Below are 115343 nucleotides of genomic sequence, written 5' to 3'. Positions count from 1 at the left end.
TGGCGGCCGCGCTGTACGCCGGGCGCGACATCGAGGACGAGGAGCGTGCGGCATGACGACCTACGACGCAACGACCTACGACGGCATCGCGTACGACGAGGCCACTGCCGCCGCGCTGCTCGACGCCGGCGCCGTCCTGCCCCCGGGCACCACGGACCGGGAGGACGCCGACGCCCTCACCGTCCGCACGTACACGCACCCCGCGCTGGACGAGCGCAGGATCGTGCGGCTGGTGCCCGGCACGCTCGGCGAGGCGGAGGACCTCGCCCTGGACTTCCTCGGACTGGTCCGGGACCCGGAGACCCGCGAGGTCGGGCAGGTGCGCCGGGAGACCCTCGGCTTTCCCGCGTGGGCGCTGGTCAACGACCCGGCGAACGGGCACCACGCGCTGGCGCTGGTCAAGGACGTCGAGCGGCTCGCCCGGCAGGCCAAGTCCCGTCCCGGCACCGCGAAAGAAGGCTTCGAGGCGCTCGGCGAGCGGCTCGGCCGGGCCGTGCCGCACTTCCTGCCCACCTTCTACGAGCAGGCCGCCCGCGTCTTCCTCCAGCACGACAACACCACCTACGCGGCGGCCTTCTTCGGCAAGGCCCGCGAGGCGGAGCGGGTGCACGCGCTGAGTGTGGACGAGGAGCGGCAGCGGGCCGTTTTCCTGGAGTTCGCCTTCGCCGGGGCGCTGACGGTCAAGGCGCTCAAGGAGCACGTGAAGGCCCTCTCGGCGCGGCTGACCCCGGCCGAGGCCTGGGATCAGTTCCGGCAGCTGACCGTGGAGCGTTGCGCGGCGGGCATGCCGCCGTACGCTTCGCTGCCCCAGGACGCGCGGGCCCTGATCAAGGCCGCGGGTCTGAACCGGGTCACCGAGGAGTGCGCCCTGGTCGCAGACCTGCTCGCCTCCCCTGCGGCGGTCCGGGCCCCCGCGTCGTTCTGGAACGCCTACCGGGCGACGCTCGTCCTGCTGTCCCAGAAGCAGCCCGCCGTACGGGTCCGGCTGCTGGAGATCATGCCGGCCGGGCTGGGCCGCTCCACGGGGGACGACGAGTTCTGGCTGGCGCTGCTCGCGGAGACCGGCGCCGACCGGCTGCTGACGGGCGAGACCGATGCGGTGGAGGGGGTCGACGCGGCGGACGAGGTCGACGCGGCGGGCTGGCTCAGCCGTTGGGCAGTGCACCGCAAGCACGGCGGCACGGTCAGCGGCCGGTCACCGGCCACCCTCGCGCTCGTCGAGCGGATGGCTCCGCGGCTGCGCGCCCAGGGCCGCCCGGTGGACCTCTTCACGGGCCGCTGGCACTCCGGCGCCGACCTCGACCTGCTGGACCTGTGCGCGTCCGAGGGCGTACCGCTGACCCTGCCCGGGGCCGACGAGGACGTCCACCTCCCCGTCGACCAGTGGCTGAAGGAGACCCGGTCCGGGCGCCGGGACCTGACGGGCGTAGCGGCGGACCCGCGCTGCCGGCGCCTGCTGTACACCGCCGTGGGAACCCTGCGCGGCCACCGCTTCGGCCCGGGGCTGCTGGAGGACCTGGCCGGGCACTCCGTGCTCGCCGACGTGCTGCGCGAGTGGCTGGACGACGCGGCCGAGGAGCTGGACGCCGCGGCCGGCCTGCCCGCGGCACGCGCGGCGCTCGAGCGGCTGCGCCCGTTCCGTGCGGTCGCCGCCCGGATCAGCCCGCGGGCCGTCGCCCGGGTCGCCGCGCTCGACGTGGCGCCACTGCTCGGCCGCACGCTGCGCGCCGGCATCCCGGACGAGCTGGGCTGGCCCGCCCTCGAGGAGGCGCTGCGCCGTCTGGACGCGGAGACCCTGCGCGACCGCGACGACACCCTCGCCGTCCATGAGGCGTGGCCCGCGCTGATCCTCTCCCGTCGGCACAAGGCGATCGTCGTGGGGCCGCGGGACATCCTGCTGGAGCACGACCTGCGGTTGCCGGTGGAGCTGGACCGCTGGAGCCGTCCGTCGTTCCGTTACACCGACGGTGAGCTGCTGGTGATGTGGTGGCACGAGGGCAAGCAGTACGGGTACTGGTCGGCCCGGCCGTCCGAGGTGTTCATCCTCGGCGGCGAGAAGCTCGCGCGCTGGTACGGCAGTGGAGACGCGGGCAGGACATCCATCCCGCTGCCCGGCGGTGGCCGCGCGACCGGTGGCCGTGCGCTGCACGCGGGTGACACGGTCCTGCCGCCCGGCCGACCCGTGCTCGGGGACGGCACCTCCTACTGGCGCCAGGGCCGACAGGGACGGCAGCAGGTGTGGCTCGAGTACGACCCGACCACCGGCACGCACGGGCGTGCCTCGCTGCCCGCGTTCGTGCGGTCCGGCATCCGCGAGGGGGCCACCCTGCTCCAGCAGCACTGCGCGGTGCTGCCCCTGCAGCCGGGACTGGAGGACAGCCCGTTCGGCACGGACGGCACGGTTCTCGGCCGCTGGGTACGCACCGAGGGCGACGACGACGAGGCGCGTACCACTGTCGGTACTCCGGACGGGCGGACCGTCACCCTGCCGGCCGCACTCGGTGGCCGGACGCCGGGGGTTCCGGTCGGCGCGCTGCGGTTGCCCGGCGGTGTCGCGCCCGTCGTCGTCGCCCACCACCGGCAGGTCGCCCTGTTCGCGGAGGACGACGGCAGCGGTATGCGGGAGCTGGGCCGGCTGACGCCGCTGGAGCGCGGCGGCGAGTTCGCGGCCGGGACACGACTCGTTCCGCCGGTCGACTTCTGGCACGCACTGCGGCCGCGCGACGAGGCCGCGTCGGCGATCCTGCGGGCGCTGGGCGACGAGCAGGCGGACGAACTGCTGCGTGCCGGGGCCCAGGCGCTGGCCGAACGGCAGGCGAGGATCGCGGCGGCCGGCGGCCAGACGCACAGAGCGGCGGGCAGTCAGGCGCACACGGCGACGACAGGCCACGCCCGAACGTCCGGCAACCAAACACACCCGGCAGGGGGCACCCGAACGCACATGGCGGCCGCCGCGCGCGCGGCGATCGGGCCGTCCGGCGCGGGAAACCCCACGGGGGCCGGCGCGGACAAGCCCGTCGTTCCGACCGCCGACGAGGTTCTGCGGGAGGCGGTAGCCCGGTCCCTGCCCGGCCTCACCGAGCCCCATGTGCTCACGGGCGTCACCGCGCTCGTGCGCGCGGTGCTGCATCTGGCCGGGTCGGTCGCCACGTTCCTGGCTCCTCCGGCGGAGCGGACCAAGACCGACCGCAAGCGGGAAGAAGGCATGTTCGCCGACTACCGTCCGGAGGACGGTGACGACCAGACGCTCCGTGAGGCCGTCGCCGGTCTCGCCGAACTGTCGGGCTGGTGGGGCGGCGAGCAGCGCTGGAGCGCGCTGCGTCAGATCCGCGCCGTGAACCTCGTGCTGTCGGGTGAGCCGGCCGACGGCAAGCCGCTGCCGGAGTCCTCCCGGATCCTCGGGTCCGACGACGGGTGGCGCAGCGACGAGTTCACCGTTCCGGGCATCGGTGCGGTGTGGCCGTCCGTGCTGAACGTGCTGCGCCCACTCGCCTATCGCGCCGCCTCGCCGACCCTGACGCAGGCGCACCGACAGGCGCTGCTGCTGTTGTTCGATGCGGTCACGGAGGGGCCGCTGGCCGAGCCCGGGGGCCGGCTGCGTGAGGTCGTGCTGAGCGAGCCGCACGACAAGCAGGAGCGCGTCGGCCAGGTGCTGCGCCGCGAGGGCCGCACCGTCGTGGTCCTCGGCTGCCAGAGCGTGGACCTTCGTCTGGGGCGTGTGAACTGGCTCGCCCTGGACCACGACCCGGCCGGTGCGTTCGGGGCGGTCGCGCACTTCACGCTGGTGAGGGAGACTGCGCACCCGCCGGTCTTCCCGGCCGACGCGCTCGCCGCCGTGACCGCGCTGATCCGCGACAAGGGCCCGGCGCCCTGGCAGCCGGAAGCCGCCACCGCCCTGGCCGCCGCGACCCGGAACGGGCTGGGGACCGTGCAGGCGGCGCTGCTGCTCGCCGGGAGGCCGACGCAGCTCACCGACGAGGTGATCGCCGCGACCGGACTGAAGCCGCGCCAGAAGCAGCTCGGCGACGCGTTGCTGGCCTCACTGGGGGCCGGTGACCGGGCGGCGCTCATCGGCGCGCTGCTGCCCGAGAACCCCGGTGACCTGTGGACGGCCGGACCGGACACGGACGCGGCGGGCCGGGTGTGGGCCGAGCGGCTCGGCGGCATCGTCCGCCTGCCCGAGGACCTCGCCGAAGAACTCTCCCTGGCGGGACTGCCCACCGGTTCCGCCGAGGAGGTGCTCAACCCGGGCCGCACCCCCTGGATCAGCCGCACCACGGTCCAGCGGCCCGGCAAGGACGGTGACCTGGTGCCGGACGACGCCACGGCACTGCCCGGGCGGTACGACCTCACGCGTGCCGTGACCGCACTGGCCGGGCTCGCCTACTCCCTGCCGTACGGGCACCCGCTGCGCGCCGTCCTACCGGGCGGGTTGGCCGCGCTGCGCCGTCGCGTCGCCGACCCGGGGCTGCTGCTCGACCTCGATCTGGCGTGGGCGGAGAAGGGCACGCCGACGGCCGTGGAACTGCGCAAGGCGTACGGACTGCCCGCCTCCGGGGGTGCCGACGCGCACGGTCTGACCGCTGTGGGCGAGGCGCTGGTGCTGCGCCCCTGGTACGGCGACCAGGAGACCGTCCTGGTCCGCCCAGCAGCCCTCACAGGGGCGGACGACCCCGTGTTCGGACTGGTCGAGGGGGTCGTCGGGTCCGGGCGGGGCGAGGGCATGCGAGCCCTGCGGACGATCCTGGGCGACGACCTCGCCCGCGCTCTCGCCGTCGGCACGGCTCCGCAAGGGCCCACCGGGTACGCCCAGGATCCGGCGGTCAGCGTGCCCGACCTGGTCGCCGAGGTCGCGCAGGTCCACGCCGTCGGCGAGGACGCGGCGGCGCTCTACCTGCAGCTGCTGGCCCTGCCCGACCCGACGGACCGCAACTGTGCCCGCTGGACGGGTTGGAAGCCCGCCCGCATGAAGAGGGCCCGCACCGAACTGGCGGCCACCGGCCTGGTCGTCGAGGCGAAGCGGGCGCGCGCCGGGCGTGCCCTCTTCCTGCCGTGCGGCTGGCTCGACCTGAAGTCGCCCGCGCTGCCGGTGGAGATCTGGAAGCGGGACCTCTACCCGATCCGCGACCACTCCCGCGCGGTGCCGCTGCTGCCGGTGCCCCAGCTGTTCACGCGCGCGTGGGACCGCGTCCGCGCCGGTGACGCCCCGGCCTACGAGGAACTGACCACCCGCGCCACCCGCAAGGGCCGCCGCCGATGACCACCGTCCACCCGCACCTGGAAGATCCCGCACCGATGACGACCACCCTCTCCCCCGCCCCGGCCCGCCAGATCGTCCCGCCCGAGGACCGGTACGCGACCGAACTGGCCTTCCTCCGCGCGTACGACGACGGGCCGCGCCCGCCCGCATGGCGGCTCACCCCACGCGCGGTCGTCACGTTCGTCATGGGCAGCGACGGCCGGGCCCTGAAGCTGCCCGACGGCACCGAGGTGCCGGACGGGGTGCCGCGCCGCCTGGTCGTCGAGGACAAGTTCGTCGGCGACCGGGCGCTGGTCGAGCGGTGCGTGGTGACCCTCGCGGGGGAACGCGGTCTGCTGCTCGTCGGCGAGCCCGGCACCGCGAAGTCGATGCTGTCGGAGCTGCTGGCCGCCGCCGTGTGCGGCACCAGCGGCCTGGTCGTGCAGGGCACGGCCGGGACCACCGAGGACCAGCTCAAGTACGGCTGGAACTACGCGCTGTTGCTGGCGCAGGGCCCCACCCGGCAAGCGCTCGTGCCCTCCCCCGTCCTGACCGCCATGTCCCGGGGCGCCGTCGCCCGCGTCGAGGAGGTCACCCGCTGTCTGCCCGAAGTGCAGGACTCGCTGGTGTCGTTGCTCTCCGAACGGCGGATCGCCGTGCCTGAACTGGCGGGGACCGACGACGCCCTGGCGCACGCCGCGCCCGGCTTCAACCTCATCGCCACCGCCAACCTGCGCGACAAGGGCGTCTCCGAGATGTCCGCGGCCCTCAAGCGCCGGTTCAACTTCGAGACCGTCGGCCCCATCGGGGACCTCGACGCCGAGACAGCGCTGGTGCGCAGTCAGGCGCGGGCGTCCGTGGAGCGGGCCGGGGCGCCGTTCCAGGTCGACGACGCCGTGCTGGAGGCGCTGGTCACCGCCTTCCGGGACCTGCGCGAGGGCCGGTCGGCGGAGGGCTGGGAGGTGGAGCGGCCGTCCACGGTGATGAGCACCGCGGAAGCCGTGTCCGTCGCCGGCGCGCTCGCTCTCGCGGCGGCGTACTTCCCGGGCGACCGCGACGTGCTCGGACTGCTGCCCGGGCACCTGCTGGGCGTGGTCCACAAGGACGACCCCGCCGACGCGGCCCGGCTGCGCGGCTACTGGGACGGTCCCGTACGGCGCCGTGCCGAGCAGGGCTCCGCCACCTGGCGCACCCTGTGGGACCTGCGTACGGTCCTGGAGGGCTGACGGCCGTGTCCCTCACCCACGAGGTCGTCCCCGACCCGGGCGGCTCCCCGGCCTCGTCCGCCTCGCCCGACGAGGCGCTCGCCGCCCTCACCGGCCCGTCCGCGCCCTATCTCGTCGGCGTACGGCACCATGCGCCCTCGCTGGCCGCCGCCGTGCCGGCGCTGCTGGACGAGGCGAAGCCGGACGTGCTGCTCGTCGAACTGCCCGCCGAGATGCAGGAGTGGCTGCCCTGGCTGGGGCACGAGGAGACGCGGGCCCCGGTGGCGCTCGCCGCCGCCCCCGCCGACGGGAGCGGCGGCGCGGGGCCGGCGTTCTACCCGTTCGCCGACTTCTCGCCCGAACTGGCCGCCGTGCGCTGGGCCGCACGGCACGGCGTGCCGGTGGTCGCCTGCGACCTGCCGCTCGCCGACCGCGCGTGGGGCGAGGGACGCCGGGCCGCAGGGCAGTCCGGCGGGCCCGGCCTCGCCACCGCTGTGCGGGCCCGGCTGACGGGCCGTCCCGGGGACGACCTGTGGGACCGGCTCGTCGAGGCGACCGCCCCGGGCTCCCCGCCCGAGGCCCTGCGCCGGGCGGCCCTGCTCACCGGGTGGGCGCTGCGCGAGGACGCGGCCGCCGCGGGCGGCGTGCCGGAGCTGGATCTGCGGCGCGAGCGCTGGATGCGGGCCCGGCTGGCCGAGTCCACCGCGCGAGGGGAGCGGGCGGCCGTGGTGGTCGGCGCGTTCCACGCCCCCGCGCTCGTACGGCTGGCGGACGGGACCGTGGCCGGGGTCGGCGCGCTCCACGACCCCCCGCGCGTAGGGCTGGTGGACGGACCGGGGGCTGGGGCCGGCGCGTTCCACGCCCCGGCGACTGAGCGGCAGGGCGGCGACGGGGAGGAGGCTACTTCTGCCTCCGGCGTACGCCGGCCCGCCTGGACGACCTCGCTCATCCCGTACACGTACGCGCTCCTCGACGAGCGGTCCGGTTACCCGGCGGGCATCCGGGATCCGGAGTGGCAGGACATGGTCCTGCGGGCAGCGGGTGATCCGGCGGTGCTGCAGGAGGCCCTGACGCGGGCGGCCGTCCGCGTCTGCGCCGAACTGCGGGATCTGGGCCATCCTTCGGGCCCCGCGGACGCGCGGGAGATCAGCCGGCTCGCCTCGGACCTCGCCCGGCTGCGTGGCCTGCCCGCGGCGGGCCGCGGTGAACTGGTCGAGGCCGTGCAGACGGTGCTCGCGCAGGGTGAGCCGTACGGGCGGGGGCGGGCCGTGGCGCGGGCGATGGAGCGGGTGCTCGTCGGCACGCGCAGCGGGCGCCCCGCCCCGCAGGCGCCGCGCAGCGGTCTCGTTCCCGCGGTCGAGACCGAGGTGGCGCGGCTCGGCCTGCCGGGCCCGGCGGCGGACGGCCCCGGCGCGGCACGGGACCTGCGGCTGGACCCCCTGCGGTCCGACCTCGACCGGCACCGTGAACTGCTGCTGCGCCGGCTGACGGTGTGCGGGGTGCCCTACGGGGAGGTCAAGGATGTCGTCGGCGCGGGCGGCGCCGAGGCCCTCACCTCACGCTGGGAGGTGCGCTGGACACCCGCCACGGCGGCCATGCTGACCGCCGCCGGCGTGCGCGGAGTCACGCCCGCGCAGGCAGCCGAAGGCGTCCTGCGCGAACGGCGGCGCGGGGAGCGGGACGAGGGCGGGCCGACCGCCGCCCAGGCCCTCGAAGGGCTCGAACGGGCGGCGGAGTGCGGCCTGCCCGTGCTCGCGGACGAACGGCTCGACGACGTCGCCGAAGTCGTTCCGCACGTCGGAACCCTGCCGGAGCTCCTCGCCGGCCTCGCCCTGCTGGACCGGCTGCGGGCCGGTCACGTGCCGGGGCTCGGCGCCGAGACGGACCGTACGGTGCGGGCGGCCGCCGTGGCGGAGCTGCTCACGGCCGCGGCGGTGCGGCAGGTCGACGGTCTGACCGGCTCCGAGGACCCCGCCGACGCCCATGCCTTGCTGGAACTCGCCCATCGTGCGGACCTGCTGGGCGGCATCCGGCTCGCCGGCGCCCTGAACCGCTTGTCCGCGGCGGGCTCCCCGCTGATGCGCGGTGCCGCAGGGGCCGTGCGCGTCCTGCTCGGGCAGGAGGACGCGCGGGTCTTCGGCGACCGTGTGGCCTCGTGGGTCGACGGGGCCACCGACCCGGAGTCCCGCGCGGCGCTCACCGCCCGGCTCGGCGGCCTGCTGACCGCCGCGGGTCCACTGCTGGAGGCGGCGGCGCCCGCGCTGGAGCCCTTGCTCAACCGGATCTCCGAGCTGCCCGACCGGGAGTTCCTGGACCGGCTGCCCGCACTGCGCGGCGGTTTCGACTCCCTGAGTCCCGCGGCTCGCGACCGTCTCCTGGGCGCCGTCGAGGAACGTCTCGGCACCGCGCGCGTGGCCGACACCGACGGTGTCGACCCGGTCGCCCTCGCCGCCTGGACCGGAGCGGACCTCGCGGCCCGTGAGGCGCTGCGGTCGCTGGGGCTGCTGCCCCTGTCCGAGGGCGTCGCCGAGCGGCCCGCCGCCCCCGCCGAGCCCGAACCGGGTGTCACCGCCGAGACACGACCCAGCGCGCCCGCCGAGCCCGAACCGGGTGTCACCGAGCCCACTCCGGGCGGCACCGCCCAACTGCCGCCGGGGATGCGGGAAGAGGGCGCCGCCACGGAAACCGCCGCGTTTCGGCCCGGGGAGCGCCTCCTCGCCCCCGCCGACCGTTGGCGCCTCGTCCTCGGCCGCCGCACGGACCGGCTGCCGTCGTCCGCCGGACCACTGGCGACCGCGCTGGACGAGCTGTACGGCAGCGGACGCGGCGAAGGCAGCCGGGGAGACCTCACGGGAGCCGGAAGCGGCGGAGGACGCCAGGCGCCGTACCCCGGGGTGCGCGAGTGGTCCGAGGAGCTGGCCGCGCTGTTCGGGCCGAGCGTCCGGGAGGAAGTGCTGGCGGCCGCCGCCGCGTCGGGTCGTACGGACGTCCTCACAGAGCTGGACGCGGACCGTGTGCGCCCCTCGGTGGACCTGCTGCGCACCGTGCTGCGGCACGCGGGCGGGCTGCCCGAGGCCAGACTGGCCGCGCTGCGCCCGCTCGTGCGCCGGCTGGTCGACGCGCTGACCCGGCAACTGGCCACCCGCCTGCGCCCCGCCCTGCACGGCGCCGCCCTGCCGCGACCCAGCCGGCGCCCCGGCGGCGGCCTGGACCTGCCCCGCACACTGCGGGCCAACCTGGCGACCGCGCGCCGCGCCCCGGACGGCACGGTGCAAGTGGTCCCCGAACGGCCGGTCTTCCGTACCCGGGCGCGCCGGGCCGCCGACTGGCGGCTGATCCTGGTCACGGACGTGTCAGGGTCCATGGAGGCGTCCACGGTGTGGGCCGCGCTCACCGCATCGGTGCTGGCGGGGGTACCCGCGCTCTCCACTCACTTCCTGGCGTTCTCCACGCAGGTCATCGACCTCACCGGGCACGTGGAAGACCCGCTGTCGCTGCTGCTGGAGGTCAGCGTGGGCGGCGGCACCCACATCGCGGCCGGTCTGCGGCACGCACGCGAGCTCGTCACCGTGCCGTCGCGCACGCTCGTCGTGGTCGTCAGCGACTTCGAGGAGGGCTATCCGCTCGGCGGCCTGCTCGCCGAGGTCCGCGCGCTGGTCGAGGCCGGCTGCCACGTCCTGGGCTGCGCGAGCCTCGACGACGCCGGCCGGCCCCGCTACTCCACGGGGGTAGCCGGTCAGCTCGTCGCCGCGGGCATGCCCGTCGCCGCCCTCAGTCCGCTCGAACTCGCCCGCTGGGTAGGGGAGAAGATCGCATGAGCCCGGACCTGCCTCCGGTCGTCCCGTCCGTCACCGCCGATCTCGTCGGGGCGCTCTCGCCCCGGCTGCGCAAGCGGCTGGACGCGGGCGTCGCCAAGCTCGCGGCGTGTGCGGTCGTCCGGGACGGCGACACGGTGCGGATCGCCGTCGACGACACGACCGACGTCGTCCTGCACGCGCCCGGCGGGACGGTGACCAGCGCGGACGCGATCCGCTGCGGGTGCCTGCTGGCGCCCGGCTGCCTGCACCGCGCGGCGGCCGCATCGGCGGCGCCGGTCGCCGGCGACGCTCCGGTCACGGACCCTGCCGGGGCGGAGGCGAAGGAGTCCACGGCGGCCGTGCAGACGGGCACGGCTGGGCAGGCGGAACGGGCGGATGCCGAGGCCGCCACCGCCGACCAGCGCGCCGCTGCCCGAGCGGTGCACGGCGCGGCCGCCGCCGTCCTCGAAGCGGGCACGGACGGTGCCGGCGCCGTGCTCCAGGCGGAACTCCTGCGTGCCGCGCACACCGCGCGCCTCGCCGGCCTCCCCCGGGCCTGTGCCGCGGCGGTCTCCGTGGTCACCGGGGTGCGCGCGGCCCGTTCGGCCGACCCTGGGTACCGCCTCGCCGACTTCGCCGACGCCTTGGCCGGCGTCCTGGGCCTCACTCACCGCCTCCCGCAGGCCACCGGCCCTGAGCTGACCGAACTGCGCGGCACGGTCCGGCAGCCGTACCGCCCGGACGGCTCCCTGCGTCTGTACGGGCTCTTCTCCGAGCCCGTCCTGACCGCGTCCGGTTACGCGGGCGCGGTCACCTGGACGGCCGACGCCCACGGACGGCTGTACACGGTGTCGGACGTGGCGCCGGGCGGGCCTGCCCGGGCGACCGGCGCCGCGGACCGAACCGTACGGATCGGCGACACCGCCCTGACCCACCGTGAACTGTCGCGCGCGGGACTGGCCGTGTCCGGCGCCACCGTCTCCCCGACAGGCCGCCTCGGCGCGGGGGCGGCGGTACGGGCGGTCCGCGCGCCCGGCGCCGCCTGGCCCAGCGAGCCGTTGGACCGGCTGTGGACCGTACCGGTCGCCGAGCAGGTGGCCCGGGCCCTGGACGGTGGGCAGGACCTGCTGTTCCTCGAGGTGACCCTCATGGGGACGGTTCGGGAGGCGTCGGGCGACTGTCTGCTGGCCGATTGCGCGGGCCTGCCCCTGCGGCTGGCGGCGGCCCACGACGACCCCTCACTCCCCTACCGCGACAACCTGCGGGTGCTGGCCGCCGCCCGGGGCAGCCGGCTGCGCGTCGTCGCCCGGTTGGTACCCGGACCGCTGCCCCGGGCCCTGCTGCTGGCCACCGAGCATCCCAGCGACCCGGCCGCCCGGCTCGACCTGGGCCTGGACCGTCTCCAGCAAGCGGACCTGCCCACCAGGACGGTCCCGCCACCGGCGGCGGTCGCCTCCGCCGGGGACGAGGCCCCGCTGCACCTGCTGCGCCGCCGCGTGCACCAGGCGGTGTCCGGGGGCCGCCGTGTCCTGGCCCTCTCCCGGGACGGGTCCGGTGACGGTGTCCGCCTGCGCCGTCTCGGCCTCGCCACGGCAGGCGATCTCCTCGACGACCTCCACTCCGCCGCCGCGGACCGCGCCCGTGACGCCTTCGGCCGTCTCCTTGCGTCCGACACGGACCGCTTCGCCCGTGCCTGGCTCGCGGCCGCCGTCTACACCAGCGCCGTGGAACGGGCCCTGTGCGCGAACGCGTGGGGAGCCACCGCCGCGATGTCCTCGCGGCACCCGATCCCCCGTCTGCGGACATCCTAGGGCGCCTGTCGAGTCGTGATCGATCTGTGGCGCTCGACCTCGCGGCGGGCCTGGACCGGTAGGTCTCCGTGCGTGCCGCGCACCAACCGAGCGACGAGGAGAAGGAGTTCATCGGGCGGTACCTGCCGATCGACGAGTACGGCCCGGTAACCCGAGCGGCCGGGGGCAGTGCTGGGCGAACGGCTGGAGCACCGAGGGGTGGCAGCCTTCAACGCAGCTGGGCCTGATACCGCTGGGCGCCGACGAAACGAGTAGAGCCGCGGAGTTGGTGCCGCGTACCTTCGACTGCATGGCTGACGAGTGCTTCGGGCATCCACGGCTCGCCGCGATCTACGACCCGCTCGACCCTGATCGCTGCGATCTTGACGCGTACGTCCACATGGCGGAAGAGGTCGATGCGCGTCGCGTGCTGGACATCGGCTGCGGGACAGGGGTGTTCGCCCTTCTCCTGGCTGATCGCGGAATCGAGGTTGTCGGGGTCGACCCCGCCGAGGCGTCGCTTCAAGTAGCCCAGGGCAAGACGGGCAGTGAACGGGTGCGGTGGATCTGTGGTGACGTGTCGGCGCTCCCACCGCTGCAGGTCGACCTGGCGACCATGACGGCGAACGTAGCTCAGGCCATCGTGGACCCGAAGATCTGGCAGAAGACTCTGCAAAGGGCGTACGAATCGCTGCGGCCGGGCGGGCGCCTGGTGTTCGAGACCCGGGATCCGGCCAGACGTGCCTGGGAGGAGTGGAACCGGGAGGATTCGTACCACGTGACGGAGATCCCGGGCGTCGGCGGGGTCGAGAGCTGGGTCGAGGTGACCGACGTGAGTTTGCCGCTGGTGACGTTTCGGTGGACCTATGTGTTCGTTGCGGACGGGCACGTGCTGACGTCGGATTCGACCTTGCGTTTCCGTGAGCGGAAGGAGGTCGAGAGGGACCTGTCCGCTCAGGGGTATGTGGTCGACGACGTACGTGACGCTCCTGACCGTCCGGGCCGGGAGTTCGTCTTCCTCGCGCGGCGTCCCCTCACCGGATGACCGCCACCTTTGCGGGGACAAGCGTCGATGCGACCCCGCCCCGATCCGCGACGCGCACGAGTCAGGGCGGGCGCCCTCCGAACTGCCAGCTGTGGACCTCGATGTGCGCGTACCGGTCCGAGTCCAGCACAGCGCGTGCCGCTTTTGGGTCCGGCGCTCGGACCAGTGCCGCTGTACCCAGCCACGTGGTCCCGTCGTCGGACAGCAAGGGCCCGTAGGCGATCAGCTCGTCTCGGCCGTGCGGAACGGTGAGGTCGGCAGGTTCCCCCGAGCCCAGGCCGAGTACCAGGAATCGAGCGCCACCCGTCCGTCCCCCGGGGAACTCCCACATCGTGCGTCCGAGCATGTTGCGCCAGCGGCGCAACAATACGTCCCGGTACACGCCGGCCTGGTAGCCCGGCTCGTCGAAGACGAACGCGCGGGCGGCAGCTGCGTCGGCCAGGTCGACGATATGCACGCTGCCGGTGGGCTCCCCGTCGGGGCCCGAGAGCGTCGGTCCTCGGGCGATCATTTCCGACGCATACCGATCCATGTAGGACCAGTGCTGTTCGGCCAGCTCTGATCGCAGCGCCGGCGAGCCGCGGCGATCGCGGTGGTAGCAGAAGAACTCCATGCCCGACAGCGTTCCGGTTTCGGGGTCCCCGGTCCAGCAGATATCGGTCGACCGATGTCGACGACGCCCGACTCGCAAGGCGCCGACCGTCCAGCAATGGCGCGACGACCTGGTAGATGCCGAGGCGATCATCTTCGTGGCCACGTCGGGCTGCACCTGGCGGCGGCCTGCGTACCGCGCGGTGCGTGGGCGACATCGGCCGGCGATCACCCGTAGAGCGAGCGGGCTCCCGGGCTGTTGCCCTTGAAGCGCTGGCCCGCGGCGATCTCATCGCCGACCACCGACCAGACGGTCTCGTCGTCCTGGAAGGGGAGCGGGTCGATGCTGCTCGTCTCCTGCCGGATACGCTCGACCTCGCGCTCCAGGCGCTCGAAGTCGGCTTCCTCGTCGTCGCCGCTGAAGGTGAACTCCTCGAGCAGGCGCTGAAACCGGAGGGTGACCTGGACGAGGGAGGAGACGTCGGTGTGGAGTTCCTGCACGGTCTCCTCGTCGGCGTCGAAGGCGTGCACCTTGCCGGAACCGGGGTCGAGGGCGAGGTGGGCGTTGAGCAGCCAGCCGATGACGGGCCATTCGCCCGCGTCCTCCGGGGCGTCCTCGAAGTCATCGGCGTCGACGACGTCCTGGACGAGGGGCAGCCGACCGGAGTCGTCGTCGGGCTCACGCAGCGCGAGCGTCCCGGTGGGGACGCCGACGGTCTGCAGGAGGCGGGCGCCCTCGGTGTCCGCGGCGGCGGGCGGGAAGGCGGTGGCGGGCAGGGTCGCGAGCCGGTCCTCGCCGAAGATGTCGACGAGTTCACTGCGGGTGACGTCGAAAAGCACTGCCGAAACTCCGAACTCGGCGGCGGCACGGGCGCCGTGGGACTCTTAGTGGACGGAAGCGGTGACAACAACAGCGTTGCGGATCGAGGCGCTTCCGGCGACTCCGATTCCGCCCCGCCCGCTCACCCGCCCTCTCACGGAACGAACTTGTTGTCGGAGGGCGAGAGGTTCATCACTGTATCAGTACGTCCGCCGGCGACACCGTGCTGGTCCCACTGTTCGTGCAGCCACTTGACGTAGGCGCGGTGCTCCCGGTCCTTTTTGTATTTGCTGAGTTCTTCGCCGTCCGGCCCCTTTTCGGACTGATCGTATTTCGCGCTGTGCGTGACGTCGAGATTGTCGGGGAATTCCCTGGCGAGATACTTGTCGCACTTGGGATTCTTCTGGCAGGGCTCACGTTCCGTGTAGAGGTCGCTGACGTTGCCCTCGTGCCCCTTCTTGATCAGCGGGTGTCCGATGGACCGTTCGGAGTGTGCCTCACCGCTGGCGCCGACCAGGATGAAACGGTTCCCCTTGCCGTCGTCGTACAGCGCTGAGGCGTAGTTGCCGCCGGGGATGTAGGAATCGGGGCGTTCGGTGCGGTTGGCGTAGCGGCCGAGCTGGGCGGCGCGGGCCAGATCGGTGGAGCCGGGCGCGACCTTCGTGGACTTGACCGTGTCGTTCTTGCCGGGCTTGTTCTTGCGCTGCTTCTCCCCCTTGTTGTTCCACGGGTACCAGGCTTTGTCGCCGAGTACGTCGTTCACTCCGGAGGAGTCGTGGGAACGGACGGGGCTGGTGGTCCCGTCGTGGTGCAGCTGGCGTATCGAACCGTCGTCGCTGAGAAGGTACATGGGCGTGTCGCCGTCACGCTTGACCTTCTTGACCTCGACCTTGTCGGCCTCGTCGCCGACGTCGTGGTCCTTGCGCTTCTGGTGCCGGGAGGCGGCCTTCACACGGTCCGGGATGGTGTCGGTGACGTGGTCGGTCACCTTCTTGGCGGCCTTCTCCATGCTGTCGATGGCTTCCTCGAGGATGCCGTCGAAGGCCTGGGTGAAAACGTCCTTGCCCTTGGTCTTGCCGAAGGTCCTCTTCGACTTGCCGAGGTGGATCCCGGACTGGCCGCCCATGTCGCTGCCGTGGCGGGAGACCTTGACGGCGCCGTCCTCGAACTCGACGTGGTCGATGACCGTCTTCTTGCCACCGCTGCCGGAGCCGCCGCTGTCGCCGGCGGAGGCCAGCTTCATGCCGCCGGGGTTGTCACCGGGGTTGAAGGCGCCCTCGGCGAGGTCGAGGACCATGTCCGAGACGAGTTCCCGGAGTTTGCCGGTGACGGGCTCGGTCACCTTCGCGATCAGCTGGTCGACTATCTGGTCGACCGCTTCGTCGATGAGCCGCTTCACGATGGTGCGCATCAGGGCGATCTCACCGGCGGCGGCCGCGGCGGAGATGCCCAGGGTCACGGGGGCGGCGGCGAGTTCGGCGACGATGGTGCCGGCGAGTACACCGAGTTCGACGCCCGCCTTGATCTTCATGCCGCGGATGATCTGGCCGACACCGTCGCAGGCGTCCGCGAACAGCCGTGCCACCTCGGGGATCTTTTCCAGGTGGCCGGTCTTCACGTGCGACCAGTGCTTCTGCATGGACTCCACGGCCCAGCCCTCGGAGGAGGCGAGGATGCGGGTCACGGCTTTGTGTGCGTCGCCGCCGTGGCCCTCGAACTGCTCGGCGAAGTCGCGCATGGACGTCGCCATCTCGAAGTAGTCGTCCTCGTCCACGTTGGGCCAGTTGACCCCGATGAGGTCGAGTGCCTCGTCGATGATGCTCGGCAGTACCAGACCCATGGCCGCGCGCTCCGTCCCCCGTCAACTACTGGATCCCTGCCCCCAGCTAACGGGGCACGTTGTCAGGTACACAAGAGTAAACCGGCCGCGTCACGGTTCTGTGACGAGAGTCCCATCTGACGGTGATGACAACGGAGTTGACAGAGGCCGCATTGGACGCGGAACGCAACAACATAGAACTGTCAGGAGCGTTGCTGGTGACTGTCCGGCACGCACCCCGGAGGCCGGCGCCATGGGGGGTGTCCGCCGTTCACCGCGTGACAGCCGTCATCGCCCCCGCAACCGCACGAGTGCCTCGTCCGTCCCCACCACCAGGTCCCCTTCCGCCGTGAAGGCAAGGGCGTGGGCCCGGCTGCCGGGACGGAAGGTGCGCAGCCGGTCGTCCTCCAGGGCTCGGTGTTCGACGAGGCCGTCGGCCCAGGCGATCGCGAGGACGAGCCCGGCGTCGGCCGTCGCCACCGCCACCGCGTCGACGGCGCAGTCGCGGGCGGCCACCGGCGCGGGCATGGGGTCCGTGTGGGGGGCCCACGCGCGTACGGTGCCGTCGGCGCCGCCGGTGTACAGCAGCACGACGGTGTCACCCTCCGCGGAGACGGGCAGGGCGGTCCCGGCGACCGCGGTGACGCGCCCCCGGTGCAGTGTGGCGGTTCGCGGCTCGGCGCCGACGGTCACCACGTGCACTGTTCCGGCGGCGTCACCGAGGACAACACGGCCTTCGGCGTCGGTCAGCGCGGTGACCGTCTCCTGCCGGCGCCGCGTGTACTCCTGTACGGCTTCGAGTAGTTGCTCCTGCGCGGAAGGGCCGTCGTCCAGGAGGGCGGCGAGTCCCTTGGGCCTTGCGGACTCGGCGGCGCGCTGGGTGTGCAGGAGGCCGTACTCGTCGAGGACGCTGACGGTGCCGTCGCCGTGCACGGCAGTGGCGCGGATGCCGGGCGCGGAGTGCGGGAGGCGTCCGGCGGAGCGGGCGCTCTCCGCGTCGAGGACGCGCACGGTGCCCTGGTGGTCGGCGACGACGAGCTGTCCGGCCAGGGGGCCGGTACCGGCCGCCAGGGAGCGGACCGGGCCGGGCCACGGTGGGGTGACGTCGCCGCGCACCCGGTGCCAGACGACGGTCCAGAAGGCGTCTCGAGCAAGGGAGGTGAGGGTGGCGGGCAGTCGTGGATCACCGGCGTCACCGAGGGCGGCGAGGAGGACCAGGGCGCGTTCGGCGGCCGGCTGCTCGCGGGTCAGGGAGGCGCCGGCCCGCAGCCAGGCGGCGCGCAGTCCGCCGTGGCTCTCCTCGGAGCGTTCGTACGCGGTGGTCACGCTCCAGGGGTCGGCGGCGCAGACCGAGGCGGGATCGTCCAGGTCGAACGGTTCCTCCGGCTCCGGGTCCCGCCCCGCCGGCCCGGCCGGGTCGGCGGGGTGGGCTGCGTCCCAGGACGCGCGGCGGGCCTCGTCGGTCCACCGGGGGTCGTCCAGGTCCATACGGGCGCAGGGGCCGGCGGTGAGCGCCTGCGCCCACTGTGTACCGGAGCGGACCTCGACAAGTACCCGGACGTGCCCCAACGAGGCGAGATCCAGGGCCAGTTCGACGAGGGAGCCGGGCCGGTCGGCGGAGTGCAGTTCGGGCAGCGCGATGACGGTGCGGCGCCGGTCGGCGGCAAGCGCGGCCAGCAGGTCGCCCGGGGAGCGGGCGGCGATCGACAACTGTTCGCCGAGCATCCAGGCGGCCGTCGTCGCGGTCTGGCCGGGCAGCGGTACGAAGCCGTGGATGCGGCGTTCGCTGACGGTGCCGGGCCGGGTGCCGTGGCCGATCAACCAGGCGAGGAGCCGCGACTTGCCGCTGCCCTCGGCGCCGGTGACCACGGCGAGGCCCGGGGCGCGGGGGTCGCCGAGCCAGGAGAGCAGGGCGGCCGCGGCGGGCTCCCGCCCGGAAGCGGGCCGGGGCCAGCGCGGGGCGGGATCGGCGGTCATGGACCCACCTCCGTTCCTGCGGCACACGGGCGGCGAGTCACTGCCGGGCCTGCCGCGCGGCGTGGGTGATGAGTTCCTTGATGCCTTCCTCGCGGGACTCCGCGGTGTCGCCGTAGTCGAAGCTGTGCGTGAACTCGGCGTGCGGGAGGACGGCCTGGAGCCAGGCGGAGCAGTAGTGGCCCGGCATCATGCACGGTTCGAGTTCGCAGTAGACGCGGCGGACCTGCTCGGGCTCCACTCCGGCGGCGGAGAGCTGCTGCCACAGCTGCTCCTCGGGGTGCAGGCGGCCAGGGCCGGCCTGGGCGGTGACGATCTGCTTCGCGCCGTCCTTGCCGACGTACTCGAAGGCCGACGAGAAGGGGAAGTTGAGGGTGTGGCGGACGTCATCGAGCACCCGCGACCACCAGTTCTCCCGGTCGGCGACGGCCTCCGGGTCGATCTGCCGGATCTCCCGGACCAGTGCGGCGAACGAGTCGGCGGCGGACTGGAGTCCGTCAGAGGCGGCGATCACCGGGAGGGCGCGGTCCAGGGCGGCGGCGCAGTGGGTGAAGGCGGCAATGTCCGAGTTGACGAACAGGGCGGCTTCCCCGCGACCGAGGAAGAGGGCCCGTACGGAGCCGTCGGTGCGGACACACAGGTTCGCCAGCCGGTCGGTGCCTATGCGTACCCACTCCGCCCAGTCACCCTGCAGGGCGACGCCGCGGTGGCCCGTGTACATGCCGAGGGTGGGCCCGTCGGTGTCGTCCGCCGCGATGAAGTACGGGCCGACGTGCAGCGGCACACCGACCTGCGCGAGGTGGGTGCGGGCCGAGGCCGGAACGGTTCCGTACGAGGCGGGCACACTGATGCGGCGCAGCCCCTGGGGGCCGAACTGTGCGACGGCGGGGTCCGAGGGGAGCTCGGGCATTGCAGACCTCTCACGGTGGCGGACTTACCGGCTCCACCCTATGCGCAGGTAGGACGGGGGCCGTGGGCTGTGACGAATCCGAGACGAGGCCGCGACGGGTCGCCCCGTCGTACGGCCCCCGCCGCAGACCGTCGCTTCGCTGACACCGACCTCGGCTGCTGCCTGTGCAAGTCGTCGCGTCGTGACGCAAGGTCAACGCAAAAAGCTAACAACACTTGCGCAAATGGCGACTTCGGCGCAAGCTCCTTGGTCGCCCAGGGACGACCTGTGCCCGCCCTACGAGCAGCGGGAGGGTGCGGGCGTGGGTGATCGGGGAGGGACGGGCGTCGACGCCCCGCGCGCGGCACCTGCTGCACACGCCGGGAACGCCTGTGACCGGTGAAACTCGTGCTGTCGCAACCGTGGACGAACTCGCGATTGCGCTGCAATATTACGATTAATAAACGCAAGAAGCTGCGCACAAGCCTCTTTCGCGCGCTGTGCCCGGCGCCAGTGACGCATGGCCGGGCCCGCTTTCCGGCAGTGGCGGAAGAAGCCGGTGCAGCTGTGCCCCGGACGGACGGTCCCTGCCGTCATCTCGTAACGCACCACCGCACTGCCCGAACTGAGCCGCCCTCACGTGGCCCCTTGGGGTGCGTGAGCCTCCGCAGGGAGTGACCCGTATGACTCGACACCAACCGATCCGCTGGAGACGGCGCACGGCCACCGCCGCGCTGGCCTCCACTGTCATGGTTCTCGGGCTACCGGCCCTTGACGCGCATGCGGCCGGCGGCCCGAACACCGCCGCCGGCGCCGCGACGAGGGCGGGCAGCACGCTCGGCACGCACGCTGCCGCCAACGTCAGCGACGGCGACATCGGCACTTATTGGCAAGCCTCGGACAAGTCGGCGCAGTGGGTGCAGACCGACCTCGGAAAGTCCGAGCGCGTCCGCCAGGTGGTACTGCGGCTGCCCGTGCGCTGGCAGAGCCGCAAGCAGACGCTCGCACTGCAGGGCAGCGCCGACGGCAAGAGCTTCGCCACGCTCAAGCCGTCGGCGCAGTACGTGTTCAGCCCCGGCAATGGCAACACGGTACGGATCTCCTTCCCCGCGACCCTCGCTCGCTACGTGAGGGCCGATTTCAGCGGCAACTCGGTCACCGGCACCGCGCAGCTGGCCGAGATGCAGGTGCTCACGGCCGACGCCTCGACGCCCAACCTCGCACAGGGCAAGCCCTTCAGCGAGAGCGGGCATGCGGACGTGTACGGCGCTGCCAACGCCGGCGACGGCAACCGCGCGACCTACTGGGAGAGCAGGAACAACGCCTTCCCGCAATGGGTCCAGGTCGATCTCGGCTCCTCGGTCAAGGTCAACCAGGTGACGCTGCGGCTGCCCAGCGGATGGCCGGCCCGCAGCCAGACGCTCAAGCTCCAGGGCTCGACCGACAACCAGAACTTCACCGACCTGACGGCGTCGAAGGCGTACACCTTCGACAGCGGCAACGACCAGTCGGCGACCATCAGCTTCGACACCACCACGACGCGGTACGTGCGCGCGCTGTTCACCGCCAACACGGGCTGGCCCGCAGGGCAGTTGTCCGAGCTGGAGGTGTACGGGCCGGCGACCGGCGACACCCAGGCCCCCACCGCCCCCACCAACCTGAGCTACACCGAGCCCGCCACCGGGCAGATCAAGCTCACCTGGAACGCGGCCGGCGACGACACTGGCGTCACCGGCTATGACGTCTATGCCAACGGCCAGCTACGGGCGAGCGTCGCCGGGAACGTCCTCACCTACACCGACACCCAGCCTGCCGGAAGCGACATCACCTACTTCGTCCGGGCCAAAGACGCCGCGGGCAACGTCTCCGCCAACAGCAACAGCGTCACCCGCAAGGGATCGGGCGGCGATGTCCAGGCTCCCACCGCCCCCGGCAACCTCGCCTACACGCAGTCCGGCGGCGACGTGAAACTCACGTGGCAGGCGTCGAGCGACAACGTCAAGGTCACCGGCTACGACGTCTACGCCAACGACCGGCTCGTCCAGTCCGTCGCGGGCGACGTCACGACGTACACCGACAGCCCGCCGGCTTCCTCCACCGTCACCTACTACGTGAAGGCGAAGGACGCGGCCGGCAACATATCGGTGCCGAGCAACAGCGTCACACGGCCCGGGTCGCCCGGCGGCCCCGGATCCAACCTCGCCCAGGGCAAGCCCATCGTGGCCTCCTCCGACACCTTCACCTACCTCGCCGCCAACGCCAACGACGGCCAGGTCGGCACCTATTGGGAGAGCGCGGGCGGTGCCTACCCGGCCACCCTCACCACCAAGCTGGGTGCCAACGCCGACCTCAGCCAGGTCGTCGTCAAGCTCAACCCGGACGCCGCCTGGTCCACGCGCACCCAGAACATCCAGGTGCTCGGCCGCGACCAGGACGCTACGTCCTTCACGAGCCTGGCGGCGGCGAAGGACTACACCTTCTCCCCCAGCAGCGGCAACACGGTGACCATCCCGGTCTCCGGCTCCGCCGCGGACATCCAGCTGAAGTTCACCAAGAACACCGGGGCGCCGGGCGCGCAGGCGGCCGAGTTCGAGGTGATCGGCACCCCGGCCGCCAACCCCGACCTCAAGGTCACCGGCATCACCAGCACGCCGGCCGCCCCGGTCGAGTCGGACACCATCAGCCTCGCGGCGACCGTCACCAACAGCGGCAGCAAACCGGCGACGGCCACCACTGTCGACTTCACGCTGGGCGGCACGAAGGCCGCCACCGCCGACGTCCCCGCCCTCGCGGCCGGCGAGTCGAAGACCGTCACGGCGAGCATCGGGACCCGGGACGCGGGCAGCTACCCGGTCGGCGCCCAGGTCGACCCGGCGAACAAGGTCATCGAGCAGAACGAGGCGAACAACGTCTTCACCCGCTCGGAATCCCTCGTCGTCAAGCCCGTGGCCAGTTCCGACCTGCTCGCCGCGCCGGTGGCCTGGAGCCCCTCCAGCGCCTCGGCCGGTGACGAGGTCAAGTTCACCGTCGCCGTCAAGAACCAGGGAACGACGGACTCCGCCTCCGGCGCCCACAATGTGACGCTCACGATCCAGGACGCCAAGGGCGCCACCGTGAAGACGCTCAGCGGCGCCTACAACGGCACCATCGCGGCCGGGCAGACGACCGCCCCGGTCAGCCTCGGCTCGTGGACGGCCGGCAACGGCAAGTACACGGTCAAGACGGTCATCGCCGACGACGCCAACGAGGTGCCGGTGAAGCGGGCGAACAACACCACGACGCAGCCCCTGTTCGTCGGCCGCGGGGCGGACATGCCGTACGACATGTACGAGGCCGAGGACGGCACCGTCGGCGGCGGCGCCAAGACCGTCGGTCCCAACCGGACCGTCGGCGACCTCGCCGGCGAGGCAAGCGGCCGCAAGGCCGTCACCCTGACCGGAACCGGCCAGTACGTCGAGTGGACCACCCGAGCCGCGACCAACACCCTCGTCACCCGCTTCTCCGTCCCGGACGGCACCAACACGACGCTCAACGTCTACGTGGACGGACAGTTCCTCAAGGCGATCGACCTCACCTCGAAGTACGCCTGGCTCTACGGCAACGAGACCTCACCCGGCAACTCCCCCGGCTCCGGTGCGCCGCGGCACATCTACGACGAGGCGAACCTGCTGCTCGGCAAGACCGTTCCGGCAGGTTCGAGGATCCGGCTGCAGAAGGACGCGGCCAACACCTCCAGCTACGCCATCGACTTCATCAACACCGAGCAGGCGACAGCGGTCCCGAACCCGGACCCGGCCGCCTACACGGTCCCGGCCGGCTTCTCGCACCAGGACGTGCAGAACGCCCTCGACAAGGTGCGCATGGACACGACGGGCAAGCTCGTCGGCGTCTATCTGCCCGCCGGCGACTACGAGACCTCCAGCAAGTTCCAGGTCTACGGCAAGGCGGTGAAGGTCCTCGGAGCCGGGCCGTGGTTCACACGCTTCCACGCACCGTCCTCGCAGGAGAACACCGACGTCGGCTTCCGGGCCGAGGCGAGCGCCAAGGGCTCCTCCTTCACGGGCTTCGCCTACTTCGGCAACTACACGTCACGGATCGACGGCCCGGGCAAGGTGTTCGACTTCTCCAACGTCTCCGACATCACCATCGACGACATCTGGGTCGAGCACATGGTCTGCCTCTACTGGGGCGCCAACACCGACTACATGACCATCAAGAACTCCCGCATCCGGGACATGTTCGCCGACGGCATCAACATGACCAACGGGTCGACGGACAACCACGTGGTCAACAACGACGCCCGGGCCACCGGTGACGACAGCTTCGCGCTCTTCTCGGCGATCGACGCCGGTGGCGCCGACGAGAAGAACAACCTCTACGAGAACCTCACCTCGACGCTCACCTGGCGCGCGGCGGGTGTGGCCGTCTACGGCGGCTACAACAACACCTTCCGCAACATCCGCGTCGCCGACACCCTGGTGTACTCCGGGATCACGATCTCCTCGCTGGACTTCGGCTACCCGATGAACGGCTTCGGGACCGAGCCCACCACGATCGAGAACGTCTCCCTGGAACGGACAGGCGGCCACTTCTGGGGCTCGCAGGTCTTCCCGGCCATCTGGGCGTTCTCCGCGTCCAAGGTCTTCCAGGGCATCCGCGTCGACAACGTCGACATCGACGACTCCACCTACGGAGGCGTGATGTTCCAGACCAACTACGTCGGCGGCCAGCCGCAGTACCCGGTGAAGGACACCCTCTTCACCGACATCTCCATCACCGATTCCCGGAAGAGCGGAGACGCGTTCGACGCCAAGTCCGGTTTCGGTATCTGGGCCAACGAACTGCCGGAACCCGGCCAGGGGCCGGCGGTCGGTGAAGCCACCTTCCGTAACCTGCGGATGAGCGGCAACGCCGAGGACATCCGCAACAAGACCAGCACGTTCAAGATCAACATCGAGTAGGGGCCGTCCGCACGGTTGCGTCCGTGCGGTGGGTGGGGGTCGCTCCTCGTGCGGGCGGCCCCCGCCTGTGATGCGTCTCGTCACGATCCCGGCACGTTGTCCGGCAGAAGGCCGGAGACCGGCGAGAACGTTGAGACGGCCGGTGGCGGGCCTGGCCGAGGCCGAGACCCGCCGTCACGAGTGCCCCACCCGGTGCCGGGAGGGCCGGGCAGGACCGGGGGCTCAGCGCCTGACGTACACCGTCGCCGACGCGGTCGAGGACAGGTGCAGGTCGTCGCCGGGCCAGCTGACCGTGTAGGTCACCTCCCGCCGGGTGCGCGGGATGTCGTTGATCGTGAAGGTGCCGTCGGCGGCCACGGTCACCGAGCTGAGCACCCCGCTGCCGAGGCGGTCCGTGCGCTCCACCTTCAGCGTGGCACGCTCCGGCAGCGTCCTGCCCTGCGCCGTGAACCTACCGGTGATCGTCACACCGTCGAGGGTGGCCTCCGCCGGGGCGGTGAGCGCGATCGACGTAGGCGCCTTGGCCACGGACACCGTGGTGGTGAGGTCCTCGGCGGGGCGGTGGGTCAGGTCGCCGAGGAAGGAGACGGTGTAGGTGGCCTCGCCGACCAGACCGGGCTCGTCGAGGACCGTGAAGGTGCCGTCCTCCTCGACGGTCGCGGTGCCCAGCTGGTGGGTGCCCTTCGCGTCGGTACGCATCGCCGTCACCTTCAGCGGCTCGGCGGGGGCCGGGCCGTCGGTCTCCAGCCTCCCGCGCACGGCCAGCGGCTCGCCGGCGACCGCCTGGGCCGGGCTGTGCGTGAGGCCACCGGTGAAACGGGTGTCGTACTGGACGGCGGGCGGCTGGATGATGTGCAGCCAGTACTGACCGCCCGTGGTGTTGGTGGTCACCGCGAACAGCCGGGAACCGTCCGCCGCCCACCGCAGGCCGCGCGGCGCGACCCGGTCGCCGTCCAGGCTGCCCTCGAAGACGAACTCCAGCGGCGCGGTGGAGTCGGCCGGGTCGGCGGGCGACAGCAACAGGTCCGGCGTCGCGCCCGAGGCCGCCGCTCCACGGGCCAGGTACTTCCCGTCGCCGCTGAACGCCACGGCCGAGGCGCCGGCACCGGCCGGCAGCGCCGAGTAGCCGGTCGTCGCATCCGACAGATCGGTGGTGTTCAGCAGCCGCGTGCCGTAGGAGGCGTCCGCGACGGCGACCTTGCTGCCGTCCGCGGAGAACGCCATGTCCTTCAGGTTCAGTGCGCCCTTGCCGTCACGGTCGGCGAAGCGCCGGGCCGCGTTGCGCACCAGGGTTCCGCTGCTGGTGTCGAACACCGTCAGGAACGGGTCGGGCGCCTGCGCGTTGAGCGGCTGACCCATCAGCATCCGGTCACCCGGGCCGGCCTCCAGCTGGAGCCTGCCGTAGTCGTTCCAGCCGGTGCGCCCGGTCAGGGCGTCCACGTACGTCAGCGAGGACTCGCACTGGGTGGCGTAGGACGCGTACGGCGTGGTGAAGTACAGCCGGCCGCCGGAGAAGGCCAGGCTGCGCCCGCAGGTGTCCAGGGACGCGCCGGTGGAACCGGTCAGCTGGTGGGTGGTGGTGTCGTACGCGCGGATCCACTCGCGCTCCCCGGCGTACAGGGTGGAGCCGTCGGCGCTGAGCGCGAGGCCGGAGACGTGCTGCTGGGTGGTGATCGTGGTGACTCGCTCGCCCTGGAAGGTGTACACCGCGATGGTGCCGCTGTTGTAGTAGCTGCCTAGGGCGGAGTCCGCGACGTACACGCGCTCGTGCACGTCGTCGACCGCCAGCGCCGAGTACGTGGTGATCGGCAGCTTGATCACGGCGTCGGAGGCGGCGGCGTGCGCCGCGGGCGCGGCGGCGACGGTCAGGCCGGTTCCGGCGAGAGCGGCGGCGAGGGCGGTCGCCGCCAGGCGTCTGGGATGGTGTGCAGTGTTCAACTGTGCCCCCCATAGGCTGAATCGAGCGTCTCCCGAGCTCGCGGAAACGCCTGTGCCGCCCATGAAACAGCCGTGAAGATCGTGTGGGCAAGGGGGCGCGACGAAGACCGGGGGGCCGCCTCGAACGCCGTTGTCCGGGACCCCTCGGCATCCGCCCGTGCCGGGTGGCGGTCAAACTCTCCTAGCGGACAGGGCCTCCCGCCCCAGGGGGCCCTAAGCAGCAACTGCCTGTGCGCGTGTGCCGGCTGACTGACCAGGAGGGGCAAAAGCTGCAGCAGGTCGTGCGCCGGGGCTGTACCGGTCGTTCTGCCGATTCTTCACAAATCTGCGCAGCTGCGCGCCCCCTCTATCGTCACCGCAACCCGGTTCGCCGGCCAAGACGGAGGGCTATGGAGCGGGTTCAGGGGTCCAGCACGTGGTCCGGGTCGTCGTACAGGCGAGCCGCGAACCGGCGCAGCGGGTCGCGTAGCCGCTCGGGGCCGACTGCGGCGGGGCGTTTGACAGGGGCCTCGTAGACCCATAGTCCGCTGCCCTCGCGCTTGGTAACGGCGTGAAGGTCCAGGGTGTCGACGGCCGCGAGGGCGGTGGGCCGCCCAGGTCCGTATGGGGTGGAGACGAGCAGTGGCCACAGTCCGGTTTCCTGCCGTGCGCTCTCGCAGTGCGTCCACGACCCCACGGGATCCGAAACTGGTTCCTCGGACAGCCACATGCGCGGTGGTGGGACGTCGCCTCGGACGGCTTCGGGAAGGCGACGGCCTGGTGGAAGCCCATCGGGCAGTGATGAGAACATGCGCGCACGTTAGCCGCGGTCACTGACACCACCCGTCCCTGATTCGGGCAGACGCAGTTTCCGCGTCGCGTTGAGGACCGTGCGGTCAGGCCCCGTCCGATGGGCCGGGTGACTCATCGGTGATCGCCCTGCGAGGCGCAGTCGTTTCCCTCTTCGGCCTCCAAGCGCGCCGAACTGTAGCCGTAGGGTTCTCGATGTGACAGTTCAGCGAATGCCCGCCGAGGAGGTCTCCGTCTCCGTCGAGCTGGTGCGCCGTCTGCTCGACGAGCAGCACCCCGACCTTGCGCACCTGCCGGTCGAGGTGCTGGCCAACGGATGGGACAACCTCGTGTGTCGGCTTGGCGAGGAGTTCCTCGTCCGGTTGCCGCGGCGTGCCATGGCCGCCGAGCTCGTCGCGCACGAGCAGCGGTGGTTGCCGAAATTGGCCGGCCGTCTGCCGTTGCCGGTGCCGACGCCGGTACGGGTCGGGCAGCCGACGGCTCAGTACCCGTGGTCCTGGAGCGTCGTGCCGTTCTTCCCGGGCCGGATCGCGGCGCGATCGGAGCCCGACGACCTCTGGTCGGCCGCGGCGGAACTCGGCGGTTTCCTGGACGCACTGCACACCCCGGCTCCTTCGGAAGCGCCTGTCAACCCGTTTCGCGGGATCCCGCTGGCCGGACGAGCCGAGGGTGTCCTGACGGCGCTGGCGCACGTCGACTCGGCCGACCGCGCCACCGCACTGCGGGTCTGGGAAACGGCTGCCGTCACGCCCGCTTGGGACGGGCCGCCGCTGTGGCTCCATGGGGATCTGCACCCGGCCAACGTCCTGGTCGACCGCGGCCGGATCAGCGCCGTGATCGACTTCGGTGACATCACCTCCGGCGATCCCGCCACCGACCTGTCCGTGGCCTGGATGCTGTTCACTGCGGAGCAGCGGGCTGCACTCAGGCAGGCGTACGGCCGCGCAGACGACGCGACCTGGGAACGGGCCCGCGGGTGGGCGCTTGCCCTGTCCCTGGTCTTCCTGACGCACTCGGCGGACAACCCGCTGATGCGCGGCATCGGCGAGCGCGCCTTCCGTGCGGTGCTGGAGTAGCGGTCGGCGGTCAGGACGGAGTTGTATCAGTGCCTCGGCCGTCCCTCGACGACCGGCCGTACACCATGAGAGGCGGCGTCCGAGGAAGCGCTGGACGTCTGCCAGTTGTGGCAGCAGGCGATCGACGCTCTCACGGCTTGTCCGTAGCGTGCGCGTAGGCGCCTCCCCGTGCTGGAGCCGCCATGGGACGGACGGACGGCTGGTCAGGGCCCGCCGAGGTCGTCGTCGGGTGGCTGCGGCGCCGGTACGTCGGAGGACGTCCTGCTCTTCACGGCAACGTCCAAGGCGCTGCGGATGTCCTGGGGCAGTCTGGTGCTGCGTGGCCACTGCACGAGGTGCGCTGCCAGCTCCCGCAGTGTGGTGTTCGTATGCTGCGAGACCTCCTTGAGGATCTCCCTGCCGGTGTCGGGGTGCACGCCGGCGAAGCGATCACGACGCCGATCGCCTGGTCGACGGTGGCGTGAGAGGTGAGTGCCTCTCTCAGCTGCTCGATCTGTCCGTGCAGGACGGTGATCTCGCGGTCGTGGCTGTCATGCTCTGGCATGTCACATTCGCTCCGTGTCAGCGGCCGTACCCGTCCGTTTCCCTACCCCGTGGACACAAGAGCACGGTAAGACGAGGGAACAAGCCAGGTCTCCGGCGTTCTCCGGGCGAGGGCGGCCCCACGCATTTCGCCTCCACCCGGCCAAGGGCTGCAAGGAGGTCTGGGCGTTGCCGCCGTGCGTGGTCTTCATGAACAGGAAGACCAACGTGCACGCGCCGTCCAGCAGGTCATGGACTTCCCGGGTCCCAAGGACACAACATCTGGCAGCGCCCCGGCAGCCTGGCCGACGTCACCCGCTACGACGACCTCGTGAGCTGTGGTGGGACCCAGGTGTGGTGCCGAAGGATCATGCGGGTTGCGGCGCGGGAGGGTGTGAGCCGCATCGCCGTGTTCCGCAGGGCGACGGCCAGAGGATGGGTGAGCTGCTGCCCCATCCGCCCGGCCTGGCGGGCGGCTCGGGCGACCGCCTGACTGCGCGGCCGGCGCTCGGCGTCGTACCGGGCGAGCGCGGATTCGACGGTGGGCTCGGTGGCGAGCGCGGCAGCCAGGGTGACCGCGTCCTCCAGTGCCTGACAGGCGCCCTGTCCGAGGTGGGGGGTCATCGCGTGTGCCGCGTCACCGAGCAGCACGATCCGGCCGACCCTGTACGAGGGGAGCGGCGTGCGGAGTTCGTTGACGTCGTGATGCAGTACGGCGGGGAGCCGGGTCGCTTCGAGCAGGGCGGGAATCGGGTCGTGCCAGGTGTGGAACCGTCGGCGCAGTGCGGCCAGTGGGTCGGCGAAGCGGGTTCCGGCGGGGAGGTTGAGGACGGCGTGCCACTCGGCCCGCCCGTCCTGGAAGGCGATGTGCCCGAACTCGGCGCCTCGGCCCCAGCTCAGCTCGAAGTCGGTGCGCAGTTCGACCGCGTGCTCGGTGACGGCGCGCAGCACCGTCGAGCCGCTGTAGACCGGGCCGGGACGGTCCGGGAAGAGAAGGCTGCGGACCTTGCTGCCGATGCCGTCGGCCGCCACCACCAGATCGGCGTCCAGGATCGTGTCGCCGCAGCTGACTCGGACCGTCCCGTGGTCGATCTGCTGGACCGAGCCGGCTGCCGAGCCGATCAGCAGGGTCTCGGCGGGCAGGCAGCCGCGCAGCAGCCGATGCAAGGTGGAGCGGGGTATGCCCATGATGGGGGTGCCCACCGCCTTCTCCAGCAGCGCGCCGTCCATCCGGACCAGCCAGCCACCCTCTGGTGTGCGGGTGCCGCCGCTGTACTGGCCCCGCGAGGCCTTCCGCACCGCCTCACCGACGCCGAGTTCGTCCAATGCCCGCAAGCCGTTCGCGGCCAGCGAGATGCCCGCCCCCGCGTCGTCGAGCACGGACGCACGCTCTACGACCGTCACCTCCCAGCCGATGCGGCGCAGACCGATCGCGGCGGCCAGCCCGCCGATGCCTCCTCCGACGACCACTGCCGTGTTGCCCATGCCGTACCCCCAGCGTTTCTACATCTGTAGAAGGATGATCTTATCGGAGGCTCTACAGGTGTAGAAAGGAACCATGGCTTCGGATCGGCGCACTCTCCTCGCGGACGCGGCTCTCGACGTACTCGCCGACGAAGGGATCCGCGGCCTGACCCACCGCGCGGTCGACAGCAGAGCAGCCATGCCGCCCGGCACCACCTCGGCGTACTTTCGCACCCGGGCCGCGCTGCTCACCGGACTCGTCACGCGCCTGGTCCAACTCGACCAGACGGAACTGCAGACGACGGCCGAGCAGCTTCCGGCCCTCCACACCGCCGAGGAACTGGTGGACGGCATGGCGCTGCTCATCCGGCGACGACTCAGCGGCGAGGGCCGCCGCCGCTCGCTCGCCCGCTACGCCTGCGCCGTCGAGAGCGTTCGCGCCCCGGAGCTGCGTGAGATCCTCGTCCCTCGCGAGAACGCGGGTCGCGAGGCCGTCCGGCGGTTCCTCGCCGCGCACGGCGTGACGGATGTCGAGAACCGCACGCACACCCTGTTGACCTGTATCGACGGACTGGTCTTCGACCGGCTGGTGAGCGGCGGCGACGTCCCGCGCGAGGCCCTCGAAGGCCTGGTCGCCGCTGCCCTTCGCTAGGGCCTGCCCGACAATTCCCCTCTGCCCTTCCTGTCCGACAGTTCCCGTCCGCTCTTCGGGCGATGACGCGATGTCAGACAGGCCCTGTCCCCAGGCCGCCCACGGTTCCGACCGGCCGTCGTGCACGGCAGCGCGACACGGGAGAGGCGTACGGCTCGCGGGGGAGGATGACGGGCAGGCCGATGGGCCATGTGACCACCGGCCCCGGAGAGGTCATCCGGTCGGCCTAGCGAGGGAACGATTCGACGGGTGAAATCGGCGGGCGGGTGCCGGACGGGACGTCCACGACCCGTGATCATAGGCGCGCGGCCGGACCAGCGACCTTCCCGGCAGCAGCCTTTCTTTCCCCGTTCTTCCACGAGGAGTTCGTCGTGCGTGTCCGTCATCTGCTGACCAGTACCTTCACCTCCGCCGCCCTCGCCCTCGGCTTCATCGGCGCCGGCGCCGGTGCCGCCACCGCGACGCCGGCGGCCGCTTATCCGTGCGGCTTCTACGAGACCGGATCCGACGCCTACTACAACCACTGCACCGGCGACGGCTCCAACGTGGTCGTCAAGGTCGAGGTGGCCTGGGGGCCCGATTACGAGCGGTGCGTGGGCCCGGGCAGGTCCTGGCTGGGCGCCGCCGACAAGATCCAAGGCGCCCACTACACGGGCCGTACCTGCTGACGGACAGCGCTCACTCCCCTCATCGACCAGGGCCTCCCCGACCATCGGGGACGGCCCCGGTCCCCCGGCCGGTCGCCTCGAAGAACTTGAGGCTCCAGCCGGTGTCGGTGTGCGGGCCGGGGACATCGGCGCGGCTGTAGGTCGTGTTGCCCCACCAGCAGAAGGAGCCGGTGTACCAGTACCGGTTCTCCCATGAGTACGGCGTTCCCTTGGCCACCGCGTGGAACATCAGGGGGAACGTGGGGCCGGCGGGCGGGCTGGTGCCGATGTCGCCGTCGAGCAGCACGAAGCTGTGGTGGCCGGGGCCGTCGACGTACAGCGTCGGGTCCCAGCCGGACATCATGGTGGTGCGGTGGGAGCCGAAGAGGCAGCCGTTGGACTTGTACCAGTCCCATACGTACGTCGGATCGCCGTCGGCTCGCAGTCGGAGGTCGGCCAGGCAGTACTGGTCGCTCCAGCTGCCGTTGGCGGAGTACACGATGTGCAGTTGGCCGTTCGGGTCCTTGATGGCCTCGGGCGCCTCGTTGATGAACGGGTTGCCGACCACCCGCTCCCAGCTCTCGCGTGGTTGGGAGATGATGTACCGTGCGCCGGTCGGCGTGGTCGGGCTGCTCATCCGTGCGATGTAGAGGTTCTGCTCGACGTTGGTGTCGCCGGCCCAGCCGGACCAGACGAACCAGCGCTGCCCGTTGAAGGTGAACAGAGTGCCGTCGATGGCCCACTTGTCGTCCGGCAGGGCCAGTTCGGTCTCGGCGGTGTACCCGCTGTCCGGGTTCGCGGAGCTGATCTCGTACATCCGGTGGGCCGATCCGCGACCTGCCGAGAAGTAGATGTGGTAGCGGCCGGCGTCCCGCACGATCTCCGGGGCCCAGACCTCACCGAGGTTGCGGGTGTCCGACCAGACCTGGCGGGCGGGCGCCGAGGCCAGAGCAGCCGTCGACGCGGCCTGCCGCACGGCGATGCCTCCGCCGGCCGACTGCACCGAGATGTAGGTGCTCCCGACGCGCAGCACGCTCGGGTCGGCAGCCCTGAGACCGGTCTGCTCCGCCTGAGCGGGTCCGGCGGACGACAGGCAGAGCACGGCGGCGAGGACGGCCGACAGTGCGCAGGCGGCGGCACCGGTGAGCCGGCGAGCAAACTTCATGGTCCCGTCCATGGTCGGCCTCCGCTTCGGCGCCGCGCCGACGAAGGGGTGTCGTCCCCCCGTCCGCGCCACGCTTTTACATCGATGCAAGAGCGCGCTCACCCAGCATCGTGAGCAGCCCAGGACATGTCAATGTCTCGGGCCCGAAGACATGCCGAACCGCCCGTGCGGGCCACGCCGTTCGCGGCCACCGTGGCGCCGTGACCGCGAAGATCCTCTTCGCCGCAGCTTCCGGGAGGGTTCGGTCCGAGTGCGTGCGCGCGGTCTGGACAGTCGGCGAGTGACGTGTTGTCATGCCGCTGCGCACCAGATTTCCAACGTTGCAAGAACCGATTCGTCAGGACCCGGTTTCCCCTGCCCACCGACGTACCGCCCAGAGCCAGAGCACAACGGCATGACGCATTGCTCGGCGCCATGGGCCACGTCCACCGGCCGCGTCGGGACGAACGCGGCATCCGCCGCTGACGCCCGCCCGACGCCGCCCGACAGGTTGCACCGCCCTCCGCGCAAGGAAGGATCCGATGACAAGCAGAAGGATGACGAGAGGGCGTACCCGCCCCCGAACGAGGGTGTGGACGCTGCTGACAGCCGCTGTTCTGATGCTGCCCACGAGCGGGCTGCTGTCCACCGCTTCGGCCGCGGAACAGGTCGGCGGCACGATCTCCCCCTCCGCCGACAAGGCCGCGGTGGAATTGCACGGCCTGAAGGGCGAGTACTTCAGCATGTCGGCGCCGGGTGCCCGGGACTTCGCCGCACTCGGTGGCACCCTGCTCGATCCGCAGATCAACTTCTCCGGACTGACCAGCACCTTCCAGGAACTGACGGGGAGGACGGAACACACGACGGCTCGCTGGACGGGTCGGATCGAGGCACCGGCGACCGGTGACTACACCTTCTACGCCATCGGCGACAACGGCTTCCGGCTCTTCATCGACGGCAAGCCGGTCATCGACCACTGGGTGGGCGACTGGGACTCGGAGCAGACCAGCGCTGCGGTCCGGCTCACCGCAGGCGAGAAGCACGACTTCCGCCTGGAGATGTTCCAGGACACCGGCGGGGCCAACATGTTCCTGCGCTGGTCGACCCCGACGATGGCCAAGCAGCTGGTGCCGGAGTCGGCGTTCACGCCGCCGGACGGCTTCGAGGTCTACCCCGTGGAGCTGACCGTCGCCGGGGACGGGCGACGGCTGCGGGCCCGGTTCGAGGACCGGGTGAGCGAGTATGCGGCGGTCAAGGAGCACCTGAAGATCGAGGCGGACACGACCGCCCTGCCGATCAGGTCGGTCGGGGTCGACCCGGGTGACCGCACCTCCCTGCTCGTCACTCTGGCGGAGCCGATCCAGAAGGGTCAGCAGGTCCGGGTCACCTACGACGGCGACGGCGGCCTCAAGGCCGGAACCGAGACCGTCCCGAAGATCGTCCGGTCCGCGCAGAACGCCTCCACCCACCGGCTCACCACCACGTGGGGCGACCAGCTCGACAAGAACCATCCGCTACCCGAGTACCCCCGTCCGCAGCAGGTGCGGGCCAAGTGGAAGAACCTCAACGGCCCATGGCAGTTCAGTGCCGCCGAGGCCGGTGAGCAGCCGCGGTTCGGCAAGGATCTCGACGAGAAGATCATCGTGCCGTTCCCGGTCGAGTCCCAGCTGTCCGGGCTTGAGCGGCACGAGGACCACATGTTCTACCGCAAGCTCGTCGAGGTGCCGAAGAACTGGAAGGTCGGCCGGAGCGGCAAGGGCAACCGCCTGAAGCTCAATCTCGGCGCGGTCGACTACCAGGCCCGGGTCTGGGTCAACGGCAAGCAGGTCGCCGAACACACCGGCGGCTACACGGGTTTCTCCGCCGACATCACCGACGCGCTCAAGGCCACCGGCCCGCAGGAGATCGTGGTCGCGGTCACCGACACAGGTGGCGCCAACCAGCCGATGGGCAAGCAGTCCACCAACCCGGGCGGCATCTTCTACACCCAGTCGTCGGGCATCTGGCAGACGGTGTGGATGGAGCCGGTCGCCGACACGTCCATCGATAACGTTGTCACCACACCGGACATCGACAGCAGCAGTCTGGCCTTGACGGTCGAGTCCGACGACGCCTCTTCGAAGGCGCGGGTCGAGGCGGTCGCCCGTGACGCCCGCGGCAAGGTCGTGGGCACGGTCAGCGGCCCGGCCAACGAGCGACTGCGTCTGCCCGTGGCGAAGCAGCACCTGTGGAGCCCGGACGATCCCTACCTCTACGACCTCGACGTCAAGCTCACCGACGGCAGGTCCAGCGACAAGGTCGGCAGCTACTTCGGCATGCGGAAGGTGGCCGTCGAGAAGGTGGGGGGCTTCCCGAAGCTGGTGCTCAACGGAAGGCCGGTCTTCTCCCTCGCCACACTGGACCAGGGCTTCTGGCCCGACGGGCTGTACACCGCGCCCAGCGACGAGGCTCTCGCGTTCGACCTGAAGGCGCACAAGAAGCTCGGCTTCAACGCCGTCCGCAAGCACATCAAGGTGGAGTCGCCGCGCTGGTTCTACCACGCCGACCGCCTCGGCCTGCTGGTCTGGCAGGACTTCGTCTCCGGCGACATCACCGACGGGACCGGGCAGAAGGCCTTCGTCGACCAGGGCATGGAGATGATGCGGCAGCATCACGACGCGCCTTCCGTGATCGGCTGGATCGTCTTCAACGAAGGCTGGGGCGAGTGGAACCGCGAGGCGACCGGCCGCATCGCGGAGTCCGTCAAGGCCGCCGACTCCTCCCGTGTCGTCAACGCCCACACCGGTGTCAACTGCTGCAACTCCAAGGGCGACTCGGGCAAGGGCGACATCGTCGACCACCACGACTACGCCAACACCGACCCGCCCTTCCCCGACGGGAAGCGGGCCGCCATGGACGGCGAGCACGGCGGCTTCACCCTGCGCACCCCGGGCCACATGTGGCCGGGCGCCCCGACGGTGATCTACAGCGGCGTCGCCGACAAGGAGGCGCTGACCCGCAAGTACGTCGAGAACACCGAGAAGTACTACCTCGACCAGGCCGGCGCCGAACTCTCCGGTTCGGTGTACACGCAGATCACCGACCTGGAGAACGAGCTCAACGGGCTCTACACCTACGACCGCCGGGAGATCAAGGTCGACCCGGTCAAGGTCCGCGAGATCAACGAGAAGGTCATCGCGGCCGGTGCCGCCGCGGGCGAACGGAGCGAACTGAAGGGCGGCGGGCACTGGGCCCTCGACGAGGGCACGGGCGGCACCGCGCAGGACGACGGCCCGAACGGCAGGCCGCTGACGCTCACCGAGGGCACCACCTGGGCGCCGGGAGTCAGCGGAAGCGCGCTGAAGTTCGACGGTCAGGGGCAGTACGCCGAGACGGACGGCCCGGTGCTCGACACCACCGGCAGCTACTCCGTCTCCGCCTGGGTGACGCTCGACTCGCTTCCCGGCAACTACGCCACCGCGGTCAGCCAGGACACCCGGCGCCAGGCCAGCCCGTTCTACCTGCAGTACGGCCATGGCGCGTTCGCCTTCAGCACACCCGGCGAGCGGCGCGCCCGACTGGAGGTCACGCCCGAATCGGGCCGCTGGTACCACCTCGTCGGCGTGCGTGACGGCGCGAGCAACGAGATCAAACTGTATGTCGACGGCAAGCCGGCCGCGACCGCCACGAGCGGACCCGCCTACGGGAGCACCGGTCCGCTCGCCGTCGGCCGCGCCCAGTGGGACGGCGTGAAGACCGACTTCTGGGACGGTGCGGTGGACGAGGTCCACGCCTACGACAAGGCGCTCACCGCCGAGGAGGTGAGCGCCCTCTACGCCGAGGAGAAGCCGTAGCAGGCGGTGACATAGGCGGTCCCGGTGGGAGGAAGAGGTCATCCCGCCGGGACCGCCTACGTCTGCGGAGGCCCGGTCAGGCACGGCACCCGGTGGTGCAGCCGCCCGGGGCCGGCCTCCGTGCCGGCCCCCTCGCCCAGGTGCTCAGGCAGGTACGGACGAGCGTGCTCGGCTTGGCGCCTCGGCGGCGCGCCAGCCCTCCGCCGCGGGCGTCCGGCCGAGCTGCCCGACAGATGTCCGGCACGGTCGCGCCGGCACCGTGCCGCGAGGACTTCGCGCCAGGCCGCGGCCTTCTCGAGGCCGCGGCCAGATGGGCGGCAGCCATGTGTGGCGCGGCGTCGGGTACTCCACTTCGACGCGGGCGGGGCTGTCCCCGCATCGGCCGCCGTCGAGCCGACGGCCGATGCGCGGACGGGGTGGGCCGCGGCGCCCCTCACGCCGCCGCCCACCCGGCATGGTGGCTGGCGGCCGGTCACGGTGCCCACGGCGCTTCCACGGCCCAGGTGGCGTCCTGCGTGAAGAGGGCGGGATCGTCCCAGCTGTGGGTGCCGCCCGGGGTGGCCAGCCCCAGCTGGGCGTCGTAGTGGCGCAGGTACTGCTCGGGGAAGTTGTAGGCGGACAGCCGCACTCCCCCGTTCGCGCCCCGGACCGCGCAGAACGTGGCGTCGGCCCGGTACAGGTCGCCGCTGCCCGGCTCCTTGTAGACGCGGAAATCGCGGTGACGCAGGTACTCGCCGGTGCGCCGGACGAAAACCTCAGCTCGCCTCGGCAAGGTCGAGATCGAGGCGCCGGCGCGCCGGGACAGCGGCTACGGCGGCTACGGCGAAACCTCGCGAGAGCGTTGTCAGCGCGGAGTCCAATACCTGACGGTCAGTCAATCATTGGAAGGACGGCGGCGTCAGACCTTAGCGCCGCTCTGCGCCGGTCCACGACCCAGCGTGCTCTCCCGCTCGACCAAGCGGTAATCCGCCTGGATCCGCCGGGGTTCGGGCGCCTTGCCGCCGAGCCGGGCGAGCACCGACTCCACCGCCAGCCGCCCGATGGCCTCCTTGTCCGGTGACACGGAAGTGAGGGTCACGACACCGAAGCGCCCCTCGACCACGTCGTCGAACCCCACTACCGCGACGTCCTCGGGCACCCGCAGTCCCCGCTCGTGGAGCACCCGCATCGCACCGATGGCCATCGGGTCGTTGTAGGCGAAGACGGCGTCGGGGCGCCGCCCGGTGTCCAGGATGCGGTTCATGGCCGCCGCGCCGTCGGCGTGCCCCCAGCCGTCGGTGGCGGCCACGAGTCCGTCGTCGGCCGACAGTCCGGCGGAGACCAGTTCCTCGCGCCAGCCGCGTACGCGTAGTTGGGCAGGCTCGCTACGGCCGCGCCGGGCGCCGATGAACGCCACCTCCCGGCGACCCAGTCCGACCAGGTGCCGGACGGCGGTGCGGGCGGCGGCGACGTTGTCGATGGCGATGTGGTCGTACGGCAGGTCGTACTCCCGCTCGCCGAGCAGGACCAGCGGCACGTTCTCCGCCCTGTCGCTCAGGTCCTCGGTCTCCAGCTCGATGGGACTGAGGATCAGTCCGTCGATGACCCGTGCCCGGAAGCCCTGGCTGACCAGGATCTCCTGTTCCCGGCGCCCGCCGGTGTGGTCCAGCAGCACGATGTAGTCGTGTTCGGCGGCCGCGTCGATGACGGCTGCCGCGAGTTCGGCGAAGTAGGGGTTGCCGAGTTCGGGCAGGGCGAGCGCGATGATGCCCGTGCGGCCCTTGCGCAGGTGCCGAGCGGCCAGATTGGGCCGGTAGCCGAGCGCGTCGATGGACCGCTGGACCCGTTCGCGCATGGCGGGCGTGACGTGCTGGTAGTTGTTCACCACGTTGGAGACGGTCTTGATGGAGACCCCCGCGTGCGCGGCGACGTCTTTCAGGCTGACCCGCACGACGATCCCTTTCCAGAACGGCCCGACTCGGATGGTCGGTGCGGGTCCGGTGTCACCATCGTGAGCCGAGCGCCGAGCCCCCGCGTCGGGGTTTACAACGTTATACATCCGCGCTGCCGCACTGACAAGTCACCGGAAAACGCCTGCCGCACCGGCCGCCGGCGGCGTCCGACGGGCTGGATGTGGGCGTCGGCTGCAGGTGAGCCTACGGCTCCCGCCGCGGCTGGGGCTGCGGCTCCCAGTCCCACTCCCCGCAGCCGAGAGCAGTCGCCTTCGCAGAGGTCGCATTCGAGGAGCGGATCAGTACGCACGAGGGCTGTCGGCTAACTCCGGTCCGTCGCCACGGCCGCCTCCCGCGCAGCGTTCGCCGGCACGGCGCCGACCCTCATCCGCTGGAAGACCCGACCGGCCTGCGGAATCGGGCTCAGCGCCCCCCCTCTTCCCCTTCACTCCGCTGTTCGCAGCCTGGCAGGCGTACAACGGCGTGCGGCACGGGACGGTCCACCGACGAGAGCCGTCATCGGCCCACAGGCAGGTGCCCTGAACGTTTTCCGGCCCACCGGCGTCACAGGGGTAACCAACTCGAAGGGGGCCAACATGATGGTGGGACGTTCCCATGCTCGTGTCCTTTCCACCGGCGTGCTGATCGGGACCCTGGTGTGCCTGACCACCGCATGCGCTGCGGAGAGTTCGACGTCCTCCGCAATCGCCAAGGGAAGCAAGAACGGCAAGGTGCAGGGCACCACCACCTGGGAGGAGCCTGCCTCGTACGTCTACACCCTGACGTCGACCACAGACGTCCTGGCGGGAACCTTCCGAGTGGAGGTCCGGAACGGATCGGTGACGAAGGTGGTCGGGCTCGACGATGACAGCCGGCGGCAGGTGGAGCAGCACGCCGAAGTGCCCACGATCGGCGGCCTGTTGAAGAGGCTGGAACAGGCTCGCAGTGACAATGCGGAGACAGCGGAGGCCGAGTACGCGGCCGACGGGCACCCCGTTCGTGTCTCATTGGACTGGGACAAGAACGCCGTCGACGACGAGGCTCTCTATGTCATCAGCGCCTATGCACCGGCCTCCGCAAGCTAGGCCGGTTCCTTCGGACCCCGTTTCGCCGGCCCGGGACGTCTCGGTCTGCCCACATCATCCCGGCGTCTGGCGTTGTCGTACGTGCCTTGGAATGGGCCTACGGCCATGCCGATGGCGACCTGCGCGAGGCCGACGGCAAGGCCCCATGTCTTGAGCCTGCGCGGCCGCCTCCCCTCCCCCGGACTCCGGCAGGGCCGCGTGAACCGTGTCGGCGAACACCGTCGCGGTGGCCCCGCTCACGCCCTCGCCCCGGTGCGCGGCCGGCACCTACCGGCCGGTGCGGTCAGCTCGACGACGACGGCACGCGGCTCGGGGCGGACACGTCCGATCGCCTGGACAGGGATCCGTATCTCCTGGGCCGCCCGGCGCAGCACCAGCGCATGTCCGTCGGATTGCAGGACAGTGCCTCGGGAGCCGCTCAGCACGGTATGGGAGATGTGATCGACACGTGCGGGATCGTAGAGGCTGGATGGTGGCGCCGGCGAGGGGCAAGACCATCGGTCGGGCCGGCGGCTCCCCCGCGGGACCTGCGCAAGGGCCGGTGCTCGGTGACCGGACTGCTCCTCGGCCTCTTCCGTGACCTTGCCCCTGCGTGGGCGCAGGGCCGGGCAGCGTGGCAGCCACCAGATATCCGTGTTGCGATGGAAGGAAGGACGTGGAAGTCCGGCCCCGGTACACAACTGCGGGGCCCCTGACGGATGGAACGATCATGGCACAGAACAAGCCGCTCAAGGCCCGCGACATCATGACGGCGGGCGCGAAGTGCGTCGGTCAGCACGAATCCCTGCAGGACGCAGCGAGGCTGATGCGCGACATGCAGGTGGGCGCGCTGCCGATCTGCGGTGACGACGACAGGTTGCAGGGCATGGTCACCGACCGCGACATCGTCATCCACTGCGTGGCCGACGGGCAGGACCCGGCCCAGGTCGAGTGCGGTTCCCTCGGCGGCAACCTGCACTGGATCGACGCGGACGCTTCGGCGACGGACGCCCTGCATCTCATGGAGCAGCACCAGGTGAAGCGGCTGCCGGTGATCGACGTGCAGAACGGCCACCGCCTCTGCGGGATGATCTCGGAGGCCAACCTCGCGCAGAACCTCACCGACAAGCAGATCGCCGAGTTCGCGAGCCGCGTGTACGCGGGCGCCCACTGAGGCACCGCGGGCCGGGCTCACCGGCCGGACTGCCGGGCGGGCCGACAGCGACGGTCAGACGGCAGCGTGGGAAGACTAGGCGGTCGCCGGCCTGGTGACCTTGGTTGGCGCCGTCGCGCCGGTACTGTTCGGCGGCCTGGCCGAGTCGGACGATGCTGCCTCTCTGTACTTCACTCGGACCGGGCGGTCTGGGCCAGAAGCGGTGCCAGGACCCGGGACGCGCAGATCCTCAGGGGCGCAAGCGCTCGAGTTCGTCCGCGCGGCGGTGGTCCTTGAGACGGCCGAGTGAGCGCCGCATTCGGATCAGGTCGTCCAGTGCGGCGTAGCGGATGGTGAAGCCCGCGGGGTGGTGGGCGCTCACCGCACGGACGAGGCAGGGCCCGGTGTCCATGCCACCCCAGGGCAGGTCGGGTGTGCAGAGGTCGCCGCTGACACCGGTCACCTGGTAGGCCGCCTGGGGCCGGTCGAGGTCGGGGAGGTCCGTGCAGCCCGTGGCACTCAAGGCGTCACGCAGGGTGTGCGCCTGTTCGGGAGTGCCGTCCCACAGCAGGTCGAGGTCACCTGTCAGTTCCATCGAACCGTGCATGATGCCGGCGACCTGGCCTATGACCACCGCGTGCGAACCGGCCTCGGACAGAGCCCGGAGGAAAGGGAAGGGATCGAAGCCGAGCGCACCGTCCGTGGCGAACGTGCCGGCGACGTCATCGGCCTCCTCCAAGCCCCGCCCTGTGGTGGCCCGTTCACGAGTGGCGTCCTGGATCCGCTGGACGGCCTGACAAAGTCGCACAACTGCAGCCTCGTTCATTCCGCTCATTCAACAGCAAGCACAGCGGCCCCACGCGGTACTGCCCTGGCCCGGCCGCCTCGCGGCTCAACGCCTCGGGGGGCGCCCTCTTCGCTCGGTCCGGAGGCGCCACGACACCATGCGCACCGGCGGCTTCCTGGCCGCTCGGCGGAGAAGGCCGAGGTCGACGGTGGTCCACTGCATGAGACGGGCGGCGTCGGCTTGCCGACGGGCCCCACCACTCAGCGCGGTACGGCTGCCGGCAAGTCGTCGCCCAGTGCCGTCGGCTCGGCACAGGTTGAGGGTGTGGCGGACGTGACGACCGTGCCGCCGTGCCGTGAGCAGGCCCGCGCGGCGCAGGCCTCAACGTCCCCGAGATCGCGCTCCCTCTGGTCCTGGTGACCCAGTTGCACGCATCCCCGGTGTGGTCGGCGGCCGTCTTTGTAGCCAGAGTATCTCGGTGTCCACGGGCGATCACCGTGCCACTGCTGCCGTGGCGCCGCCAAGCGCTACGTGCGCTTCAGCAGGTACTTGTGCTGACCGGACAGCACCAGCTCGCCGCGCTGATTGTGGATCGTGGCCGCCGTGATCACGACGCCGTTGTCGCCCCGGGGCTCGAGGCCGGTGATGGTGAGCGCCGGGTACAGGGTGTCCCCGGAGTGGACTTCCTTCAGGAAACTGCAGGACAGTTCGAGGAAGCTGATGAACACTTCACCGATGAAGTGCGGGAACAGGGTGGCACCCGGGGCGGTGAAGGCGAGCACCTGCAGGCCGTGGACCACCGGTGCGGTGTGCCCGTGCCTTCGGGCCCACTCGGCGTCGTAGTGCACCGGGTGGTTGTCCGCGGACACCGTCTGGAAGGCTGCCGCGTGGGCGTCGGTCAGGGTCCGGCTGGGGGCGCGGAAGACCTCGCCGACGCGCAGGTCCTCGAACGTCCTGGCCGGGACGACGAGGAACGCGTCGGGGTCGAACGCTTCTGCGGCCGCCGCCCGCTCGGTGGTGTGCTCGGTCATCAGGCTGTCCTCTTGTTGTGTGCGGTGTGGGTGTGCGCGCGAAGCGACTGGGCGCGCCGGTGTCGTGGCCGACTCGGCGGCCGGATCACTTGGGCGGTGCGATCCGGGCGGCCAGGAGGTTGGGGTCGTCGTCGGTGAAGTAGGCGCCGCTGGCGACATAGGCCGTGGTGCCCCGTACGGCGAGCGACGTCGGGTTCTCCAGCCCGTCGGCGCCCGTCAGCACGATGGTGTGGGCGCCGCTCGGCTCGACCAGGGCGATCTCGTTGTCCGCGTTGATCGCGGCGAGGAGGGTGTCACCGTGGCCGGTGAACGCGAAGTCGTCGATGTCGACCAGTCCGGTGGTACGGGTCTCGACCCGGCCGGCGGTGCCGTGCCCGGTGACCGGGATACGCAGCACGGTGCCCTTGTCCAGGTTGGAGACCCAGACCGCGTCGTTGCGGATCTTGAGTCCGTTGGCTCCGAGGAAGCCGTCGGAGGCCAGTTCGGGCGCGGTGCTCCACCGGGTGGGTCCGCCTCCGGTCACCGGTACGCGCCAGACGGTGCCGAGGACCGAGTCGGCCACGTACAACTGGCGCTCTTGGCTGTCGAGGGCCAGGCCGTTGGGCAGACCTTCGGCGGGAAGCGCCGCGATGCGTCGCGGGGTGCCGCCGGGGCGCAGGCGCCACACGCCGGTCAGGTCGCTGCTGCCGGTGGCGTAGAGGAAGTACAGGGTTCCGTCGTGGGTACGGACGATGCCGCCGAGGAACGGGTTGGAAAGGGCGGGGGTGGTGGAGCCGGCCGGGGGCTGGGGCAGGGTGGCGAGGACACGCACCGTGCCGTCGCGGCTGATCCGGGCTATCTGCCGGCTGTAGGCGAAGGTGACGACGGCGCTGCCGCCGGGTTCCAGGGTGATGTTCTCAGGTCGCTGCCCGTTGGCGATGTCCAGGTGGGCCACAAAGCGCACCTGCGGCTGCGGGGTGGCAGCTGCCGTGGTCGTGGGGCCCGCAGTGGTCAGGGCGAGGGCCGCCGCTATGGCTGAGGTCAGGAGACCGGTGCGTCGTCGTGCCAGGAATGTGGACATGTGACTTCTTTCCTCTGTCTTCTGCTCGTAGTTGACTTCTTGACGCAGTGAACGAAAGGGTCCGCGCAGGCATGTGTCGGTCCGGCGGTTCACGCGCGGTTGAATCGCTGGCGCAGTTCGCCGATTCCGCGGATCGAGCTGACGAGTTCGTCACCGTGGTCGAGCCAGCGCTGCGGGGTGCGGCCCAGGCCGACGCCCGCGGGCGTACCGGTGAAGACGACGTCTCCGGGCGACAGCTCCAGTACCTCCGACAGCTTCGAGAGGAGAGCCGGGACGGGAAAGAGGAGGTGCCGGGTGTGCCCGTGCTGCACCTGCTCACCGTTGATGCTGCAGGCCAGTTCGAGATCGTCCGGGTCGTCGAACTCGTCGGGAGTGACGAGCCACGGGCCCATGGGGGAGAAACCCGGGTACGACTTCGCGAGACCGAACTGCGGAGACGGCCCGCTCATCTGGAGGATGCGTTCCGACAGGTCCTGGCCGACCGTCAGGCCGGCGACGTAGTCCCATGCTTCCGCTTCCGGGACCCGGCGGGCGGGGCGGCCTACGACGACGACCAGTTCCACTTCCCAGTCAGTGTGTCCGCCGAGCGGCAACGTGACATCGGTGACGGGACCCGTGATGCTGCTGGCGAACTTGGTGAAGACGGGCGGCATGGTCTCGGGTGTGGTGAACCCGGCCTCGTCGACGTGCTCACGGTAGTTGAGACCGATGGCGAAGAGCTGGCGGGGTGCGGGTGCCGGCGCGCCGAGGTCTGCCGGGTCGAAGGGGGTGCCGGCGCCCGTGTCGACCTGGGCGGCCCACGTCCGGAACTCGTCCCAGCGGTCGTACACCGCTTGTGGGTCGGACGGGAAACGGTGGCCACTGGCTTCATGGACGTCCACGGCTCGGTCATCGGAGACGAGACACAACCGTCCGGACAGATTGGCGACACGCATGGGATCTCCGGGACTGGAAGGGGCGGGTCCGGTGTGGGCGGTGCTGCCGTCAGGCGGACCGGGTGACACGTTCGAGGAGAAGCAGCACGGACTGATACGGGCGGCCCGTGACGTGCTGCATGCCGATCTCGCAGGTGCGGTTCGCCGACAGGTAGGCGTCGTAGGTGCCCGCCGCGACCTCCTCCGCCTCGTGGGTGGTGGCCGCCTCGGTCAGTTCCTTGTGGAGCATGCCTCGGTCACCGGCGAAGCCGCAGCACTCCGCATGGACGGGAACATCCACGGTGTGGGCCACGAAGCGTGCGAGTTCGTCGAGTTCTTCGGTGTCTGCGAGGTGCCTCATCGAGCACGTCGGGTGCACGACCGCACGGTCCACCTTCCGGGACGCCGTGAGGTGCGGCAGCAGTTCGGTGGCCGCCCAGACCAGGGAGTCGACGACGGTGAGCTTGTCGTGCCTGAGCTTGTTCTCCGGTGTCAGGTACGGGATGACCTCGTGCCCGATGCCGAGGGTGCACGACGAGGCGTCGACGACGAGGGGCAGCCGGCCGCCGTCCGTCCACTGCCAGGCCCGCTCGACGGTGCGGTTGGCCATCAGCGTGTTGCCGTCGTCGTAACCCTTGGAGTGCCAGATGGTCGCGCAGCACGAGCCGGCCAGGTCCCGCGGTATCCAGACGGGGCGGCCCGCCCGGCGGGACAGCTCGACGACGGCCTCGGGGAGTGACGGCCCCTCCACACCGTCGGGTCCGGCGAAGATCCTGTTGACGCAGGCGACGAAGTAGACGGCGGCAGCGGACTCTCGTTCGGTGCTGGGCAGCCGCCCGGCGGCAGGGGCGGGGATCCCGCTGATCCACTCGGGTACCAGGTCGGGTGAGACCGCCTTGCGGGCGGCCGAGGTGACTCCGCTCAGGAGCCGGTCACTGACGTGCTCCGCGACGCCGAGGGCAGCTCTGACCGACGTCTCGACGGCTGCGAAGTGCTTCGCGACGCGCTCCGCGGTGCGCTCGGCGCGCTCGCCGTGCCGCTGGTGCCGGAACCGTTTCATCATCGCTCCGGTGTCGATCCCGACCGGGCAGGCGATCTTGCAGGTCGAGTCGCCCGCGCAGGTGTCGACCGCGTCGTAGCCGTACGACTCCAGCAGGCTGTCCATGACGGGCGAGTCGGCGGGCTGGCGCATCATCTCGCGTCGGAGCACGATCCGCTGGCGGGGCGTCGTCGTCAGGTCACGGCTGGGGCAGACCGGTTCGCAGAAGCCGCACTCGATGCAGGAGTCGGCCACGGCCTCGATGGTGGGGATCGTCTTGAGGTGCTTGAGGTGGCCCCTGGGGTCCCGGTTCAGCACCACGCCCGGGGCGAGCACGCCGTGCGGGTCGAGTGCCTGCTTGATCCGCCACATCACGTCGGTGGCGGCAGCGCCCCACTCGGACTCCAGATACGGCGTCATGTTCCGGCCGGTGGCGTGTTCCGCCTTGAGGGAGCCGTCGAAGCGCTGGGTCACCATGGCGCAGAACTCGTCCATGAACTCCGCGTACCGCTCGACGTCCTCGGGACGCGAGGCGTCGAGGGTGAGCAGGAAGTGCAGGTTGCCGTGGGCCGCGTGGCCGGCCACCGCGGCGTCGTAGCCGTAGCGCCGCTGCAGCTGCGACAGCGCCTGGCAGGCCTCAGCCAGGCGCGAGGGCGGAACGGCGAAGTCCTCGGTGATCAGCGTCGATCCCGTGGGCCGGGTCTTGCCCACCGCCGTCATGAACGCCTCGCGGGCGTGCCAGTAGGTGTGCACCACGCCCGGATCGGTGATGAAGGTGTTGGTCGCCGATGCCACGGGGGACACCAGGTGCAGATCCCTCAGGACGTCCGTGGCCGCCTGCCGCTGGGCGAGGTGGTCGGCCTGGGTCGCGGCGCGGAACTCGACCAGCAGCGCGGCGGTGCTCTGCGGCAGGTCTCCCCAGTCGTCGGGCACTCCGTCCACTGCTGCGCAGGCACGCAGGGTGTTCCCGTCCATCAGCTCGACGGCCCGTGCCCCGGCCCGGTTGAAGAGGGGCACCGCGGCGGCGGCAGCGGGCAGATCGGGGAAGAACAGGAGCGCCGTGTAGGTGATCTTGTCGAGGGGGACGGTGTCGAAGACGGTATCGGCGATGAACCCCAGGGTGCCCTGGGAGCCGACCATGAGGCCGCGCAGGATCTCGACGGCGGTCGTTCCGTCCAGGAAGGCGTCCAGCCGGTAGCCGCTGGTGTTCTTCAGCTCGTACTTGGTGCGGATCCGCTCGACGAGCGCGCTGTCGTTCTCGATCTCGGCCTTGAGCGCCAGCAGGTTCGCGCACAGTTCCGGCTCCGCCTCCCGAAGGCGGGCTTCGGCGTCCGGGGCGGCCGTGTCGACGATCGTCCCGGACGCCAGTACGAGGGTCAGGGAGGACAGCAACCGGTAGGAGTTGCGGGTGGTGCCGGCGGTCATACCGGACGCGTTGTTGGACACGACGCCGCCGATGGTGCACGCGCTGGAACTGGCGGAATCAGGTCCCATGAGGCGGCCGTACCGGGACAGTGCGACGTTGGCCCGTCCGATGGTGGTGCCCGGCCTGATCCGCGCTCTGTCGCCGCCGTCGAGCACGTCCAGGCCGGTCCAGTGGCGGCGTACGTCGACCAGGATGTCCTCGCCCTGCGCCTGTCCGTTCAGCGACGTGCCGGCCGCGCGGAAGACCACCGAGCGGTGGTTGTCGCGGGCGTAGCGCAGCACGGTGGCCACGTCCTCGACGGTTTCCGCGATGACGACGACGCGGGGCACCAAGCGGTACGGGCTGGCGTCCGACGCGTACCTCACCAGGTCGGAGACCTTGTGCAGCACTTTGTGCGCGCCCAGTTCCCCGATGAGGTCGTCCCGCAGGTCCTCCGGTGCACCGGAGGCCCGGTCCGTGGGAACCCGGTCGACGGACGGCTCCTCGGGCGGCTGCGGGCGCAGCGTTCCCGGTTTCGGTTCGAGCAGCGGCATGGGACGCTCCTTTCTTCCCGCGTGGCGAGGCGGGCTGGTGCCGAAGCTTCTACGAGGCCCGCGCCGCCTTCCCGCCCTCGCTGGGCGGCGGGTAGGCGGCGCGGACCGGCGCTGCCGGCTCACGGGCGGTGGCAGGGGCGGCTGTGTCTCGGGTGCGGGCTCACCCGGCCGTGCCCAGGAACGCTCGCCGGGCCGCCGTCGTCGGTGTGTTCCGTCGGATGGTCAGCGAGCGGACCGGACGGAGCGCGCCGCCTGGAGAATCAGTTCGCTCACCGCACGCGGGTCACTCACCGCGGCGGCGTGAGGAGCGCGGACGGCGACCGTGTGGGCCTTGGCACGTGCGGCCATCCAGCGCTGCGCCGCCGGCGGTATGTTCCGGTCCTCGGTGGCGATCAGGTACCAGTTGGGCAGCTTCTTCCAGGCAGCGGCGGTGGCACGCTCCTCGAGCGCCGCCACGGCGATCGGACGCTGTCCGACGGCCATCGTGTGCGCGGTGGTGACGGGGACGCCGGCCGCGAACTGCTGACGGAACAGGTCCTGGCGGATGACGAGTTCCTCGCCCTGTCCGCCGCCGGGCAGCGGGTAGTGCTGCGTGGACGTGGCCTGTTCCAGGGTGCTGCCCGGGTACTTCCGGGTCAGCGACAGCGCGCTCTCGCCCACGTCCGGCACGAAGGCCGCCACGTAGACCAGCGCCTTGACCTGGGAGGCCCCGACGGCGGCCCGGCTGATGACGGAACCGCCGTAGGAGTGCCCGACGAGCACGACGGGCCCCTCGACGCTGTCCAGGACACTGCGTACGTAGGCGGCGTCACCGGCCAGTCCCCGCAGCGGGACCGGCGGGGCCAGGACGCGATGGCCCTGGCGCTGGAGTCTCTTGACGACGGGACTCCAGCTGGAGGCGTCGGCGAAGGCGCCGTGGATCAGCACGATGGTGGGCAGCGGGCCTTGGCTCCCGGTCACGGGCTCCGCCGCAGGGGCCGAATGGGCGACGCCGGCGGTCCCCAGGGCGGCGGCCCCGGCCAGCATGGACGCAGTGACGGTACGACGTGAGATCGAGTGGTTCATAGTCGGCTTTCTGCGCAGTGGCAGCCCTGCGCCGCTCACGCGTACGCTCACGGGCGCGGCCGTGAGCCGCGCACCGCAGGTCACGTTCGTGGCGCGAGGACCGGCCAGGGCTGGCTACTTGATGGTGGCCTCGATGGCCTCTTCGATGAGCGCGACGACCCGCTTGGGGTGGGCGAGCATGACGAGGTGGGAGGAGTCGACCTCGATGGTGGTCATGCCGGCCCGCTTGTAGCCGAAGCGCTCGACGTCCGGGTTGATGGTGTGGTCGGAGGAGGAGACCAGGCCCCAGGCCGGCTTGGTCTTCCAGGCGGCGGCCGGGGCGGCATCGGCGAAGGCCTGTGCGGCGAGGGGACGCTGGGAGACGGCGAGGACGGCGGCCAGGTCGGGGTCGACGTCGGCGGCGAAGATGGCCGGGAACTTGTCGATCTCGACCGACACGTCGGTGCCCGGGGTGTCCGATCCCTCGAGGGGGAACGGGGTGTAGACGAGGGCGGCCGCGAGGTCGGAGTCCGGGAACCGGCCCTGGAGTTCACCCAGGCTCTCGCCCTCCTCGAGGGCGTAGCCGGAGAGGTAGACCAGCGCCTTGACGTTGTCCTCCACACCGGCGACGGTGATGACCGCGCCACCGTAGGAGTGGCCGACGAGGACGACCGGCCCGTCGATCTGGCGGATGACGGAGGCGACATAGGCGGCGTCGCCGATCAGGCTGCGGTTGGGCACCGCGGGGGCGACGACCTTCAGGCCGCGCTTGAGCAGCTCGGGAATGACGCTGGCGTAGCTGGAGGCGTCGGCGAAGGCGCCATGCACCAGAACGACGGTCGGGCTCTCGGAACGGGACATGCTCGGGCTCGCTTCTGTTGAGGTGGTGAAAAGGGCGGCTATAAGCCGCGGTCGCGTGGACAAACCTATGCATGATCGGGAAGTAGGACTTTTCTCTGCGCGCCCGGACTTGGTCTGCGAGCGCACTGGTCCGAAATGACTGATGACGGCAGCGGTGCGTCATGCACCGCTGCCGTCATCGACATTTCTTACCCGTAGTACCTGATCAGGAAATGTGCCTCACCGCTGACAAGGCCCCAGGTCCGCCGGAATGTACAGGGAGACGGCTCAACCGTTCCAGCCGTCGAGGAAGGCCATGAGTTCGGCGTTGACGATGTCCGGCCGCTCTTCCTGGCAGAGATGGCCGCACTGGGGAATGCCGACTCCCCGGACGTTGTGGGCCATGCCCTTCCAGACCTCCAGTACGTCGTAGGCCTTGCCGACGGCGCTGAAGTCCTCACCCCACATCGTCAATACGGGGCAGTCGATGAGCTGGTCCGCGTCCTCGCGGTCCTGTGCGACGTCCTGGGGCGCCGCGCGGTAGTCCGCACAGGAACCACGGACCGCGCCCGGCTGCCGGTAGGCCCGGACGTAGACGTCGATCTCCTCGGACGTCAGCATGTCCGGGTTGTACGACCAACTGCGGTAGAAATGGGTGAGCCAGGCTTCTTCTTTCCCGGCGATCAGGGCTTCGGGCAGGTCGGGTACTTGCAGGAAGGTGAAGAACCAGTATCCCTGCCGCGCGAGGGCCACGTCGTAGGTGTCGGCGATGATCCGGGTCGGGATGTTGTCCATGGCGACGAAGCGGTCGATGCGATCGCGGTGGTCCTTCGCGAACCGCGTCCCCACCCGAGCGCCGCGGTCGTGACCGACCAGCGCGATCTTCTGATGCCCCAGATGGTCCATCAGAGCCAGAGTGTCCTTGGCCATCGTGCGTTTGTCGTAGCCGGACGCGGGCTTCTCGGTGTCTCCGTACCCGCGGAGATCTGGTGCGATGACGGTGTACTTCTGTGCCAGAGCCGGTATCTGCTTGCGCCAGCCGTACCAGGTCTGCGGAAAGCCGTGCAACAGGTAGACCGGAGGCCCCTGGCCGGCGCTGACCCAGTGTTGATCGATGCCGTTGAGTTCTGCCGTGTGATGCACGATCTCGGGCATGTCTTCCTTGAACACTCGCATGTCTCCGAGGGAAACACTCGACGCGTGTGATTCTTGCCCGTACGTGCATGGATTCGGTTCCGTCAGCGCAGGCCACGACGGGGGCGACCCGGAAGCGACCAGGCGCCTCATCTTCCCTTGCCGTCCCCTTGTCCCCGCTGCCGGCGCTCACTCTCGGTAATGCCGCCCCAGACTCCGTACTGTTCTCCGAACGACTCGGCGAACGTACGGCACACCGAACTCACCGGACAGGATCGGCAGACGGCACGCGCGCCTTCTTCTCGGCGCCTGCGAGCCTCTCCCCTCTCTCCGGTAGGGGAGAAGAACACCGAACTCGCCATGCCGCGACAAGCGGCGTGGCACTGCCACTCCCAGACATCCAGAAGAGGTTGCGTTCTGACCTTCATCATGGACTCCCGTATCAAGTGCTCTCCTTCGGTACTTCTGGTCACCGCTGTGTGAGGTCCAGCACCAGCTTGTCGAGGTCCAAGTACTGCTCTTCGCTTCCCTCTGGTACATGGGTGAACGTATGTCTCAGGAAAGCTGCCACTTCGCGCACAGGGCACAGCAGTGCCGCGGAGCCTGCTGTGGACCGGAGGGTGATGTTCACGAAGCGGCGGCGGCCGATGGCCCGCGGCCGTACCAGCACATCGCCGATTCCGCTGGGTGCGTCGATACCGTCCGAGAGCAGTTCGCGGGAAAGTGTCCAGTGGACGGGGCTCGCATGGCCGGGTCCGATGGAGAGGCGCACGGCATACGGGTCGGTCGCGCAGTAGGAAAACTCGACCTGGAGCGGCACAGGGATCTCACGCGGAACCGAGACGTGCACCATGACCGTGCACGATATTGTGGTCTGAGGCTTTCTCATGTCATTCCCTGTGCGTCATCGAGAAGCGAGGCTCTCGACGGAGCGTAGCCACCCTGTGTCCGTTTCGTCTTTTTTCACAGTGCACAGCTCTTGCTCGCAGGCGAACACATGAGTCGACCTCGGTCCGAGTACCACGGTCGGCGGACGGATCGAGGGGCGCCTTGTCGTCCGGACACACCCGCGAAAGGGCCGCTCAGTGCCTTCCGGCGCTGAGCGGCCCTGGCACGACGTTGCCGCCGCTTCAGTCCGGCCCGCGGGTCAGCTCGCGAACACCTCGCGCAGCCGGGCTTCCTGCTCCCTGTCAAGGTTCGACCGGATCAGCTCCGCGTGTTCCGTCGGGAAAGCCTCCTTGACCCGGTCGAGCACCTCGTCCTGGGACAGCAGGAAGAGCGCGGACGTACCGCGGGTCACCTGGGACTTCACCGAGTCGATGAAGTCGTCGTCGATGCCGACATCTGCCAGCTTGCCGCCCAGGGCACCGGCTGCCGCTCCGACAGCGGCGCCCAGGAGCGGCATGAGGAAGATCAGGCCGAAGAGCAGGCCCCAGAAGGAGCCCGACAGGGCACCCGCACCCACCAGGTCGGTGAGCTGCTTCGTCCTGGGCTTCTTCGCTTCCGTCGCCCAGCTGACGACAGCGGCGTCGACGACTCTGATCAGCTCCTGCTTCTGCAGGTCGAGCAGTTTGTGCTCCACCTGCTCCGCACTCGCGGGGGAGTCGAACTTCCAGACCGTCAACGTGGCCATGTGCACCTCTCAGCTTCCTGGCATTGCCGTGATCAGTAAAGATCGACGGGCACCGGAACCACGCCCGAGCTGCCGCATCGTGCGGTGGCGGCAAACCTCTGTGCACGCAGAGAACGCGACGAGGGTCCGTGGCGCAGCCTTCGACGCCGCTGACGGAGTGAGAGGCGCCGTCGGAGCCGAGCTGGTTGTGGAACTCCGCGTGTGCGGCCGAGGCCTTTCCGCGGGGTGAGCAGGAGGGTGGGAGCAGCCCCGGGACGACCTCGCACGGCGGGCTGCTGAGCAGGGGGCCGCCGCTGCCGGGCCGCACCGGGGTGCAGGAGCCGCTTCAGTCCTGCTTGCCGCGCCCGGTGAGCATGTCGCGCAGGCGGTCGACCATGCCGGCACCGGGCGCGAGGAGTTTGTTCGCGGGCGGGGTGTCCGGTGCGGACGGGTGCGGGCGGGTGGGAGCGTGCTCCTTCGCCGAGCGGACCTTCTCACCCAGTTCCGCCAGGGCCCCGGGGGAGCAGACCTCGGCCAGCATGGGGAAGAGCCGGTTCTCCTCGTCGCCGACGTGCGCCATGACGGCGTTCTTCAGCCGCATGATCAGCGTGTCGAAACGCCCGTCCCCGGGTTCGCAGCCCTCGAGTTCCTTGAGCATGCGCTCGACTTCGCTGTGGTCGGCGATCTCCTTGTCCGCGAGGTCGTCTCCCCCGTCGACGTACCGGCGCACCGCCGGGTACAGGTACTCCTCCTCGGCCACCGAGTGGCGGATCAGTTCCATGGTGAGCCGGTCCGCCAGTTCGCGTCGCTGCGGGTCGGCTCCCGGGAGTGCTTCGATCTGCGAGAAGAGGTCGTCCACTTCGCGGTGGTCCGCGGTCAGTTCCTGGATGACGTTTCCGCCGTGTCCCATGGGTTCTCCACTCCTTGTCGTGCTGAGGCCGGGTGTCGTTCGGCCGTCTTCAGCGCGTGCGTCGGCGCGGTCGGCCTCCCGCGAGCGCGGAGGCTCCGGCAGACGCGGCCCCTGTCCCGTGACCGCCCCGTCGGCTCGGCACCCAGCTCGTATACCTCCCACGCGTGCACCCGTGACCTCGCACCGATCCGCCACTTCACTCCTGCGGCCGACAGGATCCCGGCGGGTGTCCGGGAGGACTCAGCCCGTGGGCCCGAGACCGAGCGCGCCGCCGCTCTCGCTCACACCGGCGCACCCGCCGTTGTGCGACAGCCGACGCACGGTCTCGCGGTGCGGACTCCGGCCGGCCGTCTTCCACGACACCGGGCCAGGCGCAGACAAACGGTCCCGGGACAGCACGGCTAGGCGCTCCGGGGTCGGCGGCCTGCGGACTTCTTCGTGGTCGTCTTCTTCGCCGCGGTCTTCTTGGCCGGCTGCTTCTTCGCCGCGGCCTTCTTCTTCGGCTTCGGCAGCTCGTGCACCTCGGCGTCGCCCTCGTCGCGGGACGCCTTGGCCTGCTGCACGGAGGCGTTCAGCGCCGCCATCAGATCGAGCACCTGGGCCGGCTCCTCGGTCTCCGGCGCCTCCGGGAGCGGCCTCTCCTCCCGCTTGGCCTCGATGATCTGGGCGATCGCCTCGGTGTACCGGTCCTGGAACTCCTCCCCCTCCAGTTCGTCGCGGGTCATCGTGTCCATCAGCGCGAGCGCGCCCTCGATCTCCTCGTCGGACACCTCGACCGGCGGCGGCAGCAGCTCGGTGGGGTCGCGGATCTCGTCCGGCCAGCGCATCGCGTGCAGCACCAGGACGTCCTCTCGGACCCGGAGCAGGCCGAGGCGCTCGCGCCCCGACCAGGCGTACTTCGCGACGGCCACCTTGGCCGAGCGGCCGAGCGCCTGCACGAGCAGCTTGTACGGTTTGGCCGCGACCTGGCCGGCGGGCTGCAGGTAGTAGCCCTCGCCGATCCGGATCGGGTCGACCGACTCCAGCGGCACGAACGCGTCGATCTCGATGGCCTTCGCGGTGGGCAGGGGCAGGTTGCTGAGATCCTCGTCCGTGATCGGGACGACCTGCGTCTTGGTCAGCTCGTAGCCCTTGCCGATCTCCTCCTGGGAGACCTCGCGGTCCTCCAGCTCGCACACCTTGCGGTAGCGGACCCGCCCCTGATCGGCCAGATGGTACTGGTGGAAGCGGATGCTGTGGTCCTCGGTGGCGCTGACCACGTTGATCGGCACGGTGACCAGGCCGAACGAGATCGCGCCGGACCAGATGGTTCGGGGCATGGCAAACCTCCGCGGTAGCCCCGAGCACCACCAGGTTACGGACGGCTCACCGGCCCCGCACGTCTGCGATCCGTATGTGACCGGACACGTGGCCGTGTCAGCTGTTGATCATGTCCCGGGTCTGGGCGTACACCGTCGCGTCCGTGAGCAGGCCGGTGTGGCTGAGGCAGGCGGTCTTGGTGTTGGACGCCTGGGATGTCCGCCGGGCGTTCCTCGGCAGCCGCGGCAAGCGGACGCTGTTCGAGGTGGTTCCCACCCGGGCCGTGGGCATCCGCGACTTCTCCGCGTTCACCGGCGAGGAGGAGTTCATTCTCCTGCCGGACACCATCTGAAGGTGACCGATGTCGAGGTCGGGCGCGGCGGCCTGGGCACCGTGAAGCTGACGGAACCGGAGGAGCAGGCCCTGGTGTCCTGACCGGACGGCACATCGGCAGCCGCTCCAGGCGGGATGGCGGCCGCCGGCACATGGGAGCCGTTCACCAGCTGTGCGCCGAGCCGGGCTGTGGACGGGGCGCGGGACCCTCACCGGCGACGGTGGCCTCCACACCGCGCGGTTCGCCGGCCCATCGGCCCGCTCCGTCCGCATCACGGGCACGGAACGCGGGACCAGGTGGCGGTACTCGCTGCAGGAGGTCGGCGTCCACAGCGGCTGACAACGGCCGCGGCGACACGGTCGCTCGGGCGACGGTGCCGCCGCGGCCGAAGGACTCACCCCAGGTACTCCTCCACCCCCGGTGCACGGTGGGCGTCCTCCACGCCCACCAGCGCGCCCACCGCCTTCGCGTCGGGCTTGAGCACGTAGGTGGCGAGGCTCGCCGGGCGGTTCACGTCGGAGAAGTCCTGCGGCGTGCCGAGGCCGGTGTCGACGTTCGTCTGGGAGCGGTGTGCCTCGACGACGTCCGCACGGGCCAGGCTGCCGGCGGCGCAGGCCTTCTTCAGGTCGTCGCCGAGCAGCTTCGCGGCGTTGTAGCCGGAGAGGACGCCGGAGTCGACGGGCGAACCCGGGTACTTCTTCTGGTACGCGGTCACCATCTCGCGCACGCCGGGCAGCTCCGAACTCACCGCAGGCGCCGCGCCGACCACGTGGAGCATGGCCGTCAGGGCGGGCGCGGCGGCGGTCTTCATCAGTTGGGGTGCGAAGCCGGGGGCGCTGCTCACTACGGGGACCCGCAGGCCGCGGGAAGCGGCGACGCCGACCAGGGAGGCGGTCTGCGCGGGGCCGGCGCTGACCAGGACGGCCTTCACACCCTGCTTGCGCAGCGAAGAGACCTGCGCGGACAGGTCGGTGTCGGTCGCCTTGATCTTCTGCCCGGCGACCTTCAGCCCGGCCTTCCTCGCCGCCCAGGTGGAGCCCTCGAGGGCATTGCTGCCGTAGTCGCCCTCGAAGTAGACGTGGCCGATGGTGTCGCCCTTCTTCAGTCCCTGGGTGCGGGTGAGGAAGTCGACGGCGGCGATCATGTCGAGGTCGTAGGTGGTGCCGAGGACCTGGACGGCGTCCTTGCCCAGCAGGGATGCGGCCCAGGCCTGCGGGAAGGTCAGCACGTGGTCGCGCTGGACGTCGTCGAGCAGCGCGGAGACCACCGGGGAGCCGATGACCTGGGGCAGGGCCACCACGTCCGGGGAGATGTCGGCGTACGCGGTGACCGCCTTCTGCACGTCGTAGCCGTGGTCCTTGACGGTGATCTCGACCTTGCGCCCGCAGATCCCGCCGTGGGCGTTGATCTCGTCCGCCCACATCTGCTGGGCCTGCACGACGCTCTTGCCGAGGGTGGCGTAGGGACCGGTCAGATCGGTCAGGGCGCCCAGACGGATGGTGGTGGCGGAGACTCCGGGACCGGTGCGGACCCCGTCGGCGCTGTCACCGCCGCCCTCGCCGTCCGCCTTGGCGCTGCATCCGGTGGCGGCAGCCAGCAGGACGAGGGCCCCGGCGAGGACGGCCGTGGTGGCGCGGTGTCTGGGGTGCGTGGTGTTCACGGGGTGTGCTCCTTGGGTCGTGCGGGCGCGGCGGGGTACGCGGGCTGACGAGTGGGTGTGCCGGGTTTTCGGCGCCGGACGCGGTCGCGCAGGCGGCGGGTCAGGCCGTGCAGCCCGTCGGGGGCGCAGAGCAGGACGACGACGATGGCGGCGCCGTAGAGGTAGCGGGCCGCCTCGGTCGGGCCGACCGCGCCGTCCGTGGCGCCGGGAGCGGCCACCAGCGGCAGTTGGTCGGCGTAACGGGTCATGAGCAGGGGCAGCGCGGTGACGAAGACGGCGCCCGCGGTGGTCCCGGCGACGGAGCCGAGGCCACCGAGCACGATCATGGCGAGGTAGTCCACCGAGAGGCCGAGGGAGAAGTAGTCGGGGACGACGCGGCGGAAGGCCAGGGCGAGCAGGACGCCCGCCAGACCGGCGTACATCGACGACACGACGAAGGCCGCCGCGCGGTGGCGGGCCACGTCGACGCCCATCACCGCCGCCGCGGTCTCGCTGTCGCGCAGGGCGGCCAGCGCCCGGCCGGGACGGGACCGCAGCAGTCCGCGTGCGGTGAACCAGGTCAGCGCGAACAGCGCCAGGCCCAGGTACCACAGGCGTTCCTCGGCCCCGAAGGGCACGCCCAGCACGACGAGTTCGGGGCCGCCGGTGGTGAAGCCGAATCCGCCGACCGTGAGGGGCGGCACGGAGCGACCGTTGAATCCGCCGGTGACGGAGTCGGCGGTCAGCAGCAGGTGGTGTCCGAGGAAGACCAGCGCGAGGGTGGCCACGCCGAGGTAGATGCCGCGTACCCGCCCGGCGACCGGGCTGAACAGCCCGCCCACGGCTCCCGCCAGCAGCACCGCGAGGACGGCGGCGAGTGCGGTCGGCAGACCCGGTCCCGGCTCGCCGGCCAGCCAGGTGTAGCCGTAGGCGCCGACGGCGAGGAAGAAGGCGTGGCCGAGGGAGAGTTGTCCGGCGGTACCGCTGAGCAGGGTCAGGCCGATCGCGCCGATGGCTGCGGCCAGGGAGAACAGGCCGATGCGCAGCCAGAAGGCGTCCAGGTAGAACGGCGGCACGCACAGGAGGAGCGCGACCAGGACGGTTGGGGCCGGCCTCAGACGACTGCGGTCAGACACGGGCCGCTCCCCTCGCGCCGAACAGCCCGGTGGGCCGGACCAGGAGGACGAGGATCATCACGGCGTACGGGGCGACGTCGCCGAAACCGTCACCGAGGACGTGCAGGTCGGACTGGTGGCCGGCGACGAGCGCCTCGGTCAGCCCGATCAGCAGGCTGCCGGCGAGGGCGCCGGCCGGTGAGGCCATGCCGCCGAGGATGGCGGCCGGGAACGCCTTCAGTGCGATCTGGCCGGTGGTGCGTTCCAGGCCGGGCGCGGGGAACGCGGCGAGGAACACGGCGGCCAGTGCGGCGAGTGCGCCGGCCAGGCACCAGGCGAGCGTCCGCACCCGGGTCAGGCGTACGCCCATGAGGGCGGCCGCTTCGAGGTCCTCGGACGCGGCCCGCAGGGACAGGCCCCAGGCGGTGTACCGGAAGAGAGCGAAGGTGGCGGCTATGGTCAGCGCGGACACGGTGATCGCGGCGAGTCGGCTGTCGGCGATGGTCACCGGTCCGGCCGTGGTCACCGCGTCGCCCCAGGGGTCGCCCAGTGGGAGCAGGTCGCCACCGATGCGCCGGGACAGGTCGGTGAGCAGGACGATGTCCACGCCGATGGTGACGATCGTCTGTGCGTGGGCGGCGCGCGGGTCCGGTTCGCCGCGCTGCAGCAGGAGGCGGTCGAGGGCGCCCGCGAGGAGTGCGGTCGCGAGGACGGCCACCGCGAGCGCCGCGGCGAAGCCGAGGTCGTCGTGCAGCACGGCGACGAGGTAGCCGCCGAGCAGCAGGAGGGAGCCGTGCGCGAAGTTCAGGACGCCCGACGCCTTGAAGATGACGACGAAGCCGAGGGCGACCAGAGCGTAGACCGCGCCGAGGGCGAGGCCGTTGAGGAGGTCGTCGAGGAAGGCGGTCATGCGGCGTCCTTCCCTGATGTGCCGAGGTAGGCGCGCAGCACCGCGGGATCGCGGCGGACCTCGTCGGGGGTTCCGTGGGCGATGCGGCGTCCGAAGTCGAGGACGGTGACCTGGTCGGCGAGGCGCATGACGAGGCCCATGTCGTGCTCCACGAGCAGGACGGACAGGGCGAGTTCGGTGCGGATGTGCCGGATCAGCTCGGCGGTGCGGGCGCGTTCGGCGGCGTTCATGCCGGCCACGGGTTCGTCGAGGAGCAGCACGCGCGGCTCCAGGCACAGGGCGCGGGCCAGTTCGACGCGTTTGCGGTCGCCGTAGGAGAGCAGGGCGACGGGATGGTGGAAGTGCTGGGCGATTCCGGTGAGTTCGGCGATCTCGCGGGCGCGGGCGCGGTGCTCGCGCTGTTCGCGTACGGCGCGCGGCAGGCGCAGGGCGCTCGCGGTGAAGCCGGCGCGGGAGTGGACGTGGCGGCCGAGCATGAGGTTGTCGGCGACCGTGCCCTCGGTGGTGACGATGTTCTGGAAGGTGCGGGCCACACCGAGCGTGGCGATGCGGTGCGGGGCGAGCCGGGTCAGGTCGGCATCGTCGAGGCGGACCGTGCCGGCGGCGGGGCGGGTGAGGCCGGACAGGACGTTGAAGCAGGTGGACTTTCCGGCGCCGTTGGGACCGATGAGGGCGTGCACGGTGCCGGGGGCGAGGGTGAAGGAGACACCGTCGAGTGCGGTGAGCCCGTCGAAGCGGACGGTGACGTCGCGCACGCTCAGTTCGGGGACGGTCATGCGGCCCCCTGGTCGTCGCCGGTCTCGCCGAGGTAGAGGCGGCGCACCGCGTCCGTGCGGGCGAGGTCCGCGGCGGAGCCGGACAGCCGTAGCTCGCCGTTCTCCAGGACGTGGGCCTGGTCGGCGAGGGACAGGGCCGTCCCGGCGTTCTGCTCGACGAGGAGGACGGCGGTGCCCTGGGCGTGGATCTCGCGGACCACCTCGGCGATCCGGTCGACCATGAGCGGGGCGAGGCCGAGGGACGGCTCGTCGAGGAGCAGCAGGCGCGGGGCCGCCATCAGGGCACGGCCGATGGCGAGCATCTGCTGCTCTCCCCCGGACAGCAGGCCCGCGGCCTGCCGGGTTCGTTCGGCGAGCCGCGGAAACAGCGTGAACACGCGCTCGAGGGCCTCGGCTGTCCGGGCGGGACTGCGGCGGCCGAGGCCGAGACCTCCGCTGCGCAGGTTCTCGTCGACGGTGAGGCCCGCGAAGACGCGCCGTCCTTCAGGGACCTGGACCACACCGGCGCGTACGGCGGCGACCGGGTCGCTGCCGTCGAGGACCGTGCCGCCGTAGCGGACACGGCCGGCGGTGATCTGGCCGCGGTGCAGGCGCAGCGTGCCCGACACGGCGCGCAGCAGCGTGGTCTTGCCGGCGCCGTTGGCACCCAGGAGAGCGACGACGGATCCGTGCGGAACAGTCAGGGACACGTCGCGGAGAGCGGAGACGGCACGCCCGTACGTCACGTCGAGGTGCTCGACGTGCAGGGTGGGCTCGTCGTCCGGTGGTGCTTCGGGCATCGCGGCTCCTCAGGGCCGTGCCGGAGGGTGGCACGGGCTTCGGGGGCTTGGGAGGAGTTTTCACGACAGCACGGGGGGCCGAGGCCGGTACAGGTGTCCGGGCGCGGGCGGTGCCGCGTCCCATCGACGGCGAGCGGGGATTGTGCGCGCGCCCAGTGGTGAGAGGGTCGTCCGGCCGGCGAGGAGCTTGAGCCGGTCTTCATCGGGAGTACCGGGCTGGGCGGTGTGGATGGTCAGGGAGTGTGCCTCGTGGACGCAGAGGGGCAGGTCCAGCGGCTGGTAGGTGAGCTGCGGCGGCCGGAGTCAGGATGGTGGAAGCGTTTGACGCCGCCGTGATGGACGCGCACGTCGTGCGCGGCCCGGTGAGTGCGGAAGTCGGTGCTCACGGTGGACAGCTCACCGATGGGTTCGCGCAGTGCCTTGTCGCGCGGGGAGCGCCCGGCCTCGTCGCGCAGCAGGGCGACGCCGGGCGGCGACAGCGCCGTCCCAGTCGGCGACTCAGTCCGCCGGCGGGGAGCCCGGCCCGCTCCGGGGTGATCTTGGCGCGCCGGTGGCGAGGAAGTCCCGGGTCTCCGAACGGTTGCCGGGTCCCTGGTCCATGTCCTCCACGGTGGGCGTTCACCGCCGGGAAGGGAGGCAGAGCTTGTCCCCCCGTAAACGCGGCCTTCCTGGCCGGGGAGGCGGCCGCTTGTCTGGATACACAGCCAGGACCACGACTGCGGTTAGGCCCTTCCGGTGGGCTCTGCAGCAGCAGGGACGAGGACCGAGCAATCCGCGGGCATCCCGTGCCTTCCTGAACACCGACCGGCGCAGACGGCGCCGACACACGACAAGGAGATCCACCAATGCGTGGAGTAGTGATGCACAAGGCCGGTGACGTCCGGGTCGAGGAGCGCGAGGACCCGGAGATCATCGAACCCACCGACGCGATCGTGAAGCTGACCGCGACCTGCATCTGCGGCTCCGACCTGTGGCCGTACCGCGGCATCGAGCCCGCCGACCACACGCTCATGGGCCACGAGTACGTGGGCGTGGTCGAGGAAGTCGGCCCGGATGTGAAGACCGTCAAGCCTGGGGACTTCGTGGTCGGATCGTTCGTCATCTCGGACAACACCTGCGAGATCTGCCAGGCCGGGTTCCAGTCCAAGTGCGTGCACGCCGAGTTCGTCCACGCGGGGATCGGGACCCAGGCCGAGAAGGCCCGTATCCCGCTGGCCGACGGCACGCTGGTCGCCACGCCGGGACAGCCCGCCCCGGAGCTGATCCCCGCCCTGCTGGCCGCCTCCGACGTCCTGGGCACCGGCTGGTTCGCCGCCGTGGCCGCACAGGCGGGACCCGGCAAGACCGTCGCGGTCGTCGGCGACGGCGCGGTCGGTCTCATGGCGGTCCTCGCCGCGAAGCAGCTCGGTGCGGAACGCATCATCGCCATGTCCCGCCACCCCGAGCGGCAGAACCTGGCCCGCTACTACGGCGCCACCGACATCGTCGAGGAGCGCGGCGAAGAGGGCATCGCGAAGATCAAGGAACTCACGGGCGGGCTCGGCGCGCACTCGGTCATCGAGGCGGTCGGCACCCAGGAGGCGTTCATGCAGGCCGTCGGCGCCACCCGCGGCGGCGGACACCTGGGCTACGTGGGCGTCAACTACGACGTGACCATCCCCGGCATCGAGCTGTTCTTCGCAGGCATCCACACCCTCGGCGGCCCCGCCCCGGTACGCCGGTTCCTGCCCGCCCTGATCCAGCTGATCTGGGACCGCAAGATCGACCCCGGCAAGGTCTTCGACCTCACCCTGCCCCTCGACCAGGCGGCAGAGGGCTACAAGGCCATGGACGAACGCCGCGCCACCAAGGTGCTCCTCACCCTGTGAGACACCAGCCCATGGGGGCTCGAGGGCCGCTCAGCCCCGCAGCTGAGAAACTCCGCGAAGGGCCGAACCACCTACCAGCTCGCTTCGCTGGTCTCCACGCTCTCCCAGCCCCCGCCCAGGGACGAAACGACCGGCCGTCAGGTTTTCGTACCAGGTTTTCGTACCGAGGAGGAATCGACGGGTCGTCAGGGGGCCGTCCCATCGGGGAGGAGACGGCGGGCGGTCAGGGCCAGGGCGGTTTCGATCAGGTCGGCGGGGCGGGACAGGAAGCGGCCGGTCAACTGCTCGTAACGGCGTAGGCGGTTCAGTACGGTGTTGCGGTGGCAGAACAGCCGCTTTCCCGCCCGTTGGGCGGAGCCGTCGCAGGCGATCCATGCGGCCAGGGTGTCCACCAGCACCTCGGCGTCGGCGGGTTCCAGGTGCGCGAGCGGCCCGAAAGCGCGCTCCACGAGCAGGACGCCGAGTTCGGGGCAGGAGAGCACGAGCGCCTCGGGGAGGTGGTCGGTCAGCCGGACCGTGCCGCCCGGCTCGGGGCACAGGCGCAGGGCCGTGTCCGCCAGCCGGCGGGCCTCGCCGACCGCGGCCAGGCCGTCGACGGCACTGCCGATACCGACGCGCATACCCGGCGCCGGTTCGTCCGGCACGGGGGTGTGACCGTCCTCGGTCAGGAGGATGCCGTAGTGGGCCTTCGTTCCCGTGTGCCAGTACACCCTCGCGGCCGGGGGCAGCAGGGCGCGAGCGGCATCGGCGGGCCGTCCGCCCGCCGCGGCGATCACGACGTACCGTCCCTGCTCCGGCAGCCCGAGCACCTGTGCGGTCTCGGGCAGGTCGGCGATCCGGCCGGTGCCGTCGAGCAGGGCTCCGGCCAGCAGGCGCGCCCGGTTCTCGCGACGCCAGGCGAGCTCCCGTTCGGTCTGCCGGTAGGCGTCGGCGACGATCGTGCAGTGCTCGTCGACGAAGTTCCACACGTCGGACGCCACGTGCACCAGGAGCCGTACGTCCTCGGGCGCCGCGCGGGAAGTGACGTCGAGGAGTTCCTGCCACACCAGGGAGCCGCCCAGCCGGAACGCGTGCAGCAGTGCGTCCAAGGGCAGCCCCTGCTCGGCGCGGGTGACACCGATGTGCCAGGAGCACCGGCGCGCCGCGTCTCGGCTACCGTGCGGGTCGAGCAGGGAGGAGACGCTGTGGCGCAGTGAGCGGTGCACCTCCTTCCGGGTCGTCGCGTCGGCGTCGTCCCGCACGGCCCGGTAGGCGGGTTCGCGTTCGTGGAGGGCGGCGACCAGCCGGTCGGTGAGTCCGGGCAGGTCGTCCAGCAGCACGCGGGCGGCGCGGTGCAGCACGGGCAGGGCCTCGGCCTCGGTCAGCGAGCGACCGCGCGGCCCGGGTGGTCGTGGCACGGGCGAGCGTGGCACGGGCCGCGGCTCAGGGCGGAGCAGGGTTCGTGGCCGTACGACAGGGTGCATCGCGGTTCTCCCCCAGGGTCGGCTTCCCGGTGGTGCCCGCGGTACGGCCCGCGGCCCGGCGCACCGGTCACGGAGCCGGTGCGGTACGCCACCTGACTCGTCCTGTCCGAAGAATGGCATACCGTCCGGTCGGTCCCTAGGGGTGTGCAGCGGTCTTTTCCACCTGTTCGATGAAACGTGCCAACTCGACCCGGGAACGGACGCCGAGGGCGGCGAAGACGTTGCGCAGGTGGTAGTCGACGGTCCGGTTGCTGACCGACAGGCTGAGCGCCACCTCGCGGTTGGTGGCGCCCTCGGCGACACAGCGGGCGATCCGCAGTTGCTGCGGGGTCAGCCGGGCCAGTGCACCCTGTTCCGCTCCGGGCGGTGTCGTCGCCTCGGCGGTCCCGGCCTCCCCGTTCGCCCGGAGTTCCGCGGCCGCCTGCTGGGCCCACGGCCGGGCGCCGCAGCGTTCGAAGCCGAGCAGAGCGGCCCGCAGGTGGCTGCGCGCCTCGCCTGGTCTGCGGCGTCTGCGCAGCCACTTGCCGTACAGCAGTTCCGTGCGGGCCCGTTCGAAGTCGCCGGCGGCCTCCTCGTGCCGCCGCAGGGCTTGCCGGTACAGCGGGTCGGCCGCGTCGTGCGGGGCGAGCAGCGCGCGGCAACGCAGTAGCTGGGCGGGCGCCTGGGGGTCGGCGTCGCAGGCCGCCCAGAGCGCGAAGTCCTCGACCGCCGCCAGGGCGTGGTCCGGCTGCCCGGCGAGCGCGCTGGCCTCCACGAAGCAGGGAACGGCCAGCATCCACACGGCGAAGTGGCCGCGCCGGGCGCCGGGCCGGACCAGTGGGCCGAGCCGGTCCGCGGCCTCGCGGGGCCGGCCGCCGCCGAGGTCGGCACGGGCTGCCGCCCACTGGGCGAGCGTGGCGGCCTGGGCCAGTCCATGCCGCCGGGCGATGGACAGCGCGGCGGACACGTGCTCGGTGACGGTACTCCTGTCGCCCTCGATCGATGCCGCGAGAGCCAGCACGGCGTGGTGGTGGGCGGCCGTGTTGCGCTGCCCGGCGCGGTACGCGCTGCGCAGCCCCTCCTCCGCGTGGGTACGGGCCAGTGCGTGCCGTCCGGCTCGCAGCTCGCCGTAGGCCAGGTACTCCAGCGCCCGCGCCTCGTGCGCGCCGAACCGGCGGGTGCGAGCCGCCGCCAGCGCCCTCCCGCCGACCCGGCAGGCGGCGGTGATGTCGCCGAGCAGCAGGGCGGCGGCCGCCGACCGCAGCAGCCGTTCCGGTTCGTCCGTCCTCACGGCCTGGTCCACGACGCGGCGAAGGGGGGTGACGGCACGGTCGAAACGGCCCTGGAGCACGGCCTCCATACCGGCGCGGTGGTCTCGCAGCGGATCGAAGGGAACGGCTGGGTCGGCGAGCTCGGGCGGAACGGCCAGGGCGGCTGGCTCGCGGGAAACGGCTTGAGCGGCAGGCTCCTGAGGAACGGCCAGGGCAGCGGCCTCGGGCGGAACGGCCGGAGCGGCAGGCTCCGGAGGAGCGGCCGGAGCGGAGGGCTCGGCTACGGCATGCCCGCTGCCTGAGCCGCCCGCATCGCCCGCGCCACCCGTACCGCGGGTGCCCCCGTAGCCACCCGTACCGTCCGCGCCGACCAGCAGCCCTGCCCGGCCCCGATCACGCCCCGCACAGGCGTCACCACGGTCGCCCCCGACGGCCTTTGCTTCCCGGCCGTCACCCGGCACAGCGCACTCGCCCCGGTCGATCGCCAGTGTCCGCAGGCACTCCCCCACGTCTCCCGCCGCCCAGGCCGCCTCCGCGGCGGTCAGGACGGCCGCGCCGGACCGTTCGGGGTCGTGCGGGGCGAGCAGTGCGGCGGCGAAAAGGAGGGTCTCACGGGCGTCGTCGACCGGGCCGTCCCCCCACAGGGCCATCCCGCGCAGCAGCTCGGCACGCGCGCGTACCGGCAGGGGTGCCGGGCGGTCGCGGGCCGCGTCGAGCAACTGCAGTGCACGGGCCGGCTGCCCGGCGAGCAGGGCCTGTTCGGCTGCGTCCGTGTACCGCCGCAGCTGTGGCAGGCCGTCCGGCGTGAGTTCCGCGGCGCGGGTGTGGGCCCTGCAGCGCAGCGCGGGCGGGGCTCCGGTCGCGGGGTCGGCCGCGGCGGAGGACAGGACGGCCGCGAGAGCGGGATTCGGTGCCGCGTCGGCCCAGGAGCGGTGCAGCAGCGGGATCAGGTCGCGACCGTCCGGGTACGCGCGGGCCAGCGCGTCGTGGGTCGCGCGGCGCCGCTCGGCCGGCGCACCGGCGTACACGGTCCGCCGCAACAGCGTGCTGCGGAAGCCGAGTCGGCCGTCGGTGAGGTCGAGCAGTTCGGGCAGCGGATCGAGTGGCGGCGGGGCAGTCGAGAGCCGGGCGAGCGCGCGCAGGACCAGGCCGGCCTCGACGAGCGGCTCTCCCGACGCCGCTACGGCGGCCGCGACCGTCAACAGCAGGTCCCGCCGGCTGGGCGGCGGTCCGGTCAGGTGGCGGCCCGTCAGGGCGGTGAGTGTTCCGGCGTCGGCAAGCGGCCTCGGCAAGGGGGTGTGGCCGCGCAGTTGGGCGGGGGTCAGCCGGTGGAGCAGGCGCAGCAGGAGGGCGGGGTTGCCCTCTGCCTCGGCCGTGATCTCCGCGCGCACCCCGGGATCGAGGGTGCCCGGTGCGGCCTCGTCCAGCAGGGCGGCGGCGTCCGGTGGGGTCAGGGAGGCCAGACGCAGGAGCGGCAGCCCGGCGAACTCCGCGTCGACCGGGCGGTGTCCGGCGACGGTGAGGAGGAGGGCGACGCGGCTCGCGGCGGGGAGCCGGGCGGCCAGTTGCCCGAGGACGGCGCGGGAGCCCGGGTCCCACAGGTGGGCGTCGTCCACGCAGACCAGGACCGGCCCGGGCGCGGCCGTCGCCTCCAGCGCACCGAGCAGTTCCGGTACCGAACCCGGCCCGCGGGCGGCGGGTGCGCCGACCGCGCCGCACAGGGCCCGTACACCGGCGTACTGCTGCCGGGTCCGGGCCGGGTCGGCGCGGACGGCGATCACGGGCCCCGCGTCGAAGGAACGGGCCGCGAACGTCAGGAAGGCGGAGCGACCGCAACCGGGTTCACCGGTCACGACGCAGGCCGCGCCGCCGCTTCGCATCCGGTCCAACAGGGCTGCCACCGCGTGGTGTTGGGGACCGGGCCGGTATCCCGACGCAGCGGATTCAAGGGTCGGCAGTCCGCTCATTCCCGCGACCTTACTGGCGCGTCAGAACGGGCGGAAGGTACTCGTCCGGGGTGGCTGTCGGACCATGTGCGCTGCGACCTGCGGTTCTGAGGGTGGGAGCAGTACTCGGCATGTGGCGCGGCCCAACGTGCCCGGCCCTGCGCAGGGCACCGGCACAACAAGGGTGGCGGCCGTCCGCGACGAGACGGCCGCCACCGTGCCGGCGGCGAACGGTCAGGAGGTGTGCGGGCAGTTGCCCCGGTACTCCTCGATGGTCAGGCTCGGTCGCGGCACCGGGCACAGGAACTGCTCGTAGCGGGTGTCGTTGTCGATGAACCGCTTCAGCCACGAGATGCTGTACTTCGCGATCGTCGTGTTCGACGTGTTGGGCGTGAAGTGGGTGGCGCCGTTCAGCTCCAGGTACGCCCGGTCGAGCGAGGCGGGCAGGGTGTTGTAGAAGGGCTCGGCGTGGGTGGCGACCGGGGCGATGGTGTCGCCGTCGGCGCCGAAGATGAGCGTGGGGGTGCTGATCTCCGACCACGTCTTGTCGAGGTTCCACGGCGTCAGCGGGATCGCCGCCTGCAGCGAGGGTCGTGACTTCGCGGCTTCCAGGCTGCCGCCACCGCCCATCGAGTGCCCCATGACGCCGAGGCGTGTGCCGTCGATGCGGCCGCGGACCGAGCTGCTCTTGGTGAGGTAGTCGAGGGCGGCGAGCAACTGGCGTCCTCGGGAGTCCGGTTGGTCGAGCGTCGTGAGGGTGTCGATGGTGAAGACGACGAAGCCCTGGGACGCCAGGCGCGGGCCGAGCCAGGAGATGGACGACTGGGTGCCGGTGTAGCCGGGCGAGACGGCCACGGCTCCGAAGGTGCCGTCGGCGGTGCTGGTCGGATAGTAGATGGTCCCTCCGCCGAAGCCGGTCACGGCGAGCGGGGAGACGGTCGACTGGGAGACGGCGTACGGGCCGCGCGAGGCCTCGATGCTCCCCTCGGTCGGCGCCGGGCCGCGCTCGTAGGGGTTGTCCGCTCCGTGGGCCACCGGACCGCCGAGGGCGGTGAGACCGACGACGGCGGCGGCCGCGGTGGCGAGGGCGGCGAGCCGGCCGGTACGGCGGGCCGAGGGCGGACGGTGGGCGGGGATAGCGGTGCTGGTGCGCGGGTGCTGCACGACGGATCGTCCTCTCTGTCGTGGCGAGCCGCCTGTGGGGGCACGTGTCGCACGCGCAGGCGTGCAACGGCCCGACGGGCGCCGCCGCTGAACTGGCGGTGCCACTGTCGATGCCGTGCGGCCCCGGAGGCACCGGCAGAATCACCGGTCACGGCCCCCGCGTCCGCCGCGCCGGAACCCGGCCGCCCCTGCTCCCCCGACGAGCACGGGTGCCCCCCGCTCGTCCTCGGGCGGATCGACCACGTGGGCGCCTCGCAGGACACGCGAACCGGGGAGCACGCCGGGTCCACCCGGCCGTCAAGCGCCGGGAGCGCGTCGCGTTCGGGGTCCGGGAAGGCACATCCCACCGGCGCGACCGCCGACCCGGCCGGCCTACGCGGTCACGGCACTAGGCGGTTTCGTTGGGATCAGTGGGCGGACCAGAGGAAGATGCCTGCGATGTGGAGTCCGGCCAGGTAGATGGTCGCGGTCTTCTCGCAGCGGGTGGCGGTGCCGCGCCACTGCTTCAAACGGTTGATGCACCGTTCGACGGTGTTGGGCTGCTTGTACGCCTCTCGGTCGAAGGCCGGCGGTCTGCCACCGGCGCGTCCGCGCCGCATCCGGTTGGCCCGCTGGTCGGCCCGTTCAGGGATCACCGCGCGGATACCGCGTCTGCGCAGATGGTCCCGGATCTCGCGGGAGGAGTACGCCTTGTCGGCCAGGACCATCTCCGGCCTGGTGCGGGGCCGTCCACGACGGCGGGGAACGCGCAGCCGGGCCATGACGTCCGTGAAGGCGGGTGCGTCGCCAACCTGCCCGGCGGTGAGGACGAACGCGAGTGGCCGGCACCGGCCGTCGGCCGCGAGGTGAACCTTCGTGGTCAGTCCGCCGCGGGACCGTCCGATGGCGTGATCGTCCGGCTCACAGCCCGGGGCCCCTTTTTGCGGGCCCCGGCCGCGTGCTGGTGAGCGCGCACGATCGTGGAGTCCACCGAAACGGCCCAGGCCAGGTCCTCGTCCGCGTCGGCCTGGGCCACCAGCGCGGTGAACACCCGCTCCCACGTGCCGTCGACAGCCCACATCCGCAGCCGGTTGTAGACACCACGCCAGTTGCCGAACTTCTCCGGCAGGTGCACCCACTGCGTCCCCGTCTGGAACTTGAAGGCGATCGTGTCGATCACCTCACGATGATCCCGCCACCGGCCACCCCGCTTCGGTGTCCGGTCCGGGAGCAACGGCTCGATCCGCGCCCACTGCGCGTCAGTCAACGGCACACCCGGACCAACGATCCGATGATCTAAACGAAACTGCCTAGTACTCCAGTCAGAAATCGTTGCCTGAGCTGGTTCTTCTTCGGTAGTGGCAGCGGCGGGCAATCGCTTGGTGTTGTCTGCGCCAGAGGGACCAGTTCAGGGCGTGGATGACTGCTCCGCGGCGGGGTGTGGGGCGGGGCAGGAGAGTGTCCAGGAGTCTGCGGATCTCTGCCACCGTGAATCGGATGGTGCTGGTGGGGTCGTTTCTGCGGCCCCCCTTTCGGTGGTCTGGGCCGCGACGACGGACAGAAACGCGTGGGCGAGCATGGCCAGGGTGATGTGGCGATACCAACCCGGATAGCGGCGGACCTCGTACGCCCTTCGGCGTTGGCTGCCGGCTTCGAGATCGACGAGTGGTCGGGGGACATCGCGCCACAGGACGACGACATCAAACAAGCCGCCTTCTTCCCCCTACCCGAAGCTCTGAAGCTGCTCGGCGAGCTGGACAGCGCAGCCCAGCGGGAGCCCATCGTCGGCTATCTGACCGGGGCCACCACACCGGGGACCACCTGGCTGTACCGCAACCGGGGTAAGGAGGAGACGCTCGTTGCCCGCTGGTGACGCCAGACAGTGGTGGCCACATGAAGATCAGGATCTACAGCTGGAGTAACTACCTTGCCCGTCTCACGCGCTACGCCGATCGGGTGACATCGTGACCGGCTTCTTGAGGCATATGCCATAAGTCTGACTTACTGGCAATATCCAACCAACGGGCAGCCCGTACCGCTCGGGGGGCATGGTCCGGGTGGGGCTGTCGCCCTTCACACGTGGGGAGGGTGCAGGTCCGCCGGGATCGTGATGGGCACCCCTGAGGGGGTTGGATCGCCAGTCGGTGCCGCTTGCGCGGTGCCGGCTGGCTTGTTGTGCGGTGCCGGAACTTTCGGCGGAGGCGTGCGCCGGTGGTACCGAGCACTTCCCGGAACTCCCTTCGTCATCCGAATGCGCTGTTCGGTGTCGCCGAACGTCTTGTCAGTAAGGCGTTGGTATGACGTACTTGAAGAAGCGAACCGGTGGGCCGCCCATCCCATTACCGGGGATCACGGCAAAGGGCGGCGTCCGCCGGTTTTTTCTTGTGCGCTCACGAGGAAGCTCCGTTTCCGGCAACACAGTTGAGCCGCCATTCTCCCGTGAGGCCTTCCGCGAGGTTCGGCACGGCCTTCCCGGTTCCGCTGCGTCCCTCATCCCTTTCTGTCAGCGAGGAGTCTCCTCATGCCCATCTCCCCCAATCAGGGATCCACCGGCGGTGGCACGCTGGTGACAATCACCGGCACGAACCTGTCCGGCACCACCGCCGTCACCTTCGGCACGAAGCCGGCCACCAACATCACCAACGTCTCACCGACCCAGGTCACCGCGGTCTCACCCTCGGGCACCGGCACCGTCGGGGTGACCGTGCGGACCCCGGGCGGCACCAGCAACCCGATTCCGTTCTTCTACGTCGGAGCCCCGTTCAAGTCCACGCTCGGCCCGACCTCCGGCCCTCTGGCGGGCGGCAACACGGTCACGATCAACGGCGTGGGGCTGGCGACGGCCACCAGTGTGTCCTTCGGCGCCAACAGCGCCACGCCGACGGTCGTCTCCGACAACCAGCTCACCGTTGCCGTCCCGGCGGGTGCAGCGGCGGGTCCCGTAGGAGTGAGCGTGACCACCGCGGGAGGGACGAACAACGGCCTGTCCTACACCTACGTGGACGTGCCCGTCGTGACCACCGTCGCGCCGACGTCGGGGCCGACGTCCGGCGGCACCGGTGTGACCATCACCGGAACTAACCTCGGCACCACCGAGTCGGTCACCTTCGACGGCAACCCGGCACCGTTCTCCGTGGTGAACTCCACCACGGTCTCGGCGGTGTCCCCGCCCGGAACCGCAGGGGCGGCCGACGTGGTGGTGACCAACCCGGCCGGATCCGACACGGCCGCCGGTGCGTTCACCTACGTCGCGGGTCCCGGCATCTGAGCCGTCCTCCATGCTGCCGCCCGGTCTTCACCGGGCGGCAGCCTGCCTCGTGCCGCCGTCGGCGACCGCAGGGCAACCGGCGGCCCCGGACATTGCCCCTCGGTCGGCGGCCGTCACCCGGCTCTCCCATCCTCTGCCTGACCCGCCCCGGGCGGGCAGCATTCTCATCCGTTCGCGCCCCGAACGGGGCGGTTCATCGGCCCGGACCGGCATCCATGTCACCCCGGCGCCTTGCCCCAGGCTGCCCTAGGAGGCTCTACATGCCGCCCACGATCAGCACCATCAATCCCTCGCAAGGGCCCACCACCGGAGGCACCACCGTCACCCTCACCGGTACCGGAATGACGGGGTCCACCGCTGTGCGGTTCGGCAGCACCAACGCCACATCGTTCGTCGTCGATTCGGCCACCCAGATCACGGCCGTCAGCCCGGCTCGCACCGCGGGAGCGGCAGCTGTCTCGATCGTCCATCCCACCGGCAACAGCAACTCGGTGACGTTCACGTACATCACGGCGCAGGTGCCAGTAGTCACGGGTGTGACCCCGAGCAGCGGTCCCACCTCGGGCGGCACCACGGTGACCCTCACGGGAACCGGGTTCACCGGGGCCACAACGGTCACCTTCGCGGGGGTCCCGGCGACGTCCTTCTCGGTCAACTCGGCCACTCACATCACTGCCGTAACTCCAGCCAACAGCGCCGGCGCCGCCGTGGTGGCCGTGACGACACCAGGCGGCACCAGCGCCCCCGACGCCTTCTTCTTCTACGCCGCGCCACCCGTCCTCACCGGTGCAGCCCCCACCCAGAGCCCAACGGCCGGCGGCATCGTGGTCACCCTCACCGGCAACAACCTGCTCAACGCCGGCGCCGTCCGCTTCGGCACCACCAACGCCCCTTCCTTCACCATCGTGTCAGCAACACAGATCACCGTCACGGCTCCGCCGGGGACAGGGAATTCACCCATCACCGTGGTCACCCCGGGTGGCACAAGCAACCCCGTAGCGTTCACCTATGTGGCCGCTCCCGTCCTGACGGCACTGGCACCCGGCAGCGGCCCCACCTCCGCGGGCACAGTGGTCACTCTCACCGGCACCAACCTCGCCACCGCATCAGCCGTGACCTTCGCCGGCACGGCCGTCGCCTTCACCGTCGTGTCGGACACCCAGATCACCGCCGTGGCACCCGCGGGAGCCGCAGGCCCGCTCACCGTGACCGTTACTACTGCAGGTGGCACCAGCTCCGGGCTCACCTACACCCGTATCACCGCACCAGGCATCTGACGTTCCGACAGCAACAAGGAGCAGCTGCCGCCTCACAACACTCACCCGCCGCACGCACCGCTCCCTTTGGCGAGCCCGGCCGCTGATCCAACCGGGTTGGTTGCGGGCGCAGCCTTCCCAGCAGCTGGCGCAGATCCGCCTAGCGTGAAGCTCCACGTGCCCGCACCCTGCGGGCCCGGCGACAGACCAAGGAGCCGAACCGGTGCGCATCACGCCACGCAAAGGAAGACTCGTCACCGTCGCAGCCCTCGCCGCTGTACTGGGGCTGGCCTCGCCCGCCTGGGCCGTACCCTCGAACACCACGGTGACGGCAACGCCCCAGACCGCCGAGGTAGGCACTCCAGTGCAGCTGGAAGCCACGGTCGATTGTCCCGCCGACCCCACCGGCGGGCTCGGCGTAACATTCTTCGACGGCAGCACCCTGCTCGACACCGTGCCCGTCGGCGCCAACGGCCAGGCTGACTACACCGCCACGTTCACCACCACCGGCACGCACACCATCACCGCCGCCTACAACGGCAACGCACAGTGTGACGCCTCCAACAACACCACGACCGTCCAGGTCACATCCGCCCCGACGCCTCCTGGACCGCCTTCCGGCCTCTGCCTCCTCGCCTGCGGCGCGCTGATCAATTTCTCCGTCGGCGACATCAACAACACGGTCTACACCACCGGGCAGAAGTACAGAAACCGGATCGAGCCGCACTGGCACTGAGGGTCCCTCGACGAAGCGCCGATGCGCCGCGGGCACCGAGCTCGTCGAGGACCAGGCGGTGGAGCTTCGCCCCCCTGGCCTTCGACCACTCCGTGAAGCGCTGGTGAGCTGTCGCTCCCGAACGAGGCGGACGACAGCCGCTGCCAGGTGCAGCCTGACGTGGCCACGAACACGATCGCAACCAGCACCTCTCAGTCACCATGCCGACGTCTGCCTCCGCCTGTGAAGTTTCCTCGTGATCTTGGACATTCGATCTCCATGCCGCGAGGGCGTGCTGGTGGCGCTGTCTGGTCTCGGCCGGGGTGAGGTAGCCGAAGACCTTGTGCTTGCGCAGTCGGCGCCGGTTGTAGAGCGTCTCGATGAAAGCGAAGATGGCGAAGCCCTCGCCCGCGCCCACGCCGCCCGCGCGAAGATGGCCGCCGCGCTCGACGAGGACCAGGAGCCCGAGCCCGATGAGCCCCTGGAGCGGCAGCCGGTCTGGAAGCGGCCCCGGAAACCGAAGTCGAAGGCGGCGAAGGAGGCGGAGCTGGGCAAGCAGCGGCGGCGGCTCCGGGACGCCGGACGTCGCCGCCTTGCCGCCGGGCAGTCGCGCCGGCCCCGGTCCCGGCAGAACCGGATCGGCAACGCGGCCGCGCGCCGCGCGCTCGCGCCCTGTCCCGGCTGCGGCACTCCAACGCCTGGCTGTGGCCCCGACAACCCCGCCTCCGGACGCGTCCTGATCAAAGCCGGATTCACTCGCGTCGGCACGTTCGACCGGCACACCGACGACGGAACCATCGCCTACGAGCTGTACGCGCTGGAAACCGCCGCTACCTGAACCAGCGCGACACACGGAAGGGGGGAGCGGCCGAGGTCCCCACTGCTTACATGCGCTCCCGTGCGATGCCGCGGATGCTCAGGCCGATGCAGATGGCATCGCACAGAGTGCGATCCGACGACCCTGCCACCACAACCTCACGTGTCGCAGCACCGGTTGAACCGGAGCAGGGGAACCCTGCCAGGAACCTGCGATACACCTGACGGCATGAAGTTGCGCCACCTCAGCCCGCTGATGGCACGCTGTGAAGACGGCGGCCTCAGCTATGACCGCTTCCGTGCCGACTGTGCACTGGTATCCCCGCACTGGCCCGACGACGTTCTCGAACAGCTCCTCTTCGACCACGGATAACGCCGCCTTCGTGCACGACTACGGCGGCATCGACCTGCGCGAGGTCAGGTGGCAGCTCGAGACGATCCCGGCCGCGGACTTCAACGAGATGCCGACCGGAGCGTCCGATGCCGGCTGCATCGAGAGCTACGCCGAGAACCCGGTGCACTGGGTCAAGGTTCGCCGCCCCGAGGTGGGTCGGCACTGGGAAGAGCCGGGACGTGGCTGCGCCCGCCGGTCCTGATCGTCCGACGCCTCCTGAACCCATCAGACAGCGGGCTATAGGTCGTGGAGGGTAGGACACGCGTTGGTTTCCTGCGCGGCCGCCTACGCGAGGGGCTGCACGTCGCGTCCCGCCATCACGCCTGGGTTGGGCACGCGTGACAACCTTCGCCCACCCCAGTGCGTACGCTGCGAGCATTTGACCGCTACAGCCCACGACCACGAGATGACCTGAGCGGCGTCGCCACGAAAACCGATGGCGCGCTGCCGCTGGCACGCTGTCAGGCGACCAAGCCGTTCTGCCTGAGAAGTGGCAGAACGCGGTCCCTCACCGCCGGAGCCAGCTGCACGTCTGGTTCACCACCGGAGATCCATCGCAAGTCCGCCAGCTCAGATGCAGCCCGAGGGACCTCGCTGATGCTCGCTTCGAAGACGGTCATCTTCATGGGCACGCCCTCAAGAGCCGCGCGCGCTTCGACATCAGCCAGAAACCGCGGATCCAACGGACGAACCCCCAGTTCCTCGTCGAGCTCACGGACCAGAGTCTCCACCGGGGTCTCCCCCAGGTCGGGTTTCCCACCGGGCAGACAGAACACCGAGGGAGCCGCCTTCTTACTCACGACCAATAGACGCCCTTCCTGGATAATCGCGGCGGCTACAACCACCAAGAGTTCTGCCTCATCGAAGCTTCCGGGAACGACCACCCCACCGTCCTGTGTCATGCACGCCATCCTCCCAGGGATCTCTAGTGACCTGAGTCAGAGATTCGTCGGCAGTAGGCGGCCACTTCGTCGAGGATCTCGTCGGCGGTCTTCGTCCAGACGAACGGTCTGGGGTGCTCGTTCCAGTCGGTGACCCAGGCCCGGATGTCGCGTTCGAGGGCTCGGACGGAGCGGTGGACGCCGCGCTTGAGCTTCTTCTGGGTAGTTGTCCAGGATCAGATGAACCTGCAGATCACCTGGGACCTCCTTGTCGAGCTTGGCGAGGAACTTCTTGAACTCCACAGCCCGGTGGCGGCGGTGGAGGGAGCCGATGACCTTGCCGGTGGCGACCTCGAGGGCAGCGAAAAGGGTTGTCGTGCCGGCCCGGACGTAGTCGTGGCTGCGGCGTTCGGGAACGCCGGGCACCATCGGCAGGACCGCCTGGGACCGATCCAGAGCCTGGATCTGCGACTTCTCGTCCACGCAAAGCACCAGGGCCGTCTCCGGCGGGTCGAGATACAGACCGACGACGTCGCGGACCTTGTCGATGAACAGCGGGTCGGTGGACAGCTTGAACGTCTGCGACCGGCGCGGGGCCAGTGCGAACGCCCGCCAGATCCGCGAGATGGTCGACTGCGACATTCCCGTGGCCGCGGCCATCGACCTCGTCGACCAATGAGTCGCGTTCTTCGGCGTCTCCTCAAGTGTTTTGACGATGACGCGTTCGACGTCAGCATCGGTGATCTTCCATGGGACGCCGGGGCGCGGGTCGTCGCACAAGCCGTCCAGTCCCCGCTCGATGAAGCGGCGCCGCCAGGTGCGGACCGTGTCCGGAGCGATCCGCAGCCGGCGGGACACCTCCATGATCGAGTGGCCTTCGGCGCACTCCAGCACGATCCGCGACCGCTGATCCAGAGCTTGAGCCGTCGTACGGCGTCGTAACCAACCCTCCAGCACCGCCCGCTGGGCATCAGTGACCGACAACGGCGGAATCTTCGGACCCGGACGACTCATGCCCGACTAACGACGAATCTCTGACTCAGGCCACTAGCGGTGCTCGGGATTCTCGTAGTCGTGGCGGCAGCCGGCGTCCCATGCGGTGCGCTGGTTGCCGTAGGCGGGGATGCCTCCGGCGTCCTTGAGGAGGCGGGCCAGGTGGAGCAGGTTCCAGGTCATGAAGGTGGTGTTGCGGTTGGTGAAGTCGTTCTCCGGGCCGCCCGAGCCGGGGTCGAGGTAGGAGGGCCCGGGACCCGCCTCGCCGATCCAGCCGGCGTCGGCCTGCGGGGGGATGGTGCAGCCGAGGTGCTGGAGGCTGTAGAGGACGTTCATGGCGCAGTGTTTGACGCCGTCCTCGTTACCGGTGATCAGACAGCCGCCGACACGGCCGTAGTAGGCGTACTGCCCCGCGTCGTTGAGCAGGCTGGAGCACGCGTAGAGACGCTCGATCACCTGCTTCATCACCGAGCTGTTGTCGCCCAGCCAGATCGGCCCGGCCAGCACGAGGATGTCCGCCGCCATGACCTTCTCGTACAGGGTCGGCCAGGCATCCGTCTCCCAGCCGTGTTCGGTCATGTCCGGCCAGACACCCGTGGCGATGTCCTGGTCGATCGCGCGTACGACGTCGACGTGCACGCCCTGCGCTTCCATGATGCGTACGCTTCGGTCGACGATCCCTTGGGTGTTGCTCCGCTCCGGTGAGCGTTTCAGCGTGCAGTTGAAGACGAGGGCACGCAGGTCGTCGTAGTGTGCGGGCGGTGCGTCCGCGGTCGGTGGTGTGGCGGTCACGGCTTCTCCGGGGGTCGTGCCACCGTGCCCTTCATGGTGGCGCAGCGCCTCCATCGTGCTGGCCCTCCGGGCCCTCGCGCGGGCCACGGCACGACCAGCCTACGGTAACCACCCTGACGGACGAACGACCCGCCACGACGGGGCACGCCGGGAGCCGACGCGCCAGGGACGTGCGAACGGCCACGGAGGGACCGCAGGTGGCGGGCTGCGAAGAGCGCGGCGCGCCGGGCATGAGGTCACCTGCCGTAGCGCCGGTCCCGGGCGGCGTACGAGCGCAGCGCGCGCAGGAGATCTATCTGGCGGAAGGCAGGCCACAGGACTTCGACGAAATGCACCTCCGCGTACGCGGACTGCCAGAGCAGGAAGCCGGACAGCCGCTGCTCACCGGAGGTGCGGATGATGAAGTCCGTGTCGTGGCCCGCCGGGGAGTAGAGGTTGTCGGAGATGTGCTGGAGGTCGAAGTTCTCGGCCAGTTCGCGTGGGTCGCCGCCGCCGGAGATGTGCTTGTCGAAGGCGGACCTGACCGCGTCGATGATTTCGCGGCGCCCGCCGTACCCGACCGCCACGTCGACCTTGAGGCCGGTCCGGCCGGTGGTGCGCGCGACGGCGTCCTTCAGGGTGCGCGCGGTCTCCCCGGGCAGGAGGTCCAGAGCGCCGATCACCTCGATCTGCCAGTCCTCGTCGGTCGCGCAGATGCTCGCCACGGTCTCTTCGATGATCTCGAGGAGTGGCCCGAGTTGGTCCGCAGGCCGGTGAAGGTTGTCGTCGGACAGCATCCAGAGGGTGACGTGCTCGATGTCCGCGGCGGCGCACCAGCGCAGGAAGTCGCCGACCTTCGCCCCGCCGACGCGGTAACCCTCGCGGGGATCGTCATGGCCGGCTCCGCGGGCCCATCGGCGGTTGCCGTCCAGCATGATCGCGACGTGCCGAGGACGGGGCAAGCCTTCCAGCTTGCGCGTCAGGCGCCTTACGTACAAGGCTTCCAATGCCGAGCGAAGCGCCCTCAATGCCACGTGCCATGTCCCTTCGTGCCCGCCAACGGCTTCCGAGGGCCACCGTATCGCCCGGCGCGAAACTTCAGCCATCGGCTCGGTTCGCGTCCGGTACGGCCCTGATCCAGGGCTGCCGTCGAGGACGCGGTCGCCCTCGTGGTGCCGGATGGCCACGGTGCGGCACGCGGCTGAGTACGCCTCGTCGCCCGGCACCCGGTCCGGCCTGCCGCGGGGACGCGCTCGAGCGGAGCTGAGGTCGTTCTCCGGCCGGGCGCCGGACAGTGGCGTGGTCGTCCGTCGCCGCGAGCGTTGAGGGAGGCCCGCCATGTGGCACCGGCTGCTGCGCCCCCGCCGTGTGGGTCGTGCGATCTACCGTGCCCTGTCGGCGTTCGGCATGCTCCACACCGGGCCGCACCCGGAGGCCGAACCGCTGGCGGGACCGGCCCCCGGCCACCCGGAGCGGCTGTGCGCGGACGTGCCGCTGACGCCGCTGGAGCGCCGGCTGGTTCGGGAGTTGGGGGTCGGCTAGCGCGTGTCGCGCACAACGCAGAAAAGCGGGGGGGGGGGGGGGGGGGCGCCCGCGCGGGGGGGGGGGGGGGGGGGGGGGGGGGGGGGGCGCCCCGCCCCCCCGCCCCCCCCCCCCCCCCCCCCCCCCCCCCCCCCCCCCCCCCCCCCCCCCCCCGCTTGGGGAGGGAGGGCGGCGGATGCGTCGGCCTCCGGGTTCGTGCTGTTCCTGGGCCGGCTTTCGCGTCCGGGCAGGGGCCGGCCCGGTCCGGCGGCGGGTGCACCGCCGCCGGCCGGGACGAGGCCGGGCTCACGCGTTGCGGTAGGCGACGCGCCTGGCCATGCGCGTCAGTTCGCTGCGCCACACCTGGTCGACGGGCGCGTCGGCGATGGCCTTGCAGCCCCGCTCGACGAGGCCGTCGATGTGCTTTTCGACGTCGGCGGGGACCCCGGTGTCCAGGAGGCGGCGGCGCACCTCGTCAGGGGTGTGGCCCGGCTCGGTGATCAGGGTGTGGATGTGCTCGTCGCGCTGCATCGCCCAGCCCAGCAGCAGTGTCATCTTGTGCTGCGTGAAGTCGAGGCCGGTGGGCTTGCCGGTGTCCGCGGAGTCACCGAAGGCGTCCAGCAGGTCGTCACGGAGCTGGAACGCCTCGCCCACCGCCTCGCCGTACTCCTCGAAGGCAGGAGCGAGGTCGTTGCGGCCGGCCGCGTCCGCGCCCACCACCAGGGGCCGGTGGATGGTGTAGCGGCCGGACTTGATCTTGGCGATCAGGCGGGAGAGCCGGGGCTCGACGCAGAACTCGGCGGCCGCGTGGACGTCCATGTACTGGCCGATCATCACTTCGGAACGGAGCTTGTTCCACTCCGGGACCGCCGTCCTCGGTGCCTCGGACATCAGCTCCCCGGAGTAGACGAGCGCGAGGTCGCCGACGAGGATGGCCACGCCCTCGCCGTACCGGCGTGACTCACCCTGCCAGCCGCGGCCGCCGTGCAGGGCCATGTACTTGGCGTGGACGGTCGGCAGTCCGCGTCGTCGGCTGGAGTCGTCCAGGACGTCGTCGTGGACGAGGGCGGACAGGTGCAGCATCTCCAGGGCCGCGCCGGCCGCCACGATCCCGGGGTCGGCGGGGTCACCGCCGGCGGCGAGATAGCCGGCGATGCAGAAGGCGGGCCGGATGCGCTTGCCGCCTGAGGCGATCAGCTCGGACAGCGCGTCGATGGGGACGGCCGCACGTGCGTCCACTCCGGCCCACGCGTCGCGTTCGGCCGCGAGGAGGGAGCGCAGCCGGTCCTCGACGCGCTGGAGCAGGTCGGTGCTGGTGCGGCGCGCGAAGTCGGCAGCCTCCTGGCCGGTGTCGGTGGTCATGTCCGAAGTCACACGTATCTCCTCGGGTTTAGATGTAGGGGCACTTGAGCGTGAGCGCTTGGATGCCGTCTGACCAGGCGGTCGGGGCCTCGGCCGAGCGCGCGCCCGACCTTGGGTGACGAGCCCGCATGGGGCGAATCTGGAGTTCCCCTTTAGGGCCGATGGACTGCGAACGGTGAACGTTGACACCCTCAACTGTCCCGTGGAAACCTCCCTGTGCACCCATAGTTAAGTCTGGGGAGCGCCCGGGGGGTATGGAACGCACATGACGCACTGTATCCATTGAACAAGGGCACCGCTCACCGGGCCGGATGCGAATCCTGTGCCGAAATCCCCGAATCGGACCGTCCGGTCACAGCCGTGGAGCCTTTCAGTGATTTCGGCGTGGGGTCCGGCATGCCGGCTCTCCCCCTCTCCAGGACCTGCTTTTCGGGCAAGTCACCTCACGAAGGAGATTGAATGGACTCTCACGCCTGCCCCAAAACGCACACTCGGGAACCCGGCGAAGCGACCGGGTCCGTCCTCTGCGCCCCGTGCGTCCGGCGACTGGAGGGCAACCTGCGTACGCTCCCCGGTCTCTACCAGGAGAGTCTGCACCACATATCGCCCGTGTCCAGGCGGATGCACCAGACGCGGGTGTCCGGGAGCCGGAGCAGGGATCAGCTGAACCTGTCCGCGCTGGATGCCCGGCACAACATCCTCACGATTCTTGAGTCATGGTCGGATTTCGCCGCCGACGAACTCGGGAAAGCCGTCCCCACACGTTCGGTTCCCCACTTGGCCGACTTTTTGCTGATCAACCTGGAGTGGCTCACCGCTCAGCCTCCGGCGGCTGATTTCGCAGAAGAGATCGACGGTCTTCGGCAGGAACTGCTGCGCACCATCGACCCAGACTCCAGCGAACTTCCTGTCTTCACCTGGGACTGTGTTGTCGACAGCTGCACGGGGACGATCGACACGTCGCCGAAGCAGATCGGGAACACAGACAGGAGAAGCATTCGGTGTTCGTCGGGACACAGCTGGGAAATGCACGAATGGATCACTCTCCGGCCGCTCATGGAGCGGCAACGGAAGACCGTCCACGCATGAGGAAACCGCCGCGCCACCGGTTGGTGCCCACCAATGTGGCCGCACTCGCCGCGGGTGTGTCCGAAGCGACGATCCGCAAATGGGTGAGCCGCGGGAAGATCACCCGCTACGGCACACCGGGCCGGTCCGAGTTCGACATAGACGAACTCACGCAGATCGCGCTGCGACGACGAGGTTAGACAGGAGCCGCACATCGTGGTTGCCACGGCATTCACGCAGGTCGGCGGGGTATCTGCGGGTGCGACAGCGGCCTTTGTGAGCGTCGGGAGCCCCTGCCGGGCTCCCGACGCTCACGGCTTATCGCCCGCCCGTCGAGGGCAGTGACCGGGACAGCGCGCGGTCCGTCAGCGGGCCCGCGGCCCCGGTGTACGCCTCCGGCTCGAACAGGTCGGTCAGCCGGGCGTCGGCGAGGACGGCCGACACCCGGCCGTCCCGCCGCAGGATGTCGGCCAGCGGCTCGCCGGTGCGCGCCGAGCGGGCGGACGCCTCGTTCAGCAGGTCGCGGGCCTGGGCCTTGCCGAGCAACGGGGTGAGGACGACGGCGATCCGCTCGGAGACGATCTGTCCCCCGGTGATCTGCGTGTTGGCGCGCATGCGCCACGGGTCCACCGACAGCTGGGAGACGAGTTCCACCGCCTGGTGCGCCGCGCCTCCGGCCAGCCGCAGCAGGGTGCGCAGGGGCTCCCATTCGGCGTGCCAGGCGCCGGCGGACCGCTCGTCCTCGCTCGGCAGACAGCCCAGCACCGTCGCGGCGAGCTGCGGCGCCTGCAGGGCGGCGGATCTGATGGCCGTCGCCAGGACGGGGTTGCGCTTGTGCGGCATCGCCGAGGACGCGCCCCGGCCGCTGGGCGCCGGCTCGTGCACCTCGCCGACCTCGGTCCGGGTCAGGGACAGCACGTCGACGGCGATCTTGCCGAGGGCTCCGCACAGGAACGCGGCGGCCGCGGCCACATCCACCACGGGCGTGCGCAGCACGTGCCACGGCACCAGGGGGGCGGACAGCCCCAGTTCGGCCGCGAACGCCTCGGTCAGCTCCTGGACGTAGACGGCCGGGTCGGCGTCCGGCGCGAACGCGAGGTAGCCGGCCAAGGTTCCGGCGGCGCCGCCGAGTTGGACGGGAAGTCCCTCGGCGGTCAGTGCGTCGAGTTTCTGTGCCGCGTCCAGGACGAGATGGCGCCAGCCCGCGGCTTTGAGCCCGAACGTCGTGGGCACCGCGTGCAGGGCCAGGGTCCGGCCCGCGATCAGCGTGTCCCTGTGGTCCCGGGCGAGGACGGCCAGCGCCTCCTCGACACGTCGGAGGTCGGCGCGGATCAGCCGCAGAGCCCGGCCGGCGACCAGGACGGTCGCCGTGTCGAGGATGTCCTGGCTGGTCGAACCGCGGTGCACATATCGGGCCGCCTCGGTGTCCCGGCCCGCCACCAGCGCGGTGAACTCCCGCACCAGCGCCACCACCGGGTTGGCGGACTCGCGCGCCTGCCGGGCCAGGGCGAGCAGGTCCAGACGGTCGGCCCGCGCGGCCTCGGTGATCACCCGTGCGGCGGTCGCGGGCACCGTGCCGAGCCGGGCCTGCGCCCGGCTCAGCGCCGCTTCGGCGTCCAGCATGGCCTGCAGCCACGCCCCGTCGGACACCGCGGCCAGGACAGGGGTGCCCGCCCAGACCGGTGCCAGCAGACCGGGGTCTGCCGGCAGCGGCGCCGGGCGGGCCCCCGTGTCCGCGGTGAGGGTGGTGTCAGTGGGCATGGGTGAGTCCTTGTCCTGTGTGAGCTTGCTGTCCGCCCCCGGCCTGCCCGCCACGGGTGGCCGTCGTTCCCACCGCGCCGTCCCGTCCGCCCTCGCCGCCGCAGGCGAGGGCCGCGCGGGCGATGGCGTCGGAGTCGGTGAGGGTCACAGAGTTCACGCCGGGCCGGATGCCCGCGGCCGTCACCCAGTGCACCGACTCCGTGGGCACGCCGAACGCGAAGCGGCGGGGGTGCGCCCGTCCCGCCGCGTCGATCAGGCGGAACGGCCGCCCGGTGACGGCCAGTCCGTCGCTCTCGTACAGGCCACCGGATCGCGTGGGGATGCGGTAGGTGCTGCACTGTCCGGTGTCCAGCAGATGGCGCAGCAGCGGATCGTCGGTGCGGCTCAGCGTGATGTCGGGCAGGCGTGCCTCGACGAGCGCGTCCACCCGGACCCCGGAGCGGGGCACGAGCGGTGAGGCGACGGTGTATCCGTTGCCGTCGGCCGTCACCCGAAGGTCCGGTCCGACCACCTTCAGCACGCCGGCCTCGATCAGCGCGATCATCTCCTCGACGCGTCGCGCGGGCGGTCCGATCGACAGGTACGCGTTGAGCGGGGTGTACCAGTTGTCCAGGTCGGTGCGGTACGAGTCGCCGTGCAGGCCACCGTGGTCGACCGCGAGGCGGATCTCGTTGCGCAGGTCCCGCAGGACGTCGAGCGCGGCCTTGATCGGGCCGCTGACGTTGCCGGACCTGGCTTCCGCGACGTCCTTGCGCAGGTGGTCGAGGAGCCAGTCGGTGAAGTCCCAGGGGCTGGTGAACTCCCGGTCCCGGTACGGGCGGGCGATCAGTTCCCAGTCCCAGCGGTACTTCTCGCCGATGCCGTACGCCGAGAGGACGGCGTCCTTGGCCCGCTCCCCCGGTCCGGCCGCCAGGAAGTCGTCCTGGAGCTGCTGGGCCCTGGAGATGTGTCCGCGTGACGTGAACAGCGTCCGGTAGTAGACGGCCTCGACCTCGTGGGAGATCAGCGGCCACAGGTCCTTCTTGAAGTCGAGCCCGGAGTGCTCGTGGGTGCGGCGCAGCTCCGCGATGCGCTCGGCGGTGAGCAGGAGCGGCTCGTGACGGCCGTGCGGGCCTTTCTCGTTCTCGCCCCGGGCCTGGTGCGGGATGCCGCGCCGGGACCCGGCGTAGAGCCGCGGCTCCCGCCCGCAGGGGTGGTAGACGAGCTGCCCCTCGGCCCGGGAGAAGGAGCCGCCGCGACCGACGGTGAGTTCGGCCATGTAGTCGAAGAAGTTGAGCCCGAGCCCGCGCAGCAGCACCTTGGTGCCCGGGGACAGCACGTCCAGGTCGACGTCTGCCGGGTTGGCCGGTGCGATGTAACCCAGTCCGGTCCTCCGCACCCGGGAGGCGAACTCCCGCGCGGCGGCGTCCGCGCGGGCCGGCAGGTGTCCCTGGCACAGGATCACGGCGTCCAGGCCCGCGAGCACGGTTCCGTCCTCGAGCACCACCCGCTGCGCGGATCGGTTCCCGGCGTCCGGATCGTCGTCCAGGGCCACCGCGAGCGAGGCGTGCGCGGTGACGGTCAGCCCGGCGGGCGCGCCCTCGAGGATGCGCTGGTACGCCCACCGCAGGTACCGGCCGTAGAACGCGCGGGTCGGGTAGGTGTCGGGTCCCAGCGCGCGGGCTTCGTCGAGGACGTGGCCGGGATGGTCGTCTCCGAAGCGGCCCGCGACGAGCGCCATGGCCCACTCGTGCAGGCTCGGCCCCGGTTCCAGGGGGCCCTGCAGGTCGACGGAGGCGTCGGTGAACACCGATATCTGTCCGGCCACGGTGTTCATCAGCAGGTGACGGGACTGATCGGTGCGCCACACCTTGCCGGAGCCGGGCGGGTAGGGGTCGACCACATGGACGTGGACGGTGCTGCCCTCGGGCTGCGAGCGGGCGTTGGCGCAGAGTCGTTCGACCACCGAGAGCCCGCGCGGGCCGCTGCCTATGACGCCCACAGTGCAATGTCTCGTTGTCATGGTTCCTGTTTCTGCCGATGTCGAGAAACACAGCAAGGACCGCAGGTTCCGCGCCGGTGGCTCACAAGGCGTCAAGCGGGCGACGACTTCACCACTCGACCAGCGCGAATCCCGCCGCCATGCCTCCGCCGAAGCCGGCCAGGAGGATCAGGTCACCCGGTCGGAAGGCGCCCGTGCGGGCGGTCTCGGCCAAGGTGATCGGGATGGAGGCGGCTCCCGTGTTGCCGTAGTGCGTCAGCGAGAGGTGCATGGTGGCCCTGGACAGGGCCAGTTCCCCGAAGACGGTGTCGAGCATGACGCCGTTGGCCTGGTGCGGGACGAAGTGGCTGATGTCGTCGGGGCCGACGCCGCTCTCGTGGAGGAACTGCTTGGTCAGCAGGGGCAGGCGGTCCTCGACGAAGCTGCGCACCGCCCGGCCGTCCATCGTGAAGTACTGCAGGCCGGCGTCCAGGGCGGCCTGGTCGGCGGGCAGCCGGCTGCCGCCGGCGGGCACCTCGATCAGGCCGGACAACTCGCCGAAGGTGTGCGCGGTGACATTGCGGATGCGCGCTCCCCCGCCCAGGCCCAGGACCATCGCACCGGCGCCGTCGCCGAACAGCACGACCGTCCTGCGGTCGGCCGGGTTCAGGATGCGCGAGTACACGTCGGCGCCGATGACCAGCGCGTGGCCGCCGCGCCGGGCGAGGATGCCCTCGGCCGCGGCGAGCGCGAACACCTCGCCGGAGCAGACGGCGTTGACGTCGAACGCGGCCGCGTCGACGGCGCCGAGCAGGTGCTGCACATAGGCGGCGGTGGGGGGCTGGGGCCGGTCGGGTGTGGAGGTGGCGACGACGATCGCGGACAACTGGTCGGCGGTGATGCCGGCCGACCGCAGCGCGGCCCGCCCCGCGGCCGCGGCCAGGTCCGACGTGGCCTGCTCGGGGGCGGCCCAGCGGCGTTCCCGGATCGCGGTCTTGCGGATGACCCAGGCGTCATCGACCCCCGCCGCCGCTCCGACTTCGTCATTGGAGACAACCCGGTCCGGCACGTAAGCACCCGTACCGAGGACCCCGACTTCGGTCATGCGCCTGTCTTCCCCTCAGGTGGTCTTGAACTGGCTGTGCGAACGGCGGCGAAGGAGCGGCCGTCGCCGGCAGGAAACCGGACCCCCACACAGGGGCCCGGCCGGCGGGTCCTCGGTCGGACCACCGGTGGGCGCCCCTGGCGCGGTGAACGGTGCCCGGGGCACGGGCCGGTGCGCCGGGCACCGGCCCCGCCGGCAGGGCACCGTGTATGAGGGCGATCGACGACACCAGCGATCGGCTGGTCCTCGTCTTCGTGCTCGACCGTGTCGGCCGGTGCACGCCGATGACGTGGTGCGGCCGGTGGCACGCACGTACTGGCGTATGGGGGCTAGCGCGTCTCGTAGATGCGCTTGTGGCCGCGCAGGGCCGCCAGCCGGAAGGGGCCCGTGGTCTCGGCCGGGGTGGGGTGGTCGCCGCCGTCGGCCGGGAAGGTGCGCTCGTGCAGCTCGCGGTAGCGGGCGTAGTCGACGGGCTTGCGCCGGTCGATCGCCTCGCGGTGCGCCTCGGTGCGCAGGTGCTCCCGGTAGCCGGGGACGACGGTGCCGGCGAAGAACTCGGCGACGCTGCCCGAGCCGTAGCTCAGGAAGCCGACGGCCTGGCCGGTCAGATCGTCCGCCTGGTCGAGCAGCCCGGCGAGTCCGAGGTAGACCGAGGCGGTGTAGCTGTTGCCGATGACCTTGTTGTAGGCCGTGGTCAGCCCGAGGTCACGGGTGACGCGGTCCTCGTCGATGTCGGAGCCGCAGTAGTTGAGCAGCTGGCGGTGGGCCTTGTAGGCCATCTTCGTGAACGGCTGGTGGTAGCAGAAGGCGGCGAACTCGTCGAGCGCGCGTCCGCCCTGCTCCGTGTAGTCCTTCCAGCTGCCCTGCACGGCCAGCAGATACGCGCCGATGGACTCCTGGCCGTCGACCAGGGCGGCCTCGCGGTAGTTCGGCCGCCAGAAGTCCATGACGTCGGCGGTGTACACGCCCGACGGCTCCTCGATGCGTACCAGCGCGGGATCGGCGCCGACCAGCATGGCCACGGCGGCGGCGCCCTGGGTGGCCTCACCCGGGCTGTCCAGCTCGTACTTGGAGACGTCGCTGGCGACCACGAGGACCCGCTGCGCCGGGTCGCGGCGCACCAGGCCGATGGCGAACTGAAGGGCCGCCGTCGCCCCGTAGCAGGCCTGCTTGAGTTCGACGACGCGGGTGGCCGAGGGAAGCCCGAGCAGCGAGTGGACGTAGATGCCGGCCGACTTCGCCTGGTCGATCGAGGACTCGGTCGCGAAGATGATCGTTCGGATCCCGTCGCTGCCGTGCCGCTCGATGAGGGGCGCGGCAGCGGCCGCGCCGATGGTCACGATGTCCTCGTCGGCGGCGGGCACGCTCATCGACTGCTGGCCGATGCCCTGGTGGTACTTGCCGATCTCGGTGCCGTTGTGCTGGGCGAGGACCGTGTGCGGCAGAACGTACTCGGTTGTCGCGAACGACAGATCGTGGATACCTATGGCGGAATCGCTGGCCATGTCCCTAAACACCAACCTTTGCGGTCTTGTTGTCGCGTTCCAGCTGGACGTGTGCACGCATGAGTTCGCCCGGGTTCGTCTGGGCCGCAAGCAGGGAGAGCTCACCGCACAGCACGGTCGCCGCCGCGATGACGGCGAGTCGGCGCGCGTTCTCCCCGGGGGCACGCTCGGTCCGGCAACCGAGCCGGGTGAGGTTGGTCTCCACGAAGCCGAGCCCCTTGCCGTTGCCGACGGTGCCCACGATCAGGTTGGGCAGGGTGCAGGCGAAGTAGAGGTCCCCGTCCCGGTCCTCGGCCATGACGACGCCCTGGGAGCCCTCGACGATGTTGGCCGCGTCCTGGCCGGTGGCCAGGTAGAAGCCGAGCAGCATGTTCGCGAAGTGGGCGTTGGCCGAGCGGATGCCGCCGGCGAGCAGGGTGCCGAGCATGTTCTTGCGGATGTTCAGCTCGACGATCTTGGCGGCCGTGGTGTGCAGGACACCCTCGACCACGTCACGCGGTACGAGCAGCTCGGTGACCACGTTCTTGCCGCGGCCGAGGATGCCGTTGATCGCGGTCGCCTTCTTGTCCGTGCAGTAGTTCCCCGAGATCGATCCGTAGGAGATGCCCGGGATCGTCTCCAGCAGGTGGCCCAGGAGCACGTCGGAGGCGAGTGTGGCCATGTTGTGGCCGGAGGCGTCGCCGGTGTTGAACTCGAACCGGATGAACAGCAGGTTGGCGTTGATCTCGTGGCGGATGCCGATCAGTTCGGCGAACCGGCTGCAGGTGCGCACCACCTCGCGCAGTTCGTCGATGCGCGCGTCGATGGTCCGCGCGGCCGTCAGCGCGGTCTGCGCGTCCTCCGCCTCCACGAGCACCGACCGGGTCATCCGCTCGTCGACGAGGGTCGCCACGATGCCCCGCTCGGACAGCATGGAGACCTTCGCGCCCCGGCCCACGGAGGGCCACAGCGGCGACTCGTAGGTGGCGAGCGGGACCGGGGTCTCGGTGGTGGCCACGTTCCCCGAGATGCGCAGGGGGCCCACCCACCTCATCGGGACGCCGGCGATCGCGTTCTCAGTCATCGTGTGCTTCCCGTCATCTCGTCGGGGACGTCAAGGGTGCTGGAACGGCGGGCGAACGGCCGGGTGTCGATGCCCCGGTCGGCGCAGAAGTCGCGCAGCTCGCCGTGGATCAGGAGATCGCAGTGCGTGAGGTCGGCGGGGGTGCGGGCGCCGAGCATGGTCTGGAGCGCGGCCAGTTGGTCGAGCCAGGTGGAGATCTGCGCGATCAGCGCCGCCACACCACCGTCGAGGAGGGTGCGCAGGAAGCCGCCGGAGACGCCGACGCCGCAGGCGCCGAGCGCCAGCGCGCGGGCCACGTCGAGGGGGTTGCGCACCCCACCGGAGGCGAGGACGGGGAGGGGGGCGTCCTGCGCGTCCAGGAGGCAGGCGGCGGTGGACTGGCCCCAGCCGTGGAGGTAGGCGTAGTCGCCGAGTTCGCGCCGGCCGTTCTCGATGCGGGCGAAGTCGGTGCCGCCCCGGCCGCCGAGGTCGGCGACCCGCACGCCCAGGCTGTCCAGCAGGCGGACGGTCTCGCGGCTCAGCCCGAAGCCGACCTCCTTGACGATCACGGGGACGTCGACGCCGGCCGCCATCTTCGCGATCTGCGGGACCCAGGACGAGAACGACCTGTCGCCCTCCGGCATCACCGTTTCCTGCACGGTGTTGACGTGAATCTGCAGGGCGTCGGCCCGGATCAGGTCGATGGCCCTGCGCGCCTTGTCGACGGAGGCCGTCGCGTTGACGTTGGCGATGACGAACCCGTCCGGGTTCTCCTTGCGCAGCACGCTGAACGTGTCGGCGCAGTCCGGGTCCTTGAAGTAGGCGCTCATGGACCCGGACGCGATGGGCACGCCGGTCTCGCGGGCGGCGACGGCCAGGTCCCGGTTGATGATGCCGGTCTTCTCGCTGCCACCGGTCATCGCGTTGATGTACAGCGGCACCTGCCAGGAGATGCCGGCGAAGGTGGTGGCCAGTGAGACGTCGGGCCGGTCGAGGCCGGCCAGGGCGTGGTGGACGAACGACACCTCGTCGAACTGGTTGCGTCCGCTGTGCTGCTGCTGTTGCTCGACAGCGAGCCGGACGTGGTCGTCCTTGCGTTGAGCGATCATTCCTCGTTCCCTTCCGCGGCGGGACGGATCGGCAGGGGCACCACCCCGGCCGAGGCCCACCGTTCGCGCAATCGGGCGATGTCCCGCGAGGCTTCGGCGTCCAGCAGCGCGATGCCGCAGTCGCCGCCGCCCGCACCGGAGGGCTTGGCGGCGCCTCCGAGGGCTTCGGCGGCCTCGCACAGCGCCGTCAGCCGGGGCGTGAAGACTCCCAGGCCGACCTCGTCGTCCAGGCGGGCCAGTTCCCGCCGGGCCCGCCGGATCTGGTCCAGCAGTTCCTGGCCGTCTCCTCGCTCCAGTGCGGCGCTCGCCGCGCGCACACAGTCGGTGGTGGTCCGGACGAACCTGTGGTGGGAGGCGGTGCCGCGCCAGGGCCGTCGGTGCAGGTCGGACACCAGGGTCGCGGTGGAGGCCGGGTCTCCGGTCCAGCCGACCTCCAGCGAGAGGCCCTCGGGCCCCGGCAGCCGGCGCGCTTCGTACCCGGGCCAGGGCGCCCGGAGTGCCTCCTCGACGCCGCGGCTGCGGGCGAGGGCGAGCACGGCGCTCCGGTCGGGCGCCTGGTAGCTGATCCAGCCGCCCCAGGTGCTGGCGGCGAGGTCGCCGCCGGAGCCCTTGGGGTCGATCTCGGCGGTGGCCAGCAGGGCGAGCCGGAACCGCTCCTCGTCGGACAGGGTGAGGCCGCAGAACGCGGCGACGGCGGCGACGGTCGCCACGGTCACCGCGCCGCTGGATCCCAGTCCGTACTTGGTGCCGTTGTCGTGCAGTCCGCTTTCGACCGTCACGCTGAACGCCGGTGCGGGAAAGCCGCGTTCGGTCAGCAGCCGGGCCACGGTCTCGATCGCGGACAGCACGTGGGCGAGTCCCGCGCGCGTGTCCCGCTCGCCGTCCGTGCCGTACGGGCTGAGCCGGCCGTCCCGCCACTGCCGGCGTACGCCGCGCGGGCCGAGGTCGGAGGAGATGTCGACGCCCGCTTCGGCGGGGCCGGTCACCGTGACGGTGATGTAGCGGTCGACCGCGACGAGGATCGCCGGGTTGCCGGGGTCGACCACCGCGTACTCCCCCGCGACGAACAACTTGCCCGGTGCGCGCCTCACCACGGTGCGCTGCCCGGTCACCGACCGTCCCCGTGCAGCAGGCGTGCGCCCGGCCCCGGCCCGGCGACGAGCACCGAGCCGTCCGTGACGGCGTCGCGCACGGTCGTGGCGACCTGGTCGGCGTCCGCACGGCGGCACAGCACCTTGACGTTGGGTCCGGCGTCCATGGTGGCGTAGGCCGCAATGCCGTCCCGCCGGAGCCGGAGCACGCTGTCGAGGACGGTGAGCGTGGCCGGTGACAGGTAGCGCACGGCCGGGCGCGCCGCGAGCATGGTCGCGTGCATGCCGAGCGCATTGCGCTCCGCGATCTCCCCGACCGCTTCGATGTCGCCGGCGAGCAGCGCCGCGCGCATCTCGGTCAGGTCGTCCTTGCTGGAGACGGCCCACGGCTCGTACAGCGGGGAGGTGTCGACGGTCCGCCGCATGGCCGCCCGGCTGGACACGGTCTTGGGGCCCGCGTCGACCACGGCGATGACCATGGCCGGGTCGAGGTCCGCGGCGGGCACCGGCTCGGCGTAGGAGCTGAGGTCGGCCTCCGCCGCGGTGCCGAGGTCCAGGCCCGCGTGCCACATCGCGAAACCGCCGAAGACCGACCGGGACGCCGAACCGGAGCCGCGCCGGGCCAGCCGCGACAGGGCGGTGGCGTCGAGGTCGAGCCCGTAGGCGGCCGCCGCGGCGACGGCGAGGGCGGCGAATCCGCTCGCGGAGGATGCGAGGCCCGCCCCGGTGGGGACCGTGTTCTCGGTGTCCACGACGGCCCTGTGGGCAAGCCCGGCCCGCTCCCGCACCAGGTCCAGGAAGGCGACGACGCGGCGCAGTGCCTCGCCGTCGGCGGGCCGGCCGTTCAGGGTCACCTCGTCGTGCTCGGCCTCGGGGTCGAGGCGGACGCCGGTGGTCGTCGGGAAGACGTCCAGGGTCATCGACAGGCTGTCGACACGGGGCAGGACGAGGTGTTCGTCACGCTTGCCCCAGTACTTGATGAGCGCGATGTTCGGGTGCGCGACGGCGAGGGCACGTCCCGCGGTGCCTCGCTCCCGCACGGGTACCGGGGTGGTCGGGTGTTCAGAGTACATTCTTGGCAAGCCCTCTCAGCGGTACGACCCACGTCTGCACGGCGCCGGCTTCGTGGAGTTGCTGGGTGACCTCCCTGGCCTGCTCCGGTGGGGACAGGGCGATGACGCAGCCGCCCAGGCCACCGCCGGTGATCTTGGCTCCGAGGCTGCCTCCCGTGAGCGCGGCTTCGACGAGGGCGTCGATGGCCTTGGTGCTGAGTCCGGCCGCCCGCAGCAGAGCGTGGTAGTCCGTCAGCCGCGAACCGAGTTCCTCGGGCTTGCCGGCGGCGAGGGCGTGCCGAGCCTCTTCGGTGAGCCGCGACGCGCGGCGCACGAACCGCTCCCGCGCTCCGTCGTGCCGCTGGAACCCCTCGCGCAGCAGCTCGACCGCGTCCTTGGTCCGGCCCACGACGCCGCTGTCCGCGATGATGAACAGGCCGTCGCAGCCGATGCTCAGTTCCTGGACCTCGCCGGCCTGGAACAGCAGCGGGGCGGACGCGCCGACGGCCCGCGCGTCGACGCCGCTGGAGCGGCCGTGCGCCACGTTCTCGGCCGTCTGCACCAGGTCGAACGTCTCGTTCTCCGTGACGTCGCGGCCGTAGAGGTCGGCGAGGGCGTGGACGACCGCGCGTGCGTAGGCCGCGCTGGATCCGAGCCCCCGGCCGTGCGGGATGGCGCCGTCGATGATCACGTCGAGGTTCGGTCTGTCGTCCACGCCCATGGTCGCCGTGAACTCGGTGATCAGCCGGCGCAGGCCGTCGGAGGCCTGCGTCACCATCGGCCGCGACGGGGAACCGGTCATCGTGAAGGACACATCGCCCGGTCCGTCGGCGCCGCGGTGGGACCAGCCGGCGCTCGCCGTGACCGTCAGCTGCGGAACGGGAAGAGCGAGCGCCGGAGCCCCGTACACGACGGCATGCTCGCCGAGCAGAATGGCTTTGGCGTGGGCGCGGCCGATGCCGACGGAACGAGCCCGGCGGTTCTCTGACACCCCCTCCGCTGAGGTCGGCAGAGTCAACGCACTCAACTCCCCTTGTCTTTCTGCGGTGGATCGCATCGTCCAGCGATTCGGGAAGAAAACAGAGAAGCCGCCGCCTTCGTCACGGCCGGCGGCCCTACACATCGGAGTACCGGTCGCCCGGGTGGCACCGGTGGTGCCCGGGACCGCCGCGACGCAGGACGGAAGGTGTGAACCCCTACGGGTGGCCGGCGGCCTGGAGCAGGCCGTCACCGGTTACCGCGGCTGGGGGACCATGAGCAGGCGGCGGGGATGGAGCGTGGTCTCCGGCGCTGTGCGCACATGGTTGTGGGGCTCGGCGCCCAGCTTCCATTCCTGCGTCACCACATCGAGGATGACTTCGAGTTCCTGCCAGGCGAAGGGCTCGCCTATGCACCCCTTCGACCCGATCCCGAAGGGGATGTAGGAGGCGTCGACCTTGCTGGGATGAGTGGAGAGCCACCGGTCGGGGTCGAACCGGTGCGGACGCGGATAGCGCTCGGGGTCCCGGTGCAGCAGGTACGAACTGAATACCACGTTCGTACCCGCGGGGAGCGAGTAGTCGCCGAGCATGACATCGGAAAGGGTCTTGCGGCACGAGATCCACACCGGCGGATAGAGTCGCAGGATCTCCATCAGGAACCGGAGGGTGTAGCCGGGCGCATCATGGTCGTGTACGGCGCTTCCGTTCCGTTTCTGCGCCAGGTCCTTGAGGAGCCTCTCCTCGACCATGGGCTCCTTGGAGAGCACGTGCAGAGCCCATGACATGACGGAAGCGGTGGTGACCGTGGCCGCGGTCAGCATCATGACCGCCTCTTCACACACCTCGTCCGCCGTCAGGACTCGGTTGCCCTTCTCGTCGGAATCCGTCAGGAGCGCCGAGAGGTAGCCGGCCGTGGCTTCGGGAGAGTCCAGGAGATCGGCGATGCATGCGGCGAGCAGGTCGCGGAACTCCTTGCGCGCCTGGGACAGCCGCTTGGACGCGCCCGGTCGCGCCGCTCGGGCTGCTGATTTTCCGTACAGCGGCTTCCTGATCATTTCCCAGGCCAACCGGGAAAGACGCTCGCTCAGGGCTTCCGTCGTCTCGGACGGCAGCCCGGTGATGAGCGTCTCGACCGCGATCGCACAGGAGATCCGGCACATCTCGGTCTGGATGTCCACAGCGTTGCCGGCGCGCCATGAGGACACGACACCACGGACGATGTCACGCATGGCGGGAACGTATTCATCGACCTTGGTCGACCGCAGGTAGGGGTTGGCCAGACGCCGGTAGTGCCGGTGCATGGCTTCGTCTTCCGAGAGCATGCCCACCCGGCTGAGGTTCCTGGCCTTCCGGAAGAGTTCACCCTTTCCGTAGTGCTTGCTCTCGCTCACCAGTATCCTGCGCACCAGGACCGGATCCTTGACGAATACGGCGTCGACGCCGTCCACTGTCAGGCTGCGGACCGGATGTCCGCGAAGGAGGCTCTCCATTCGGCTGAACTGGAACGCCGGACTGTCGTGTTCGTGACTCGTCATTTGCGCTCACCTCTCGTACACAATTCTGTGTGCATTCCGAGCTGAATCTGAACTGTGGTACGTCGGCGGCCCGCCGAACCGCTTCACTGCGTGAGCAGCTGAAAACAGAGAATCCCGCCACAGGCGGGATTCTCTGAAGGTGCGTGAACCGTTTCCGCGGTTATGCGGATTCCTTGTCGCGGGCGGCGATGTAAGCGGTGTTCAACCGGCTGACGGAGCGCCAGCGGTAGTACGACTGCAGCTTGTAGTATTCCTCGCCGGTGGACGTGACGGCGGCGTAGACCATCTTGGGGTCGTCGACACCGTACGGAACACTCTTCACGAAGTGCTCGACCTTGGTGCCGAGCCGGGCGAAGAACGCCATCGGATCCTGGGTCTTCACGCCGTAGGAGATCCGCTCGATCTTCGGCGAATCCCAGTTCAGGGTGGTGTAGAGGCCGAACGACTTCTCACAGAAGTTGAACATCTGCTCGCTCGGTTCGGGCAGACCGATGTCCCGGTGCATCGCCAGGACGGTCTCCCTCTCGAAGCATTCCGCGGGCGCCGCGAAGTAGACGTTCATGGTTCGGCTGCCGTAGTCGATCCCGATCACGTCCACCTTCTCGGCCAGGCCGTAGCGGGTGAAGAAGTCGGCGTTCTCGGCCAGGCTCCGCGGCATGGACGGGAATCCGGTGAGCTTGGCCAGGGTCTCGTGCTCTCCGCCCGGGAAGTACACCCAGATCTTCTTGAACCCGGCGATGACTCCGAAGTCGACGCCGTAACTGTCGACGGCGCAGTGCTTCTGGATGTCCGAGAGCAGGGCGCCGACGGGGTGGTCCGTCGGCGCGATCAGGCCCTTCGACAGGGCGACGCCGTACGGATCGACTTCCTTGGGAAGGGTGAAGCGGGCGTCGAACTCCCCCTCGTGGCGTGCGTTGGTGGCCACCCGGAAAGCGATCACGGCCTGCGGAAGCGCGTCCTCGAACGCGGTCAGGACGGGCCAGACCTTGTCACGCGAGGCGTTGACGTCCAGCAGGCCGGCTGACTTCTCGATGGCTGAGTAGACACTCGCCACATCGACTGTTCCCGACATCATTGCTCCAAAGAGTCCATCTGGGTGCCTGTGTGCATTGCGTAGGTCGGGCTCGTGAGCCGTGCGGCTCCAACGGCCCTGACGGGAAAGGTGGCGTGGGCGGACGCCCAGCGGAAATGCCGAACTCGTCGGCGGCCTCGGCGATTTCACCTGCCCGTCGCGATCAGGGTGCGCGAGCTCCGAGCGACTTTTGGGCAGGGGAGGCGTGCTCAAATCGTGACACGATCGGCACCTCATAAGCAAGGGCGCTCGAAAGATCCGCGGTTCAAGAATCAGCAGGCATGGAGGACCTTGTTGCTCGGCGAACTCAGCACGTTCCGGTGGATTTCCAGGGCCGCCGTGGACTTGTTGAGCGTGATGTAGTGCAGGCCGGGGGCGCCTTCGGTGAGGAGGCGTTCGGCCATGGCGGTGGCGTACTCGACGCCGACGCGGTGGCCGTCCTCCGGGTTGTTCCGGGCCGCGTACAGGCGACCGGCGAGCTCTTCGGGAAATGCCGCGTCGCAGAGTTCGGCGAAGCGGGCGATCTGCCGGTGGTCGGTGGCCGGCATGATCTCCGGGATGATCGGGACGTCACAGCCCGCGGCGGCGACCCGGTCGCGCAGCCGCAGGTAGTCCTCCACGTGGAAGAACATCTGCGTGATGGCGTAGTCGGCGCCGGCCTTGCACTTGGCGATGAAGTGCCGGATGTCGGAGTCCCAGTCCGCTGAACGCGGGTGCTTCTCGGGGAACGCCGCCACCCCGATCCTGAAGTCGCCCAGCGAGCGGACCAGTTCGACCAGTTCGTACGCGTACCGGAAGCCCCGTGGGTGTGCCGTCCAGGCGCCCTTCGGGTCTCCCGGCGGGTCGCCGCGCAGCGCCAGCACGTCGCGGATGCCCGCGTCCGCGTACTGGCCGATGATGTGGCGCAGTTCGGCCACCGAGTGGCCGACCGCGGTCAGATGGGCGACGGGGCGCAGGGTCGTCTCGGCGGCGATGCGCCGGGTGACGGCCACCGTCCGGTCCCGCGAGGAGCCGCCGGCGCCGTAGGTGACGGACACGAAGTCCGGCCTGAGCGGCTCGATCCGGCGGATCGCCGCCCACAGCGTCTGCTCCCCCTTGGCCGTCTTCGGCGGGAAGAACTCGAAGGAGAACGTCGTCACGTACGGCCTCCCGCGGTGCTCTGGTGTGCTTCCGGGTGGTGGCGGACGGCGGCGCCGGTGGACGGCTCGGGGTGCAGCCGGCCCGCCTCGTGGTGATCCCTGCTCACGACCCACCTGCCAGGCAGGGCTCGATGGTGCGGGCCGCGTCGTCGCCGTACGTCTGCCCGATGCGGGCGACCAGGTCGGCGGCGAGCAGCTTGTACTCCTGGGTGCCGACCGATTCCAGGACGGTGGTGGCCAGCGCGCAGCCGAGCCGGGCGGCCTGCTCCGCCGGCAACTCCCGGGCCAGCCCGGCGAGGAAACCGGCGCGGAAGGCGTCACCGGCACCTGTCGGGTCGGCGATGCGGTCCGTGGGTACGGCAGGGACGTGCAGCCGCGGCGTGTCGGAGCGGGTCAGCGACACGCCCTCCGCGCCCAGCGTGGTGATCCAGGTGCCCACCCGGCCCAGGAGGTCCTGCTCGCTCCAGCCGGTGCGTTCGAGCAGGAGGGCAGCCTCGTACTCGTTGGTGAACAGCCACGTTGCCCCGTCCACCAGGTGGCGGGCCTGCTCACGGTCGAGGCGGGCCAGTTGCTGCGAGGGATCGGCCGCGACAGGGATGCCGAGGCGGTGGGCGGTGACGGTGTGCCGCAGCATGGCCGCGGGGTCGTCGGCGCCGACCAGGACGAGCGCGAGCCGGCCGGTGCGTTCGGCGATCTCGGCCAGGTCGATGCGGGGGGCCTCGGCCATGGCGCCGGCGTAGAAGGTGGCGATCTGGTTCTGGTCCTGGTCGGTGGTGCAGACGAAACGCGCGGTGTGCAGGGTCTCGCTGACCCGCACCGCGGAGGTGTCGACGCCGTTCGCCCGCAGCCAGGCGTCGTACTCGGCGAAGTCCCGACCCGCCGCGCCGATGAGGACCGGGTCGAGTCCCAACCGGCCGAGGCCGAAGGCGATGTTGGCGGCGACGCCACCGCGGTGCACGTCGAGCCGGTCGGCGAGGAACGACAGGGACACCCGCTCCAGCTGGTCCTTGATCAGCTGCTCGGCGAAGCGCCCGGGAAAGACCATCAGATGGTCGGTCGCTATCGATCCGGTCACGGCGATACGCACAGCACGTTCTCCTTGGTTCTCGGGTCGGGACGATCCGGGCCGGGGTCGACGGAGGGAACGACCGGGCTTGCGGGGAAAACAGCGGGGAGCGGTGGGACGGGGGGCCACCGCTCCCCGCCGGCCGGTGCGCCGGGGACTGTGCCGGCGACGGCGCGCCGTCAGCTCGCCGCGGCCGCCTTGCGCAGGGCGTCGGCGCGGTCGGTGCGCTCCCAGGTGAAGTCGGGCAGCTCACGGCCGAAGTGACCGTAGGCGGCGGTCTGGGAGTAGATCGGGCGCAGCAGGTCCAGGTCGCGGATGATCGCGGCCGGCCGCAGGTCGAACACCGAGGTGATGGCTTCCTCGATCTTCTCGACGGCGACGGTGTTGGTGCCGAACGTCTCGACGAACAGACCCACCGGCTCGGCCTTGCCGATCGCGTACGCCACCTGCACCTCGCAGCGCTCGGCGAGACCGGCCGCGACGACGTTCTTGGCGACCCAGCGCATGGCGTAGGCGGCCGAGCGGTCCACCTTGGACGGGTCCTTGCCGGAGAAGGCGCCGCCGCCGTGGCGGGCCATGCCGCCGTAGGTGTCGATGATGATCTTGCGGCCGGTCAGGCCGGCGTCGCCCATCGGGCCGCCGATCTCGAAGCGGCCGGTCGGGTTCACCAGCAGGCGGTAGTCGTCGGTCTCGAGCTTGATGCCGTCATCGGCGAGCTGCCTCAGGACGGGCTCGACGACGTGCCGGCGGATGTCGGGGGTGAGCAGCCCGTCCAGGTCGATGTCGCTCGCGTGCTGCGAGGAGACCACGACCGTGTCCAGGCGGACCGGGCGGTTGCCCAGGTACTCGATGGTGACCTGGGTCTTGCCGTCCGGACGCAGGTAGGGGACGGTGCCGTCCTTGCGGACCTCGGTCAGCCGGCGAGAGAGCCGGTGGGCCAGCTCGATGGGCAGCGGCATCAGGGCGGGCGTCTCGTTGGTCGCGTACCCGAACATCAGGCCCTGGTCGCCCGCGCCCTGCCGGTCCAGTTCGTCGACGTCGCCCTCTGCGTCGGCACGCTCGACCCGGGACTCGTAGGCGGTGTCGACGCCCTGCGCGATGTCCGGGGACTGCGCGCCGATGGAGACGGAGACACCGCAGGAGGCGCCGTCGAAGCCCTTGGCGGAGGAGTCGTAGCCGATGTCGAGGATCTTCTCCCGCACCAGGGTGGCGATGTCGGCGTAGGCGGCGGTGGTCACCTCGCCCGCGATGTGCACCTGACCGGTGGTGATCAGGGTTTCCACGGCGACGCGCGAGGCGGGGTCCTGACGCAGCAGCCCGTCCAGAATCGTGTCGCTGATCTGGTCGGCGATCTTGTCGGGGTGCCCCTCGGTCACGGATTCCGAGGTGAACAGGCGACGGGACATGGCACTCCAAGGCATAAGTGGGTGGTCACAGGTCGACGCACGTAGATGCAGCGGCGGTCAGGGTCCCCGGCGGGGCGCCCGGACGCCGGTCCGGGCGCCCCGGGGGCTGGGAGGGGGACGGTCCCGGCCGGTCACGCGACCTTGGTCGCGGACAGGATGGCCTGGACCGGGATGACGTCCGGCGGGATCTCGGAGGCGTCCTTGGTGATCGCCTTCGTCACCTTGAACCCGCACTCCTCCAGCCAGCTCTGGTACGTCGACAGCTTCTGCGGGCCGCCCTGGCCCATGGCGCAGCCGATGAAGAAGGCCGGGAAGAAGTCGACGTTGTAGTTGTCGGTGTCCGTGATGTCCTCCGGGTACACCGGCACCATGATGTTGACCTGACCGCCGACCTCCAGGGACTCGTTGACGCCCTTGAGGATCCTGACCACGTCGTCCTTGTCGAACATGTCCAGGAAGTGTTTGATCAGCACGATGTCGAAGCCCTTGGGGACTCCGTCGAAGACGTCGCCGCCGATGAACGAGCAGTGCTCCGCCACCCCGTGCGCCTTGAAGTTCTCCAGGGCCTCGTTCTCCTTCTCCGGCAGGTCGAAGGTGGTGACCCGAAGCCCGGGAGAGGCCTTGTGCCGGTAGGTGTGGATGGCCCCGAGACCGGTGTTGCCCGCGAGGTCGAGCACCTGGGCGCCGGCGGGGATGTCGACGTTGGCGAAGAACCAGGGGTCGATGTGGGCGGTGACCGTGTTCATCAGGTTCGCCCAGGCGTCCCGCAGGTCACGGTGCTCCGCCACCGCGCCGTACAGGGTGCCCTCGGACACCCCGTACAGCTCCTTCAGGCCGACGAGAGTGCCGGTCCGGGTGCTGTCGGTGAGGTAGAACAGCTGCCGCAGCGCCACCACCTTGATCATGTTCATGTAGGCGAGCGCGCGCTTCAGATCGCTCTCGGCGACACCGGCGAGGGCGTCGAGGGTGTAGCCACCGGACGCCTCGTCGTACGCGACGAAGCCCTCCTTGACCAGCAGGAGAAGCAGCTGCTCCACGGCGTCCGCCTTGGCGCCGACCGCCTTGCCCAGCTCGGCCGCGGTCAGCCCCGGGGTCTGACGGAGCGTGTCGACGAGGCCGAGTTCGAAGCTGGACAGCAGAGTCATGAACCGCGAGGGGCCCACCATGTACTCACGGAATCGTGCGAGCGTGGCTTCCGATGTCATTGGACTCGTCTCTTTCGAGTAGATGGGTTCCACCGCCGTGGCGGTCGGCTGGTCATGGGTCACGCCCGGTCCTCGAGCTGGTCCTTGAGCCGGTCGGCCAGTGCCAGGCGCTGCACCTTGAGGGTGCCGGTGCGCGGCAGTTCGGCCTCAGGGATCTGGACCGGGTCGGCCAGCTGGGGGAAGCCGGCGACGGCCGAGCGCCAGCGGTCCAGGTCCAGCGGCTGGTCGCCGTGGGTGCAGATCACCGGTACGGCCTCGGAGTTGGCGCCGTGGACGACGACCAGCTCGCTCAGCTCCGGCAGCTTGCTCAGGACGAGGTCCTCGATCTCCAGGGAGCTGCGGACCCCGGGGATCATGTCGACCTCGCGGTCGAGCATGTGCAGGCAGCCGAACCTGGTGAAGTAGCCGACGTCCCCGGTTCCCCACCAGTCGCCGTTCCGGTTGCTGTCGTAGCGTTCCTGCTCGGCGAAGTACGTCTTGGCCAGACCGGGCCAGGACACCTCGATGCGGCCGGGGTTCTGCTCGGTCGGCCGCTTGCCGTCGCGGCTGACGACGCGGACCTTCGCCGAGCCCACGGGCATCTGCCAGCCGACGCAGCGGCCGTTGGTCTTGTGGGCGGAGTTGCGGAAGTAGGCGCGGCCGACGGCGGGCCCGACCTCGCTCTGCCCGTAGATCTGGAAGAACAGCGCTCCCCGCCGCTCGGACGACTTCAGCAGCCGGCTCATCGTCCCGGGGTGGATCGCGTCGAAGGTGCTGCTGAAGTACTTCACCGAGGCGAAGGGCCTGCGCGGGTCGTCGGCCAGGCCCTCCCACGCCATCAGCGAATTGGGCAGCGCCTCGACGAGCCCGGGCCGGTTCTCGAGGAACAGCTCGGCGACCGTGTCGGGGTCCGACTCGTTCATGAGCAGCACCGGCATCTCCTTCAGGAGGGCCAGGGCCATCGCCGCGACGTTCCGGGAGTGCACGAAGGGGATGTGGATCGCGACGTTCTCCCGCTTGCGCATGAGGGAGAGCAGCCGCCACTGCGGCTTGAGCCGGATGCCCTGGGTGCGGGGCGTGTGCACGACCAGCTTGGGCAGCCCGGTGGTGCCGGAGGTGTGGGTGATCACGGCGGCCTCGTCGATGGGCCGCACCACCGGCTTGACCCGGGGCGACCCGGCGAGGGTGCCGAGCGATACGGTCCGCGGCCGCTCACCGGACACGATGATCACGCGCCGGGTCAGTTCGGCCAGTTCCAGCTCGGCCAGCGCATCGAGCTTGTGTTCGTCGGTGAGCAGGTTGGGCCGGTCGACCCGCTCGAGCAGGGCGCCGACGGTCGCCGCGTCCAGGCTGGGCGAGAGCATCACCGGCACTGCGCCGATCCGGGACGCGGCACAGGCCAGCACCCACACATCGGCGTTCGCCTTCTTGTGGAGCACGATGTGCTCGTCGGGCCGCACACCGGCCGCCCAGAGGCGAGCCGCAAGGTCGTCGACCAGTTCGGCGAGCCGGGAGACCGTCAGGTGCCGGCCTTCCTCGGGAAGAACGTCCAGATCGTGATCGAGGGTGATCGGCGTCGCCCCATTGACGGCCGCGGCCATCGCCGGCAGCAGGCCGATGTGAAGACCGCGCTTCTGTATCGATTGATAGGCCACGGAGCCCTTCATCGGGCTGTCTCCTTTACGGTGATCGATGGACATGCGGGCTGTCACCGGCTCGGTGCGGGTGCCGGGGGACGCATAGGGCGCGCGCCGAGGACGCGTCGGCCTTGCGGAGCGATGGGTCGGCGGACCGCGTCCGGGGCGGTCGGCCCGTCCAGGAGCAGAGCTGCTCGGAGCGCCGCACCGCACAACTGCGCCGAAGTCCGCGACGGCGCCGGCTCGTCGGAAGCAGTGGGGACCTCGGCGGAGGAAGTGCGTGAGGGCTGCGCCGGTCCTCAGCCGCACCGCACCCGCGGCCGCCGACAGCGGCTGACGTGGTGTGATGCCGATGGCCGTGGACAGGACCAGGCCGTTCCGAGAGCGCGGTTGGTGAGGGTTCTCCTGGGAGGCGGCCGCACGTGCCTCACGCGCGGGAGCAGGTGTGCCCGGCCGCGCGGGGCCTTGTCAGGTGCCGGATACGGACGGGCGCGGGACCTCGTCGAAACGGCCGCAGCGGCGGCCCCGGGCACGGATGCCAGGGACCGCCGCTGCGACGGTGGCTTCGGTCTGCGCCGTGACGTCGTCCGAAGCGGCGTCACCCGCAGATCGTCAAGAGGAGGCGGCGCGGCCTGCCTTCAGCGCCGCCGCGGTCTCCGCGACGCGCCGGGCCTGGTAACCGATCGCCTGCAGAACCTCGTCGCTCGGCGTGCCCGCCCCGGTGGAGGTGCCGTAGGGGGTGCCCGTCTGGAACTGGATCGGGTCGGTGTAGCCGGGCGGGACGATGATGCCGCCCCAGTGGTAGAAGGTGTTGCTCAGCGCCAGGATCGTCGACTCCCGGCCGCCGTGGGCGGTGTTGGAGGCGGTGAACGCCGAGTACACCTTGTCCGCGAGCTTGCCCTGGAACCACAGGGGACCGGTGGTGTCGATGAACGCCCTGAGCTGACTGGCCGGATTGCCGTAACGGGTCGGAGTGCCGAACAGCACCGCGTCGGCCCAGGCCAGATCGTCGTGGACGACCTCCTCGACGTCCGCGCTCTCCTGCACGTGCTGCGCCCACGCCGGGTTGGCGTTGATCGCCTCCGGCGGGGCCGTCTCGGCGACCTTGCGCAGCCGCACGGTGGCGCCGGCCTTCTCCGCCCCCTCGGCGGCGGCCTTGGCCAGCGCGTGGATGGTGCCGGTGGAGCTGTAGTAGATGATCGCTACGTTCACGGATTCCACGATCGGTTTCCTTCTCTCGCTTGCTACCTGACGTGTCTAACGAGCGATGACCAAGGTGGCGGGCGGCGCCGAATGAAAGGAGACATCCTTGAAGCCGGCCTTGCCGAGCCAGTCGTGGTACTCGGACCGCCGCCAGGTGCCGCCCTGCTTGCTCTTGAGCAGCATTTCCGCGGCGAAGATCAATGGGAAAGCCGGACCACTGCGATCGTCGTCGACGACGTAGTCGCAGACCACCAGGGCACCGCCGGGCTTCAGGGCGTCCCGGAGCCGGGCGAAGACCGCCACGTTGCCGTCCGGCCCCTCCTGGTGGGCGATGTGGGAGTACAACGCGACGTCGTACTTCGCGGTGCCGAAGTCGGTGGTGTGGAAGTCACCGTCGATCGTGGTGAACCGGTCGGCCACGCCGCGCTCCGCCAGCAGCCGGCGGGCGATCACGTTGATCGGCTCCCAGTCGAGCTGGGTCGAGCGGGCGGCCGGGTTGGCCTCGAGCCAGATGGCCGAGTAGATGCCCGAACCACCGCCGACGTCGAGGATCGAGATCTCACCGGCCTCGGCCAGTCCCAGCACCTCGGCGGCGGTCGTGGCGGCGGGAACCGACTGCGCGGCGATGGCCGGAACGATCTCCTCCCAGTGCGGGTTGTCGGCCACCTCGGTCGTCGGGTCCTTCACCGGTCCCCCGGCGCGGACCACGTCCGGCAGTGCGGCCAGACCGCCCATGTGCTTCAGCTTCAGCGTGGCGAAGCTGCTCAGGCAGGTGGGCTTGCCCTCGACCAGGTAGGCGGACGCCTCGGGCGTGTTGCGGTACCGGCCCTCGTGCAACTCGACGAGGCCCACGCTGACGAGGCCGTCGAGGAGGGTCTGCGCGCCCCGCTCGGCGATCTCGGCGCGATCGGCCAGCTTCGCGGCCGTGTCCGCCCCGTCTTCGAGGTGGGTGAAGAGCGAGTGGGCGGCCGCCGCGCCGACGACCCCGGTGGCCCAGTAACCGTTGATCAGCCGCAGTACGCCGTCCGGTGCCGGCTGGTTGTCCGTCATGCTGCCCCTCCTAGGCTGCGAGTGGGCACCGAGTGGGTCCGGATCGCGCTGCGCAGGGCATGCACGACCCGTTCGACCTGGTTGGTGCTGAGTTCCGCGTGCATGGGTATGGCGAGCTGGCGCTGGAAGAGGTCCGCCGAGACCGGGCACGTGTGCTTCGACTCGAACACGGGCTGAACATGGGTCGCGAACGTGCCGTGTCCGCAGCCGATGCCCTTGGCGCGCAGCTCGGTGGCGACGGCCGCGCGGTCCACGCTCGGGTCCAGCGTCACCATGTACGTCTGCCAGGCGTGGGTACGGTCCTCCGGCACGTACGGCACCGTCAGCAGTTCCTCGTCGGCGAGCAGTTCGCCGTACTGCCGGGCGACGGCGTCGCGGCGCGCCAGCAGTTCGTCGATCCGGCCCAGCTGCACCCGCAGGATCGCGGCGGCGATGTCGGACAGCTTGTAGTTGTAGCCGATCTCGGTGAACTCCGGGATGGGCAGGCCGACGACCTTCCCCATGTCGAAGATGCTGCCGATGCCGAAGGAGGCGCGCAGCCGCGCGTCCGCGCCGATCCTCGGGTCGGCGGCGAGCAGCGCACCGCCCTCACCGCTGCTGGCTCCCTTGCGCCCGTGGAAGGACAGGACGCCCACCTCGGCGAGCGCGCCCGCCTCGCGCCCCTGGTACTTCGCGCCGACGGCGCAGGCGGCGTCCTCGACGAGGAACAGGCCGTGGCGGTCGGCGATCGCCTGCAGTTCGACATAGTCGGCGGGGATGCCGACCGTGTCCACCGCGATCACACCGACGGTGCGCGGGGTGATCAGGTCGGCCACCGCCTGCGGGTCGATGGTGCCGGTGTCGGCACGCACGTCGGCGCAGACCGGGACGGCGTCGAGGTAGCGCACGGCATGGGCGGGCGCCGGGAACCCGTAGTCGGCGACGATCACCTCGTCGCCCGGCTTCACCCCGAGCGCGAGCAGGGACACATGGAGCGCGGCGCCCGCATTGCACAGCGCGACGGCGTCACCGACCCCGTACCTCTGGACCAGCTGGGCCTCCAGGGCCTTGCCCTTCGGGCCCTGCCCGGCCGGCCAGCCGGAGGCGAACACCTCCGCGACGGCTGCCAGTTCCTGCTCCCCCAGGCTGGCGTGGACCAGGGGAATCGGTTCCATCGCGGTCACCTCTCGCTCCGCTTCGCGTGCGTTTCCTGGCTGGGAATCCGGGTGCTCGACGGCGGCTGGAAGCGCAGCGGTGTGATCTGGCTGACGTCGTACCGCTGACGCATCGCCTCCACGGCATCGGGGTCCACCGCGGTACCGCGCGACCAGATCTCGGCGATCTCCTCGAAATAGGCCTCGTGCTCGGGCGAGGGATAGCTCTGGAAGAGCATCTTCACCGGCTTGTCCGTGGCGTTCCGGAACGCGTGCGGGGTGCCGGGGGGTACGAACATGCAGCTGCCCTCACCGGCGCGGACGACGCGGTCGCCCTTGGGCGACTCCCAGTGGTGCCAGGTGTCCGCCGTGCGCTCGGTCGGTTCGAAGCACAGCAGGTCCAGCTCGCCCTCCAGGACGTAGAAGAACTCCTGGGAGTGGTTGTGGACGTGCGCCCCGACGTCGAATCCGGGCGGGACGACCACCTCGAAGATCGATATGGAGGATCCCATCTCCTTCGTGGCCTTGAAGGTCACCTCCTGCGCCGGGGTGACCAGCTTTCGCCCGACACCGGCCGGGATGATGAGGTCGGTCATATGCTCCGCTTCCTTTGTGCGCGCGTGGGTTCAGGCGAAGGTCTGCGGGACGCCGTCGGCCGCCCAGGTGCCGAGCGCCATCTCGGCGGTGATGCCTGGACCGAAGCCCGCGATCAGACCGGTCGCACCGGGCGCCGGGGTGTCCTCCTCGAACAGCCTGCGGGCGGCCTCGAGCACGACGGCGCTGGCGATGTTGCCGTAATCGCTCAGGGTCGACCAGCTGTGGCGGAACACGTCGCGGTCGACTTCGAGGTACTTGGCGAGGTCGTCGAGGATGCGCGGACCGCCGGCGTGGATGATGTAGAAGTCGAGCTTGCCGGCGTCCCAGCTGTGGTCCTTGGCCAGCTCGCGCAGGACCGGGGCGAGCGGCTCCATCGTGCCGGGCACGCGGCGGTCCAGCTGGAAGTGGAAGCCGGTGTCCTTGACGGCGTAGGAGATCCAGTCCTCGGTGTCCGGGATGAGGTAGGAGGCGTTGCGCTCCAGGTCGATGCCGACGCCGCCTTCGCCTCGTACCACGGCGGCGGCGACCGCGTCCCCGAACAGGCCGTCGGACAGCAACGAGCCGATGTCGTCCGCGTCGGGCTGGTAGCACAGCGAGCACAGTTCGCAGGAGACGATCAGGACGTTGCTGCCGGGGTGGGCCATGCAGAAGTCGTGGGCCCGGTTGATCGCCGCTCCGCCCGCCGCGCAGCCCAGCTGGGCGATGGGTATCTGCCGGGTGTCGGAGCGGAAGCCCAGCTTGTTGATCAGCCATGCGGTCAGCGACGGCATCAGGAACCCGGTGCACGACACGTAGATGATCGCGTCGATGTCACGGGCCCTCAGCTCGGCGTTGGCCAGTGCCTGCTCGATGACCTGGGGCGTGCGCTTCTTCGACTCGAGCTCGTAGACGCGGTTGCGCTCCTGGAAGCCCGGGTGGTGGAGCGTCTTCTCGATGGGCTGGACGATGTGCCGCTTCTTGACGCCCGTGTTCCGGATCAGGCGAAGCGCCAGAGCAAGCTGCGGCTTGCCGGCATGTGCTCTTTCGGCGAATTCCAGAGTCTCTTCCACAGTGATGATGTGTTCAGGCGCATTCATCGCCGGCTTGCATAGCCTCGGCATATCTGGCATCCACTTCTTTGGAGTCTCGACAGCAAGGGCAGTGGGGCGTTGAGCTGATGGCAGGTCGCCTTCGCCCGCCATCCCTCGGTGTGGTTGTTGACGAGGTTCTTCACGGTGGCCTGACATGCCCGCCGATGAGCCCGGCGGGCAGGCACAACTGCCGGTCGAACCGATGCCATGTCGTGGCGGCCGGTCAGACGGGAAACGTCGACGGCGAGTTGTGCCTGTCTTTTGCGGGAAGGGACTTCAGCTGCTCGGAAAATGCAGCCGGCTGCCGTGGATCACAGAGGCTCGGTCTCGCCTGTGGGGACCGGCGGAGAGAAGTCAATCCACTGCCTTGCGGCTGTTTTTGGGCAGGGAAGGTGTGCGGAAATCGTGACACGGGTGGAGCCCCCGCGCCAAGCACATCATCGAGTGACCCAGGTCACACTGTAGGCGGACTCTCTCTCCGCGGCGCACGGTGGATCCCTTCGGCGTGACTCCGGGCCAAGCGCGTTCACGTACCCGTGCGAGGCGCGCGAACGCGCATGCCGGAGGGGCCCTGTGGGGGTAGTGACCTCCCCTCTCACATCTGAGTGAGGGAGGACAGGTGCGGCCCGCGCCCCGGCGGCGGCACAGCGCTGCCATGCCCGGCATCGGGTCGGGGCAGTGGACCGCTCAGGGCGGGGTGGAGCGCAGGTCGACAGCCGGTCGACGGCGGACGGCCCACGGTTCGAAGGCGGCTCGTGGGCGCATGGACGGCGGCTCGCGTCCGCCTCGGACGGAGGGGCGCCGAGCCCGCGGGCGCGCCCCGGACCCGTCAGTACCCCGTGTCGGGCCGTGCCGGGGCGGCGCGGGGCGGTTCGTCCGCGCCGAATCGGCCCAGCACCTCGGTGACCGGTTCGGAGCCGTCGAGGGTGGGCAGGTGGAGCAGCAGCCGGACGCACTGGTCGACCAGCAGACGCGCGTCGGCGTCGGAGACGCGGGCCCTGTCGTGGACTGCGGCCAGGGTCCGCGAGCCGTCGGCGCCGCCCCGGACGAGCAGGGCGACCGGCAGGGCGGGGTACGCGCCGTCGACGTGCTGTGGCCCGAAGTGAATGCCGTTGACGGCCAATTGGGCTCGCAGGTCGGCGGGCCAGCACGGGGTGGGCTCCACGGAGACCAGGCTCTGCGGCACCGGGGTCGGGCGGCCGGTCCACTCCTGGATCTGCCCCTGGGAGACCCATTCGTAGACCGCCATGTCCAGCACCCGGTCCCGCAGGACATCCAGCAGCCGGCTGATCGACCAGGCCGGGTCGACCAGGACGGTCACCGGCAGGCAGGCGCGCAGCGGGCCCACCAGCCGCTCGGCGCAGTCCAGGGCGATACCCCGCCCGGACACGGTGATGCCGAAGCTCACCGGGACGGGGCCGGTCGCGTTCGCCGCGCGGTACAGGAGCAGCGCCCACGCGGCGTGCACCACGCTGGAGTCCGGCAGGCCCCGCGTGGCCGCCCACCGGTGCAGTCGGTCCGCCTCGGTGGCGGTCAGCCGGGCCACGGCCCGGCCGCGTCCGTGCTGCCGGGTTCGGGGGCCGGGCAGCAGGGGCAGGACGGCGGGGGCGCCGCCGGGCAGGGCCCGGCTGAAGAAGTCCTGTGCCGGGACGGTGTCCTGACGTTCCAGCCAGCACACCCAGTCACGGATGTCCGGCCGGCGTTCGCCGCCGGGCAGCACACCGCCCGCGAGGTAGGCACGGCTGAACTCGTTCAGCAGGACGGACACGCTGCGGGCGTCCAGCAGCCCGTTGTGGAAGGTGAGCAGGACCCGGGTGCTGTGCGGTGCCTCGGTGTCGACGAGGGTGACGCGCAGCGGACCGGGGCGGCTGACGTCGAAGCCGTGCAGCCGGTCCCGGTCCAGCAGCTCGTCCCAGTCGACGGTGCCCGCGGGATGCCGTGTCACCCGGTTGCGGGCGTGCGGATGGAAGACGATGTGCGGACTCGGCTTCCGCTCGAAGGCCGCTCGCAGGATCGCTTCCCTGTCCGTGACGGACTGCCAGGCGGCGGCGAACCTCTCCGTGTCCAGCGGTCCGTACCAGCGCCACCAGACCTGCTCCACATGCCGGCCCGTGCACCGGTTCACGGCGGAATCGAGCAACGCCTCGTAGCGCCGGCCGGTCACGGGCACGGACAGCCGTGACGCGTCGGCGGGCACCGCTGCACGGCGATCGGTACGGATCCGTACACGGCGCCACCGGCTCGACCTCGCCATGTCTCGTCCTCCTCGCCGTCGCTGTCTCATCCCGGACAGGACCGCAGGCCACAGGGATGCCGGGACGCGGCACACCGGGCGATACCGTGCCGGAGCCCGCTGTCAAGGGCCTGACGGCGTGTTCACACGGCTCGAGATCCGCTCGCGACGACCTGGGCGACGGCCGGGGCCGCCCGCCGAAGGCATCGGCCGGGCGACGGCTCCGGTGCCGGGGAGCCGTGGCCGCCGTCCCGGCGAGCCGCCGGCCGTCACAGCACCCGTACCGCACCCGCGGCGTGCCGAATCGCCTGGCGCAGCACGAGGTGGTCCTGACGGCTCAGTTCCTCGCGCACGTGCCGGCGCGCGTCCGCCAAGGTCGCGTTCTCGCCCAGGACGTCGGCGATGGCCTCCTCCCGCAGCAGCACATGGTGCCGGGCGGTGAGGTTGACGCCCGACTCGTCGGGCTCGACCGACCACTCGCCGGTGTGCGCGGACAGCAGGGCGGAGGTGACGGTCTCCTTGTGGACGAGCCGACCGGCGCCGGGAAAGCAGATGCGGACCGACTCGGTGTGGTGCGCGCCGCCGTCGCCGGCGAGACCGTCCACCCGCATGACCTGGACGCCCGGCTTGCTCTCCGCCAGCCGCACGCTGCGCACGTGCGGCAGGCCGGCGGTCCAGTCCTCGGCCCGGTAGAGGAAGTCGAAGGCCGCGTCGGCGGAGCCCTCGAAACGCACGGTGTCCTCGAGGACCAGCTCGAGTTCGTCCAGCCGGGGCCAGCGCTCGGCGACCCAGACCAGCTGGTCGAGCTGCGCCTGGCCGTTGGCGCGGGTGACCCGCTCCGTCCAGGCCACCTCGGCGGGCGCGTCCCCGGGCACGGTGAACTGGTACTCCAGCACCACCTGGCAGCGGTCGCCCAGCGGGCGTACCGCCCACATGCCGTTCATCGACGCGACCGGAGCGTCCGTGAGGTCCTGGCGGAACGTCACGCAACGGCGTCCGACGTCCAGGTCACGGGTGGACACCCAGGAGGAGACCTGTCCCTCCGTCATGGCCCAGGTCCGCAGGCGCTCATGGGCGCCGTCGAAGCCGAGCCGCTCCACGTGCACACAGGGCCGGAAGAACAGCGGCCACTGGGTGGCATCGGCGATCAGCCCGTACAGCACTCCGGCCGGGGCCGATGTGGTCACCTCCGAGACCACGCGGTGCACTCGCGCAACCGACAATCTCCAGCCCCCCTTGTGATACCGCGGCTGCCTGCGCCGCGCCGACGTCCCGCACATCGGCGCGTGCCGACCGGTGTCCTCGTACGGCACGGCCCAGGGTCGGCCGACATCTGCCGTGGGTGCGGACAGCCGATCCGGCGAGGCTTCGCTGATGGTCGACCAATACTGCCCGAACCAACTCGAGTGCGACATGGGCCGCACTCGAGACACGCTCGACACCGACGCGACCGTCGGCCCCGCGTCCTGTGCGGGCGGCCGGGTCCATGGCCCTCGACCACGGCCCTGACGCCGGGAACCGCGCTACAGGGCCGACGCCTCCCGCGGCGTGAGCCGGTCGAGGCGGCTGAGCAGATCCTGCTGTTCCCGGGCGAGCCGCTCGACATGGCGGCGCAGCCAGGCGATCTCGTCCCGCAGCAGCCGGACGTCGGTCTCGTCGGTCCGCGTGACCCCCGACGGTCCGCCCGGCACACCGGAGGGGTCGGTCTCCGGCCGCCGCGTCTCGAGCCCCGCCGGTCCGGCGAGCTCCGCGTCGAAGTCCCGTTGGTGCAGGATCGACTGCATCCGGCAGCGCAGCGCGGGCCCCGGTTCGACGCCCAGGTCGTGTACGAGCCTGCGGCGGGCCCGTTCGTACGTCAGGAGGGCCTCCGCCTGCCGGCCGCCTCGGTACAGAGCGGTCATCAGCAGCTCGTAGAACCGCTCCCGGAGCGGATGGGCGATCGTCAGCTCCTCCAGCTCGCCGGTGATCTCACGCGCGGAGCCCGCACGCAGGCTCGCGTCGTACAGGGCCTCCAGGGCGACGAGTCTGCCCTCCTCCAGCAGGGCCGCCTCCGCCGAGCAGATGGCGCCCCGGCCGCTGCCCTCCAGCGCCGCACCCCGCCACAGTCCGAGTGCCTCACGCAACACGCCGGCCGAGCGGGCGGGGTCGGTGATGAGCAGCGCCCGGCCCTCCGCTACCAGGCGCGTGAAGCGGCGTGCGTCGACGTCGGCGTCGAGGTCACCCGGGCGCAGCTGGTATCCGGTGGGCTGGGTCACCAGCCACTCGCGGTGCCGTTCGCCCGAGCCGGGCGCGGGCACCGGCACCAGCCGGCGCAGCCGGCCGACATGGGCCTGCAGGGCGTTGGCCGCGTTCGCCGGCGGGTCCTCGCCCCACAGCTCGTCGACGAGACGGCCGGCGGGCACGACCTGGCCGGCCTTCGCCACGAGAGCGCCGAGCAGGGCGCGCTGCTTGGCGCCCACGGGCACGATCCGCAGACCGGTGCGGGCATCGCAGATCTGCACGGGACCCAGAATCCGAAATTCCATGCCGTCCTCGCACGGGAATATACAAAGAGTTCTCGGCACGGTAGTCGGCACGCTTACACAGCGCAGGATTCACCAGCGGTTCACGGGTCCGCGTGGATTGCTTCTCCAGAGGACGTCAAGTGCGTTCGGCGGCCGGCTCCGGGAAGCCCACCCGCACCGGGCGCCGGTGATAACGGCCCAGCAGGGCGAGCAGGTTCCGGCCCGGCAGGTCCGGCAAGAAGTCACCCCCGCCCGTCGGGCCCAGACGGGCGAGCAGTCCCATGATGAGGGGGTCCCCGTCGCGATAGGCGGTTGAACGCTTCGTTTCCGTCGCCATGGCCGGAAAGGTAGCAGCACACGCCCGGCCGGAACAGATGTCCGAGCACGCATCACCAGCGCGCCGAGGCCTCGTCAGCGAGACGTCAGCGGTCCGTCAGCGCTGGTCGTGGGAGGCCGCTAGAGAACGGCTCGACACCGCCTCGCACGCATCTCGACGGAAGCTGCAGCCTCTCTCGCAACTGACCCGCGAAAAGCGCCGGAGAATCACTGTGGAAGCCACCATCTGAAGCCTCGTCAACGCGGCGACCGACGACACCGAAAACGGTACGGAGGAAGAATGAACATAAAAGTTCTGGGTGCGCTGAACGCGGAAGTGAACGGAATCTCGATCGTCCCGACCGCGGGTAAGCCCCGCCAGATCCTGGCGCTGCTCGCCCTCAATCCGGGCCGGGTAGTGCCGGTGCCCACCCTCATGGAGGAGATCTGGGCCACCGAGCTGCCGCAGAGTTCGCTGACGACGCTCCAGACGTACATCCTCCAACTGCGCCGCCTGCTGGGCACCGCCATGGGCCCGGACGTACCGGGCTCGGCCAAGGACGTGCTCGCCACTCGCTACGGCGGCTATCTGCTGCAGATTCCCGCCCAGGCGGTCGACGTCAACCGCTACGAGCGTCTGGTCACCGAGGGCCGGCAGGCGTTCGAGGACGGCGAGGACGCCGCCGCGGCCTCCCTGCTGCGCGAGGCACTTGACCTGTGGGAGGGGCCGGCGCTGGTCGACGTCCGGCTCGGGCCGGTGCTGGAGGTGGAGGTGATGCGGCTGGAACAGAGCCGTCTGGTCGCCCGGGAGCGCCGTATCGACGCCGAGCTCCGGCTGGGCCGGCATGTCGAGCTCATTCCGGAGCTGACCGACCTGATCGCCCGTCATCCGCAGCACGAGGGGCTGCACTCGCAGGCGATGGTGGCCCTGTACCGCTCGGGTCGGCAGGCCGCGGCGCTCGACGTCTACCGCCGGCTGCGTCAGCGCCTCATCGATGAACTCGGTGTGGAGCCCTCCCCGCAGCTCCAGCGCATGCACCAGGCGATGCTCTCGGTGGACCCGCGCCTGGACGTCGTCGCGAGCCCGCGCCGTACGTCCACGTTCGATCTGTACGCCGCCTGATGCCGACAGCGCGCGGCGAGGTCCGGCCCCTCGCCCGCAGGACGGCCGGTCCGTCCCTCGCCGTCACAGCACCACCGCATCCCCTTGCGGACCTCCGTGCCGACACACGGCGACCGGGCTGCGCGCGGCGGGGGCGCGCCGCCCGCCGGCCGTGCCGGCCCGTCGTCCGGGTCGCGGCCGAAGGGTGAGGTCGAGCCCAGGGAGAGCGGTGGGGAGCGTCGGGCACGGGCGCCCGTGCGGATCGCGCCGCGAGCGGCGTCCGGCCCCGATCGCCCGCCCGGCCCCGCCCACCCGGGCACTGCCGGGCCCACACGGAACACACCGAGGCACGCTCAGCCACGGAACGAGAGACGCACACCGACGCGCGATACCGGGCCCACCCCGGCGACGCCAACGCCCGCTCAGCCACGGAGCGAGGGACGCACACCGACGCACGGCGCCCGGCCCACCCCGACCACCCCAACGCCCGCTCAGCCACGAAACGAGCGACGCACACCGACGCACGATGCCGAGCCCAGCACACCACGCCCACGCCCGCTCAGCCACGGAGCGAGAGGCGTGCGCCGGTGACTTCGGTGACGGCCGTGCGCTGGTCGTGGTGTCCGTAGCCGCCGGTCGGGCCGAAGCCGACCAGGAGGCGAGCGCGTGGCCGGCACCGGCCGAGGGCAGCCGTTGCGAGTACCTCACTGACTGGGCGCGGTGCACACCCGCCGGAGCCTGAGCATCGACGGCAGCGGACGGGCGACGGTGTCCGGGGCCCTGGCGTCGAGACCCGGCCTCGCGGTCCGGTGGGGGTCTTCCGTTCTCGGGTGCCCGGCACCGCAGCCGACGATGGTGGCCGTCACCGGTGCCCCGGCACCCGGCCGGACGAGGGCATCCGGAACCCGTGGCCCGCCGGCACATGCCACTCCCCCGGCCCGCTCGGTCAAGGTGGGCCAGGGGAGGTGGGGTGTCAGACCGTGCGGGCGACCAGGCTGTGGCCCGCGACGTTCGGCGCCGTTGCCGCCGAGTTCTCGGGGCGGGCCATCAGGATCGAGCGCTGCAGCCGGCTGAGCGCGGCGGACGGCTCCAGGCCCAGCTCGGAGACGAGCGTGGTGCGCAGCCGCCGGTAGGCGTCGAGCGCCTCGCCGCGCCGGCCCGAGCGGTGCAGGGCCAGCATGAACTGCCCGTGCAGGCTTTCGTGCATCCGGTACTGGTTCACCAGCACCGTCAGCTCGGGCAGCAGCTCGCGGTGACGGCCCAGCCGCAGGTCCGCCTCGATGCGCTGGTCGAGCGCGCACAACCGCGCCTCCTCCAGCCGCCTGGCCTCCATGTCGATCCGGAGGCCGGCCTGGATGTCGGTGAGCGCGGGCCCGGTCCACAGCGAGAGCGCGTCGGCCAGCCGACGGGCCGCGCCGGTGTAGTCCTCGGCGTCCATGCTTCGGTAACCGGCGCCCGCGCCCCGCTCGAACTCCCGGAAGTCGACGCTCCCGCCCCGCGTCTCCAGGCGGTAGCCGCCGGGGACGGTGGCGAGGATGTCCTTGGCGGTGCACCGCTCGTTCGCCCCGTGGGCGAGCGCCTCGGCGATCAGCTCCCTGAGTTGCAGCACATAGGTCTGCAGAGTGGTGCGCGCGCTGCGCGGCGGCTTGCCTCCCCACAGCTCCTCCACCAGAGCGCTCACGGAGACCACCTGGTCGGCGTGCAGGGCGAGCAGGGCCAGGACCTGCCGCGGCTTGGGCGCCGTCGGTACGACCGACACCCCGTTCTCGCGCACTGATAGCGGGCCCAGCACATTGATGTCCACATTTCCCCCATGAGTTCAGGCTGGAGACCGGTACTCGGCCTGTGCGCTTCCGCCGCCGGGGCCCGGTGCTCCGCCTCGCAACTGGACCCCCCGATAAAAAAACAGCACAGTCGGTTTGTCAATCCAAGACGCCCCCAGCACTCCTGAAGCGGCGATTTTTGGTCAGCCGTATCAAACGAGCGTTCGCCCGTCTCCCGACCCGGCCAGGAGAAACCGCAGGGTGAGCCTCACATTCCGCTTCCGCAACGCGCGGAGCAGCGAAAACAAGACGCCAACGGAAGTCCGGATTGGGCGGGCTGAAAATGTGCAGTGGCCCCTCCCGCAGCGCGCCCCGGCGGGAGGGGCCACGACGACCCGTGGCCGGCGGCTGAACCCAGCCGCAAAGACGCCCTGAAGCCAGGGTAAGGAAAACCTGTCGGTCTGTTTGCTTCCGAGTGTCGGAACGGCTGTCCCGGTTTCTGGGCACGCCTTCCCGGTGCCGTCCGCCGGTCGCGACCTGCCCAGCAGCGCTCCGCTACTGCGGCGGGTTGCCGTGCTTTCGCGAGGGAACGTCGGCGTGCTTGCTGCGGAGCATCGCGAGGGAACGGATCAGCACCTCACGGGTCTCGCCGGGGTCGATCACATCGTCCACCAGGCCGCGTTCGGCCGCGTAGTAGGGGTGCATCAGCTCCGCCTTGTACTCCTTGACCATGCGCTCCCGCGTCGCGTCGGGGTCGTCGGCCTCGGCGATCTGCCGGCGGAAGATGACGTTCGCGGCGCCTTCCGCGCCCATCACGGCGATCTCGTTCGTCGGCCAGGCGTAGGTGAGGTCCGCGCCGATGGACTGCGAGTCCATGACGATGTAGGCACCTCCGTACGCCTTGCGCAGGATGACCGAGATGCGGGGCACGGTGGCGTTGCAGTAGGCGTACAGCAGCTTCGCGCCGTGCCGGATGATCCCGCCGTGCTCCTGGTCCACACCGGGGAGGAACCCGGGGACGTCCAGCAGCGTCACGATGGGGATGTTAAACGCGTCGCACATCTGGACGAACCGGGCGGCCTTCTCGCTCGCCTCGATGTCCAGGACACCGGCCAGGGTCTGCGGCTGGTTGGCGACGATGCCGACGACCTGGCCGTCCAGCCGGGCCAGCGCGCAGATGATGTTGCGCGCCCAGCGCTCGTGGACCTCCAGGTGCTCGCCGTCGTCGACGATCTCCTCGATGACCTTCGTCATGTCGTACGGCCGGTTGCCGTCCGCCGGCACGAGGTCCAGCAGTACGTCCGAACGTCGCGCCGGCGGATCCGTACTCGGTCCGTGGGGCGGATACTCGCGGTTGTTCTGCGGCAGCAGCGACAGCAGGTAGCGCACCTCCTCGATGCAGGTCTCCTCGTCGTCGTAGGCGAAGTGGCAGACACCGGAGGTCTCGGCGTGCACGTCGGCGCCGCCCAGGCCGTTCTGGGTGATCTCC

The 115343-nt window shown here is 70.9% G+C and carries 89 protein-coding genes and 5 pseudogenes (1 of these 94 running past the window's edge); 25 read left to right on the top strand and 69 right to left on the bottom strand.

Annotation, left to right across the window (positions count from 1 at the left end):
• The 6 genes from ACGFRF_RS36995 to ACGFRF_RS36970 form a co-directional block, all read left to right on the top strand.
• A protein-coding gene (locus tag ACGFRF_RS36995) for a DUF4132 domain-containing protein (RefSeq protein WP_393747698.1) crosses the window boundary here: on the top strand, positions 1 to 56 show its end. 799 nt of this gene lie to the left of the window's left edge; the window shows 56 of its 855 coding nt (coding positions 800-855); the start codon falls outside the window, past its left edge; its stop codon occupies positions 54 to 56.
• Positions 53 to 5260, top strand: a complete 5208-nt coding sequence (locus ACGFRF_RS36990; RefSeq protein WP_393747696.1) for a hypothetical protein — start codon at positions 53 to 55, stop codon at positions 5258 to 5260. Before ACGFRF_RS36995 ends, ACGFRF_RS36990 begins: the two co-directional genes overlap by 4 nt.
• Positions 5261 to 5295: 35 nt before the next feature.
• Entirely contained in the window at positions 5296 to 6465 is a 1170-nt protein-coding gene (locus ACGFRF_RS36985; RefSeq protein ID WP_393747726.1) for an AAA family ATPase, read from the top strand.
• A gap of 5 nt (positions 6466 to 6470) precedes the next feature.
• Complete coding sequence (locus tag ACGFRF_RS36980) at positions 6471 to 10262, top strand: DUF5682 family protein (RefSeq protein ID WP_393747694.1); 3792 nt, start codon at positions 6471 to 6473, stop codon at positions 10260 to 10262.
• A complete protein-coding gene (locus tag ACGFRF_RS36975; RefSeq protein WP_393747692.1) occupies positions 10259 to 12052 on the top strand; it encodes a hypothetical protein in 1794 nt (597 codons plus the stop codon). The genes ACGFRF_RS36980 and ACGFRF_RS36975 overlap by 4 nt, the downstream gene beginning before the upstream one ends.
• 289 nt (positions 12053 to 12341) lie before the next feature.
• Entirely contained in the window at positions 12342 to 13076 is a 735-nt protein-coding gene (locus ACGFRF_RS36970) for a class I SAM-dependent methyltransferase (RefSeq protein ID WP_393747691.1), read from the top strand.
• 61 nt (positions 13077 to 13137) lie between these two features.
• Here the strand turns inward: ACGFRF_RS36970 and ACGFRF_RS36965 are convergent, their stop codons facing one another.
• From ACGFRF_RS36965 to ACGFRF_RS36945, 5 genes are all read right to left on the bottom strand, one after another.
• A complete protein-coding gene (locus ACGFRF_RS36965; RefSeq protein WP_393747724.1) occupies positions 13138 to 13689 on the bottom strand; it encodes a YciI family protein in 552 nt (183 codons plus the stop codon).
• A 206-nt stretch (positions 13690 to 13895) separates the two neighbouring features.
• Complete coding sequence (locus ACGFRF_RS36960; RefSeq protein WP_393747690.1) at positions 13896 to 14507, bottom strand: SUKH-4 family immunity protein; 612 nt, start codon at positions 14505 to 14507, stop codon at positions 13896 to 13898.
• Positions 14508 to 14641: 134 nt separating this feature from the next.
• Positions 14642 to 16327, bottom strand: a complete 1686-nt coding sequence (locus ACGFRF_RS36955) for a nucleic acid/nucleotide deaminase domain-containing protein (RefSeq protein WP_393747689.1) — start codon at positions 16325 to 16327, stop codon at positions 14642 to 14644.
• A 267-nt stretch (positions 16328 to 16594) separates the two neighbouring features.
• The gene (locus tag ACGFRF_RS36950) at positions 16595 to 18283 is read right to left on the bottom strand and encodes a hypothetical protein (RefSeq protein ID WP_393747687.1); all 1689 of its coding nucleotides are present in this window, start codon (positions 18281 to 18283) and stop codon (positions 16595 to 16597) included.
• A 37-nt stretch (positions 18284 to 18320) separates the two neighbouring features.
• Positions 18321 to 19190, bottom strand: a complete 870-nt coding sequence (locus ACGFRF_RS36945; RefSeq protein ID WP_393747685.1) for a nucleic acid/nucleotide deaminase domain-containing protein — start codon at positions 19188 to 19190, stop codon at positions 18321 to 18323.
• 662 nt (positions 19191 to 19852) lie between these two features.
• Here ACGFRF_RS36945 and ACGFRF_RS36940 point away from each other — a divergent pair.
• Complete coding sequence (locus ACGFRF_RS36940; protein ID WP_393747683.1) at positions 19853 to 24130, top strand: discoidin domain-containing protein; 4278 nt, start codon at positions 19853 to 19855, stop codon at positions 24128 to 24130.
• A gap of 222 nt (positions 24131 to 24352) precedes the next feature.
• On the opposite strand, the gene ACGFRF_RS36935 is transcribed toward ACGFRF_RS36940, so the two are convergent.
• Positions 24353 to 26068 carry an Ig-like domain repeat protein gene (locus ACGFRF_RS36935; protein WP_393747681.1) on the bottom strand — a complete coding sequence of 572 codons (1716 nt, stop codon included), beginning with the start codon at positions 26066 to 26068 and terminating at the stop codon, positions 24353 to 24355.
• Positions 26069 to 26468: 400 nt separating this feature from the next.
• Positions 26469 to 26744, bottom strand: a complete 276-nt coding sequence (locus ACGFRF_RS36930; protein WP_393747679.1) for a hypothetical protein — start codon at positions 26742 to 26744, stop codon at positions 26469 to 26471.
• A 310-nt stretch (positions 26745 to 27054) separates the two neighbouring features.
• Here ACGFRF_RS36930 and ACGFRF_RS36925 point away from each other — a divergent pair, with 310 nt between their 5' ends.
• Positions 27055 to 27933: an aminoglycoside phosphotransferase family protein gene (locus ACGFRF_RS36925; protein WP_393747678.1), complete on the top strand. Its 879-nt coding sequence runs from the start codon at positions 27055 to 27057 to the stop codon at positions 27931 to 27933.
• 203 nt (positions 27934 to 28136) lie between these two features.
• Here ACGFRF_RS36925 and ACGFRF_RS36920 read toward each other — a convergent pair whose 3' ends face one another.
• A complete protein-coding gene (locus tag ACGFRF_RS36920) occupies positions 28137 to 28349 on the bottom strand; it encodes a hypothetical protein (RefSeq protein WP_393747676.1) in 213 nt (70 codons plus the stop codon).
• A 424-nt stretch (positions 28350 to 28773) separates the two neighbouring features.
• Positions 28774 to 29940 carry an FAD-dependent monooxygenase gene (locus ACGFRF_RS36915; RefSeq protein ID WP_393747674.1) on the bottom strand — a complete coding sequence of 389 codons (1167 nt, stop codon included), beginning with the start codon at positions 29938 to 29940 and terminating at the stop codon, positions 28774 to 28776.
• A gap of 73 nt (positions 29941 to 30013) precedes the next feature.
• Between ACGFRF_RS36915 and ACGFRF_RS36910 the strand changes: the two genes are divergently transcribed.
• On the top strand, positions 30014 to 30571 hold the full coding sequence (locus tag ACGFRF_RS36910) for a TetR/AcrR family transcriptional regulator (RefSeq protein WP_393747673.1): 558 nt from the start codon (positions 30014 to 30016) through the stop codon (positions 30569 to 30571).
• Positions 30572 to 30942: 371 nt separating this feature from the next.
• A complete protein-coding gene (locus tag ACGFRF_RS36905; protein WP_393747671.1) occupies positions 30943 to 31239 on the top strand; it encodes a DUF6355 family natural product biosynthesis protein in 297 nt (98 codons plus the stop codon).
• Positions 31240 to 31258: 19 nt separating this feature from the next.
• Here ACGFRF_RS36905 and ACGFRF_RS36900 read toward each other — a convergent pair whose 3' ends face one another.
• The gene (locus ACGFRF_RS36900; protein WP_393747669.1) at positions 31259 to 32383 is read right to left on the bottom strand and encodes a glycoside hydrolase family 43 protein; all 1125 of its coding nucleotides are present in this window, start codon (positions 32381 to 32383) and stop codon (positions 31259 to 31261) included.
• Between the two features lie 536 nt (positions 32384 to 32919).
• Between ACGFRF_RS36900 and ACGFRF_RS36895 the strand changes: the two genes are divergently transcribed.
• Positions 32920 to 36195: a LamG-like jellyroll fold domain-containing protein gene (locus tag ACGFRF_RS36895; RefSeq protein WP_393747722.1), complete on the top strand. Its 3276-nt coding sequence runs from the start codon at positions 32920 to 32922 to the stop codon at positions 36193 to 36195.
• A gap of 472 nt (positions 36196 to 36667) precedes the next feature.
• Here ACGFRF_RS36895 and ACGFRF_RS36890 read toward each other — a convergent pair.
• Both ACGFRF_RS36890 and ACGFRF_RS36885 read right to left on the bottom strand, forming a co-directional pair.
• Positions 36668 to 36931, bottom strand: a pseudogene (locus tag ACGFRF_RS36890) (AbfB domain-containing protein); the annotation flags it as partial.
• Positions 36932 to 37093: 162 nt separating this feature from the next.
• Positions 37094 to 38125 (bottom strand): LacI family DNA-binding transcriptional regulator, encoded by a 1032-nt coding sequence (locus ACGFRF_RS36885; RefSeq protein ID WP_393747667.1) that lies wholly within the window; start codon positions 38123 to 38125, stop codon positions 37094 to 37096.
• 597 nt (positions 38126 to 38722) lie between these two features.
• Between ACGFRF_RS36885 and ACGFRF_RS36880 the strand changes: the two genes are divergently transcribed.
• Together ACGFRF_RS36880 and ACGFRF_RS36875 are read left to right on the top strand one after the other, a co-directional pair.
• Complete coding sequence (locus ACGFRF_RS36880; protein WP_393747665.1) at positions 38723 to 39211, top strand: DUF6174 domain-containing protein; 489 nt, start codon at positions 38723 to 38725, stop codon at positions 39209 to 39211.
• A 709-nt stretch (positions 39212 to 39920) separates the two neighbouring features.
• A complete protein-coding gene (locus ACGFRF_RS36875) occupies positions 39921 to 40364 on the top strand; it encodes a CBS domain-containing protein (RefSeq protein WP_393747663.1) in 444 nt (147 codons plus the stop codon).
• A 229-nt stretch (positions 40365 to 40593) separates the two neighbouring features.
• On the opposite strand, the gene ACGFRF_RS36870 is transcribed toward ACGFRF_RS36875, so the two are convergent.
• The 13 genes from ACGFRF_RS36870 to ACGFRF_RS36810 form a co-directional block, all read right to left on the bottom strand.
• Positions 40594 to 41169 carry a hypothetical protein gene (locus ACGFRF_RS36870; RefSeq protein ID WP_393747661.1) on the bottom strand — a complete coding sequence of 192 codons (576 nt, stop codon included), beginning with the start codon at positions 41167 to 41169 and terminating at the stop codon, positions 40594 to 40596.
• A gap of 488 nt (positions 41170 to 41657) precedes the next feature.
• Positions 41658 to 42161 (bottom strand): MaoC family dehydratase, encoded by a 504-nt coding sequence (locus tag ACGFRF_RS36865; protein WP_393747660.1) that lies wholly within the window; start codon positions 42159 to 42161, stop codon positions 41658 to 41660.
• An 85-nt stretch (positions 42162 to 42246) separates the two neighbouring features.
• Positions 42247 to 43221 (bottom strand): SMP-30/gluconolactonase/LRE family protein, encoded by a 975-nt coding sequence (locus ACGFRF_RS36860; protein WP_393747659.1) that lies wholly within the window; start codon positions 43219 to 43221, stop codon positions 42247 to 42249.
• An 89-nt stretch (positions 43222 to 43310) separates the two neighbouring features.
• Complete coding sequence (locus tag ACGFRF_RS36855) at positions 43311 to 44156, bottom strand: fumarylacetoacetate hydrolase family protein (protein ID WP_393747658.1); 846 nt, start codon at positions 44154 to 44156, stop codon at positions 43311 to 43313.
• 49 nt (positions 44157 to 44205) lie between these two features.
• Positions 44206 to 47133: an FAD-binding and (Fe-S)-binding domain-containing protein gene (locus ACGFRF_RS36850; protein WP_393747657.1), complete on the bottom strand. Its 2928-nt coding sequence runs from the start codon at positions 47131 to 47133 to the stop codon at positions 44206 to 44208.
• Between the two features lie 222 nt (positions 47134 to 47355).
• Positions 47356 to 48198 (bottom strand): alpha/beta fold hydrolase, encoded by an 843-nt coding sequence (locus tag ACGFRF_RS36845; RefSeq protein WP_393747655.1) that lies wholly within the window; start codon positions 48196 to 48198, stop codon positions 47356 to 47358.
• 114 nt (positions 48199 to 48312) lie between these two features.
• A complete protein-coding gene (locus ACGFRF_RS36840) occupies positions 48313 to 49038 on the bottom strand; it encodes an alpha/beta fold hydrolase (protein WP_393747653.1) in 726 nt (241 codons plus the stop codon).
• A gap of 267 nt (positions 49039 to 49305) precedes the next feature.
• Complete coding sequence (locus tag ACGFRF_RS36835; protein ID WP_393747651.1) at positions 49306 to 50172, bottom strand: alpha/beta fold hydrolase; 867 nt, start codon at positions 50170 to 50172, stop codon at positions 49306 to 49308.
• 128 nt (positions 50173 to 50300) lie between these two features.
• Complete coding sequence (locus tag ACGFRF_RS36830; protein WP_393747720.1) at positions 50301 to 50579, bottom strand: WhiB family transcriptional regulator; 279 nt, start codon at positions 50577 to 50579, stop codon at positions 50301 to 50303.
• Between the two features lie 41 nt (positions 50580 to 50620).
• Positions 50621 to 51004, bottom strand: a complete 384-nt coding sequence (locus ACGFRF_RS36825; protein ID WP_393747649.1) for an SsgA family sporulation/cell division regulator — start codon at positions 51002 to 51004, stop codon at positions 50621 to 50623.
• Positions 51005 to 51298: 294 nt separating this feature from the next.
• Positions 51299 to 51784 (bottom strand): DUF1269 domain-containing protein, encoded by a 486-nt coding sequence (locus ACGFRF_RS36820; RefSeq protein WP_393747647.1) that lies wholly within the window; start codon positions 51782 to 51784, stop codon positions 51299 to 51301.
• Positions 51785 to 52109: 325 nt separating this feature from the next.
• Entirely contained in the window at positions 52110 to 52673 is a 564-nt protein-coding gene (locus ACGFRF_RS36815; protein WP_393747645.1) for a hemerythrin domain-containing protein, read from the bottom strand.
• 401 nt (positions 52674 to 53074) lie between these two features.
• On the bottom strand, positions 53075 to 53992 hold the full coding sequence (locus ACGFRF_RS36810; RefSeq protein WP_393747643.1) for a Ku protein: 918 nt from the start codon (positions 53990 to 53992) through the stop codon (positions 53075 to 53077).
• A 110-nt stretch (positions 53993 to 54102) separates the two neighbouring features.
• On the opposite strand from ACGFRF_RS36810, the gene ACGFRF_RS36805 reads away from it, so the two are divergent.
• A complete protein-coding gene (locus tag ACGFRF_RS36805) occupies positions 54103 to 54324 on the top strand; it encodes a hypothetical protein (protein ID WP_393747642.1) in 222 nt (73 codons plus the stop codon).
• Between the two features lie 376 nt (positions 54325 to 54700).
• On the opposite strand, the gene ACGFRF_RS36800 is transcribed toward ACGFRF_RS36805, so the two are convergent.
• From ACGFRF_RS36800 to ACGFRF_RS36775, 6 genes are all read right to left on the bottom strand, one after another.
• Positions 54701 to 55966, bottom strand: a complete 1266-nt coding sequence (locus ACGFRF_RS36800; RefSeq protein WP_393747640.1) for an ABC transporter substrate-binding protein — start codon at positions 55964 to 55966, stop codon at positions 54701 to 54703.
• Complete coding sequence (locus ACGFRF_RS36795) at positions 55963 to 57081, bottom strand: branched-chain amino acid ABC transporter permease (protein WP_393747638.1); 1119 nt, start codon at positions 57079 to 57081, stop codon at positions 55963 to 55965. The genes ACGFRF_RS36800 and ACGFRF_RS36795 overlap by 4 nt, the downstream gene beginning before the upstream one ends.
• A complete protein-coding gene (locus ACGFRF_RS36790) occupies positions 57074 to 57970 on the bottom strand; it encodes a branched-chain amino acid ABC transporter permease (protein ID WP_393747636.1) in 897 nt (298 codons plus the stop codon). The genes ACGFRF_RS36795 and ACGFRF_RS36790 overlap by 8 nt, the downstream gene beginning before the upstream one ends.
• Positions 57967 to 58746, bottom strand: coding sequence for an ABC transporter ATP-binding protein (locus tag ACGFRF_RS36785; RefSeq protein ID WP_393747634.1), 780 nt, complete (start codon positions 58744 to 58746; stop codon positions 57967 to 57969). The genes ACGFRF_RS36790 and ACGFRF_RS36785 overlap by 4 nt, the downstream gene beginning before the upstream one ends.
• Positions 58743 to 59525, bottom strand: a complete 783-nt coding sequence (locus ACGFRF_RS36780; RefSeq protein WP_393747632.1) for an ABC transporter ATP-binding protein — start codon at positions 59523 to 59525, stop codon at positions 58743 to 58745. Before ACGFRF_RS36780 ends, ACGFRF_RS36785 begins: the two co-directional genes overlap by 4 nt.
• Positions 59526 to 59758: 233 nt before the next feature.
• The gene (locus ACGFRF_RS36775) at positions 59759 to 59941 is read right to left on the bottom strand and encodes a hypothetical protein (RefSeq protein WP_393747718.1); all 183 of its coding nucleotides are present in this window, start codon (positions 59939 to 59941) and stop codon (positions 59759 to 59761) included.
• Between the two features lie 429 nt (positions 59942 to 60370).
• On the opposite strand from ACGFRF_RS36775, the gene ACGFRF_RS36770 reads away from it, so the two are divergent.
• The gene (locus tag ACGFRF_RS36770) at positions 60371 to 61393 is read left to right on the top strand and encodes a zinc-dependent alcohol dehydrogenase family protein (RefSeq protein WP_393747630.1); all 1023 of its coding nucleotides are present in this window, start codon (positions 60371 to 60373) and stop codon (positions 61391 to 61393) included.
• Between the two features lie 185 nt (positions 61394 to 61578).
• Here the strand turns inward: ACGFRF_RS36770 and ACGFRF_RS36765 are convergent, their stop codons facing one another.
• The 5 genes and pseudogenes from ACGFRF_RS36765 to ACGFRF_RS36745 form a co-directional block, all read right to left on the bottom strand.
• Complete coding sequence (locus ACGFRF_RS36765) at positions 61579 to 62856, bottom strand: PucR family transcriptional regulator (protein WP_393747628.1); 1278 nt, start codon at positions 62854 to 62856, stop codon at positions 61579 to 61581.
• A 136-nt stretch (positions 62857 to 62992) separates the two neighbouring features.
• Entirely contained in the window at positions 62993 to 66073 is a 3081-nt protein-coding gene (locus ACGFRF_RS36760) for a LuxR C-terminal-related transcriptional regulator (RefSeq protein WP_393747626.1), read from the bottom strand.
• Between the two features lie 213 nt (positions 66074 to 66286).
• The gene (locus ACGFRF_RS36755; RefSeq protein ID WP_393747716.1) at positions 66287 to 67189 is read right to left on the bottom strand and encodes an alpha/beta hydrolase; all 903 of its coding nucleotides are present in this window, start codon (positions 67187 to 67189) and stop codon (positions 66287 to 66289) included.
• Between the two features lie 434 nt (positions 67190 to 67623).
• Positions 67624 to 68483 (bottom strand): IS5 family transposase gene (locus tag ACGFRF_RS36750; protein ID WP_393747714.1). Its coding sequence is split into 2 segments (ribosomal slippage): positions 67624 to 68109 and positions 68112 to 68483, totalling 858 coding nucleotides; the frame shifts between segments, so codons are not numbered across the junction.
• Between the two features lie 120 nt (positions 68484 to 68603).
• Positions 68604 to 68822: pseudogene (locus tag ACGFRF_RS36745) on the bottom strand (IS701 family transposase); the annotation flags it as partial.
• On the opposite strand from ACGFRF_RS36745, the gene ACGFRF_RS36740 reads away from it, so the two are divergent.
• The 4 genes from ACGFRF_RS36740 to ACGFRF_RS36725 all read left to right on the top strand — a co-directional run bounded on the left by ACGFRF_RS36740 (position 68787) and on the right by ACGFRF_RS36725 (position 72455).
• The gene (locus ACGFRF_RS36740; RefSeq protein WP_393747730.1) at positions 68787 to 69068 is read left to right on the top strand and encodes a hypothetical protein; all 282 of its coding nucleotides are present in this window, start codon (positions 68787 to 68789) and stop codon (positions 69066 to 69068) included. The pseudogene ACGFRF_RS36745 and the gene ACGFRF_RS36740 overlap by 36 nt on opposite strands.
• A gap of 648 nt (positions 69069 to 69716) precedes the next feature.
• The gene (locus ACGFRF_RS36735; protein ID WP_393747625.1) at positions 69717 to 70463 is read left to right on the top strand and encodes an IPT/TIG domain-containing protein; all 747 of its coding nucleotides are present in this window, start codon (positions 69717 to 69719) and stop codon (positions 70461 to 70463) included.
• A gap of 260 nt (positions 70464 to 70723) precedes the next feature.
• Entirely contained in the window at positions 70724 to 71740 is a 1017-nt protein-coding gene (locus ACGFRF_RS36730) for an IPT/TIG domain-containing protein (RefSeq protein ID WP_393747623.1), read from the top strand.
• Positions 71741 to 71942: 202 nt separating this feature from the next.
• A complete protein-coding gene (locus ACGFRF_RS36725) occupies positions 71943 to 72455 on the top strand; it encodes an Ig-like domain-containing protein (protein WP_393747621.1) in 513 nt (170 codons plus the stop codon).
• Here ACGFRF_RS36725 and ACGFRF_RS36720 read toward each other — a convergent pair.
• Positions 72433 to 72676: pseudogene (locus tag ACGFRF_RS36720) on the bottom strand (transposase); the annotation flags it as partial. The gene ACGFRF_RS36725 and the pseudogene ACGFRF_RS36720 overlap by 23 nt on opposite strands.
• 191 nt (positions 72677 to 72867) lie before the next feature.
• Between ACGFRF_RS36720 and ACGFRF_RS36715 the strand changes: the two are divergent.
• Both ACGFRF_RS36715 and ACGFRF_RS36710 read left to right on the top strand, forming a co-directional pair.
• Positions 72868 to 73142: pseudogene (locus ACGFRF_RS36715) on the top strand (hypothetical protein); the annotation flags it as partial.
• Positions 73143 to 73549: 407 nt separating this feature from the next.
• Positions 73550 to 73846, top strand: coding sequence for a hypothetical protein (locus ACGFRF_RS36710; protein WP_393747619.1), 297 nt, complete (start codon positions 73550 to 73552; stop codon positions 73844 to 73846).
• A 259-nt stretch (positions 73847 to 74105) separates the two neighbouring features.
• Here ACGFRF_RS36710 and ACGFRF_RS36705 read toward each other — a convergent pair whose 3' ends face one another.
• From ACGFRF_RS36705 to ACGFRF_RS36690, 4 genes and pseudogenes are all read right to left on the bottom strand, one after another.
• Positions 74106 to 74546, bottom strand: a complete 441-nt coding sequence (locus ACGFRF_RS36705) for an NUDIX domain-containing protein (RefSeq protein ID WP_393747617.1) — start codon at positions 74544 to 74546, stop codon at positions 74106 to 74108.
• 23 nt (positions 74547 to 74569) lie between these two features.
• Positions 74570 to 75539 (bottom strand): annotated as a pseudogene (locus tag ACGFRF_RS36700) (IS630 family transposase).
• A 33-nt stretch (positions 75540 to 75572) separates the two neighbouring features.
• Positions 75573 to 76310: a flavodoxin family protein gene (locus ACGFRF_RS36695; RefSeq protein ID WP_393747615.1), complete on the bottom strand. Its 738-nt coding sequence runs from the start codon at positions 76308 to 76310 to the stop codon at positions 75573 to 75575.
• 236 nt (positions 76311 to 76546) lie between these two features.
• Positions 76547 to 77317: an isoprenyl transferase gene (locus ACGFRF_RS36690; RefSeq protein ID WP_393747712.1), complete on the bottom strand. Its 771-nt coding sequence runs from the start codon at positions 77315 to 77317 to the stop codon at positions 76547 to 76549.
• Between the two features lie 310 nt (positions 77318 to 77627).
• On the opposite strand from ACGFRF_RS36690, the gene ACGFRF_RS36685 reads away from it, so the two are divergent.
• Entirely contained in the window at positions 77628 to 77831 is a 204-nt protein-coding gene (locus tag ACGFRF_RS36685; RefSeq protein WP_393747613.1) for a DUF6059 family protein, read from the top strand.
• A gap of 285 nt (positions 77832 to 78116) precedes the next feature.
• On the opposite strand, the gene ACGFRF_RS36680 is transcribed toward ACGFRF_RS36685, so the two are convergent.
• A complete protein-coding gene (locus tag ACGFRF_RS36680; protein ID WP_393747611.1) occupies positions 78117 to 79184 on the bottom strand; it encodes a polyprenyl synthetase family protein in 1068 nt (355 codons plus the stop codon).
• 597 nt (positions 79185 to 79781) lie between these two features.
• Between ACGFRF_RS36680 and ACGFRF_RS36675 the strand changes: the two genes are divergently transcribed.
• Positions 79782 to 80261, top strand: a complete 480-nt coding sequence (locus ACGFRF_RS36675; protein ID WP_393747609.1) for a hypothetical protein — start codon at positions 79782 to 79784, stop codon at positions 80259 to 80261.
• On the top strand, positions 80258 to 80440 hold the full coding sequence (locus ACGFRF_RS36670) for a hypothetical protein (protein WP_393747608.1): 183 nt from the start codon (positions 80258 to 80260) through the stop codon (positions 80438 to 80440). The genes ACGFRF_RS36675 and ACGFRF_RS36670 overlap by 4 nt, the downstream gene beginning before the upstream one ends.
• Positions 80441 to 80558: 118 nt before the next feature.
• Here ACGFRF_RS36670 and pcaB read toward each other — a convergent pair whose 3' ends face one another.
• From pcaB to ACGFRF_RS36545, 25 genes are all read right to left on the bottom strand, one after another.
• Positions 80559 to 82001 carry a 3-carboxy-cis,cis-muconate cycloisomerase gene (pcaB, locus tag ACGFRF_RS36665; RefSeq protein ID WP_393747606.1) on the bottom strand — a complete coding sequence of 481 codons (1443 nt, stop codon included), beginning with the start codon at positions 81999 to 82001 and terminating at the stop codon, positions 80559 to 80561.
• A complete protein-coding gene (locus ACGFRF_RS36660; protein ID WP_393747604.1) occupies positions 81991 to 84003 on the bottom strand; it encodes an FAD/NAD(P)-binding protein in 2013 nt (670 codons plus the stop codon). Before ACGFRF_RS36660 ends, pcaB begins: the two co-directional genes overlap by 11 nt.
• Before the next feature lie 88 nt (positions 84004 to 84091).
• On the bottom strand, positions 84092 to 85066 hold the full coding sequence (locus ACGFRF_RS36655; RefSeq protein WP_393747602.1) for a 3-oxoacyl-ACP synthase III family protein: 975 nt from the start codon (positions 85064 to 85066) through the stop codon (positions 84092 to 84094).
• A 329-nt stretch (positions 85067 to 85395) separates the two neighbouring features.
• A complete protein-coding gene (locus ACGFRF_RS36650; protein WP_393747600.1) occupies positions 85396 to 86571 on the bottom strand; it encodes a hydroxymethylglutaryl-CoA synthase in 1176 nt (391 codons plus the stop codon).
• A gap of 4 nt (positions 86572 to 86575) precedes the next feature.
• Positions 86576 to 87634, bottom strand: a complete 1059-nt coding sequence (locus ACGFRF_RS36645) for a hydroxymethylglutaryl-CoA reductase (protein WP_393747598.1) — start codon at positions 87632 to 87634, stop codon at positions 86576 to 86578.
• Positions 87631 to 88722, bottom strand: a complete 1092-nt coding sequence (gene fni, locus ACGFRF_RS36640; RefSeq protein WP_393747596.1) for a type 2 isopentenyl-diphosphate Delta-isomerase — start codon at positions 88720 to 88722, stop codon at positions 87631 to 87633. The genes ACGFRF_RS36645 and fni overlap by 4 nt, the downstream gene beginning before the upstream one ends.
• Positions 88719 to 89834 (bottom strand): phosphomevalonate kinase, encoded by a 1116-nt coding sequence (locus tag ACGFRF_RS36635; protein WP_393747594.1) that lies wholly within the window; start codon positions 89832 to 89834, stop codon positions 88719 to 88721. The genes fni and ACGFRF_RS36635 overlap by 4 nt, the downstream gene beginning before the upstream one ends.
• The gene (mvaD, locus tag ACGFRF_RS36630) at positions 89831 to 90886 is read right to left on the bottom strand and encodes a diphosphomevalonate decarboxylase (protein ID WP_393747592.1); all 1056 of its coding nucleotides are present in this window, start codon (positions 90884 to 90886) and stop codon (positions 89831 to 89833) included. The genes ACGFRF_RS36635 and mvaD overlap by 4 nt, the downstream gene beginning before the upstream one ends.
• Positions 90876 to 91856, bottom strand: a complete 981-nt coding sequence (mvk, locus tag ACGFRF_RS36625; protein ID WP_393747590.1) for a mevalonate kinase — start codon at positions 91854 to 91856, stop codon at positions 90876 to 90878. Before mvk ends, mvaD begins: the two co-directional genes overlap by 11 nt.
• 243 nt (positions 91857 to 92099) lie before the next feature.
• On the bottom strand, positions 92100 to 93335 hold the full coding sequence (locus ACGFRF_RS36620) for a cytochrome P450 (RefSeq protein WP_393747710.1): 1236 nt from the start codon (positions 93333 to 93335) through the stop codon (positions 92100 to 92102).
• 205 nt (positions 93336 to 93540) lie between these two features.
• Positions 93541 to 94452, bottom strand: coding sequence for an aromatic prenyltransferase (locus tag ACGFRF_RS36615; RefSeq protein ID WP_393747588.1), 912 nt, complete (start codon positions 94450 to 94452; stop codon positions 93541 to 93543).
• Positions 94453 to 94724: 272 nt separating this feature from the next.
• The gene (gene metF / locus ACGFRF_RS36610) at positions 94725 to 95591 is read right to left on the bottom strand and encodes a methylenetetrahydrofolate reductase [NAD(P)H] (RefSeq protein WP_393747586.1); all 867 of its coding nucleotides are present in this window, start codon (positions 95589 to 95591) and stop codon (positions 94725 to 94727) included.
• A 103-nt stretch (positions 95592 to 95694) separates the two neighbouring features.
• Positions 95695 to 96678, bottom strand: coding sequence for a carbohydrate kinase family protein (locus ACGFRF_RS36605; RefSeq protein ID WP_393747584.1), 984 nt, complete (start codon positions 96676 to 96678; stop codon positions 95695 to 95697).
• 158 nt (positions 96679 to 96836) lie between these two features.
• Positions 96837 to 98063 (bottom strand): methionine adenosyltransferase, encoded by a 1227-nt coding sequence (gene metK / locus ACGFRF_RS36600; protein WP_393747582.1) that lies wholly within the window; start codon positions 98061 to 98063, stop codon positions 96837 to 96839.
• A gap of 131 nt (positions 98064 to 98194) precedes the next feature.
• Positions 98195 to 99268 carry a methyltransferase gene (locus tag ACGFRF_RS36595; RefSeq protein WP_393747580.1) on the bottom strand — a complete coding sequence of 358 codons (1074 nt, stop codon included), beginning with the start codon at positions 99266 to 99268 and terminating at the stop codon, positions 98195 to 98197.
• Between the two features lie 59 nt (positions 99269 to 99327).
• Positions 99328 to 100914: a class I adenylate-forming enzyme family protein gene (locus ACGFRF_RS36590; RefSeq protein ID WP_393747578.1), complete on the bottom strand. Its 1587-nt coding sequence runs from the start codon at positions 100912 to 100914 to the stop codon at positions 99328 to 99330.
• A gap of 582 nt (positions 100915 to 101496) precedes the next feature.
• Entirely contained in the window at positions 101497 to 102108 is a 612-nt protein-coding gene (wrbA, locus tag ACGFRF_RS36585) for an NAD(P)H:quinone oxidoreductase (protein ID WP_393747708.1), read from the bottom strand.
• A gap of 33 nt (positions 102109 to 102141) precedes the next feature.
• A complete protein-coding gene (locus ACGFRF_RS36580) occupies positions 102142 to 103137 on the bottom strand; it encodes a class I SAM-dependent methyltransferase (RefSeq protein WP_393747576.1) in 996 nt (331 codons plus the stop codon).
• Positions 103134 to 104291 (bottom strand): DegT/DnrJ/EryC1/StrS family aminotransferase, encoded by a 1158-nt coding sequence (locus ACGFRF_RS36575; RefSeq protein ID WP_393747574.1) that lies wholly within the window; start codon positions 104289 to 104291, stop codon positions 103134 to 103136. Before ACGFRF_RS36575 ends, ACGFRF_RS36580 begins: the two co-directional genes overlap by 4 nt.
• A 5-nt stretch (positions 104292 to 104296) precedes the next feature.
• Positions 104297 to 104866, bottom strand: coding sequence for a cupin domain-containing protein (locus ACGFRF_RS36570; RefSeq protein WP_393747572.1), 570 nt, complete (start codon positions 104864 to 104866; stop codon positions 104297 to 104299).
• A 30-nt stretch (positions 104867 to 104896) separates the two neighbouring features.
• Positions 104897 to 105967, bottom strand: coding sequence for a type III polyketide synthase (locus ACGFRF_RS36565; RefSeq protein WP_393747570.1), 1071 nt, complete (start codon positions 105965 to 105967; stop codon positions 104897 to 104899).
• Positions 105968 to 106766: 799 nt separating this feature from the next.
• A complete protein-coding gene (locus ACGFRF_RS36560) occupies positions 106767 to 108191 on the bottom strand; it encodes a condensation domain-containing protein (protein ID WP_393747568.1) in 1425 nt (474 codons plus the stop codon).
• 248 nt (positions 108192 to 108439) lie between these two features.
• A complete protein-coding gene (locus ACGFRF_RS36555) occupies positions 108440 to 109450 on the bottom strand; it encodes an SRPBCC family protein (RefSeq protein WP_393747706.1) in 1011 nt (336 codons plus the stop codon).
• Positions 109451 to 109693: 243 nt separating this feature from the next.
• Complete coding sequence (locus tag ACGFRF_RS36550) at positions 109694 to 110695, bottom strand: BTAD domain-containing putative transcriptional regulator (RefSeq protein WP_393747567.1); 1002 nt, start codon at positions 110693 to 110695, stop codon at positions 109694 to 109696.
• 115 nt (positions 110696 to 110810) lie between these two features.
• Positions 110811 to 111011 carry a hypothetical protein gene (locus ACGFRF_RS36545; protein ID WP_393747565.1) on the bottom strand — a complete coding sequence of 67 codons (201 nt, stop codon included), beginning with the start codon at positions 111009 to 111011 and terminating at the stop codon, positions 110811 to 110813.
• 279 nt (positions 111012 to 111290) lie between these two features.
• On the opposite strand from ACGFRF_RS36545, the gene ACGFRF_RS36540 reads away from it, so the two are divergent.
• A complete protein-coding gene (locus ACGFRF_RS36540; protein ID WP_393747563.1) occupies positions 111291 to 112112 on the top strand; it encodes a BTAD domain-containing putative transcriptional regulator in 822 nt (273 codons plus the stop codon).
• Positions 112113 to 113064: 952 nt separating this feature from the next.
• On the opposite strand, the gene ACGFRF_RS36535 is transcribed toward ACGFRF_RS36540, so the two are convergent.
• Positions 113065 to 113895: a BTAD domain-containing putative transcriptional regulator gene (locus ACGFRF_RS36535; protein ID WP_393747561.1), complete on the bottom strand. Its 831-nt coding sequence runs from the start codon at positions 113893 to 113895 to the stop codon at positions 113065 to 113067.
• 514 nt (positions 113896 to 114409) lie between these two features.
• The coding region (locus tag ACGFRF_RS36530; protein ID WP_393747559.1) for an acyl-CoA carboxylase subunit beta at positions 114410 to 115343 on the bottom strand (934 nt) is incomplete at its 5' end.

Origin of the sequence: Streptomyces sp. NPDC048521 (assembly GCF_043199855.1) — a bacterium.
Classification (GTDB): Bacteria; Actinomycetota; Actinomycetes; order Streptomycetales; family Streptomycetaceae; genus Streptomyces.
The sequence above is the reverse complement of the archived record's forward strand: the minus strand, read 5'-3'. Positions and strand labels throughout refer to the sequence as shown.

What these genes read in the sequence shown, in the direction of transcription:
- ACGFRF_RS36575 (WP_393747574.1), bottom strand. Translation starts at nt 104,291, where the DNA reads ATGGAACCGATTCCCCTGGTCCACGCCAGCCTGGGGGAGCAGGAACTG.
- ACGFRF_RS36650 (WP_393747600.1), bottom strand. Translation starts at nt 86,571, where the DNA reads ATGGCCAGCGATTCCGCCATAGGTATCCACGATCTGTCGTTCGCGACA.
- ACGFRF_RS36845 (WP_393747655.1), bottom strand. Translation starts at nt 48,198, where the DNA reads ATGAACCACTCGATCTCACGTCGTACCGTCACTGCGTCCATGCTGGCC.
- ACGFRF_RS36940 (WP_393747683.1), top strand. Translation starts at nt 19,853, where the DNA reads ATGACTCGACACCAACCGATCCGCTGGAGACGGCGCACGGCCACCGCC.
- ACGFRF_RS36660 (WP_393747604.1), bottom strand. Translation starts at nt 84,003, where the DNA reads ATGACAACGAGACATTGCACTGTGGGCGTCATAGGCAGCGGCCCGCGC.
- ACGFRF_RS36620 (WP_393747710.1), bottom strand. Translation starts at nt 93,335, where the DNA reads ATGGAGAGCCTCCTTCGCGGACATCCGGTCCGCAGCCTGACAGTGGAC.
- ACGFRF_RS36735 (WP_393747625.1), top strand. Translation starts at nt 69,717, where the DNA reads ATGCCCATCTCCCCCAATCAGGGATCCACCGGCGGTGGCACGCTGGTG.
- ACGFRF_RS36985 (WP_393747726.1), top strand. Translation starts at nt 5,296, where the DNA reads ATGACGACCACCCTCTCCCCCGCCCCGGCCCGCCAGATCGTCCCGCCC.
- ACGFRF_RS36805 (WP_393747642.1), top strand. Translation starts at nt 54,103, where the DNA reads ATGTCCCGGGTCTGGGCGTACACCGTCGCGTCCGTGAGCAGGCCGGTG.
- ACGFRF_RS36820 (WP_393747647.1), bottom strand. Translation starts at nt 51,784, where the DNA reads ATGGCCACGTTGACGGTCTGGAAGTTCGACTCCCCCGCGAGTGCGGAG.
- fni (WP_393747596.1), bottom strand. Translation starts at nt 88,722, where the DNA reads ATGATCGCTCAACGCAAGGACGACCACGTCCGGCTCGCTGTCGAGCAA.
- ACGFRF_RS36850 (WP_393747657.1), bottom strand. Translation starts at nt 47,133, where the DNA reads ATGCCGCTGCTCGAACCGAAACCGGGAACGCTGCGCCCGCAGCCGCCC.
- ACGFRF_RS36730 (WP_393747623.1), top strand. Translation starts at nt 70,724, where the DNA reads ATGCCGCCCACGATCAGCACCATCAATCCCTCGCAAGGGCCCACCACC.
- ACGFRF_RS36545 (WP_393747565.1), bottom strand. Translation starts at nt 111,011, where the DNA reads ATGGCGACGGAAACGAAGCGTTCAACCGCCTATCGCGACGGGGACCCC.
- ACGFRF_RS36645 (WP_393747598.1), bottom strand. Translation starts at nt 87,634, where the DNA reads ATGACTGAGAACGCGATCGCCGGCGTCCCGATGAGGTGGGTGGGCCCC.
- ACGFRF_RS36975 (WP_393747692.1), top strand. Translation starts at nt 10,259, where the DNA reads ATGAGCCCGGACCTGCCTCCGGTCGTCCCGTCCGTCACCGCCGATCTC.
- ACGFRF_RS36765 (WP_393747628.1), bottom strand. Translation starts at nt 62,856, where the DNA reads ATGCACCCTGTCGTACGGCCACGAACCCTGCTCCGCCCTGAGCCGCGG.
- ACGFRF_RS36900 (WP_393747669.1), bottom strand. Translation starts at nt 32,383, where the DNA reads ATGAAGTTTGCTCGCCGGCTCACCGGTGCCGCCGCCTGCGCACTGTCG.
- ACGFRF_RS36875 (WP_393747663.1), top strand. Translation starts at nt 39,921, where the DNA reads ATGGCACAGAACAAGCCGCTCAAGGCCCGCGACATCATGACGGCGGGC.
- metK (WP_393747582.1), bottom strand. Translation starts at nt 98,063, where the DNA reads ATGTCCCGTCGCCTGTTCACCTCGGAATCCGTGACCGAGGGGCACCCC.
- ACGFRF_RS36970 (WP_393747691.1), top strand. Translation starts at nt 12,342, where the DNA reads ATGGCTGACGAGTGCTTCGGGCATCCACGGCTCGCCGCGATCTACGAC.
- ACGFRF_RS36825 (WP_393747649.1), bottom strand. Translation starts at nt 51,004, where the DNA reads ATGGTGCACGTCTCGGTTCCGCGTGAGATCCCTGTGCCGCTCCAGGTC.
- ACGFRF_RS36955 (WP_393747689.1), bottom strand. Translation starts at nt 16,327, where the DNA reads ATGGGTCTGGTACTGCCGAGCATCATCGACGAGGCACTCGACCTCATC.
- ACGFRF_RS36950 (WP_393747687.1), bottom strand. Translation starts at nt 18,283, where the DNA reads ATGACCGCCGATCCCGCCCCGCGCTGGCCCCGGCCCGCTTCCGGGCGG.
- ACGFRF_RS36670 (WP_393747608.1), top strand. Translation starts at nt 80,258, where the DNA reads ATGAGGAAACCGCCGCGCCACCGGTTGGTGCCCACCAATGTGGCCGCA.
- ACGFRF_RS36760 (WP_393747626.1), bottom strand. Translation starts at nt 66,073, where the DNA reads ATGAGCGGACTGCCGACCCTTGAATCCGCTGCGTCGGGATACCGGCCC.
- ACGFRF_RS36855 (WP_393747658.1), bottom strand. Translation starts at nt 44,156, where the DNA reads ATGCGTGTCGCCAATCTGTCCGGACGGTTGTGTCTCGTCTCCGATGAC.
- ACGFRF_RS36785 (WP_393747634.1), bottom strand. Translation starts at nt 58,746, where the DNA reads ATGACCGTCCCCGAACTGAGCGTGCGCGACGTCACCGTCCGCTTCGAC.
- ACGFRF_RS36655 (WP_393747602.1), bottom strand. Translation starts at nt 85,066, where the DNA reads ATGACCGAAGTCGGGGTCCTCGGTACGGGTGCTTACGTGCCGGACCGG.
- ACGFRF_RS36880 (WP_393747665.1), top strand. Translation starts at nt 38,723, where the DNA reads ATGATGGTGGGACGTTCCCATGCTCGTGTCCTTTCCACCGGCGTGCTG.
- ACGFRF_RS36550 (WP_393747567.1), bottom strand. Translation starts at nt 110,695, where the DNA reads ATGGAATTTCGGATTCTGGGTCCCGTGCAGATCTGCGATGCCCGCACC.
- ACGFRF_RS36860 (WP_393747659.1), bottom strand. Translation starts at nt 43,221, where the DNA reads ATGTCCACATTCCTGGCACGACGACGCACCGGTCTCCTGACCTCAGCC.
- ACGFRF_RS36910 (WP_393747673.1), top strand. Translation starts at nt 30,014, where the DNA reads ATGGCTTCGGATCGGCGCACTCTCCTCGCGGACGCGGCTCTCGACGTA.
- pcaB (WP_393747606.1), bottom strand. Translation starts at nt 82,001, where the DNA reads ATGCCCACTGACACCACCCTCACCGCGGACACGGGGGCCCGCCCGGCG.
- ACGFRF_RS36895 (WP_393747722.1), top strand. Translation starts at nt 32,920, where the DNA reads ATGACGAGAGGGCGTACCCGCCCCCGAACGAGGGTGTGGACGCTGCTG.
- ACGFRF_RS36830 (WP_393747720.1), bottom strand. Translation starts at nt 50,579, where the DNA reads ATGAAGGTCAGAACGCAACCTCTTCTGGATGTCTGGGAGTGGCAGTGC.
- ACGFRF_RS36565 (WP_393747570.1), bottom strand. Translation starts at nt 105,967, where the DNA reads ATGCCGAGGCTATGCAAGCCGGCGATGAATGCGCCTGAACACATCATC.
- ACGFRF_RS36560 (WP_393747568.1), bottom strand. Translation starts at nt 108,191, where the DNA reads ATGGCGAGGTCGAGCCGGTGGCGCCGTGTACGGATCCGTACCGATCGC.
- ACGFRF_RS36990 (WP_393747696.1), top strand. Translation starts at nt 53, where the DNA reads ATGACGACCTACGACGCAACGACCTACGACGGCATCGCGTACGACGAG.
- ACGFRF_RS36865 (WP_393747660.1), bottom strand. Translation starts at nt 42,161, where the DNA reads ATGACCGAGCACACCACCGAGCGGGCGGCGGCCGCAGAAGCGTTCGAC.
- ACGFRF_RS36790 (WP_393747636.1), bottom strand. Translation starts at nt 57,970, where the DNA reads ATGACCGCCTTCCTCGACGACCTCCTCAACGGCCTCGCCCTCGGCGCG.
- ACGFRF_RS36540 (WP_393747563.1), top strand. Translation starts at nt 111,291, where the DNA reads ATGAACATAAAAGTTCTGGGTGCGCTGAACGCGGAAGTGAACGGAATC.
- ACGFRF_RS36815 (WP_393747645.1), bottom strand. Translation starts at nt 52,673, where the DNA reads ATGGGACACGGCGGAAACGTCATCCAGGAACTGACCGCGGACCACCGC.
- ACGFRF_RS36705 (WP_393747617.1), bottom strand. Translation starts at nt 74,546, where the DNA reads ATGACACAGGACGGTGGGGTGGTCGTTCCCGGAAGCTTCGATGAGGCA.
- ACGFRF_RS36685 (WP_393747613.1), top strand. Translation starts at nt 77,628, where the DNA reads ATGTGGCACCGGCTGCTGCGCCCCCGCCGTGTGGGTCGTGCGATCTAC.
- ACGFRF_RS36595 (WP_393747580.1), bottom strand. Translation starts at nt 99,268, where the DNA reads ATGACATCGGAAGCCACGCTCGCACGATTCCGTGAGTACATGGTGGGC.
- ACGFRF_RS36965 (WP_393747724.1), bottom strand. Translation starts at nt 13,689, where the DNA reads ATGGAGTTCTTCTGCTACCACCGCGATCGCCGCGGCTCGCCGGCGCTG.
- ACGFRF_RS36810 (WP_393747643.1), bottom strand. Translation starts at nt 53,992, where the DNA reads ATGCCCCGAACCATCTGGTCCGGCGCGATCTCGTTCGGCCTGGTCACC.
- ACGFRF_RS36570 (WP_393747572.1), bottom strand. Translation starts at nt 104,866, where the DNA reads ATGACCGACCTCATCATCCCGGCCGGTGTCGGGCGAAAGCTGGTCACC.
- ACGFRF_RS36615 (WP_393747588.1), bottom strand. Translation starts at nt 94,452, where the DNA reads ATGTCGGGAACAGTCGATGTGGCGAGTGTCTACTCAGCCATCGAGAAG.
- ACGFRF_RS36870 (WP_393747661.1), bottom strand. Translation starts at nt 41,169, where the DNA reads ATGAACGAGGCTGCAGTTGTGCGACTTTGTCAGGCCGTCCAGCGGATC.
- ACGFRF_RS36945 (WP_393747685.1), bottom strand. Translation starts at nt 19,190, where the DNA reads ATGCCCGAGCTCCCCTCGGACCCCGCCGTCGCACAGTTCGGCCCCCAG.
- ACGFRF_RS36770 (WP_393747630.1), top strand. Translation starts at nt 60,371, where the DNA reads ATGCGTGGAGTAGTGATGCACAAGGCCGGTGACGTCCGGGTCGAGGAG.
- ACGFRF_RS36590 (WP_393747578.1), bottom strand. Translation starts at nt 100,914, where the DNA reads ATGAAGGGCTCCGTGGCCTATCAATCGATACAGAAGCGCGGTCTTCAC.
- ACGFRF_RS36835 (WP_393747651.1), bottom strand. Translation starts at nt 50,172, where the DNA reads ATGCCCGAGATCGTGCATCACACGGCAGAACTCAACGGCATCGATCAA.
- ACGFRF_RS36780 (WP_393747632.1), bottom strand. Translation starts at nt 59,525, where the DNA reads ATGCCCGAAGCACCACCGGACGACGAGCCCACCCTGCACGTCGAGCAC.
- ACGFRF_RS36580 (WP_393747576.1), bottom strand. Translation starts at nt 103,137, where the DNA reads ATGACGGACAACCAGCCGGCACCGGACGGCGTACTGCGGCTGATCAAC.
- mvaD (WP_393747592.1), bottom strand. Translation starts at nt 90,886, where the DNA reads ATGTACTCTGAACACCCGACCACCCCGGTACCCGTGCGGGAGCGAGGC.
- ACGFRF_RS36915 (WP_393747674.1), bottom strand. Translation starts at nt 29,940, where the DNA reads ATGGGCAACACGGCAGTGGTCGTCGGAGGAGGCATCGGCGGGCTGGCC.
- ACGFRF_RS36840 (WP_393747653.1), bottom strand. Translation starts at nt 49,038, where the DNA reads ATGTCCCGTTCCGAGAGCCCGACCGTCGTTCTGGTGCATGGCGCCTTC.
- ACGFRF_RS36555 (WP_393747706.1), bottom strand. Translation starts at nt 109,450, where the DNA reads ATGTGCGGGACGTCGGCGCGGCGCAGGCAGCCGCGGTATCACAAGGGG.